The sequence below is a fragment of the Pseudomonas sp. FW305-3-2-15-E-TSA4 genome, assembly GCF_058787295.1.
In genome coordinates, this window is the sequence record NZ_JBYSZP010000010.1 from 166198 (window position 1) to 263993 (window position 97796).

79 protein-coding genes and 1 rRNA gene are annotated in these 97796 nt (G+C 59.8%); 37 read left to right on the top strand and 43 right to left on the bottom strand.

Annotated elements, in window-relative coordinates; translation table 11 throughout:
- Positions 1-175: 175 nt before the first annotated feature.
- From pdxR to AC3WMV_RS15820, 4 genes are all read left to right on the top strand, one after another.
- Complete coding sequence (gene pdxR / locus AC3WMV_RS15805) at positions 176-1609, top strand: MocR-like pyridoxine biosynthesis transcription factor PdxR (RefSeq protein ID WP_103369815.1); 1434 nt, start codon at positions 176-178, stop codon at positions 1607-1609.
- 123 nt (positions 1610-1732) lie between these two features.
- Entirely contained in the window at positions 1733-2026 is a 294-nt protein-coding gene (locus AC3WMV_RS15810; protein ID WP_003225668.1) for a putative quinol monooxygenase, read from the top strand.
- 197 nt (positions 2027-2223) lie between these two features.
- On the top strand, positions 2224-2625 hold the full coding sequence (locus tag AC3WMV_RS15815) for a cupin domain-containing protein (protein WP_103369428.1): 402 nt from the start codon (positions 2224-2226) through the stop codon (positions 2623-2625).
- A 241-nt stretch (positions 2626-2866) separates the two neighbouring features.
- A complete protein-coding gene (locus AC3WMV_RS15820; protein ID WP_103369426.1) occupies positions 2867-3580 on the top strand; it encodes an ATPase in 714 nt (237 codons plus the stop codon).
- Positions 3581-3745: 165 nt separating this feature from the next.
- On the opposite strand, the gene AC3WMV_RS15825 is transcribed toward AC3WMV_RS15820, so the two are convergent.
- On the bottom strand, positions 3746-8641 hold the full coding sequence (locus AC3WMV_RS15825; protein WP_103369425.1) for an NAD-glutamate dehydrogenase: 4896 nt from the start codon (positions 8639-8641) through the stop codon (positions 3746-3748).
- 685 nt (positions 8642-9326) lie between these two features.
- On the opposite strand from AC3WMV_RS15825, the gene AC3WMV_RS15830 reads away from it, so the two are divergent.
- The 3 genes from AC3WMV_RS15830 to AC3WMV_RS15840 are packed head-to-tail and all read left to right on the top strand — an operon-like array spanning position 9327 to position 11179.
- Positions 9327-9503 (top strand): hypothetical protein, encoded by a 177-nt coding sequence (locus AC3WMV_RS15830; RefSeq protein WP_158248894.1) that lies wholly within the window; start codon positions 9327-9329, stop codon positions 9501-9503.
- Positions 9504-9511: 8 nt separating this feature from the next.
- The gene (locus AC3WMV_RS15835) at positions 9512-10504 is read left to right on the top strand and encodes a colicin-like pore-forming protein (protein ID WP_103369424.1); all 993 of its coding nucleotides are present in this window, start codon (positions 9512-9514) and stop codon (positions 10502-10504) included.
- Between the two features lie 54 nt (positions 10505-10558).
- Positions 10559-11179 carry a hypothetical protein gene (locus tag AC3WMV_RS15840; protein WP_146038513.1) on the top strand — a complete coding sequence of 207 codons (621 nt, stop codon included), beginning with the start codon at positions 10559-10561 and terminating at the stop codon, positions 11177-11179.
- A gap of 45 nt (positions 11180-11224) precedes the next feature.
- Here the strand turns inward: AC3WMV_RS15840 and AC3WMV_RS15845 are convergent, their stop codons facing one another.
- Positions 11225-12835, bottom strand: coding sequence for a hypothetical protein (locus tag AC3WMV_RS15845; RefSeq protein ID WP_256584968.1), 1611 nt, complete (start codon positions 12833-12835; stop codon positions 11225-11227).
- Positions 12836-12955: 120 nt separating this feature from the next.
- On the opposite strand from AC3WMV_RS15845, the gene AC3WMV_RS15850 reads away from it, so the two are divergent.
- From AC3WMV_RS15850 to AC3WMV_RS15880, 7 genes are all read left to right on the top strand, one after another.
- Positions 12956-13309: a hypothetical protein gene (locus AC3WMV_RS15850; protein WP_011334588.1), complete on the top strand. Its 354-nt coding sequence runs from the start codon at positions 12956-12958 to the stop codon at positions 13307-13309.
- A gap of 395 nt (positions 13310-13704) precedes the next feature.
- Positions 13705-14664: an AAA family ATPase gene (locus AC3WMV_RS15855; protein ID WP_003218556.1), complete on the top strand. Its 960-nt coding sequence runs from the start codon at positions 13705-13707 to the stop codon at positions 14662-14664.
- A gap of 5 nt (positions 14665-14669) precedes the next feature.
- Positions 14670-15614, top strand: a complete 945-nt coding sequence (locus AC3WMV_RS15860) for a DUF58 domain-containing protein (protein ID WP_027613096.1) — start codon at positions 14670-14672, stop codon at positions 15612-15614.
- A complete protein-coding gene (locus tag AC3WMV_RS15865; RefSeq protein WP_103369419.1) occupies positions 15611-16111 on the top strand; it encodes a DUF4381 domain-containing protein in 501 nt (166 codons plus the stop codon). The genes AC3WMV_RS15860 and AC3WMV_RS15865 overlap by 4 nt, the downstream gene beginning before the upstream one ends.
- Positions 16104-17183, top strand: a complete 1080-nt coding sequence (locus AC3WMV_RS15870; RefSeq protein WP_103369416.1) for a vWA domain-containing protein — start codon at positions 16104-16106, stop codon at positions 17181-17183. Before AC3WMV_RS15865 ends, AC3WMV_RS15870 begins: the two co-directional genes overlap by 8 nt.
- Positions 17180-18916, top strand: a complete 1737-nt coding sequence (locus tag AC3WMV_RS15875; RefSeq protein WP_103369415.1) for a tetratricopeptide repeat protein — start codon at positions 17180-17182, stop codon at positions 18914-18916. The genes AC3WMV_RS15870 and AC3WMV_RS15875 overlap by 4 nt, the downstream gene beginning before the upstream one ends.
- On the top strand, positions 18913-20550 hold the full coding sequence (locus AC3WMV_RS15880; protein ID WP_103369413.1) for a BatD family protein: 1638 nt from the start codon (positions 18913-18915) through the stop codon (positions 20548-20550). Before AC3WMV_RS15875 ends, AC3WMV_RS15880 begins: the two co-directional genes overlap by 4 nt.
- Before the next feature lie 52 nt (positions 20551-20602).
- Here the strand turns inward: AC3WMV_RS15880 and AC3WMV_RS15885 are convergent, their stop codons facing one another.
- The 5 genes from AC3WMV_RS15885 to AC3WMV_RS15905 all read right to left on the bottom strand — a co-directional run bounded on the left by AC3WMV_RS15885 (position 20603) and on the right by AC3WMV_RS15905 (position 23058).
- A complete protein-coding gene (locus AC3WMV_RS15885; RefSeq protein WP_103369412.1) occupies positions 20603-21025 on the bottom strand; it encodes a hypothetical protein in 423 nt (140 codons plus the stop codon).
- A gap of 191 nt (positions 21026-21216) precedes the next feature.
- The gene (locus AC3WMV_RS15890; RefSeq protein WP_256584964.1) at positions 21217-21747 is read right to left on the bottom strand and encodes a hypothetical protein; all 531 of its coding nucleotides are present in this window, start codon (positions 21745-21747) and stop codon (positions 21217-21219) included.
- Positions 21748-21823: 76 nt separating this feature from the next.
- On the bottom strand, positions 21824-22216 hold the full coding sequence (locus tag AC3WMV_RS15895) for a contact-dependent growth inhibition system immunity protein (RefSeq protein ID WP_103369409.1): 393 nt from the start codon (positions 22214-22216) through the stop codon (positions 21824-21826).
- A 71-nt stretch (positions 22217-22287) separates the two neighbouring features.
- Entirely contained in the window at positions 22288-22590 is a 303-nt protein-coding gene (locus tag AC3WMV_RS15900; RefSeq protein WP_103369407.1) for a hypothetical protein, read from the bottom strand.
- Between the two features lie 210 nt (positions 22591-22800).
- On the bottom strand, positions 22801-23058 hold the full coding sequence (locus AC3WMV_RS15905; RefSeq protein ID WP_492561395.1) for a DUF8617 domain-containing protein: 258 nt from the start codon (positions 23056-23058) through the stop codon (positions 22801-22803).
- Positions 23059-23348: 290 nt separating this feature from the next.
- On the opposite strand from AC3WMV_RS15905, the gene AC3WMV_RS15910 reads away from it, so the two are divergent.
- Genes AC3WMV_RS15910 through AC3WMV_RS15920 form a run of 3 tightly spaced genes read left to right on the top strand, consistent with a single transcriptional unit; the run spans position 23349 to position 28812 of the window.
- Positions 23349-24593 carry an exonuclease SbcCD subunit D C-terminal domain-containing protein gene (locus AC3WMV_RS15910; protein WP_103369405.1) on the top strand — a complete coding sequence of 415 codons (1245 nt, stop codon included), beginning with the start codon at positions 23349-23351 and terminating at the stop codon, positions 24591-24593.
- Positions 24590-28231 (top strand): AAA family ATPase, encoded by a 3642-nt coding sequence (locus tag AC3WMV_RS15915; protein ID WP_103369403.1) that lies wholly within the window; start codon positions 24590-24592, stop codon positions 28229-28231. Before AC3WMV_RS15910 ends, AC3WMV_RS15915 begins: the two co-directional genes overlap by 4 nt.
- Positions 28228-28812, top strand: coding sequence for a glutathione S-transferase (locus tag AC3WMV_RS15920; RefSeq protein ID WP_103369402.1), 585 nt, complete (start codon positions 28228-28230; stop codon positions 28810-28812). Before AC3WMV_RS15915 ends, AC3WMV_RS15920 begins: the two co-directional genes overlap by 4 nt.
- Before the next feature lie 171 nt (positions 28813-28983).
- On the opposite strand, the gene AC3WMV_RS15925 is transcribed toward AC3WMV_RS15920, so the two are convergent.
- The 8 genes from AC3WMV_RS15925 to AC3WMV_RS15960 form a co-directional block, all read right to left on the bottom strand.
- Positions 28984-29241: a hypothetical protein gene (locus tag AC3WMV_RS15925; RefSeq protein ID WP_047598405.1), complete on the bottom strand. Its 258-nt coding sequence runs from the start codon at positions 29239-29241 to the stop codon at positions 28984-28986.
- Positions 29238-29447: a hypothetical protein gene (locus AC3WMV_RS15930; protein WP_027613086.1), complete on the bottom strand. Its 210-nt coding sequence runs from the start codon at positions 29445-29447 to the stop codon at positions 29238-29240. Before AC3WMV_RS15930 ends, AC3WMV_RS15925 begins: the two co-directional genes overlap by 4 nt.
- A 269-nt stretch (positions 29448-29716) precedes the next feature.
- The gene (locus AC3WMV_RS15935; protein ID WP_097087152.1) at positions 29717-29896 is read right to left on the bottom strand and encodes a hypothetical protein; all 180 of its coding nucleotides are present in this window, start codon (positions 29894-29896) and stop codon (positions 29717-29719) included.
- A gap of 157 nt (positions 29897-30053) precedes the next feature.
- Complete coding sequence (locus tag AC3WMV_RS15940; RefSeq protein WP_103369400.1) at positions 30054-31229, bottom strand: lactonase family protein; 1176 nt, start codon at positions 31227-31229, stop codon at positions 30054-30056.
- Complete coding sequence (locus AC3WMV_RS15945; protein WP_103369399.1) at positions 31226-31528, bottom strand: DUF5629 family protein; 303 nt, start codon at positions 31526-31528, stop codon at positions 31226-31228. Before AC3WMV_RS15945 ends, AC3WMV_RS15940 begins: the two co-directional genes overlap by 4 nt.
- A gap of 169 nt (positions 31529-31697) precedes the next feature.
- Positions 31698-33278, bottom strand: coding sequence for an aldehyde dehydrogenase (NADP(+)) (locus AC3WMV_RS15950; RefSeq protein ID WP_103369397.1), 1581 nt, complete (start codon positions 33276-33278; stop codon positions 31698-31700).
- Between the two features lie 9 nt (positions 33279-33287).
- On the bottom strand, positions 33288-34280 hold the full coding sequence (gene araD1 / locus AC3WMV_RS15955; protein WP_103369395.1) for an AraD1 family protein: 993 nt from the start codon (positions 34278-34280) through the stop codon (positions 33288-33290).
- Positions 34281-34438: 158 nt separating this feature from the next.
- Entirely contained in the window at positions 34439-35761 is a 1323-nt protein-coding gene (locus tag AC3WMV_RS15960; protein WP_103369394.1) for an MFS transporter, read from the bottom strand.
- A 194-nt stretch (positions 35762-35955) separates the two neighbouring features.
- On the opposite strand from AC3WMV_RS15960, the gene AC3WMV_RS15965 reads away from it, so the two are divergent.
- Both AC3WMV_RS15965 and AC3WMV_RS15970 read left to right on the top strand, forming a co-directional pair.
- Positions 35956-37692 (top strand): IlvD/Edd family dehydratase, encoded by a 1737-nt coding sequence (locus AC3WMV_RS15965; protein WP_103369392.1) that lies wholly within the window; start codon positions 35956-35958, stop codon positions 37690-37692.
- 186 nt (positions 37693-37878) lie between these two features.
- The gene (locus tag AC3WMV_RS15970) at positions 37879-38598 is read left to right on the top strand and encodes a FadR/GntR family transcriptional regulator (protein WP_027613080.1); all 720 of its coding nucleotides are present in this window, start codon (positions 37879-37881) and stop codon (positions 38596-38598) included.
- Between the two features lie 181 nt (positions 38599-38779).
- On the opposite strand, the gene AC3WMV_RS15975 is transcribed toward AC3WMV_RS15970, so the two are convergent.
- The 5 genes from AC3WMV_RS15975 to AC3WMV_RS15995 all read right to left on the bottom strand — a co-directional run bounded on the left by AC3WMV_RS15975 (position 38780) and on the right by AC3WMV_RS15995 (position 45708).
- On the bottom strand, positions 38780-41164 hold the full coding sequence (locus AC3WMV_RS15975) for an efflux RND transporter permease subunit (RefSeq protein WP_103369119.1): 2385 nt from the start codon (positions 41162-41164) through the stop codon (positions 38780-38782).
- On the bottom strand, positions 41161-42204 hold the full coding sequence (locus AC3WMV_RS15980) for a WD40/YVTN/BNR-like repeat-containing protein (RefSeq protein ID WP_103369118.1): 1044 nt from the start codon (positions 42202-42204) through the stop codon (positions 41161-41163). Before AC3WMV_RS15980 ends, AC3WMV_RS15975 begins: the two co-directional genes overlap by 4 nt.
- A 254-nt stretch (positions 42205-42458) precedes the next feature.
- On the bottom strand, positions 42459-43703 hold the full coding sequence (locus AC3WMV_RS15985; RefSeq protein WP_041068958.1) for a lipoprotein-releasing ABC transporter permease subunit: 1245 nt from the start codon (positions 43701-43703) through the stop codon (positions 42459-42461).
- Between the two features lie 63 nt (positions 43704-43766).
- Entirely contained in the window at positions 43767-44450 is a 684-nt protein-coding gene (gene lolD / locus AC3WMV_RS15990; protein ID WP_177325613.1) for a lipoprotein-releasing ABC transporter ATP-binding protein LolD, read from the bottom strand.
- A 7-nt stretch (positions 44451-44457) separates the two neighbouring features.
- Entirely contained in the window at positions 44458-45708 is a 1251-nt protein-coding gene (locus tag AC3WMV_RS15995) for a lipoprotein-releasing ABC transporter permease subunit (RefSeq protein ID WP_007968198.1), read from the bottom strand.
- A 94-nt stretch (positions 45709-45802) separates the two neighbouring features.
- On the opposite strand from AC3WMV_RS15995, the gene AC3WMV_RS16000 reads away from it, so the two are divergent.
- Positions 45803-46384, top strand: coding sequence for a PilZ domain-containing protein (locus AC3WMV_RS16000; RefSeq protein ID WP_039772787.1), 582 nt, complete (start codon positions 45803-45805; stop codon positions 46382-46384).
- Between the two features lie 14 nt (positions 46385-46398).
- Entirely contained in the window at positions 46399-47121 is a 723-nt protein-coding gene (locus AC3WMV_RS16005) for a glycerophosphodiester phosphodiesterase (protein WP_003226579.1), read from the top strand.
- Between the two features lie 42 nt (positions 47122-47163).
- On the opposite strand, the gene sthA is transcribed toward AC3WMV_RS16005, so the two are convergent.
- Entirely contained in the window at positions 47164-48558 is a 1395-nt protein-coding gene (sthA, locus tag AC3WMV_RS16010; protein ID WP_003226580.1) for a Si-specific NAD(P)(+) transhydrogenase, read from the bottom strand.
- Positions 48559-48755: 197 nt separating this feature from the next.
- The gene (locus tag AC3WMV_RS16015) at positions 48756-49805 is read right to left on the bottom strand and encodes an FAD:protein FMN transferase (protein ID WP_178085266.1); all 1050 of its coding nucleotides are present in this window, start codon (positions 49803-49805) and stop codon (positions 48756-48758) included.
- A gap of 72 nt (positions 49806-49877) precedes the next feature.
- Here AC3WMV_RS16015 and AC3WMV_RS16020 point away from each other — a divergent pair, with 72 nt between their 5' ends.
- On the top strand, positions 49878-51179 hold the full coding sequence (locus AC3WMV_RS16020; RefSeq protein WP_096797170.1) for an MFS transporter: 1302 nt from the start codon (positions 49878-49880) through the stop codon (positions 51177-51179).
- Between the two features lie 181 nt (positions 51180-51360).
- Here the strand turns inward: AC3WMV_RS16020 and AC3WMV_RS16025 are convergent, their stop codons facing one another.
- Positions 51361-52824: a glyceraldehyde-3-phosphate dehydrogenase gene (locus tag AC3WMV_RS16025; protein ID WP_003226583.1), complete on the bottom strand. Its 1464-nt coding sequence runs from the start codon at positions 52822-52824 to the stop codon at positions 51361-51363.
- A 354-nt stretch (positions 52825-53178) separates the two neighbouring features.
- Between AC3WMV_RS16025 and mfd the strand changes: the two genes are divergently transcribed.
- From mfd to AC3WMV_RS16040, 3 genes are read left to right on the top strand one after another with little or no spacing between them, the layout of a single operon-like run.
- Positions 53179-56628: a transcription-repair coupling factor gene (gene mfd / locus AC3WMV_RS16030; RefSeq protein WP_097088558.1), complete on the top strand. Its 3450-nt coding sequence runs from the start codon at positions 53179-53181 to the stop codon at positions 56626-56628.
- A gap of 10 nt (positions 56629-56638) precedes the next feature.
- Positions 56639-57205 carry a CsiV family protein gene (locus tag AC3WMV_RS16035; protein ID WP_027611454.1) on the top strand — a complete coding sequence of 189 codons (567 nt, stop codon included), beginning with the start codon at positions 56639-56641 and terminating at the stop codon, positions 57203-57205.
- 11 nt (positions 57206-57216) lie between these two features.
- The gene (locus AC3WMV_RS16040) at positions 57217-59907 is read left to right on the top strand and encodes a DEAD/DEAH box helicase (protein WP_103369117.1); all 2691 of its coding nucleotides are present in this window, start codon (positions 57217-57219) and stop codon (positions 59905-59907) included.
- A 125-nt stretch (positions 59908-60032) separates the two neighbouring features.
- Here AC3WMV_RS16040 and AC3WMV_RS16045 read toward each other — a convergent pair whose 3' ends face one another.
- From AC3WMV_RS16045 to AC3WMV_RS16060, 4 genes are all read right to left on the bottom strand, one after another.
- A complete protein-coding gene (locus tag AC3WMV_RS16045; protein ID WP_103369116.1) occupies positions 60033-63326 on the bottom strand; it encodes a DEAD/DEAH box helicase in 3294 nt (1097 codons plus the stop codon).
- Positions 63327-63335: 9 nt separating this feature from the next.
- Positions 63336-64073, bottom strand: a complete 738-nt coding sequence (locus AC3WMV_RS16050; RefSeq protein ID WP_103369115.1) for an S-methyl-5'-thioinosine phosphorylase — start codon at positions 64071-64073, stop codon at positions 63336-63338.
- Positions 64074-64084: 11 nt separating this feature from the next.
- Entirely contained in the window at positions 64085-65095 is a 1011-nt protein-coding gene (nagZ, locus tag AC3WMV_RS16055; protein WP_041068989.1) for a beta-N-acetylhexosaminidase, read from the bottom strand.
- A 158-nt stretch (positions 65096-65253) separates the two neighbouring features.
- The gene (locus AC3WMV_RS16060) at positions 65254-65961 is read right to left on the bottom strand and encodes a TetR/AcrR family transcriptional regulator (protein ID WP_007961819.1); all 708 of its coding nucleotides are present in this window, start codon (positions 65959-65961) and stop codon (positions 65254-65256) included.
- 229 nt (positions 65962-66190) lie between these two features.
- On the opposite strand from AC3WMV_RS16060, the gene lexA reads away from it, so the two are divergent.
- Positions 66191-66799 (top strand): transcriptional repressor LexA, encoded by a 609-nt coding sequence (gene lexA / locus AC3WMV_RS16065; protein ID WP_003226590.1) that lies wholly within the window; start codon positions 66191-66193, stop codon positions 66797-66799.
- A 10-nt stretch (positions 66800-66809) separates the two neighbouring features.
- Positions 66810-67283, top strand: coding sequence for an SOS-induced cell division inhibitor SulA (gene sulA, locus AC3WMV_RS16070; protein WP_097088550.1), 474 nt, complete (start codon positions 66810-66812; stop codon positions 67281-67283).
- A 94-nt stretch (positions 67284-67377) separates the two neighbouring features.
- Here sulA and AC3WMV_RS16075 read toward each other — a convergent pair whose 3' ends face one another.
- From AC3WMV_RS16075 to AC3WMV_RS16105, 7 genes are all read right to left on the bottom strand, one after another.
- Positions 67378-67611, bottom strand: a complete 234-nt coding sequence (locus AC3WMV_RS16075) for a hypothetical protein (protein WP_003226592.1) — start codon at positions 67609-67611, stop codon at positions 67378-67380.
- A 106-nt stretch (positions 67612-67717) separates the two neighbouring features.
- Positions 67718-68242: a DUF6586 family protein gene (locus AC3WMV_RS16080; protein ID WP_097088548.1), complete on the bottom strand. Its 525-nt coding sequence runs from the start codon at positions 68240-68242 to the stop codon at positions 67718-67720.
- Between the two features lie 144 nt (positions 68243-68386).
- Entirely contained in the window at positions 68387-71017 is a 2631-nt protein-coding gene (gene topA, locus AC3WMV_RS16085; RefSeq protein WP_095140031.1) for a type I DNA topoisomerase, read from the bottom strand.
- A gap of 114 nt (positions 71018-71131) precedes the next feature.
- Positions 71132-71368: a DUF1653 domain-containing protein gene (locus tag AC3WMV_RS16090; RefSeq protein WP_027611446.1), complete on the bottom strand. Its 237-nt coding sequence runs from the start codon at positions 71366-71368 to the stop codon at positions 71132-71134.
- Positions 71369-71467: 99 nt separating this feature from the next.
- A complete protein-coding gene (gene fadA, locus AC3WMV_RS16095; RefSeq protein ID WP_047600135.1) occupies positions 71468-72643 on the bottom strand; it encodes an acetyl-CoA C-acyltransferase FadA in 1176 nt (391 codons plus the stop codon).
- 29 nt (positions 72644-72672) lie between these two features.
- Positions 72673-74820 carry a fatty acid oxidation complex subunit alpha FadB gene (fadB, locus tag AC3WMV_RS16100; protein ID WP_103369114.1) on the bottom strand — a complete coding sequence of 716 codons (2148 nt, stop codon included), beginning with the start codon at positions 74818-74820 and terminating at the stop codon, positions 72673-72675.
- Between the two features lie 527 nt (positions 74821-75347).
- A complete protein-coding gene (locus AC3WMV_RS16105) occupies positions 75348-75785 on the bottom strand; it encodes a hypothetical protein (protein WP_103369113.1) in 438 nt (145 codons plus the stop codon).
- 103 nt (positions 75786-75888) lie between these two features.
- On the opposite strand from AC3WMV_RS16105, the gene AC3WMV_RS16110 reads away from it, so the two are divergent.
- Entirely contained in the window at positions 75889-76326 is a 438-nt protein-coding gene (locus AC3WMV_RS16110) for a universal stress protein (protein ID WP_098964814.1), read from the top strand.
- 181 nt (positions 76327-76507) lie between these two features.
- Here the strand turns inward: AC3WMV_RS16110 and AC3WMV_RS16115 are convergent, their stop codons facing one another.
- Positions 76508-78430 (bottom strand): ATP-binding cassette domain-containing protein, encoded by a 1923-nt coding sequence (locus AC3WMV_RS16115; RefSeq protein WP_027611442.1) that lies wholly within the window; start codon positions 78428-78430, stop codon positions 76508-76510.
- A 214-nt stretch (positions 78431-78644) separates the two neighbouring features.
- Between AC3WMV_RS16115 and AC3WMV_RS16120 the strand changes: the two genes are divergently transcribed.
- The gene (locus AC3WMV_RS16120) at positions 78645-80573 is read left to right on the top strand and encodes a transglycosylase SLT domain-containing protein (protein ID WP_103369112.1); all 1929 of its coding nucleotides are present in this window, start codon (positions 78645-78647) and stop codon (positions 80571-80573) included.
- 84 nt (positions 80574-80657) lie between these two features.
- Here the strand turns inward: AC3WMV_RS16120 and AC3WMV_RS16125 are convergent, their stop codons facing one another.
- The gene (locus AC3WMV_RS16125) at positions 80658-82436 is read right to left on the bottom strand and encodes an ABC transporter transmembrane domain-containing protein (protein ID WP_103369111.1); all 1779 of its coding nucleotides are present in this window, start codon (positions 82434-82436) and stop codon (positions 80658-80660) included.
- Positions 82437-82692: 256 nt separating this feature from the next.
- Here AC3WMV_RS16125 and AC3WMV_RS16130 point away from each other — a divergent pair, with 256 nt between their 5' ends.
- Positions 82693-82872: a PA1571 family protein gene (locus AC3WMV_RS16130; RefSeq protein ID WP_027611439.1), complete on the top strand. Its 180-nt coding sequence runs from the start codon at positions 82693-82695 to the stop codon at positions 82870-82872.
- A gap of 183 nt (positions 82873-83055) precedes the next feature.
- Here the strand turns inward: AC3WMV_RS16130 and pdxB are convergent, their stop codons facing one another.
- Positions 83056-84198: a 4-phosphoerythronate dehydrogenase PdxB gene (gene pdxB, locus AC3WMV_RS16135; RefSeq protein WP_103369110.1), complete on the bottom strand. Its 1143-nt coding sequence runs from the start codon at positions 84196-84198 to the stop codon at positions 83056-83058.
- A 171-nt stretch (positions 84199-84369) separates the two neighbouring features.
- On the opposite strand from pdxB, the gene AC3WMV_RS16140 reads away from it, so the two are divergent.
- Entirely contained in the window at positions 84370-85779 is a 1410-nt protein-coding gene (locus tag AC3WMV_RS16140; protein ID WP_103369120.1) for an MATE family efflux transporter, read from the top strand.
- A gap of 137 nt (positions 85780-85916) precedes the next feature.
- On the opposite strand, the gene tusA is transcribed toward AC3WMV_RS16140, so the two are convergent.
- Complete coding sequence (gene tusA / locus AC3WMV_RS16145) at positions 85917-86168, bottom strand: sulfurtransferase TusA (RefSeq protein ID WP_003226616.1); 252 nt, start codon at positions 86166-86168, stop codon at positions 85917-85919.
- Positions 86169-86283: 115 nt separating this feature from the next.
- Positions 86284-87357, bottom strand: a complete 1074-nt coding sequence (gene rlmM, locus AC3WMV_RS16150) for a 23S rRNA (cytidine(2498)-2'-O)-methyltransferase RlmM (RefSeq protein WP_103369109.1) — start codon at positions 87355-87357, stop codon at positions 86284-86286.
- A 222-nt stretch (positions 87358-87579) separates the two neighbouring features.
- Here rlmM and acnA point away from each other — a divergent pair, with 222 nt between their 5' ends.
- Complete coding sequence (acnA, locus tag AC3WMV_RS16155) at positions 87580-90321, top strand: aconitate hydratase AcnA (RefSeq protein ID WP_097088535.1); 2742 nt, start codon at positions 87580-87582, stop codon at positions 90319-90321.
- 353 nt (positions 90322-90674) lie between these two features.
- Here the strand turns inward: acnA and AC3WMV_RS16160 are convergent, their stop codons facing one another.
- Both AC3WMV_RS16160 and AC3WMV_RS16165 read right to left on the bottom strand, forming a co-directional pair.
- Complete coding sequence (locus AC3WMV_RS16160; protein ID WP_103369108.1) at positions 90675-91496, bottom strand: aminoglycoside phosphotransferase family protein; 822 nt, start codon at positions 91494-91496, stop codon at positions 90675-90677.
- Positions 91483-91971, bottom strand: a complete 489-nt coding sequence (locus tag AC3WMV_RS16165) for an SRPBCC family protein (RefSeq protein ID WP_095140019.1) — start codon at positions 91969-91971, stop codon at positions 91483-91485. The genes AC3WMV_RS16160 and AC3WMV_RS16165 overlap by 14 nt, the downstream gene beginning before the upstream one ends.
- Before the next feature lie 197 nt (positions 91972-92168).
- On the opposite strand from AC3WMV_RS16165, the gene AC3WMV_RS16170 reads away from it, so the two are divergent.
- The 5 genes from AC3WMV_RS16170 (at position 92169) to AC3WMV_RS16190 (ending at position 95341) form a co-directional block, all read left to right on the top strand.
- Positions 92169-93089: an ADP-ribosylglycohydrolase family protein gene (locus AC3WMV_RS16170; RefSeq protein WP_103369107.1), complete on the top strand. Its 921-nt coding sequence runs from the start codon at positions 92169-92171 to the stop codon at positions 93087-93089.
- A gap of 56 nt (positions 93090-93145) precedes the next feature.
- Entirely contained in the window at positions 93146-93550 is a 405-nt protein-coding gene (locus tag AC3WMV_RS16175; RefSeq protein ID WP_096797188.1) for a lysozyme inhibitor LprI family protein, read from the top strand.
- A gap of 219 nt (positions 93551-93769) precedes the next feature.
- Positions 93770-94375: a DUF2975 domain-containing protein gene (locus AC3WMV_RS16180; protein WP_095140016.1), complete on the top strand. Its 606-nt coding sequence runs from the start codon at positions 93770-93772 to the stop codon at positions 94373-94375.
- Between the two features lie 9 nt (positions 94376-94384).
- Positions 94385-94591, top strand: a complete 207-nt coding sequence (locus tag AC3WMV_RS16185; RefSeq protein ID WP_003226632.1) for a helix-turn-helix domain-containing protein — start codon at positions 94385-94387, stop codon at positions 94589-94591.
- Positions 94592-94669: 78 nt separating this feature from the next.
- On the top strand, positions 94670-95341 hold the full coding sequence (locus AC3WMV_RS16190; protein WP_103369106.1) for a hypothetical protein: 672 nt from the start codon (positions 94670-94672) through the stop codon (positions 95339-95341).
- Positions 95342-95409: 68 nt separating this feature from the next.
- Here AC3WMV_RS16190 and mrdA read toward each other — a convergent pair whose 3' ends face one another.
- Positions 95410-97302 carry a penicillin-binding protein 2 gene (gene mrdA / locus AC3WMV_RS16195; protein WP_103369105.1) on the bottom strand — a complete coding sequence of 631 codons (1893 nt, stop codon included), beginning with the start codon at positions 97300-97302 and terminating at the stop codon, positions 95410-95412.
- Positions 97303-97538: 236 nt separating this feature from the next.
- Positions 97539-97654: ribosomal RNA gene (gene rrf, locus AC3WMV_RS16200) — 5S ribosomal RNA — on the bottom strand.
- Positions 97655-97796 lie beyond the last annotated feature (142 nt).

The window sequence follows — 97796 nt, forward strand, 5'->3', positions numbered from 1 at the left end:
ATGACGTCGGCACATCCAACATGGCGGTGACTGAATGACCGCTATCGCGAGCAGGCTCACTCCTACAAGGGGGACGGTGACCAATTTCGGGTTTTTGTGCTGCGCAACTACTGCCAATCACCCAACAGCGTTAATCTGGCCGACACTTCAATCGCCCCCCCGGAGCCGCGTCGGTATGGAACTTCACGTCGTGATCAATGGCCGCAAGGACCTGGCCGGCCAGTTGTACAACCAACTGCGCGGCGCCATCGAGTCCGGGCGTCTGGCGGCGGGTACGCAGTTGCCGCCCAGCCGTCTGCTGGCCGAGCAACTGGGGATCTCGCGCAAGACCATTTCCGACACCTATGCGCAGCTGACTTACGAAAATTTCCTCACCGGGGTGATCGGCAAAGGCACTTACGTCAACGCCCGCCCGGCGCAGATCCAGCGCAAGCAAAGCCACACCGAACTGGCCAGCGCCGAGGTGATCGAGCGCTGGCGCAATCTGCCGGTGTTCTTGCGCCACCCGTCGCTGGAAGGCTCGCTGCGCTACGACTTCATCGGCGGCGCCACCAGCAAGGGCCAGTTCCCGCATGACGACTGGCGCCGCTGCGTGTCGCACGCGATGCGCCAGATGGCCGGCTCCAAAGGTTTCTACAGCGTGCCTGAAGGCCTGCCGGCGCTGCGCAATGCGATTGCCCGGCACATCGCGTTTTCGCGCGGGATCAACTGTCAGGACGAGGACATCGTGGTGTGCAACGGCGCGCAACAGGCGCTGGACCTGATCACCCGCGTGCTGATCAGCCCCGGCAGCCGGGTGGCGATGGAAGATCCGGGGTATCCGCCCGCGCGGTTGCTGTTCGGCACCCACGGTGCCGAGGTGGTTGGAATCCCGGTGGATGCCGAGGGGATTGTGGTCGAGCAGATTCCCGAGGGCACGCGGATGATTTATGTCACGCCGTCGCACCAGTTCCCGCTGGGCATGCCGATGAGCCAGGCGCGCCGCGAAGCCTTGCTCGCCCGCGCTTATGAGCTGGGCGCGATCATCATCGAGGACGACTATGACAGCGAATTCCGCTACGAAGGGCGGCCTACGGACTCTCTGTTCAGCCTCGATCAGCGCGGCATCGTGGCCTACGTCGGCACCTTCTCCAAGACCCTGCTGCCGGAGCTGCGCCTGGGTTACGCGATCCTGCCGCCGGCGATTCTCGAAGCGGTGATCCGCGCCAAACAACTCACCGACCTGCACGCCTCGACCCTGCCGCAATGGGCGCTGGCCAAGTTCATTGCCGAAGGCTGCCTGCTCAAGCACATCCGCCGTTGCCACGGGATTTACGCCCAGCGCCGCGAGCGAATTCTGGCGCGTATGGCCACGGATCTGGCGCCGTGGCTGGAGGCGATACCGCCCAGTGCCGGGTTCCACATGGCGGTGCTGTGCAAGGTGCCGATCGACCTGCCGCTGGTGATCGAACTGGCGAAAAAAGTCGAGGTCGGGCTGTATTCCATCGACGGATTCCATTACCGGCAACCGGTGAAGAGCGGTCTGTACTTCGGCTTCGGCGCCATTGAAACCCTCGACATCGACACCGCTCTGGATCGCCTGCGCGACATTCTGCAACAAGTGGCGTGAATGATTGGTCTGGGCGATTAACCGCCGATTGGTTATTGGTGATCAGCAGGTGCAGGCCTATTCTGCACAAGCGTTATCCCTCAATGAGCAGGATTCGTCCGGCCTGATTCAGGAGTGTGAGCAATGTCCAACGAAGTGATCAACACCGTCCAGGTGCGCGCCGCCGCCGGCCGTTCGGAAGAGCTCGGTCGGCAGTTGCAGAAGATCGTAGACACCTTGCGTCAGACACCGGGCTGCGACGCCTATATGGTCGACCGCTGCCCCGAGGACAGCCAGCGCTGGACGGTAAGCGCACGCTGGCAGTCGGAAGCGGCGATGCAGGCGCATTTCAACCGGCCCGAGGCGCAGGGGTTTATCGACCTGATTGATAGCCGTCTGGCCAATAGTGTGGATTTCAACAGCTTCCCCATCGTCTGACCGGACGCCTTCGCGAGCAAGCCCGCTCCCACATTTGGAATGCGATCAACTGTGGGAGCGGGCTTGCTCGCGAAGACGTATTCAGCTGCACCGCCGAACGACTGATTGGTCACCCGATCTTCCCGAATATTGGCCGTTTGAATACCCCACCCCGCAGACTACTGTGGTCACCACCCCTCCCCAACTGGTGATCGAACATGAAAGCCCTGCACCTCTTCACCGCCGTTCTCGCCCTGTCCATGTCTGCCGCCGCCCTGGCTCACAACCCATCCGAGAAAGTCACCGTCCTGCAAGATCAGATGCTGAAGAACGCCCCCGGCAAGAAAGCCATGATGATCGAAGTCGACTACAAACCCGGCCAATCCTCGATCGCCCACAAACACGACGGCACCGCCATGGCCTACGTGCTCGAAGGCGAAGTGATTTCCCAGGTCAAGGGCGAACAGCCGATCACCTACAAGAAAGGCCAGTTCTGGTACGAACCGGCCGGCTCCGAACATCTGGTGTCGAAAAATGCCAGCAACAGCAAACCGGCGAAGTTGCTGGTGTTCATGGTGTTGGCCCCGGACGAGCAAGTATTGATCCCCTTGAAAAACTGATGGTTGTTGGCACAGCCATAAATAAAAAGGCGCAAAACACTGTTTTGCGCCTTTTTATTTCCCGAGGCAATTAACCGATTCGCCTTAAAGCCAATAAAACTAATGCATCGCCACAACTCGAAAAATTGTCAGCTTATTTACAGGTTGGCGGGTTTAGTCTGAATCAACTGTCGTGCGCCCGTCACCCACAGCCGCGACAACGCTGACTTTCCGACTGAAGTTGCTTCACGGGAGACTCATCATGAAACTTGCTTTTGCCAGTACCTTGGCGATATCGGTTTTAGCCTTGTCCGCCTGTTCAGTACCCACCGCGCCGAAAGCGGTGTCGTCCCTCGATACCCTGTTCACCCAACCGGTCGGCCGCAGCAGCGCCGCCCAGGTGCAAAGCGGTCCCGGCGTGTCACTGGGCGTGGTCTACAGCCCCAGCACCCTGACCAACCGCGAATACCTGCGTGACTATCAGGCCAACGCCGGCACCGGTTTCGGCCAGAGCCTGCTGGTGCAGCCGATCCACGACGCCTACGTCAACACCTCGAAACCGGACATGGCGGTGGATTGGGTCAAGGCCTCGCTGCAACGGCAGTTCGGTTCGGTCACGGTGTATCCGGACATGCAGAGCCTGCGCGCGGCGCACCCCGATGTGGTGGCGATCGTCGACACCCACAGCCAGTTGATTACCTCGCGCAGCTCCGACATTAAGGCCGATGTCAGTGCGGATTTTTATGATGCGAAGTTGAATTACATCGGTACGGCGAAAGGTTCGGAGGCCAAAGAACTGACACCGGTTTGGGCGGACTTCAAACGTTCGGAAGAGATCGTCGCCGATATTAATCAACAGCAGGAGGTGCAAGTTCGGGCGTTGCAGAAGTTTGATCAGTCGCTGAGTAATTTATTGACCAGACCGACAGATAAAGTGTCGATGCTTGATAGTAAACAAGCACATAAGTTGTATTGATATAAAGGGCGCCATCGCGAGCAGGCTCACTCCTACAGTTGGAATGCGTTTCCCTTGTAGGAGTGAGCCTGCTCGCGAAGGGGCCAGACCAGGCAAAACAAAACCCACAGACACAAAAAAGCCCCGGCATCTCACGACACCGGGGCTTCTTCATTCAACCACTACTCAGGCCAGTTCAAGCTCGGCATTCGCAGCAGCCGCAGGCACCACCGCCTGCCCGCTCAACGCGAGGTCAAGCAGTTCACGGTTGGCTACTGCATACATGGCGTAGTCAGTGCCGCTCGCAGCACGGATTTCCACCAGCATGGCGCGCCAGCGCTCGATCATGCTTTCGTGCTGTGCCATCCACAGCGCCAGGCGTGCTTCCACGTCCTGAGTGCCGTCGCCCTGTTGCAGGACAGAGATGGTGATCGCACGTTGCTGCCAGTCCACATCGTCACGGAACGCTTCACGGGCCAGGGCCTGCCAGTTGTTTTCAACCGGCAGCGCGCTGATCTGTTGCAGGTACCAGGTGATGTCCAGCGCACTGCCCACGGCGAAGTAGGCCTTGGCCACTTCAGCCGGATCCTGGCCAGTGACGTCGGACGCTTCGATGATCGGCAGCAGGGTGTACAGGTGCGAGGTACCCGCCACCATACGCGCCAGCAACTCCGGTACACCGGCCGCGACGTAAGCCTGATAACGCGCCTGCCAGTTTTCACGGATTTCGCCGCTCAGCAGTTCGTCGAGCTTCAGCCCCAGCTCCTTGAGGTGCGGACCGAAGTGCGCGACGTCACGGGCAGCGTTCTGCTCGTTGCGACGGGCACGCAGGAACCAGCGCGTAGCGCGACGGCCCAGACGCATCAGCTCGTCCATCAGCTCCAGTTGCACGTCAGCGGAGACCTGATAGTCCAGCGCTTCGATCTGACGGAACCAGTGCGGGAGGTGGAAGATGTCACGCACGATCACGTAGGCGCCGGCCACGTTCGCCGGGCTCATGCCGGTCGACTCTTTGAGTCGCTGAACGAAGGTGATGCCCATGTGGTTGACCAGATCGTTGGCGATCTGGGTGCTGACGATCTCGCGCTTCAGACGGTGACGACGCATGGCTTCGGAGAACTTGCTGACCAGGGTCGGCGGGAACGCCGTTTCCATGTCGCGGGTCAGGTAGTCATCGTCCGGCACCAGCGAGTTCAGCAGCTGTTCCTTGAGGTCGATCTTGCTGTACGAGATCAGCACCGACAGCTCGGGACGGGTCAGGCCATGGCCTGCCGCAACGCGCTCGTTGATCTGCTCTTCGGTCGGCAGGAACTCGATGGCACGGTCCAGCTTGCCACGGCCTTCCAGATCGCTCATCAGACGCTTGTACTCGGCAATGCGCTCGTAGGCACGACGCGCCGCCAGGGACAGAGCCTGAGTCTGCTTGTAGTTGTTGCCCAGCACCAGACCACCGACTTCGTCGGTCATGCTCGCCAGCAACTGGTTGCGTTGCTTGTCGGTCATGTCGCCGGCCTGAACCACTTCGTTCAGCAGGATCTTGATGTTCACTTCGTGGTCGGAGCAGTCCACGCCACCGGCGTTGTCGATGAAGTCGGTGTTGGAGCCGCCGCCATTGAGGCCGAATTCCACACGACCCAGTTGGGTCATGCCGAGGTTACCGCCCTCGCCCACGACTTTGCAGCGCAGCTCGTTGCCGTTCACGCGCAGTGCGTCGTTGGCCTTGTCGCCCACGTCGGCATGGCTTTCGGTGCTGGCCTTTACGTAAGTACCGATACCGCCGTTCCACAGCAGATCCACCGGCGCCTTGAGCAAGGCGTTCAGCAGTTCGGTCGGGGTCAGCTTGTCGGCCTTGATGTCGAAGCGTTCTTTCATCTGCGGCGAGATGGCGATGCTCTTCGCGCTGCGCGAGAAGATGCCGCCGCCTTCGGACATAATGCTGGTGTCGTAGTCGGTCCAGGCCGAACGCGGCAGGTCGAACATGCGCTGACGCTCGACGAAGCTGGTCGCCGGGTTCGGGTTCGGATCGATGAAGATGTGCATGTGGTTGAACGCGGCAACCAGTTGCAGCTTGTCGGACATCAACAGGCCGTTACCGAATACGTCACCGGCCATGTCACCCACGCCGACCACTGTGATGCTGTCTTCCTGAACATTGATGCCGCGCTCGCGGAAGTGGCGCTGTACGCCGACCCACGCGCCCTTGGCGGTAATGCCCATTTTCTTGTGGTCGTAACCGGCGGAACCACCGGAGGCGAACGCGTCACCCAGCCAGAAGCCGTAGTCGATGGCGATGCCGTTGGCGATGTCGGAGAAGGTCGCAGTGCCCTTGTCCGCGGCCACCACCAGGTACGGGTCATCGTCGTCATGACGCACGACGTTGGCCGGCGGCACCAGCGCGCCGTCTTTCAGGTTGTCGGTGATGTCCAGCAGACCGGAAATGAAGATGCGGTAGCAGGCGATGCCTTCGGCCGCGATCTCGTCACGGCTGCCGCCCAGTGGCAGGCGACGCGGCAGGAAGCCGCCCTTCGCACCCACTGGCACGATGACCGAGTTCTTCACTTGCTGGGCTTTTACCAGGCCGAGGACTTCGGTACGGAAGTCTTCTTCACGGTCGGACCAGCGCAGACCACCGCGCGCCACGTTACCGAAGCGCAGGTGCACGCCTTCGACGCGTGGTGAGTAAACGAAGATTTCGAACTTCGGTACCGGCTTCGGCAGCTCAGGGATCGCGTGCGGGTTGAACTTGAAGCTGAAGTACGACTTGTTCTGGCCGTTGGCATCAGTCTGATAGAAGTTGGTGCGCAGGGTGGCTTTGATCAGGTCCAGGTAACGACGCAGGATGCGGTCTTCGTTGAGCACCTGAACGTCGTCCAGTGCGGTCAGAATCGCTTGTTCCAGACGCTGTTGCTTGTCTTCCAGATCATCGCTGCCCAGCTTGCGCGCCAGGTAGAAACGGGTCTTGAACAACCGGGTCAGCTCGCGAGCGATGTCGGTGTGGTTGTTCAGGGTGCTGGCGATGTAACCCAGGTCGAAGCCCAGACGGATCTGCTTCAGGTAACGCGCGTAGGCACGCAGCAGCGCCACATCGCGCCATGGCAGACCGGCGGTCAGCACCAGACGGTTGAACGCATCGTTCTCGGCGTCGCCACGGACGATGTGGACGAACGCATCCTGCAGGGTGTCGTTGAGCTGCTGGATGTCGAGGTCCAGACCTTCGGCGGCAGTGAACGCGAAGTCGTGGATCCAGAACTCGCGGCCATTGGTGTGACGCAAACGGTACGGGAACTCACCCAGCACGCGCAGGCCGAGGTTTTCCAGAATCGGCAAGACGTCGGACAGCGCCAGCGGGGTGTCGGCGTGGTACAGCTTGCAATGCAGCTCACGTTGGCCGGAAACCTGGCCCAGCGGCTGATAGAAGCTCATCACCAGCGGATTTTTTTCGTTCAGGCTCAGCAGGTGCTGCATGTCGACCACGGCCGAATGCGCCGCGAAACGCTCGCGGTAGCCGGCCGGGAAGCCTTTCGGGAAGTCCGCCAGCACGTTGGTGCCGTGGGCTTCGCCGAAGCTTTCGACGGTCAGTGCGGCGTAGTCGTCCTGCCAGCTGCGGCAGGCCTGCACGACTTCTTTTTCCAGCAGCAGCGGGTCGATGTCGATGCGGTTCTTCGGATCGACACGCAGGATCAACTGCACGCGAGCCAGCACGGACTCGGAGAAGAAGGTCCAGAACTCGCAGTCGGTGGCCTTCAGGCGCTCCATCAGGACTTGCTGGATCTTCTGGCGCACTTCGGTGGAATAGATGTCGCGCGGCACGTAGGCCAGGCAGTAGCAGAAGCGACCGTACGGGTCTTTGCGCAGGAACACGCGGATCTTGTTGCGTTCCTGGATCTGCACGATCGACATCACGGTGCTGAACAGTTCGTCGACCGGGGTCTGGAACAGGTCGTCACGCGGCAGCACTTCGAGTACCTGCGCCAGTTCCTTGCCCAGGTGAGCCTTGGACTGGAAGCCGGAACGGCGTTCGATTTCTTCGACCTTGCGACGGATGAACGGGATGACCCGAACGCTCTCGCCATACACCGAGGAGGTGTACAGGCCCATGAAGCGGTGTTCCTTGATGACGTTGCCGTCAGCGTCGATTTCACGGATCGACACGTAGTCCGGGTAGGCCGGACGGTGTACGCGGCTCGGGTGCGCAGCCTTGGCGAACGACAGCAGGGTCGGTTCGCGCAGGTAGTTCACCGCGTAGTCTTCGATGTGCCGGTCTTCGTTGGTCAGACCGGTGCGCAGCAGTTTGGTCAGACCGAGGAAGGAATTCTGGTCGTATTCGATATGGCCGCCATCGGCCTGATCGACAACGGTGAACTCTTCGTAGCCGAGGAAGGTGAAGTGGTTGCCCACCAGCCATTCCAGGAAGCTCTTGATTTCGGTCTTTTCGTCGGCATCGACGGCGAATGCGCTGTTATCGAGCTTGGTGAGGATCTCCTGCACCTTGGCCTTCATCGGCTCGAAATCAGCGACCGCGACGCGCACTTCACCGAGCACTTGCTCCAGTTCTTTGCTCAGCACATTCAGTTCGGCCGCGTTGGCGCAGCGGTCGATTTCCAGGTACATCAGCGACTCGTGCAGCACGCCTTCGCCGGTGCTGCCCTTGGGCAGGATTTCCAGCAGCTCGCCCTTGCTGCCACGGCGTACGCTGAGCACGGTGGTCTGCAGGGTGTGGATGCTGTAGCCGCGGCGGTTCAGCTCGGTGCGGACCGAGTCGACCAGAAACGGCAGGTCGTGGTGCAGGACTTCGACCGCGGTGTGGGTCGACTGCCAGCCGTGGCGTTCGTAATCAGGGTTGTAGACGCGCACTTGCGGTTGCGCGTGATCGAAGCGCTCAAGCAGGCGCCACGCGGAAAGAGTACAGCCAGCGAGGTCGGAGAGGCGACGTTGAGTCAGCTCGTCCAGGGAAATGATGCCGAAGAATTGTTCAGCGAACAGCGCCACTTGTGGCAGTGCCTGTTCACTGATGTGCTGCGCCAGTGCCGCTTGCAGTTGGTGCTGGAAGTCGGCTTTGCTGGCTGCGGTGAAGAACGCCATCTGTGGTACTCCGCTTAAGCTTGTTATTGATGGAAAGCGTCGCGTGCAACACCCCTTTCGGGGCTTGTGTCGCCCTGTTCCTGATTCTCGGGCAGAGGAAACAGGGGGACAGGTGGGTGAAGCTGGACGAGACACTCAGGTCACATTCACCTTCCATTGAATGGGCATCTGCAAAAACGACTGTCGAGGCCGCCGACAATGTCTTTACGGGTGCTCATCCGTTGCGCAGCTTAATGGGTGCGACAATGTGTCTGCTTGCGGTGCTGCGACATATTCGGTCATTGGCACGTAAACGCGGCCCCGCGCACCGGTAAACATTAGCAGCCCAAGAGAATTCTCGCGCTTCAGGTGGCCGTTCAACAGGCAAGCGCACCTGAAATGACCGATTACCTGAAATTCGTTCCTGCCACACCTTTCCTCCTTGGAAAATCACCCAGCCAAAGCTTACACAGCCTTCGATTGTTCGCACCAAAAAACCAATAAAAACAACAAGTAGAAACACACTAAAGAATCCTTACAAACTGACAAGAAATGTCTCACATAATTTGAAGACCGAATTCCTACAGCACGATTTGAACGCAAAAATCGGCAGTGCTATCTATATAAGCGCACCTCATAAAAAACAAGACATCAGTTATCAAACCGACCCACGGAACGGGTCTCTATCAAAGAAAGGAATCAACACATGCGACAACTTGAACTTCCGACAACAATAATCTACGGCGATGGCTCCTGGGAAATCATCAATTTGAACCCTGGCACCATTCGCGGAGATATTCTCAAGAATTATCCGCTGGGCAACCCGATGCATGGGCTCACACTGGCGATAGAAAGTGACTATCTGGAAAAAAGCGCAATTTAGAGCAAGGCTTGCAAACAGAGCTGAACATTATAGACAGCAGACACCCACCGCTGACCCACCCCACTCCCGATACATGGCTAAACAAAGCCACCAACATTGTCAATGAATTGCTTTTTCAAAAAAACACCGAACTGCAGCAAAAATTAAGGGATATTAAAACGTCGCAACAATATGCGAAGTTACAAGCCACTTACGACGCCATGCTTCTGAACGAACAAATCGCAAATCTTCAAGACCGCCAGACCAGACTGTATGCCGAAATAGCTCGGCGACAGGCCCAGGCCCTCGCCCAACAGCAGGCCGCCGAAGCGGCGCGACAAGCTGAAGAGGCGCAAAGACAAGAGCAGGCGCGTCAGGCTGCTCTGCGACTGGAGGAAGAAAAACAACGGATCGCTGCTGAAGCGGAGGCCAAACGTATTGATGACTACAAACGCGCGGTGGCTTACGTCGCCGACGCGAACAAATTCATCCTCGAGAAATACGGCGCCAACCTGCATCAAGTGGTGATGGATCTTCAAAAGGATGTATCAGGGAAAAAGATCAGGAGCTACAACGAAGCGCTGCGAACGTTCGAGCAGGTGCGAACCAACCCGAATGCAAAGCTCAGCCCGCAGGATACCCGTGCGGTTGTCGACGCACTGAACGCACTGGACAAGGCGTCCTACATGGACAGTGTCAATCGGCTCGCCAAAGGATTTGGCGTAACCGGAAAAATCGTGCAGGCGCATTCTGTTGTGGAAAAGGCAATCATCGGTTTTCAGGATGGAAACTGGAAACCCCTGTTACTCGAATTCGAAAGCATTGCCGCAGGAGCCGGAGCAGGGATGCTGGTCGCTCTCATAGCACCACCAGTGCTAGCTGCTTTTTCGTTTCCACCCGTAATTGCTGTAGTCGCTACCGGTCTCCTCGTGGCTGGCGTTGCCGCTTTACTCGATGCCAAAACCGTAGAAAAGATAAATGACACAGTATTCACGCTAGTTGAAACGACGCCAGCGCATTAATACTCTGCCTGCCGGTTCAATTAATTGAGCCGGCCACCAAACAAGGATTACACGGTGCAAAACACTCCTGAGCCATCCATATCAACCGCATGTTTTATATCCATGCTGGCGCCGATCCTCCTCATCAACCTGATAGTTCCAATCATTAACGAGCACCATCCTATGCTGCTCGATTCTGCTCTACAAAACTATCTGATCGAAAACATCGGCTTCTGGTCATCCAAACTCCCTCTAAGCTCCAGGATAACCACGAATTACATTGCGGTATTTGCGCCAATATTCAGCTTAATATTCCTGTACCGATGCTTAAAAATATCCGACCAGATATTTGAAAGAGCAAACAAACTTTCACTCATAAAATATTCCTTATCGCTCATTGCCCTGCTTTTATTTTGCTCTATCTTCACCTATGAAGCTTATTTAAACTCCACCGACCTCATGAGCCGCGACTCAAAACTGAGGATCATGGGTCAGAATTTTCTATTCTATTCAACGTACTCTTCAGGAGTTTTTCTTTTCGTATTCTTACTCCCCCCGATTCTCTTTCAGCTCCTGTTTTACGTTCCTTACCGCACAATCATGCACTTTAGAAAACAGCCCTCAGAACTCAAAAAAGATTCAAGGCAACATCCTCAGGAACCACCTCGAAGAAAAAAAGGAAAGCAGCCACATTGAGCTTATGCCTTCCCTTTTTCCTGGGCCGCTTAGCCCCCATCAACATCAGTCAGGCAGCTCCTCGAAAGCCCTGAATTTACTCACGGTGGCACAGTCGTAACACATGGTTTTCAGAATCAATTTATCCATGCTGGCGTCGATATTGCTGGAGTCACACTCTCGGCAAAACAGCCTCAAATGACCGAGCAGATCGCTGTCAAAAGCTGCACGGGAGAAGAACTGCGGCACCAGTTCATCGCGCCAATACATTCCCGGCGACTTGGAAAACCCGGCACCGCTGTCCTTGAGCACTACGTCATACAACAACCGATGTAACGCCGATTGCGGTACCCGCGAATCACGGTGTGCGTTTTTGCGCCAGTTCCGAGTCAGGGCATCCTGAGCGGTCCCGAGCATGTTGCGCGGGATGGTGTTGGACGCGTGATTGCGACCTTTGGAGTTGCCGGTGGCGTAGAAGTGCGCAGCGTTTTTTACTGCCAGGCGGGCGAAGTAGTAGAGCTGGCTTACGGAAAAATCCTGCAGGAGTTGCCCCACAACCGTTTCGGCACGCGCCTCGGCCGTGAACGAAAAACTGACTTCGTTGGCCAGCACACGGATGTATTGAAGCGATTCTTCTCGGGCCAGATCGAAAATCAGCCCGTAGAGTTCGCTCTTCCAGGCGACCTGAATCTCGCCGGATAACTCCTGATATAGCGTCAGGTACAGGCTTTCCCGATTACAGCGCGCAACTCCGCCGAGTGCCACATTAGGCTGCCAGCGCACTGCGCAATAGTCACTGATACTGCAACCCTCAGTGCGATCGAAGGCCCTGATATCAGAGCTCGTCGCGACCGTTAACACGCCCGCCTCGTGCAGACTCTTCAATCTTTCCTCGCTGGCCTCGACGCTCGGTGCCAGATGTTCGCTTCGGGATGTCGCGCTCAACGGCGCGATCCATTCGGGATGACTGCCATTGCCATCGTCAAGCAAGGCCAGCAACGTCAGCTTCTGCACAAACCCAAGGGCTGAATACGGTACCGCAGGACTCGGTATACCGAAGCGCGATTCAAGTTCGCGGCGATCACGCTCGGCCTGCGCCGCCAATTGTTGCTGATGAACCTGGCAACATGCCGGGCAAGTACACGCCATGCGTCGGCCATGGCGGGCGGATGCAGAGTATCGGTGCTCGCACCGTATGCACTTGTAAGGATGACGCTGCGAGATCGGAGTGCCCCGGGCGTGCCGACGTACCCACATCGGCACATCGCAATAAGGGCACTTCAGATCCTGACTGACAATCGGCGGCAAAACCTTGAGCAAGCTGCGGACAGTTGCAGGGATCTGATACTCGACCAGAAGCGCAGCGCTTTTTTCTCCGTCCAGATATCGCTGATAAATCTGCTCAATCTGATCGTCCGACAGGTGTGCAACTTCCTCAGCGCGCTCGAAATACGGATGCATTGAAAGAGCTCCTTTTTTCAGTTTGTGTTGACGCACTCCTTTGCGTTCGAACCGCAAAATAATGACAATCGCGGCGATAAAACAAGCGAAAAAGCAGAAAATGGCTGCCAAGTTCAAACAAGTAATTTTTCCTGCGGCATCCTCGGAAATTTCAACCCTCAACCCAGAATTCATCTGTCGGAATTTTCCTTTTTCATTGATTCCGCCAGGTTTCACGCACCCTCTTGTTGCAGGCATCAATAAAGCAACCCACGCAAGAGAGCAGCGCAAATGCGCCAAGGCTGGCAAAATCGCGCTTTCGATTGCACTTAGCGCCCGTCGGCCAGGAATTCCCCCATGCAAATGACCACCGCCCTACTGATCGTCAACCCGTGCGACGACGAAGAAGACAACATGGCCATGCTCTGCTGCCATAGCGACAAGGGCGACATGTTTCTGATGAGCCGCTACCCGGACGAGGACGAGCTGGAGATCACCCTGGATGGCGAGCCTTCGACGCTCGACGGCGTGAAAGTCACCCTGAGCAAGACCCTGCTGAAGATCGAGATCGCAGCGGCGGATGCCGATGCGTTGAATGGCGATGATGTGCTGGAAATTACCTTCAATCCGGACATGGTTGATCTGGCTGAAGTTGAAGAAACCCTGAAGAACATCCTGGATGGCACCGGGACCTATATCAGCCAGATTTGATGCTGGCTGGACTGGCCTCATCGCTGGCAAGCCAGCTCCCACAGTGGCCAATGTGTTGCACAAGTCGCATTCGCACCTCTAATACCTGTGGGAGCTGGCTTGCCAGCGATGAGGCGAAATTTGACGTTGTCTGGACTGCCCCTTTCGCGAGCAGGCTCGCTCCCACATTGACGGGTGTACGCCGTTCAAATGTGGGAGCGAGCCTGCTCGCGAAGAGGCCCGAAAGAACACTGCACCTTTCTCCGGCTACAAAATCCCAACAAATCCCCCAGTCATTTCCCGCACTTTGCGCAAAATGCCGTTAGTCGCCACCCCCCTCGATGGATTAAAGTAACGCCCCCAGCCCCGGCGTTATCCGAACGCCTGTGGCCACCCCTTTCCAGGAACAGTCACCGATGGAACATCGTGAAGCGCTGCTGGCGCTGCGAACCTTTCTTTCAACGCAGATTCTCGGCCAGGAAAAACTCATCGAGCGTTTGCTCATCGCCCTGCTCGCCGACGGCCACATGCTGGTCGAGGGCGCTCCGGGTCTGGCCAAGACCAAAGCGATCAAAGAACTCGCCGAGGGCATCGAAGCCCAGTTCCATCGCATTCAGTTCACCCCGGACCTGCTGCCGGCCGACATCACCGGCACCGAGATCTATCGCCCGGAAACCGGCAGTTTTGTGTTCCAGCAAGGGCCGATCTTCCACAACCTGGTGCTGGCGGACGAAATCAACCGGGCCCCGGCCAAGGTGCAATCGGCGCTGCTCGAAGCCATGGCCGAACGTCAGGTCAGTGTCGGGCGCAGCACGTACGAACTGTCGCCGCTGTTTCTGGTGATGGCCACGCAGAACCCGATCGAGCAGGAAGGCACCTACCCGTTGCCCGAAGCGCAGCTCGACCGCTTCCTGATGCACGTAAAGATCGGCTTCCCGGATGCCGCCGTCGAACGCCGGATCCTGCAGCAGGCCCGTGGCGAAGCGCTGAATGGCGAAACCAAGCCTGAACGCCGGGTCAGCCAGCAGGCGATCTTCGCTGCGCGCAAGGAAATCCTCGGTCTGTACATGGCCGACGCCGTGGAGGAATACCTGGTGCAACTGGTCATGGCCACGCGCACCCCGGCCAAGTTCGACCCGGAAATGGCCGAGTGGATCGCCTATGGCGCCAGTCCACGTGGCTCGATCGCCCTCGACCGTTGCGCCCGGGCCCACGCCTGGCTAGCCGGTCGCGACTTCGTCAGCCCCGAAGACATTCAGGCGGTGCTGTTCGACGTGTTGCGTCACCGCATCATTCTGTCGTTTGAAGCCGAAGCCGCCGGCATCGATCAGGATCGGGTGGTGCAGCGGATTCTCGACGTCGTAGCCGTCGCTTGACCCCCATGAACGCCCCCCTGCCGTCCGAACCGGGCATCCGCATCAGCCTCACCGATCTGATCGAGATGCGCCACCGTGTGCGCGAAGTGCAGCTGTTTTCCACACCCAGTCAGCGCAGTCCGCTGATCGGCCTGCATCACTCGAAATTCCGTGGTCGCGGGGTCGACTTCGATCAGGTGCGGGTCTATCAGGCCGGCGACGACGTGCGCACCATCGACTGGCGCGTGACCGCGCGCACGCAGGAGCCGCACACCAAGCTGTTCCATGAAGAACGCGAGCGACCGATTTTTATCATGGTCGAGCAAAGCACGCGGCTGTTTTTCGGCTCCGGGCTGATGTTCAAGTCAGTGCTCGCAGCGCAAGCGGCGGCGTTGATCGGCTGGGCCGCGCTGGGGCACAACGACCGGGTCGGCGGGCTGGTGTTCGGCGACAACGAGCATTACGAAATCAAACCGCGCCGCAGCAAGCAGAGCCTGCTGCAATTGCTCAACCGCCTGGTGAAGGTCAATCAGTCGCTGCACAGCGAACGCGAACCGGACCGCGATGCCCTCGGCGTGGCGCTGCGCCGGGCGCGTGAGGTGTTGCGCCCGGGCAGTCTGGTGATCGTGATCTGCGACGAGCGCGCGCTGTCCGACAGCGCCGAGCAGCAACTGAGCCTGCTGTCGCGGCACTGCGATCTGTTGCTGTTGCCCCTATCCGATCCACTGGATCACGCCCTGCCCGCCGCCGGGCTGCTGAGATTCGCGGAAAGAGGCGCACAACTGGAACTCGACACCCTCAACTTCGAGCTGCGCCAGACCTATCGCGCTCAGGCCGAAGCACGCATCGCCCGCTGGGAATTGCTCGCGCAAAAACTGCGGGTGTTGTTGATGCCGTTGAGCACGCAAAGCGAAATGGTCGAGCAGATGCGCGAGTTCCTCAATCCGCAGCGCCCGGGGAGCAGTCGATGAACGGCCTCGAACAACTGCAACCGCTGATTTCGCCGCCGCCGATCGACTTCTGGCCGCCAGCGCCGGGCTGGTGGCTGCTGCTGCTGTTATTACTTCCGCTGCTGGGCTTCGCCGTGTGGCGTTTGCGCCGGTTCATTCCGATCAAGAAACGCCCGATCGTGCGCGCCGAACAACCGCTCGACCCCTTGCGCATCGCCGCGCTGGCCGAACTGGCACAGATGCCCAAACCCTACGACGGCGCGCCGGCCGGGGCCTGGCTGCAGCAGCTCAACGGCCTGCTCAAACGCCTGTGCCGCAACCACTACCCCTACAGCCAGAGCCACACGCTCAATGGCCGCAAATGGCTGGCGTTTCTCGACAACCGCTGCCCGGCCGCCGGCCTGACGCGCTGGATGGTGCTGGTCGAAGGTGCTTACAAACCCGAATGCAAGCTTGACGACAAAGCCATCGCCGGCCTGACCCAAGCCGTCGACACCTGGATTCGCAAGCATGTTTGAGTTCGCCTGGCCGTGGATCTTCGTGCTGCTGCCGCTGCCGTGGCTGATGCGTCTGGTGCTGCCGGTGGCCGACAGCGGCGAGCCGGCGCTGCGCGTGAGTTTCCTCTCCGACCTCGAAGGTCTGGCACGGCGCCGGGCCCGCGCCAACCTGCCGGCGTGGCGCCAGCAAGCACCGTTCCTGCTGCTGTGGCTGTTGCTACTGAGCGCCGCCGCCCGCCCGCAATGGCTCGGCGAACCGTTGCCGATTGCCGCCAGCGGCCGCGATCTGCTGGTGGCGGTGGACGTGTCCGGCTCGATGGACTTTCCCGACATGCAGTGGCAGGACGAAGACGTCAGTCGCTTGTCGCTGGTTCAGCATCTGCTCGGCGATTTCCTTGAAAGCCGTGATGGCGACCGCGTTGGTCTGATCCTGTTCGGCAGTCAGGCCTATCTGCAGGCACCGCTGACGTTTGACCGCCATACCGTGCGCGTCTGGCTCGATGAAGCGCGCATCGGCATTGCCGGCAAGAACACCGCCATCGGCGATGCGATCGGTCTGGCGCTGAAGCGCTTGCGCATGCGTCCGGCGCAAAGCCGGGTATTGATTCTGGTCACCGACGGCGCCAACAACGGCGGCGAAATCGATCCGCTGACCGCAGCGAAACTGGCCGCCAGCGAAGGGGTGAGAATCTACCCGATCGGCATCGGCGCCGACCCCGAAGACAGTGGCAGCACCGGCCTGCTCGGGGTCAATCCGAGCCTGGACCTCGACGAGCCGGCCCTCAAAGCGATCGCCAACGCCACCGGCGGCCAATACTTCCGCGCCCGCGACGGCAAAGAGCTGCAAGCGATCCGCGACACCCTCGATCAACTCGAACCGGTGACCCAGCAACCAACCCAGGCACGCCCGGCGCAAGCCTTGTATCAGTGGCCACTGGCATTGGCCCTGCTGCTTAGCCTGTTGCTGGTCGCCCGCGAATTGTGGCCGGACAACCCGCTGCAACGCCTGTTTACCAAGGAGCTGTATCTGCAAAGTCCGCTGCCTGACTGGCGCGAGCGTCTGAAGCGCCTGCGTCCGCGGAGGCGCCGATGATCGCGCTCTGGCCGCACTGGTTCCGCCCTTGGTGGCTGCTGCTCCTGCCGCTGCTGGGCTGGCTGATCTGGCAACTCTGGCACCGGCAGAAACGCGCCGGACGCTGGCAAATGATTCTGCCGCCGGCGTTCCACGCGACGCTGCTCAGCGGTGGCAATGGCCGCGCCAGCAAGCTGCCGTGGGTCGCCCTTGGCGTGGCGTGGCTGCTGACCATCGTCGCCCTGCTCGGGCCGAGCTGGGAACGCGTCGAACAGACCAGCCAGAAACCTGCCGACCCGCTGGTCGTCGTTCTGGAGCTGACCCCGGAAATGCTCGCCACTGACTCGCCGCCAACGCGACTGGAACAGGCCCGGCGCAAGCTGTTCGACCTGTTGCAGGTACGCAGCGATGCGCAGACCGCGATCGTCGTCTACGCCGGCAGCGCGCACACGCTGGTGCCGCTGTCGGATGACCTGGCGACCAGCCACAATCTGCTCGACGCCCTCAAGCCCTCGTTGATGCCGGAAAGCGGCCATCGCGCTGATCTCGGCGTGAGCAAAGCATTGGCCTTGCTCAAGCAAGGCGCCCTCGGTCAGGGACGGATTCTGCTGATCGGCTCCTCGCTGACCGAAGAAGAACGCCAAGGCATCCGCCGCGCCCTCGGCCAGCAATCGGCGCAACTGCTGATGCTCGGTATCGGCACCGCTGAAGGCGCGCCGATCGCTCAGGAGGACGGCAGTTTCCTCAAGGACGAACAGGGCGCGATTCGCGTGCCGCAACTCGACAGCCCGGGCCTTGGCGCATTCCTCGCCAGCGTCGGCGGCGAGTACCACAGCGCGCGACTGGACGAGTCCGATTTGCGCGCCCTCGGCCTGCTCGATGGCCCGCGCAGCCTGCGCGACGATGGCCAGACCGTGCGCCTCGACACTTGGGCCGATCAGGGTTACTGGCTGTTGTTGCCGCTATTGCTGCTCGCCGCCTGCGCCGGACGGCGTGGCTGGTTGTTCTGCCTGCCCTTGCTGCTGTGCCTGCCGCAGCCGAGCTACGCTTTTGACTTCGAGGACCTGTGGCTGCGCCCCGATCAACAGGGCCTGCACTTGCTCAAGCAGAAACGCCCGGCCGAGGCTGCCGAACACTTCGAAGATCATCAGTGGCAAGGGGTAGCGTTGTACGAGGCCGGCGATTACAGTGGCGCCGCTCAGCGTTTCGCCGAAGGCAGCGATGCCCGCGCCCACTACAATCGCGGTAATGCGCTGGCGAAAAGTGGTGAGCTGGAAGCCGCCATCGATGCCTATGAGCAAGCACTGGAACTGCAACCGGACTTGCGTCCGGCGCTGACCAACAAGGCATTGGTGGAGAATCTGCTCAAGCAGAAGAACACGCCGCCACCGGCCGAACCACAGCCACAACCGGCGCAGCCGAATGTGCCCGGCGATGAACCACCGCCAGCAACCACGCCGCCACCTGCGGTGAAAAGTGACACCCCGAGCGAGGCGCAGCCCGGCGAGTCGGCCAGCGAACCGCCACCGACCACCCCGCCGCAACCGGGCCCCAACGAAGTGCCGGGCAGCGATGAAGCGGAAGAAACCGACACCGTGCCAACGCTGCGCCCGAGCGAGGACAACCTCGAAGGCGAGCAACGTCAGGCACTGGAACAATGGCTGGGCAAGATCCCCGACGACCCGGGCGAACTGCTGCGACGCAAATTCTGGTACGAACAGCAACAACATCAGGATCAGGAAAAAACTCGATGACCCGTTTCACCGCTCTCTTGCTGCCCCTGCTGCTCTGCACGGCCACCGCCCAGGCGGCCGAGCTGACGGCCAGCGTGGATCGCAGTCGCCTGAACTCCGGCGAGACGGTCGAGCTCACCCTCGAAACGGATGATGTCACGCAGTTCGGCAAACCCGACCTGGCGCCGCTGGAACCGCTGTTCGAGGTGCGCGGCACGCGTCAGGTCAACCAGTTGAATACCCTCAATGGCGACAACCGCGCCACCACGCGCTGGATCATTACCCTGCTGCCGAAAGAGAACGGCAGCGTGGTCATTCCGCCGCTGCAACTGGGTGAGGTGCAGAGCCAGCCGATCACCGTGCAAGTGGTCGAAAGCGACATCCGCGAAGAGAAAAACAACCTGGACCCGGTGTTCATCGAGGCCAGTCTCGACCAGTCCAGCGTTTACGTGCAGGCCCAGGCGATCCTGACCCTGCGCATCTACCATTCGGTGTCGCTGTACGACGACAGCAGCCTGACCCCGCTGCAGATCGCCGACGCGCGTATCGAGCAACTGGGCGACACCCGCACCTACGAGAAAGACATCAACGGCGTGCGCCATGGCGTGATCGAGATGCGCTATGCGATCTACCCGCAGCACAGCGGTTTGCTGACCATCGCCCCGCAGACCTTCAGCGCCACACTGGTCGATACCCAACCCGCTCAGGACGCGACCGCGCAGGGCCCGAAACCGGGCAAGCTGCTGCACGTCAGCTCCTCGGAGATTCCGCTGACGGTCAAACCGAAACCGCTGACCTACCCGGCCGATGCGCCGTGGTTGCCCGCACGCAGCCTGAGCCTGAGCGAAAGCTGGAACCCGGAGCCGGATCACCTTCAGGTCGGCGATTCCCTGACCCGCAGCCTGACTTTAAAAGCCGAAGGCCTGGCCAGTTCGCAGTTGCCGGCCCTGCCCGGTACCGAAGCCAATGGCCTGCGCCGCTACCCGGATCAACCGGTGCTGAGCAACCAGAGCGGCGAGCGCGGCCTGATCGGCAGCCGTGAAGAACGCGAAGCGCTGGTGCCCAGCCGCAGCGGCGCGATCGAGTTGCCGACCGTCGACGTGATCTGGTGGAACACCTTCGAAGATCATCTTGAACACACCAGCCTGCCGGCGCGCACCCTGCAAGTAGCGAACAACCCGAGCCTGCAGGTCGACACCCCGGCCGGCACACTACAAGTGAACGCCGCCGATAATGATGTGTTGTGGTGGTGGAAACTCAGCACGCTGATCCTCGCCTGCACCACCCTGCTCGGCTTCGGCCTGTGGTGGCGTGCGCGCTGGCAACCGGCGGTGCATCGCGCCGCCCAAACCGGGCCGAGCCCGCGCACTTTGCTGGACGACATCAAACGGGCGTGCCAGGCGAATGATCCGCAAGCGACGCGCCAGGCGCTGGATGCATGGGCGCGGCAGCAGCCGGAAACGCTAGCAGATATGGCGGCGCGGTTTGTGCCGTTGTCGGATGCGCTGGATGGGCTGAATGGTGCGCTGTACAGCGAGACGGGGCAGCATTGGCAAGGCGAAGATCTGTGGCGGGCAATCCGCACCATTCCGGCGGCGGAGCGGGTGCAGGATCCGGTGGGTGACAGTGGGTTGCCGCCGCTCTACCCGAAGTAGGATCGCGGTAAATATCGCTTCGGGACTGCATTTGAAAAGTCCCTTGCAAGGGCTATGCAGTTTTTCCTGACTCTTTTAAGAGCCCACCTTTATTATTTTGTTGCTGGAATTTTGCACGAAGGTAAACCCTATAGTTTGAAGGTGCTGCCTCGATGAGCGCTGCAACATTGTCTCCTCGGGCTGAAGAACAGTCGACTACGGACTCTACAAAGTAGTAACGCTGCTCCACCCCTGCACCCAGGCAGAGTTGAAAATCCTTAAAGAAAATCAAAACACTTTGGAATGAATTGGCAGACACCAATGCACTACCTAAAAGCTCATACGCTGAAATATAGTATGCGTTTCCCACAACGCTCTGCGTGCCGCCCAGATCAGACAATGCCATCTCCAAGGATTCGGCCGAGAGCAGACCCGAAGAGTTCAATAACAGCAAAAACTCTTCAAAAAGTTTATCAGCCAATCGTGCAGCCAACATCCTCTCCTCATTGCTTATCTAGAAGCTCATAAGTTCTACGCTCAAATGCTGGCAGATCGCGCCCATTGAGAGACCGAATGAACTGCTTAAAATGGTAGAGTACAAAACTCCAATATTCATCTGAATTTCATCTCACAAAAAAGGGGGCAGCTTTATCGAATAAAATAAACCTGCCCCCCTTTTCAGTAGCTTTATCTCGGAATAATTACAGGAATAATCATCGGTGTGGGCGGTGCAGGTGGATTGATCATTCCCTTGCTTTCCACCACGAGAACACCCTTTTTCTTGATCGTATCGAACAACCGTTCAGTAGCTTTGGCATCAACGTAGCCACCCTCGTCAATCGATACATTCAGCGCCAGTTGTCGCCGTTCCTCCGTTAACTGAAGCTGCTTGGTACGGAAGAATGTATGAAGCGACATTTCTTTGATGTTCGACAAATCGACGTGCACGACCTCAACATACTTCAACGCTTTCGCATCCCACCCCTGGACATAAAGCCCCTTGGCAGTCAGGGCAAAAGTACAAAATTGGTAGGTGCCCGTATTTGACCCCGGCGTGGAGATAATCAATGAGCAGCGACCGTGCTGGAGAATCGGATCGCTCATAGAAGGATCGTCTTTTACGATCTGCGAAGAAAATTGCGCACGGTCATAATAAACCGTTGCTTTGTCTACTGGCGTGGTGTTGCAGCCTGATACCAGCAGAGTGACGCCCAGCAACAACGAGATCCCGAAACAGCGCATAGTCAACCCCCTTTTAAACAAGAAAAAACCCAACAACTATCCAACAGAAAACTCACTCAACCCTGTCAAGCGTCTTCATCAGACTAGAAGCATCCTTTAACAACTCGGAATCGTTACAAAAGCCCTTTAATTCAGCCAAAGCAGCGTTTACCTGAATAGCTGCACCTGTGCTCTCTCGCCAATGGACTTCGTTCAGACCTGCAAGTGCAACAACCAACTCGCCGTCATATCTGTCACCAGCGAGAACATCATCACTCAATAAAGCCACCGCAACGGGAAGCACATATCGAGTAAACAACTCTTGTCTCAACGCGCGACAAATATCACCTACAGCCAATTCATTTATAGGGACATCACGTACCGAAACATACCATTCATCCAACGAACAACCGTCCTGCGCAGCAATGTCTAAAAAAGGCAATTCCTCCAAATCACGAAACTTCATATTCCATCCCCCTGTAATGCTGACTCAACTCGACAGCAATAAAACCCGGACAGATCACGTTTATTATCAAATCAATGGTTGAATTTCGTTATCACTTGTTCGCCTTTGCGATAGGACAGGACAAATGACTTCCATGGTTCACCGCGGCTGGCGGCGGCTGCCTGTAACTGGTCCACCAGACGAAGAATTTTCGCGCCGTTTATGTCGGTTTCGGCATTCCAGTCCTCAACTCCATCTTTTTCGACGGCCAATTCCGTTTCTATGTAGCCCTCTCCCAGTTCAACACCGTATCGGAAAGCGTCATAGCCATAGACGATACCAACTTCGACTTCCTGGAAAATTTCCTCGACGATCTTTATATCTTCAGTGATCACTTTTTACCCCCCTGGACTGGGCAAAAGGCGGAGTTTCCTCGGCGCCATCCACATCCCTCTCAAAACAAATTAGCCACATTGCGCTCATCTCAACATTCCCTGTTCCGCGCCCCCCGCCTGAAGCCACGCGAATTTGATAGCGAGCTAAAAACAACGTAGCGCCCCTAAAAAAACCACCAATGCTCACTGCGAGCATCCAGACTCAAACGACTAACTTACTTCCTTTATATAGGAAGAAAACTGTCCACCCCCTTGATCCACATGCAGCCGCCCGCACTGCTGGCATCGATAAACCGTCACAGCCCCTTGGTCTATCGTTTCGTAGAACTCGTCTTCAGACAGCCAACGATTTGATAGCGCACAGCCAATTTCATCTATCTTCTGCTCAGCGACTAAAGACAACTCAGCATCGGACGTACCCGAAGACAGGTTAATTACATGACCGCAGACACAAGCAAATTTTGGCATGACTGAAGCGTCCTTTTTCTGTTCAAGCTTTGTCTTATGGCCAATCTAGAAGCACAGCCTCATCGGAAACTGTTGGGTTTTCTAAAACTCGAAAAGCGTACCGCACTCGCCGCAAAATGATATCAATATAATGGCAAAACACCAGATAACCGCTGTCTGGCATCACCGAAATGCCCAGCCTCGACCTACCCAGACGAGCCCTCACTCCCCAATAATCTGTAAACTCCCCCCTCTTTAGCCGCCCATCATTTCCCCCGCGGCCATCACCTAATTCTGTAGCGGAGTCCACCTTGCGTCTGTTCCACACCTCCGACTGGCACCTTGGGCAAAACCTGCACGGCCAGGAGCGCGATTTCGAGCATGCGTGCTTTCTCGAATGGCTGCTGCGCCAACTGCAACTGGCGCAGCCGGATGTGCTGCTGATTGCCGGGGACATCTTTGACACGGTCAATCCGCCGGTCAAAGCCCAGGAACGCCTCTACGACTTCATCGTCAGCGCTCACGAGCAACAGCCGTTGCTGACCATCGTGATGATTGCCGGCAACCACGATTCCGGCTCGCGCATCGAGCTGCCCGCGCCGTTGATGCGCCGCTTGCGCACCCATGCACTGGGGCGGGTGTTGTGGCTGGATGACGGCCAGCTCGACGCCGAACGGCTGCTGCTGCCACTGCCGAATGCCCAAGGCGAAATCGCCGCTTGGTGCCTGGCGCTGCCATTCCTGCGTCCAGCCGAGGTGACCGGTGCGCATCTGGGCGACAACTATCTGCGCGGTATCGGTCAGGTGCATGAATGGCTGATCGAAGCGGCGAATGCCAAGCGCCAGCCGGGTCAGGCGCTGGTCGCCATCAGCCACGCGCACATGGCGGGCGGCTCGGTCTCGGAAGACTCCGAGCGCAGCCTGATCATCGGTAACGCCGAAGCGCTGCCCGCCAGCCTGTTCGGGCCGAGCATCAGTTACGTCGCCCTCGGCCATTTGCACAAGCCGCAGAAGGTCAACGGTGAAGAACGCATTCGCTACAGCGGCTCGCCGATTCCGTTGTCGTTTTCGGAGATCGGTTATCAGCACCAGATTCTCGACGTCACCCTCGATGGCGAAACCCTGGTCAGCGTCGAACCGAAACTGATCCCGCGCTCGGTCAACCTGCAACGCATCGGCCCGGCGCCGCTGGCGGAGATCCTGCTGCAACTGGCCGACCTGCCGAACATTGATCTGCTCGCCGAAACCCAGCGCCAGCCATGGCTGGAAGTGCGGGTGACCCTCGATGAGCCGCAGCCGGATCTGCGCCATCAGGTGGAAAACGCCCTGCAAGGCAAAGCCGTGCGACTGGTACGGATCGCCGCCGAGTACGCCGGCAACCGTGGCGCCGATGGCAGCGACGACGGCAGCGCGCTGGTCGAACTGGATCAACTCACTCCGCAGGAGCTGTTCAGCCGCGCCTGGCTCGACAATTACGGCAACGAGGTCGATGAGCAGACGCTCAAGGACTTCGCCGAACTGCTGCAGGACGTACAGATGGAGGTCGAGCAGCCATGAAGATTCTCGCCATTCGCTTGAAGAACCTCGCCTCGCTGGCCGGGCCGTTCGAAATCGACTTCACCGCCGAACCACTGGCCAGTGCTGGCCTGTTCGCGATCACCGGGCCGACCGGCGCCGGTAAAAGTACCTTGCTCGATGCCCTGTGCCTGGCGCTGTTTGGCGCCGTGCCGCGGCTGAACAACACTGGCCGTGACGCCAAGGTTCCGGATGCGGACGGCGAAATCGCCACCGGCGACCCGCGCACCTTGCTGCGCCGTGGTACCGGTGAAGGTTATGCAGAGGTGGATTTCGTCGGCGTCGATGGTCGCCGTTACCGTGCGCGCTGGGAAGCCAACCGTGCCCGGGAGAAGGCCGGCGGCAAGTTGCAGGCCAGCCGGCAGAGCCTGCGCGACATCGATCAGGATCAACTGCTCGCCAGCCAGAAAGGCGAATACAAAACCCAACTCGAAGCCGCGCTGGGCCTGAACTTCGAACAGTTCACCCGTGCCGTGCTGCTGGCCCAGAGTGAGTTCAGCGCATTTCTCAAGGCCGACGACAACGACCGCAGCGAACTGCTGGAAAAACTCACCGACACCGCGCTCTACACCCGCCTCGGCCGCCGCGCCTTCGACAAGACCAAAGAGGCCCGCGAAGCGCACAAGCTGCTGCAGGATCAGGCCACCGGCGTCACCCCGCTGACGCCAGAAGCGCGGGCCGAGCTGGACGAACGCTTCAACGCTGCCCAGCAGCAATTGAAGTTGCAACAAGCGCAGCTCAAGCAACTGGAACAACAGCACAGCTGGCTCAAGGATTTGCGCCAGTTGCAGGACGCGCAGCAAGCCGCCGCCGAGCAACTGCACAGTGCGCAGCAACAGTGGGAAGGTCTGGCGGGTGAACGCCTGAAACTGACGCGCCTGGAGCAACTCGCGCCGCAACGCCACCAGTTCGCGCGCAAGACTGAACTGGATGCGCAACTGACGCCGCTGGCGGCACAGATTGCCGCGCATACCCAGCAACACGGCGAGCTCAACGAGCGCCAGACGCAACTGGAACAGGCACTGGATGCGGTGAAAATCGCCCTGAGCGAAGCGCAGCAGCGGCACAGCGAAAGTGCCCCGCTGCTGCGTCAGGCCTTCGACGAGCAAAGCTCCCTTGCCCGCCTCGCCAAGGACACCGCACTCAGCGCCGAGGCCCGGCAGTCCGCCGAGCAAGCCTGCACCGAAGGCCAGAGCGCGATTCAGGCCTTGCAAACGAAACAGGCCGAAGTCGCTGAGCGCTTGCAGAAAATCGCCGCCGAGCTGGAACAAAGTGCCGATCTGGCACCGCTCAGCGATGCGTGGAATGCCTATCGCGATCGCCTGCAACAGCTGATGCTGATCGGCAATCGCCTGAACAAGGGCCAGGCCGAACTGGCGACCCTCGAACAGAACGCCGCGCACAGCGCCGACGCGTTGGCCACGCAGAAACAGCAACTGGAAGTGCTGTTCAAAGAGGCCGGCGCCGAGCCGGATGCCGTCGCCGAGCAGATCGGTATCCTCGGCAATCTGTTGCAGGACAACCGTAAACAACTGCGCGCCATCGAAGATCTGACGCGGCTCTGGGCCAGTCAGCAGGAACTGGAAAAACGCGGTGCCGAGCTGCAGCAGCGCTTGCTCGATGCGCAACAGGAACGTGAACGTCTGACCCAGGACGGGGTGAAAACCAAGGCCGAGCTGACCGTCGCCGAACAAACCCTCAACGTCACCCGTGAACTGCTCGAGCGCCAGCGTCTGGCCCGCAGCGCCAGTGTCGAAGAGTTGCGCGCGCAGTTGCAGGACGACCAGCCCTGCCCGGTCTGCGGCAGCAACGAGCATCCGTATCATCAGCCGGAAGCGCTGCTGCAAAGCCTCGGCCGTCATGATGAAAGCGAACAGGCCAACGCCCAGCAAGTGGTCGATCAGCTCAAGGAAAAGCTCATCGAACTGCGCGCCGAAGTCGGTGGCGTGATCGCTCAACAAAAGGAGCTGCTGCAACAACAGGAACAACTGGTCGCGCAGCAACAGGCACTAGCGCCGAGCCTCGACGCCCATCCGCTGTCCGCTCAGTTACTGAACCAGGACGCCGACAAACGCGACGCCTGGCTGACCCGGCAGAACGATCAGTTGAACCAGAGCATCGCTCAGGACGAACAACGCCAGAGCGCCCTGCTCACCCTGCAACAGGACGCGGCGCGTCTGACCCAGCAACTGCGCAATGCCGAAACCGCGCATCAGCAAGCGGCGCAGCACCTGAGCAACCAACAACGCGAACTGAGCAGCGACCGTCAGCGTCTCGACGAGGAACTGACCGCGTTCGCCAGTTTGCTGCCGGCCGATACGCTTGAAGCCTTGCGCGTTGAACCGGCGGCGACCTTCATGCAACTGGATCGGCAGATTGCCGAGCGTCTGGCGCAGGTCGAGCAGCAAAAGGAAGAATTGGCCGAACAGCAGCAACGCCAGCAGACGCTGGAGAAAGAACAGGATCGCCAGCTCAGCCGCGTACAGCAGTTGCAAAGCGCCGAGCAGCAATTCAGCGCACTGGCCGAGCAGCAACAGGCCTGCCAGGCGAAACTCGCGCAACTGCTGGGCGAACACAGCAGCGCCGAACACTGGCAGCAGCAACTGGAACAGGCTGTGGAGCAGGCGCGCAACGCCGAAACCGGCACGGCTGCGGAACTGCAGAACGTGCGCACGCAACGGGTGCAGATTGGCGCCGAACTCAAGGCTCAGCAAGAACGCTTGCAGGCACTGCAAAGCGAAGACGAAGAACTGACGCAGAAGATTGCCGACTGGCGCGCACGCCATCCTGAACTGGATGACGGCGGCCTCGAAGACCTGTTGCGCGTCGATGACACGCAGCTCAGTGAACTGCGCCAGCGATTGCTGCACAACGAAAAAGCCATCGAACAGGCCAAGGTGCTGCTGCAGGAACGTGATCAGCGTCTGGCCGATCATCAGGCGCAGCACAACGGCAATGTCGATGCCGAACAACTCGCCAGCGCCCTCGCCGATCTGCAAAACCAGTTCAACCTCAGCGAGCAACAGTGCGCCGAACTGCGCGCCGAACAGGCCGAAGATCAGCGCCGGCAAAACGCCAATCAGGCACTCGCGCAGCAGATCGCCGACGCCTATGCCGAGTACCAGCGCTGGGCGCGTCTGAATGCGTTGATCGGCTCGGCCACCGGCGACACCTTCCGCAAGATCGCCCAGGCCTACAACCTCGACCTGCTGGTACATCACGCCAACGTGCAGCTGCGCCAACTGGTCAAGCGCTATCGCTTGAAACGCGGTGGCAGCATGCTCGGCCTGCTGGTGATGGATACCGAGATGGGCGACGAATTGCGCTCGGTGCATTCGCTTTCCGGCGGCGAAACCTTCCTGGTGTCGCTGGCCCTTGCATTGGGGCTGGCATCGATGGCCTCGAGCACGCTGAAAATCGAATCGCTGTTCATCGACGAAGGCTTCGGCAGCCTCGATCCGGAATCGCTGCAACTGGCGATGGACGCCCTCGACGGTTTGCAGGCGCAGGGACGCAAGGTCGCAGTGATTTCCCACGTGCAGGAAATGCACGAACGGATTCCGGTGCAGATTCAGGTGCAACGCCAGGGCAACGGCTTGAGTACGCTGGAGGTGAAATGAACACGCTGTATTCGTTCCGCCGCTGCCCGTATGCGATGCGGGCGCGGATGGCCCTGCGCTATTCGGGGGTGCCGGTGGAGATTGTCGAAGTCAGCCTCAAGGCCAAACCGGCCGCGATGCTGGCGATCTCGCCCAAAGGCACGGTGCCGGTGCTGGATGCCGATGGGCAGGTGATTGATGAAAGTCTGGAGATCATGCGCTGGGCGTTGGCGCAGCATGATCCGGACGATTGGCTGCTCGGTGGTGATTCACGGATTGCCGGGGTGATCGAGGCTAACGATCAGGGGTTCAAGGTGCATTTGAACCGCTACAAGTACGCCGAACGCTATCCGGAGCAACCGATGGAAGTTTATCGGGCTGAGGGGGCGTTGTTTTTGCAGCGGCTGGATGGGTTGCTTGAAGGTCGGGATTATTTGCTGAGTGATCATCCGTGTCTCGCGGATATCGCGTTGCTGCCGTTCGTTCGGCAATTTGCGCATGTTGATCGCGAGTGGTTTGCGCAGACGCCTTATGTGCGGTTGCAGGCGTGGTTGCAAGGTTTTCTTGAGTCCGAGCTGTTCACGGCGATCATGAAGAAGTAACCCGAACTCCTGGTACCGAACTCCTCGTGGCGAGGGGATTCATCCCCGATGGGCGGCGAAGCTGCCCTGAAATCAGACACCTCGGTGTATCAGAATAATCCGGTTCGCCGGGTCTGGGGCCGCTTCGCGGCCCATCGGGGATGAATCCCCTCACCACAATGATCGGGTTGTCTAAGCCAAGGCGTTGCACATGCCCAGTGCCATGCAATCCACTTCAAACGGCCCAAGAAAATCGACCTCAGCCTTGATTGGCGGATTGCCGGCCAGCAACCCCTGCGAGTTGGCCCGTTCGATGTTGTGCGCGATGCTGTGATTGGCCTCTATGGCCCGCGCCAGCGCGCCGACCGAGCCTTGGCCGAAGCCAAGTAACGCGGCGCCATTGGTCATCAGTGCCAGCCCGGCGATGACCCAGAGTCTGTAGCCTTTCATGCGCCGCCCACTCCTGCGAGTTCAGCGCGATCAACCAGCACGTCTGCGCGGTGTTCGAACTGGATGCCGGGGTGTGCGACCTGGATCGGTGCGTCGAAGCTGTGTTGGGTTTGCGCGGCGATGCTGACAAACAGCACCAGGGCCAGGTAAAGACCGATGGCCAGGTAGGCGCCGCGCTTGGCTGAGGTGATGATTGAACTGGCCATGATGTGCTCCGTGGGCATGTTTCAGTGCCGTCAGGATCGATCAAAAAAGCCGCGGTAACCACTCAGGGTTTGCCATAGTAAACATCAGCTTGGTTGATTATTTAGCCGGTCTATTTGCGCGGTTCAAGAAACCTATCAGGCTGCGAAAACACACGCACACGTGTAGGAGCTGCCGAAGGCTGCGATCTGTTGATTTTGCTTTTTAAAAACAAGATCAAAAGATCGCAGCCTTCGGCAGCTCTTACAGGGAGTTGTTCGAAGCGGGCATTTCAGTGTTGGGCTTTGTGATCCAGTGCGGCGTAGAAGTTGGCGCTCTGTTGCAGATATTTCTGGGTGTAGCTCTGGGTGTGGGATTTTTTGCTGCTGATTTCAGCGTTGGCACTGGCTGGCAATGCAACGGTGGCGGAGATGGCGGAAGCGGCGATGATCGAGAAGAGATTGAAGTTCATGGCGGTAACCCTCGTGTTCGGTTGGCTTGCTTTGCCCGGTTGGGCCGTGAAGCAAACTTAACGCTCGAGGGTTGATCGCTTGAAATGCTTTGTAGCATTACCGGATATCAGCGCGATTAATACAACGAGACAGGCCCCGCAAACCGGGGCCTGTGGCTTATTGTCGCACTAGAAACTTGAGGTCGCTGGGGGCGTCCATCGGCAGTTTTTGCACGGTTTTGCCGAGCAGACCGGTCTTGGCATCGCGCTCGACGACGACAATTTCGTTGCTCTTCTGGTTGGCGATCAGCAGAAACTTGCCACTCGGATCAAGGCTGAACTCACGCGGGTGATCGCCTTCTACCGAACGCTTTTGCAGCTCTTTGAGCTGACCGGTCACCGGATCGATGCTGAACACCAGCAGTTGATTGGCGGTGCCACGGTTGCTGACGTAGAGGAACTTGCCATCGGCCGACGCATGCAGAGCGGCGGCGGCTTTGTCCGAGGTCGGCTGACCGGCGGCCAGATCGACCAGTTGCGTCTGGGTCAGCACGCCGTCGTGGTAGTCGAACACCGCGACCTGCGCGCTCATTTCCATGGTCAGCCAGGCATGCTTGCCGTCGGCACTGAACAGCAGATGACGCGGGCCACTGCCGGCAGGCAGGCTCACCGAAGCGGTTTTCGCCGGGGTCAGTGGCAGGTCCGGGTTGGCCTTCGGGTCGAACTGGTAGATGAAAACCTTGTCCGCCCCGAGGTCGTTGGAGAACACATAGCGACCATCCGGCGAGGACACGGTCGAGTGCACGTGGTTGGATGCCTGACGCTCCGGATTGACCCGGCTCGCCGGGTGCGCGCTCATCTGCACCACGGGTTTGAGTTTGCCATCGGCGCCGACCGGCAACACCGCGAGGGTGCCGCCCGGATCTTCGACCACCGAATAGTTGCTGACGAACAGATGGCTGGCATCGCCGCTGAGGCTCGAATGGGTCGGCTCGTTGCCCAGGCTCTGCACTTGATTGATCAAGGTCAGGGCGTGGGTCTTGGAATCGATCGAATAGCTGCTGACGCGGCCGACCGGATCTTTCTGGCCGGGGCCGTTTTCGTTGACCACGAACAGATGCTTCTGGTCCTTGGAAAAGGTCAGCCACGACGGGTTTTCGCTCTTCACCACTTGCAGCGGCTTGGCGTCGATCTGCCCGGTGGCGCTATCGAAATTCATTCGATAGATGCCCTGGCTGGTGCCGGCGGTGTAGGAGCCAACCAGCAATTGATAGTTCTCGGCGCTGGCACTGGACAGGCCCATCGCACCGACGCTGCCGGCCATCAGCAGTGGCCAGAATTTACGCATGTTCATTGATCATCTTCCTCGTCGTCGCTGCTGCTGACTACATCACCGAGGCAAACCAGACGGTGCTCGCCGGTGGTCTTGGTGTCGCTGGCATAGCCAATGATCAGCCAGCTCTGCAGATCTTCGTCAAACGTCGCCGCCGTAACCTGCGCCGGGGTGAACTCCCAATGCTTGGCCGTGCGGCCATCGATACATTCGATGTGCAGGTTGTCGTCTTCGTCGAGGGCGAATTCGAAGGCGTGCAAGCCATCGATTTCGACCATGCCGCAGTGTTCGAGGGCGTTGAGAAGGGTTGGGGCAGTCATGGCAAACAGTCTTTCTTAGGGGGGAAAGGGCCAATGATAGCTCATTGTCGTGCCCGGCCCTTGTAGGAGTGAGCCTGCTCGCGATGGCGGTGTGTCATCCAACCAAGATGTCGAATGTGAAACCGCTATCGCGAGCAGGCTCACTCCTACAGGGGATTTGCGGTGTGGGTTAGAAGGCGTCGCGCGAGGGCTTGCCGTCTACCAGCCGCTGAATGCGCAACGGATTGCCATTCTTCAGCGGTTCCGGCAGCAAGCTGTCGGGGTAGTTCTGGAAACACACCGGACGCAGGAAGCGATCGATCGCCAGCGTCCCCACCGAGGTGCCGCGCACATCCGACGTCGCCGGATACGGCCCGCCATGCACCATCGAATCACACACTTCCACACCCGTTGGATAACCATTGAGCAGGATCCGTCCGACTTTCTGTTCGAGCAGCGGTGTCAGCTCCGGAAAGCGCTCGAAGTCGGCTTGTTCGCCGATCATCGTCGCGGTCAGTTGGCCGTGGAGGCCCTGCAACGCCGCGCTCAACTCGGCCTTGTCCGCTACTTCGACGATCACCGTAGTCGGGCCGAACACTTCTTCCTGCAGCACTTCATCGCCGTTGATCAACAGGCTGACATCGGCCTTGAACAATTGCGGCTGCGCCTGATTTCCCTGCTGCGGCTGGCCCGCCAAGTGCTCGATGCCGGAATGCGCCAGCAACTTTTGCAGACCTTTGCCATAGCTGCCGAGGGTGCCGGCGTTGAGCATGGTCTGCGCCGGTTGGTCGCCAATCAGTCCGGCGACTTGCTGGACGAAGGCGCTGAACTGCGGCGAGCGGATACCGATGACCAATCCCGGATTGGTGCAAAACTGGCCGCAGCCCTGCACCACCGAAGCGGTCAGGGCGCGGGCAATGGTTTCCGAGCGCTCAGCCAAGGCTTGGGGCAGAACAATCACCGGGTTGATGCTCGACATCTCGGCGAACACCGGGATCGGTTGCGGCCGCGCCGCTGCCATGTCGCACAGTGCCCGACCGCCCTTCAGCGAACCGGTGAAACCGACCGCCTGAATCGCCGGATGCTTGACCAGCCACTCGCCGACGCCACCGCCATAGATCATGTTGAACACACCGGCCGGCATCGCGGTTTTTTCGGCGGCGCGAATCAGTGCATCGGCGACAAGTTCAGCGGTAGCCATATGACCCGAGTGTGCCTTGAACACCACCGGGCAACCGGCGGCCAGCGCCGCAGCGGTATCGCCACCGGCCGTAGAAAACGCCAGCGGAAAGTTGCTCGCACCGAACACTGCCACCGGGCCGAGGCCGATGCGGTACTGGCGCAGATCAGGGCGTGGCAACGGCTGGCGATCCGGCAACGGCAGGTCGATCCGCGCGCCATAGAAATCACCGCGCCGCAGGACTTTGGCGAACAGGCGCATCTGCCCGCTGGTGCGCCCGCGCTCGCCCTGAATCCGCCCCGCAGGCAGCGCGGTTTCGCGGCAGACCAACGCGACGAAATCATCACCCAACGCATCCAGCTCATCGGCAATCGCGTCGAGAAACTGTGCGCGGCGCTCGGCGCTGAGGCTGCGATAGGCCGGGTACGCTGCTGCGGCGGCTTTGGCGGCGGCATCGACTTCGGCTTCAGTCGCTTGAATGAAATCGTACGGCAGCTGTTCGCCGGTGGTCGCGTCGACGCTTTGCAGTTTCACATTGCCTGCTGCGCTACGCTGTCCGCCGATGTAGTTGTGGCCGAGAATCTGAGTCATGGGAGCTCCTTAAAGGGTACCGATGCTGTCCGGTTGAAAAGCCGCTGCTGCCGTGGCGATACCGTTGACCAGCGGGGCGCCGAATTCGGCCTGGCTGATTTCAAACTGGTCGCCCGGTTGGGTGCGAATGCCATCGGCGAACGACAGGGTCGCGGTGCCGAAGAAGTGAATGTGCACGTCGCCCGGACGCAGGAACTGGCGATATTTGAAGTGGTGGTATTCAAGGTTGGCGAGGCTGTGGCACATGTTGGCCTCGCCGCTGAGGAATTCGTTTTGCCACAGCACTTCGCCGTCACGCAGGATGCGACTGCTGCCGGCCAGATGTTGAGGCAATTCACCGGTGCGAAGTTCCGGGCCGTAACTGCAACTGCGCAGTTTCGAGTGGGCGAGGTACAGGTAGTTCTTGCGCTCCATGACGTGGTCGGAGAACTCGTTGCCCACCGCGAAACCGAGGCGATACGGTTTGCCGTCATGGCCGATGACGTAGAGCCCGGCCATCTCCGGTTCCTCGCCGGCATCCTCGGCAAACGGTGGCAACGGGAAGGCTTCGCCCGGACGCACGACGATGCTGCCGTCGCCCTTGTAAAACCATTCCGGCTGCACGCCCGCGTGCCCCGCCGCTGGTTTACCGCCCTCCACGCCCCATTTGAAGATGCGCATGGTGTCGGTCATTTGCGCTTCGTCGCCGGCCTGCTGGTGCATCTTGTCCCGCGCCGAGGCGCTGCCCAGATGCGTGAGGCCGGTGCCGCTGACCAGCAAGTGCGCAGGATCGGGATGGTCCAGCGGCGGCAGGATGCGCCGGTCTTTGAGCAACTGCGCATAGTCATGACTGATGCCCAGGCCGTGGGTTTGTACTCGCTGCTCCAGGGTGCCGCCGGCCTCAATCGCGGCCAACGCGAGATCGCGTACGCTGCGGGCGTCCTGCACTTCGCGGATCAGCCCGTTGTCGACCACGCCGACGCGGCGCTCGCCGTTAATCAATTCGAATTGAACCAGATGCATATGTCCTCTCCTGTAAACCAGTCTTGAATTCGGCGCCGATCCATTGTGGGAGCGGGCTTGCTCGCGAAAGCGGTGTGTCATTCAACGATGATGGTGGCTGACCCACCGCATTCGCGAGCAAGCCCGCTCCCACATGGGTTCCATGTTGTTCTGCAGATTCAGGTTCGGGTGGCACCGCGTGCGCTGGCGGCGAACTGCTCGACCGGCAGCACATGCTTGCGCTCAAGCACCCGGTAAACGATTGCAGTAAGAATCAAACCAAACACCATCACCCCACTGAGGAAATACAGCCCCGAAGCCAGGTTCCCGGTGTATTCCTTCAGCGCGCCGATCACGAACGGGCCGATGTAGCCACCGAGGTTGCCCACCGAGTTGATCAGCGCGATCCCCGCCGCCGCACTCGCACCGGCAAAGAACCGCCCGGGCAAGGTCCAGAACACCGCGGTGCAGGAAAACAGCGCGAACGCCACCAGGCACAGCGCCGCCAGTTGCGCCACCGGCAGGGTCAGCCACGCGCTGAAGAACAGGCCCAGCGCGCCCAGTACATAGAGCACCGCCAGATGGCCGTAGCGATCATTCATGCGGTCGGAGCTGCGCGGCACGATCAGCAGACCGACGATGCCAAAGATGTACGGCACCGCCGAGACAAAACCGGTCACCAGATCGCTGCCACCGAACTGTTTGATCAGCGTCGGTAGCCACAGGCCGAGGCCATAAATACTCAGGGTCACCGGCAGGTAGAACAGCGCCAGCAGCAATACGCGTTTGTCCTTGAGTGCATGCAGCGGGTTGCCGTGACGGGTCTGGCCGTATTCCTGCAAATCCTTTTTCAGTTCGCCGGTCAGCCAGTCTTTCTCGGCCTGATCCATCCACTTCACGTTTTGCGGGCCATCGGGCAGCCAGCGCAATACTGGCCAGGTCAACAGAATTGCCGGGGTGCCGATGACGATGAACAGCCACTGCCAGCCGTGCAGGCCGAGGATGCCGTCCATGCCCAACAAGCCGCCGGACACCGGGCCGGTGATCATCATCGCGATCGGTTGAGAGAGGATGAACAGGCCAAGGATCTTGCCGCGATGGCGCACCGGGAACCATTGGGTGATGTAGTAGAGAACGCCGGGGAAGAACCCCGCCTCCGCCGCGCCGAGCAGAAAGCGCATGACGTAGAAACTGTGCGGGCCCTGGACGAACGCCATGCCGATGGTGATCGCGCCCCAGGTGATCATGATCCGCGCGAACCAGCGCCGCGCACCGAAGCGCTCGAGCATCAGGTTGCTGGGAATTTCGAGAAGAAAGTAGCCGATGAAAAACAGCCCGGCACCGAGACCGTAGGCCGCATCACCGATGCCGATGTCGGCGCCCATGTGCAGCTTGGCGAAGCCGACGGCGGAGCGATCCACATAGGCAATCAGGTACAGCAGGATCAGGAAGGGAATCAGTTTCAGCGTGATGCGGCGGATCAGCCGCAGTTCCTGGCTCATGGGATCGGTCTCCGATTGTTGTTTTTATAGAACCTCGGGGGACGCCTCTCGTGGAAAACCGCCAGGGCCGATCCCTCCGTCGAAAACGACTATATAGTAATACTAATTACCCAACAACACTTCCAAAGCGGCGATTTTACGCTTATGTTTAGCCGTGACTCGCAAACAATAGTCTTACAATAAGAGAATCGATCATGTCTGAGAAGAAACCCACCCTGCGCTCGGCCCAATGGTTTGGCACTGCCGACAAGAACGGTTTCATGTACCGCAGCTGGATGAAGAATCAGGGCATCGCCGACCACCAGTTTCATGGCAAGCCGATCATCGGCATCTGCAACACCTGGTCGGAACTGACCCCGTGCAACGCGCATTTCCGCCAGATTGCGGAGCACGTCAAACGCGGGGTGATCGAGGCCGGTGGCTTTCCGGTGGAATTCCCGGTGTTCTCCAATGGCGAGTCAAACCTGCGCCCGACCGCCATGCTCACCCGCAACCTGGCGAGCATGGACGTCGAAGAAGCGATTCGCGGCAACCCGATTGACGGCGTGGTGCTGTTGACCGGCTGCGACAAAACCACCCCGGCGCTGCTGATGGGCGCGGCCAGTTGCGATGTGCCGGCGATCGTCGTCACCGGCGGGCCGATGCTCAACGGCAAGCACAAGGGCAAGGACATCGGCTCCGGCACGGTGGTCTGGCAGCTCAGCGAGCAGGTCAAGGCCGGCACCATCACCATCGACGATTTCCTCGCGGCCGAGGGCGGCATGTCACGCTCAGCGGGCACCTGCAACACCATGGGCACCGCGTCGACCATGGCCTGCATGGCCGAAGCACTGGGCACGTCCCTGCCGCACAACGCGGCGATTCCGGCGGTGGATGCGCGACGTTACGTGTTGGCGCACATGTCCGGCATGCGCGCGGTGGAGATGGTGCGCGAAGACTTGCGCCTGTCGAAAATCCTGACCAAGGAAGCCTTTGAAAACGCCATTCGGGTCAACGCGGCTATTGGCGGTTCGACCAACGCAGTGATTCACCTGAAAGCCATCGCCGGGCGTATCGGCGTCGAGCTGGATCTGGACGACTGGACCCGCATCGGGCGCGGCATGCCGACCATCGTCGATCTGCAACCGTCCGGGCGTTTCCTGATGGAAGAGTTTTATTACGCCGGAGGCTTGCCGGCGGTGCTGCGGCGTCTCGGCGAGGCCAATCTGATCCCCAATCCCGATGCGCTGACCGTCAACGGTAAATCGCTGGGCGAGAACACCAAGGATGCGCCGATCTACGGCGAGGACGAAGTGATCCGCACCCTCGACAATCCGATCCGCGCTGACGGCGGTATCTGCGTGCTGCGCGGCAACCTGGCGCCGCTCGGTGCGGTGCTCAAGCCGTCCGCCGCCACGCCTGAGCTGATGCAGCATCGCGGTCGCGCGGTAGTGTTCGAGAACTTCGACATGTACAAGGCGCGAATCAATGATCCGGAACTGGATGTCGATAAAGATTCGATTCTGGTGATGAAAAACTGCGGGCCGAAGGGTTATCCGGGCATGGCCGAGGTCGGCAACATGGGCTTGCCGGCCAAGCTGCTGGCTCAGGGCGTGACCGATATGGTGCGCATTTCTGATGCGCGAATGAGCGGCACCGCGTATGGCACGGTGGTGTTGCATGTCGCCCCGGAAGCGGCGGCCGGCGGGCCGTTGGCGGTGGTGCAGGAAGGCGACTGGATCGAGCTGGATTGCGCCAGCGGGCGGTTGCATCTGGATATTCCGGATGCCGAACTGGCGGCGCGCATGGCGGATCTGCAGCCACCGCAGCAGTTGTTGGCGGGTGGCTATCGTCAGCTGTACATCGATCATGTGCTGCAGGCGGATCAGGGCTGTGACTTCGACTTCCTGGTGGGTTGCCGAGGGGCGGAAGTCCCGCGCCATTCTCACTAACCCCGCAGATCTACTGTAGGAGTGAGCCTGCTCGCGATAAAGGTCCGCCAGTTGTTACACATGCTGACTGACACACCGCCATCGCGAGCAGGCTCACTCCTACATTTGCTATGCATCGGCCTCAAGATCGCCGCACGCCTGCTATGATGCGCGGCATCTCCATCGCTCAGGATCGCGCCGTTCCCCATGGATTACCGCAAACCTTCCGACCGTAAAAGCATGCACTCGCGCATTGTCCAGGAACTGGGCATGCAGATCGTCTCCGGACGTTTTTTGCCCGACGACAAACTGCCCGCCGAAGCGCTGTTGTGCGAGGAATACGCGGTGAGCCGGCCGGTGTTGCGCGAAGCCACGCGGGTGCTGGTGGCCAAGGGGCTGGTGTATTCAAAACCGCGCGTCGGCACGGTGGTCAAGGCCCGTCGCGAATGGCACATGCTCGACCCGGACGTGCTGCACTGGCTGATGCAAAGCAGTCCGCAGAATGAATTCTTCAATGTGCTGACCAGTGTGCGCAGCATCATCGAACCGGCCGCCGCCGCCCTCGCCGCCCAGCATGCGACCGAGGCCGACATCGCCGCCATCGGCGAGGCCTATCAACGCATGGAATCAGCGCCGACGCCGGAAGCCTTGCTGCAACCGGACCTGGACTTCCACAGCCGCATCGCTGACGCGACCCACAACGATCTGCTGGCGAACCTTTGCAACATGCTTTCGGTGGCGATTGCCGAGGCGTTGAAGCATTCGAATCAACGGCCGAATCTGCATGAACTGGCGTTGCCTCGGCACAAGGCGATTCTTACCGCGATCGAGAACCGTGATGCCCTTGGCGCCCGCCACGCGACGCTGGTTCAACTGGATGATGCGCGCAGTGCGCTTAGCGTCGTGCTAGGCACCGAGCTCTCCTGACACACCACAAATCCCCTGTGGGAGCGGGCTTGCTCGCGAATGCGGTGTGTCAGTCGGCACAAACTTATCTGACACACCGCATTCGCGAGCAAGCCCGCTCCCACAGGGGTTCAGCGTGAAGTTCAAGGCATGAAAAAGCCGCAACCCCAAGGTTGCGGCTTTGTCGTTTCAGGTATCCGGATCAGTGGGCGAACAGCGAGTTGCCCTTCTGCCCCGCCAGCTTCTCCGGTTTGATCAGGAACTTCGCCAGCGCCGGCAGCAGCCACAGCGCACCGAACATGTTCCACAGCAACATGAAGGTCAGCATCAGGCCCATGTCGGCCTGGAACTTGATCGCCGAGAAGATCCAGGTGCACACGCCAATCGCCAGGCACAGACCGGTGAACAGCACCGCTTTACCGGTGGATTTCAGGGTCTGGTAATAGGCTTCCTGCAACGGCAGACCCGCGCGCAGGAAACTTTCCAGACGGCTGTAGATGTAGATGCCGTAGTCCACGCCGATCCCCACGCCCAGCGCCACCACCGGCAGGGTCGCGACTTTGACGCCGATGCCCATGAACGCCATCAGCGCGTTGCCCAGCACCGAGGTCAATACCAGCGGCAGGACGATGCACAGGGTCGCCGCCCACGAGCGGAAGGTGATCATGCACATCACCGCCACGCAGATGTACACCAGGATCAGAATGGTCAGCTCGGCCTGTTTGATCACTTCATTGGTGGCCGCTTCGATCCCGGCGTTACCGGCGGCGAGGATGAATTCAAGACCGTCTTTGTTGTTGGCCTTGGCGAATTCCTGCACCGCGTGTACCGCACGGTCGAGGGTTTCGGCCTTGTGGTCGTTGAGGAAGATCAACACCGGCGCCAGCGAACAGCTGTTGTTGTACAGGCCGTCGGCGCGGGCGATCGAGTTGTTCAGCACGTCCGGATTGCGCGACAGGGTTTCCCATTTCAGGTTGCCCTCGTTCATGCCCTTGATCATCTGCTTGGACACGGTCACCAGCGAGATTGCCGACTGCACGCCCTCGGTGTTCTGCATCTTCCACATCAGTTCGTCGATCGGCGCCATGGCTTCGTAGCGCGAGCAGCCTTCGGTGGCGGTCTTGACCATCACCACCAGCACGTCGGAACTGGTGGAGTAGTTGTTGATGATGAAGTTGTTGTCCTTGTTGTAGCGCGAGTCCGGACGCAGCTCCGGTGCACCCTGGTCGAGGTCGCCGATTTTCAGGTTCTGGCTGTACCAGAGGCCGCCGCCGAAAGCGATCAGCGCCAAAGCGATGGAGATCGGTGCGACTTTCGGGCTGGCGAAGTTCGACAGGAAGCGCCAGAACGGATGTTCGCGATTCGCGTCCTTCTTGCTCTTGGCGATGGCGCGCTTGCTGATGCCGACATAGGAAATCGCTACCGGCAGCAGGATCAGGTTGGTGAACACGATCACCGCCACACCGATGGAGGCGCCAATTGCGAGTTCGCGGATCACGCCGATGTCGATGATCAGCAGAGTGATGAAGCCGACGGCGTCGGCGAGAATCGCGATCATCCCCGGCAGGAACAGTTGCCGGAAGGTGCGCCGCGCCGCAGTCAGGGCGTTGTCCGCCTCACTCGATTGCAGGGCGATACCGTTGATCTTCTGCACGCCGTGGGAAATGCCGATGGCGAAGATCAGGAACGGCACCAGCATCGAGTACGGATCCAGCCCGAAACCGAAGAAGTGCATCAGCCCGAGCTGCCAGACCACCGCCACCAGCGTGGTGCTCAACACCGCGACGGTACTGCGCAGGCAGTTGGTGAACCACAGCAGCAGGATCAAGGTGATGACGAAAGCGATGCCGAAGAACATCACCACCATCACCAGCCCGTCGATCAGGTCACCGACCTTCTTGGCGAAACCGACGATGTGGATCTTGACGTTGGGGTTCTGCGCTTCGAACTTGTTGCGGATCTTGTCTTCCAGTTCATGGGAGAACTGGCGGTAGTCCAGCGCGAGCAGCTTGCCCTGATCCTGCGGGTCCGGGTAGGACTCCAGCAGCGGGATGTCGACGATGCTCGACTTGAAGTCGTTGGACACCAGCCGCCCGACCTGGCCCGACTTGAGCACGTTGTTGCGCAGCATGTCGAGGCTGTCCGGCGAGCCGTCGTAGCTCTGCGGAATCACTTCACCGCCGGCAAAGCCCTCTTCGGTCACTTCGGTCCAGCGTACGCTCGGGCTCCACAGCGACTTGAGGCCGGAGCGGTCGACGCCGGAGATGTAGAACACCTCGTCGTTGATCTGCCGCAGCGTCTCCATGTACTCCTTGGAGAAGATGTCGCCGTCCTTGGCTTCCACCGAAATACGCACGGTGTTGCCCAGGTTCGCCAGATCGTTGCGATGCTCCATCATCTTCTCGATGAACGGATGCTTGAGCGGGATCATTTTTTCGAAACTGGTGGACGGCCGGATCAGCGTGGCCTGCCAGAACAGGAAGATGCTGACCACCAGGCAGATCAGGATCACGGCCGGGCGGTTGTTGAAAATCAGACGTTCGAGGAGCGTCGCTTTGTCCTGCTGAGGAGTGATCAAGGAAGTCATAGCCCCGCCTTCTTATTATTGATTTCGGCGCCGTTGGGCTGCGTGGTGTGCACGCCGCCCTGCCCGGTCAGAATCAGATTGCCGTCGCCGGCCGCAGTGACCGAGGACAGCGAGATGCGGTCCGGGCGGTTGAACACGCTGAAGGTTTCGCCGTTGTCGCTGCTGCTGATCACCGAGCCGCCGTTGCCGACGATCACAATCGAGCCGTCGGCGAGCAGCGTGGCGCCGGACAGACCGAACTCCAGCGCACCGCGCGCGGCCTTGAGTTCGACCTGCTGCCAGGTGCTGCCGAAATCGCTGGAGCGGTAGAGGTTGCCGCGCAGGCCGTAGGCCAACAGAGTCTGCGCCTGCGCGGTGCCGATCACGCCGAACAGCGAGCCTTGATACGGGCCCTGGATTTTCTCCCAGGTCTGGCCCCAGTCCGGGGAGCGGAACATGCTGCCCTGCTCGCCGACGATGAACAGCCCGGCGTCCTTGACGGCGGCGATGGCGTTGAGGTGGAACTGATCCTGGTTGTCGAGACGGTCGCTGACGTCTTGCCAGTTCTTGCCGCCGTCGGTGGTTTCCAGCAATGCACCGTAAGCACCGACCGCAACACCGTGATTAACGTCCTGGAACCAGACGTCGAGCAGCGGTGCTTCGCGCTTGAGGTCTTCGAACTGTTTGCTCCAGGTCAGGCCGCCGTCTTCGCTGGCGAGAATCTGCGCGTCGTGACCGACCGCCCAGCCGTGCTTGTCGTCGACGAAATACACCGCCGTCAGCAGTTGCCGGGTCGGCACCTTGGCCTGGGTCCAGGTCTTGCCCTGGTCATCGGAATAGAGAATGTGCCCGCGATCACCCACCGCCACCAACCGGGTGCCGGCGTGGACAACATCGAGTATCAGGCTTTTGGCGGCTTTGGCCGATTCGGTGGAATACACCCCGTCGGCGGGCGCTTCGGCGGCCAGCACGGGTGCCGACAAGACAGCACAGCCCAGCAGTGTGAGGGCTGTGGCCAGCAACGCGGTGTTGCGAAACGCCGGCGGGCGGCAACGACTCATAGACCTTCCCCTATTTATTATTGTTAGGCCATTGGGCCTTAGGGCGCCGCAAGGGTGCTCGTGGTGACTGACAGGTCACAAGCATAGCCGTGAAACCCGCAGTCCAGAGCGCCTTGGGAAGCTGGCTCATCCTATCGGGCTTTGGAAACGTCTGACAATCGGCGCCACGTTATCTTTTGTTAACCGAAAGCGGCCCCTGTAACGAATGAATTTCCCTGTGGGAGCGAGCCTGCTCGCGAAGACGGTATTGGCGCTTACGAATATCTCAGCGCGTGAGCAGGCTCAATCTTCGCCGCCCGCAACGCCGGGTACACCGTCGCCAGGAAGCTCAGAATAAAGCCCGCCGAGCAGATCAACAGCACATCCCCGCCCTGCAATTCCGAAGGCAGGTTGCTGACGAAGTACACGTCGGAACTGAAGATGTGCTGCCCGGTAACGCGCTCGACCCAGCCGACCATCTCGCTGACATTCAGTGCCGCGATCACGCCGAGCACGCCGCCAATCAGTGTGCCGACAATCCCGATCACCGTGCCCTGCACCATGAAGATCGCCATGATCTGCCGTGGCGTGGCGCCGATGGTGCGCAGGATCGCGATGTCCGCGCCCTTGTCGTTAACCACCATGATCAGCGTGGCGATGATGTTGAACGCCGCCACCGCAACGATCATCAGCAACAGCAGGCCAATCATGGTTTTTTCCATTTTCATCGCGCTGAACAGGCTGCCCTGGGTGTGAGTCCAGTCGTCAGCCTTGAACTCGGCACCGAGGCCTGCGGCGATGTCCGAGGAGACTTTCGGCGCGGCGTACAGATCCTTCACCGCAAGGCGCACACTCTGCACCTGATTCGGCTGCCAGTGCTGCATGGTCGCGGCATCGGCCACGTGGATCAGCCCCATCGAGCCGTCCAGTTCAGCGCCGACCTTGAACACACCGACCACGTTCAGGCGCTGCATGCGCGGGGTAATGCCACCCGGTGCGGTGCTGACTTCCGGCACGATCAGAGTGATCTTGTCGCCGACGTTGAGGCGGAAGCGGCGCGCGGTGATTTCACCGATCACTACACCGAACTCGCCCGGTTTCAGGTCATCGAGACGCCCCTGCACAATGTGCTGGGCCACGATCGACACCTTACCTTCCTGGGCCGGGTCGACGCCGCTGATCTGGATCGGCTGCATCAAACCCTTGTAGGACAGCATGCCTTCCATCTCGGTGAACGGCACGGCGGCGGTCACTTCCGGATTTTTCAGCGCGGCGGCGGCGACCGGCTGCCAGTCATCGATCGGCTTGACGCCAACGATGGTCGCGTGCGGCACCATGCCGAGGATGCGCGAGCTCATTTCACGCTGGAAGCCGTTCATCACCGACAGCACCACGATCATCGCCAGCACGCCGAGGGCGAGCCCGATCATCGAAGTCATCGAGATGAACGAAACAAAGCGATTGCGGCGCTTGGCGCGGGTATAGCGCGTGCCGATAAAGATCGATAACGGTCTGAACATTCGCTGGGGCACCGTATAAAAATAAAAGACCCGATGCCTTTACAGGCACCGGGTTTCGGTCGGTCAAATGGCGGTCAGGCAACCTTCTTGCAACTGCAGGACGCGGTCCATCTGGCGGGCCAGGTTCATGTCGTGAGTCACCACCAGGAACGCCGTGCGCATTGAAGTGCTGAGTTCCAGCATCAAGTCCTGGATGCCTTCGGCGGTGTGCGAATCAAGGTTGCCGGTTGGCTCGTCGAGCATCACCAGGCCTGGATTGTTCACCAGCGCACGGGCGATGGCCACACGCTGGCGCTCGCCACCGGACAGCTCGGCCGGTTTGTGCTCCAGACGATGGCCCAGCCCCACCCGCTCCAGCAACGCGGTAGCGCGCTGACGTGCTTGCGGGATCGCGGTCTTGCCGATCAGCAGCGGCATGCAGACGTTTTCCAGCGCGGTGAATTCCGGCAGCAAGTGGTGGAACTGGTACACGAACCCCAAGGCACGGTTACGCAGCAGACCACGCTTCTTCTCGCTCAGCGCCGACAGTTCTTCGCCGTCGAGCCAGACGCTGCCTTCAGTCGGCGTGTCGAGACCGCCGAGCAGGTTGAGCAAGGTACTTTTGCCGGAACCAGACTTGCCGACGATAGCCACACGCTCGCCCGGGTGCAACTCCAGTTGCAGACCGGCCAACACTTGCACCGACTCCGGGCCTTCCTCGTAGGATTTGCCCAGGTTGCGGCAGCTCAAGATTGCTTTATCACTCATGCCCGACTCACTCATAACGTAGCGCCTCCGCCGGCTGGGTGCGCGCAGCACGCCAGGCGGGATACAGGGTGGCGAGGAAACTCAGGACCAACGCAGCAGCGCAGACCATGACCACGTCCTGGCTCTGCACCTGCGACGGCAGATAATCAATGAAATACACATCGGCGTTGAGGAACTTGTGGCCGATCAGCCCTTCGAGGGCGGAAATCGCCGCACTGACGTTGAGCGCAGCGAGAATACCGAGCACCGCACCAATCGCCGTACCGACCACGCCGATCACGGTGCCCTGCACCATGAACGTGCGCATGATCGTTCCCGGCGTAGCGCCGAGGGTGCGCAGAATGGCGATGTCGCTCTTCTTGTCATTTACCACCATCACCAGCGTGGAAATGATGTTGAACGCAGCCACCGCGACGATCAGCAGCAACAGCAGGCCGATCATGGCTTTTTCCATGCGGATCGCCTGATACAGATTGCCGTGCGTGCGGGTCCAGTCGCGGGCGTAGTAATGGTCTTCGCCCAACTGCTGGGCGATGGTCCAGGCCACGCGCGGCGCCTGGAACAGATCATCGAACTTCAACCGGATGCCCTGCACCTGATCAGGCTTCCAGCGGTGCATTTTCGCCAGATCCTGCAGGTTGGTGACGCCCAGATAGCCGTCCAGCTCACCGGCGCCGACATGGAAAATGCCGACCACGGTGAAACGCTTCATGCGCGGGAACATCCCGGCCGGGGTCACGCTGACCTCCGGCGCGACGAAGGTGACCTTGTCACCCAGGCCCACGCCGAGCTTGGTCGCGGCCTTGTCGCCGATGACGATGCCGAAGCTGCCCGGCGTCAAATCGTCGAGTTTGCCCTGCTTCATGAAGTTGTCGATGATCGACACATTGCGCTCGAGCGCGGGGTCGATGGCGTTGAGCAACACCTTGGACACCTGGCCGTTGTTGGTCAGCAAACCCTGCATCTGGGTGAACGGCGCAACCGCCGTCACCTCAGGGTTGCGTTTGACCTTGGCGGCCAGGCTCTGCCAATCGTTGATCGGCTCGCCGGTTTCAAGAGTCGCGTGGGGCACCATGCCCAACACGCGGGTGCGCATCTCATGATCGAAGCCGTTCATCACCGATAGCACCACGATCATCACGACCACGCCAAGGGCGAGCCCGATCATCGAAGTCAGGGAAATGAATGACACAAAATGATTGCGACGCTTTGCACGGGTATAACGCGTGCCGATAAATACGAAGAGAGGTCTGAACATGTCGGGGCTTGTTCGGAGGGAAAAGGAACGTCCTTGTGGCGGGGGTCGATAACCAGCTTTACACTCAGACCACCGCCGCTACCATGGGTTCGCCATGTCGACATTAGATGAAGAAGATCGCCGCGAATACTACCGTATCGAGGACACGATCGCACTGGAAATTCGGCCCCTGTCCGCTCCCGAAGCCGCAGGCCAGGAAGTGTTGCAGGATGCTTCCCCGCTGTTCAACCTGCTCAGCGAACTGCACCTGAGCGAATTCGAGTCGCAGCACCTGTTACGCCAGATCAGCGAGCGCGACCGGGCGATCGCCGCGTTTCTCAAATCCCAGAACAAACGCATCGACCTGCTCAGCCAGGTGGTCGCCCTGACCGTGCTCGGCCATATCGGCGAGCCGCAACCGGTGATCATCTCCGAAGGCGGGATCGACTTTCAGCACCCGACCCCAATCGCCACCGGCGCGCACCTGTCGGTGAAACTGGTGCTGATGCCGCAGGCACTGGGCCTGCTGCTGCGCGCCCGCGTCACTCATTGCGACCGCAAGGGCGACGGCTACGACGTCGGCACCGAGTTCGAACACTTGACCGACGCCCAGCGCCAGTTGCTCGCCCGCTATATCTTGCAGAAACAGGCCCAGGAACGACGCCTGGCCCGTGAACAGAACGAATCAGGCATTTAAATTAAGGAAGCACCGTGACCCTCATCTACGGCCACCGCGGCGCCAAGGGCGAAGCACCGGAAAATACCCTGACCAGTTTTCAGGAATGTCTCAAGCACGGCGTGCGCCGTTGCGAACTGGATCTGCACCTGTCCAAGGACGGCGAGCTGATGGTGATCCACGACCCGACCCTCAAGCGCACCACCGACCGGCGCGGCAAGGTGGTCGAGCACACCGCCGCCGAACTGGTGACCTACGACGCGCGCAAGGGCGGCCCGGGCTGGATCAAGCCGTGCCCGATTCCGACACTGGAAGAGCTGTTCGAAAAATGTGATTTCGAGCACTGGCAACTGGAAGTCAAAAGCGCTTCACGCACCCGCGCCGCGACTACCGTACTGGCGATTCGCGAAATGGCCCAGCGTCATGGCCTGCTGGACAAGGTCACCATCACTTCGAGCTCGCGGGAAGTGCTGAAAGCGGCGCTGGACCTGGTACCGGACGTGTCGCGTGGACTGGTGGCCGAATACGCCTGGCTCGACCCGCTAAAGGTCGCCGCCAGCTATGGCTGTGAGATTCTGGCTCTGAACTGGACGCTGTGTACGCCGGAACGCCTGCAGAAGGCGCAGCGTCAGGGGCTGCATGTCTCGGTGTGGACCGTCAACGAGCCTGCGCTGATGCGCAGACTCGCCGACTTCGGCGTTGACAGCCTGATTACAGACTTTCCCGGTTTGGCCACTGCCACCCTTGAGAATTGCTGAAATCGGTCTCCCCGGCCGGCTCAGGCCACCGGCCGGAGCCCGTCAAAAAAGCCGGTTGAGGCCGTCGTACGCCGCTACCCGATAGGCTTCGGCCATGGTCGGGTAGTTGAACGTGGTGTTGACGAAGTACTTCAGCGTATTCAACTCGCCCGGCTGGCTCATGATCGCCTGACCGATGTGCACGATCTCCGACGCCTGATAACCGAAGCAGTGGACGCCCAGCACTTCCAGGGTTTCACGGTGGAACAGGATCTTCAGCATGCCTTGCGGCTCGCCGGCGATCTGCGCACGCGCCATGCTCTTGAAGAACGCCTTGCCGACTTCGTACGGCACCTTGGCCTGGGTCAGCTCCTGCTCGTTCTTGCCGATCGAACTGATCTCCGGAATGGTGTAGATACCGGTCGGCACGTCATTCACAAAGCGCCAGCTGCCGTTATCGACGATGCTGCCGGCAGCCGAACGACCCTGGTCGTGGGCGGCACTGGCCAGACTCGGCCAGCCGATCACGTCGCCAGCGCCATAGATGTTCGGCACGCAGGTGCGGTAAGCCTCGTCGACTTCGATCTGGCCACGGCTGTTGACCTTGACCCCGATGTTTTCCAGACCGAGCTGGTCGGTGTTACCGGTACGGCCGTTGCACCAGAGCAAGGCGTCGGCCTTGATCTTCTTGCCGGACTTGAGGTGCAGGATAACCCCGTTATCGACGCCTTCAACACGATCGTAATCTTCGTTGTGGCGCACGGTGATGTTGTTGTTGCTGAAGTGATAGCTCAACGCCTGGGAAATTTCCGAGTCGAGGAAGCTCAGCAACTGACCACGGTTGTCCACAAGTTCAACCAATACACCCAGACCGCTGAAGATCGAAGCGTATTCACAGCCGATCACGCCGGCGCCGTAAACGATCAGTTTGCGCGGGGTGTGGCCGAGGCTGAGGATGGTATCGCTATCGTAGATACGCGGGTGATTGAAATCGATGTCCGCCGGACGATACGGGCGCGAACCGGTGGCGATGATGATGTGCTTGGCCACCAGCTTCTCGACAACACCGTTGGCGCAGACCACTTCGATGGTTTGCTCGTCGGCGAAGCTGCCGGTGCCGAAGAACACGTCGACGCGGTTACGGGCGTAGTAGCCAGTGCGCGAAGCGACTTGTTTGGAGATAACCTTTTCAGCGCTTTTCAACACGTCCGGGAAGGAGAACCAGCGCGGCTCGCCGATCGCCCGGAACATCGGGTTGGTGTTGAACTGCATGATCTGCCGCACCGAGTGACGCAGGGCCTTGGACGGGATGGTACCGAGGTGGGTGCAGTTACCGCCGACCTGGCGACGGCTGTCGACCATCGCCACCTTGCGCCCTGCTTTGGCGGCGTTCATTGCCGCGCCTTCTCCCGCCGGGCCGGAACCCAACACCACCACGTCGTAGTTGTAGACAGCCATGCGTACTCCTCAGAACAGGCCGCGGTGCCAGCAGCACCTGCGGCTAAATCACGCCGAATCGTGGCGCGAAGGAACAATTGGGGGTCAGTAAAGAACCCGGACACAGTCTATAGAAGCGTCAACGCCGCGCACATTAACCCTTGGTCGCGTCGTAGGCTACTTTTGCCTGCACTACAACGCCAGCTTTCGTACTGTTTTCAGTCAACTTTTGCGCCACTGAGGCGTTCGAAAGCTGCACTGGTGCGGATAACAAAACCTGTATCGGCACGAATCACGAAGAATGCACCAATGTCGTGTTTTTCGGCATAGTCCCAAGCCCTTTCAGGCCCGAGAATCAGCAACAGCGTCGATAGTCCATCGGCCATCAACGCTGAAGGATGAATTACCGTGACTGACGCCAGGCTGTGTAGGACCGGCGCCCCGCTCCGCGCATCGAAGGTGTGGGAATAACGCCGGCCACCTTGCAGGAAATAGTTACGGTAATCACCGGAGGTGGAAACCCCGTAGCCGTCGACCTGAATGATCCGTTCGGCCACCTGTTGATCGTCTCGCGGCTCTTCCAGCGCAATACGCCAGGATGAGCCATCAAGCTTCTTGCCCTTGGCCTTTAGCTCACCGGTGGCTTCGGCGAGATAGTCATGGATGCCCATCGACTCGAGCCTGGCGGCGATGGTGTCGACCGCGTAACCGGCGGCGATGCTGTTGAAGTCGACTTCGACAGCGGCGTCCTTGCACAAGCGGTCGCCGTCGATATGCAAATGGCGGTAGCCGACTCGCTGCAGGGTTTCGGCCAGCGCGGCGGAGTCGGGGACTGTCTCTTCACGCCCTTGCGGGCCGAACCCCCACAGGTTCATCAGCGGTTCGACAGTCAGGTCGTAGGAACCTTCGCTTTGCTCCGACAGCTGCTCGCCGACACGGACCAATTCGAGCACGGCAGCCGGCATGGTCTGACAGCTGTTCGCTGGCAAGGCATTGAAACGTTCGATGTCGGAGTCATTGCGATAGGTCGACATCTGCCGATCTACTTTCGCGAGGATAGCCTCCACTTCCCGGCGAACTTGCGCCGGTTCGGCAACACCCGAGTGCCGCACGTACTTGATCGAATACGTGCTGCCCATGGTCGGCCCCCCAAAGCTTTCCATGGACTCACCGTTGCCACAGGCAGCGAGGACAACCGCCACACTCACAAGCCAAACCCACCGTCCAGTGAACAATTCTTCATCTCCCCATAAAAGCGCGCCGGCCATTATGGATCAAAGGCCCGCACGCTCCCCAACGGATGCAACGCGTCATAAGAAACCAATAATGAGTAACTGAAAATGTCCTCGACCACGGGCAAAGGCAAGGCGATTTTTCGCGTTGTCAGCGGCAATTTTCTCGAGATGTTCGACTTTATGGTCTATGGCTTCTACGCCACGGCCATCGCCAAAACCTTCTTCCCGGCCGACAGCGCCTTCGCTTCCCTGATGCTGTCCCTGGCCACCTTCGGTGCCGGTTTCCTGATGCGTCCACTGGGCGCGATCTTCCTTGGTGCCTACATTGACCGTCACGGTCGTCGCCAGGGCCTGATCATTACCCTTGCGTTGATGGCCGCCGGTACGATCCTGATCGCCTGCGTGCCGGGCTATGCCACTCTGGGTGTCGCAGCGCCGTTGATCGTGCTGTTCGGTCGCTTGCTGCAAGGCTTCTCGGCCGGCGTCGAGCTGGGCGGTGTTTCGGTGTATCTGGCGGAAATCGCCACGCCGGGCCGCAAAGGCTTTTTCGTCAGTTGGCAGTCCGCCAGCCAGCAGGCGGCGGTGGTGTTTGCCGGCCTGCTCGGGGTGGGCCTCAATCACTGGCTAAGCCCGGAACAGATGGGTGACTGGGGCTGGCGTGTGCCGTTCCTGATCGGCTGCATGATCGTTCCGGTGATCTTCGTCATTCGTCGTTCGCTGGAGGAAACTCCGGAATTCCAGGCGCGCAAACATCGCCCTACCCTGCGGGAAATCGTCCGCTCGATCGGTCAGAACTTTGGCATCGTCATCGCCGGCATGGCGCTGGTGGTGATGACCACGGTTTCGTTCTACCTGATCACCGCCTACACCCCGACCTTCGGCAAGGCTGAACTGCATCTGTCGGATTTCGACGCGCTGCTGGTGACCGTGTGCATCGGTCTGTCGAACTTCTTCTGGCTGCCGGTGATGGGCGCGGTGTCCGACAAGATCGGGCGCAAACCCCTACTGCTGGCGGCGACCATTCTGGCGATCCTCACCGCTTACCCGGCGCTGTCGTGGCTGGTGGCGAACCCGAGTTTCAGTCATCTGCTGATCGTCGAACTGTGGCTGTCGTTCCTGTACGGTTCGTACAACGGCGCGATGGTGGTGGCGCTGACCGAAATCATGCCGGTGGAAGTGCGCACCACCGGATTCTCGCTGGCCTATAGCCTGGCGACGGCGACCTTTGGTGGCTTCACGCCGGCAGCCTGTACTTACCTGATCCACGTGCTGGACAACAAGGCTGCGCCGGGGATCTGGCTCAGCGGTGCGGCGGTACTGGGGTTGATTGCGACGCTGGTGCTGTTCCGTGGCAATAAGCATGAGCTGCGGACTGCGCAAGCGGCTGTGGCAGGTGGCGCCCGATAAAACGCCTTCGGGAGCAAGCCCCCTCCCACAAGGTCCGGTGGTGCCAACATGATTGTGTGAAAACCGCCAAACCTGTGGGAGGGGGCTTGCTCCCGAAGAGGCCGGTACAGGCAATAAAGATTCAGCAGGCATAAAAAAACGCCCCGACCTAAGTCGGGGCGTTTTCATTTGCAGCGAAGGCTTAGCGCGGGAACGCTGGCGGGTTTACACCGGCCATGTCTTCCATCACGCGAACCACCTGGCAGCTGTAGCCGAACTCGTTGTCGTACCAGACGTACAGCACAACGCGGTTGTCCTGAACGATGGTTGCTTCAGCATCGACCACACCGGCGTGACGCGAACCCACGAAGTCAGTGGACACCACTTCCTGCGAGTTGACGAAGTCGATTTGCTTGTGCAGATCGGAGTGCAGCGCCATGTAGCGCAGGTACTCGTTCATCTCTTCACGGCTGGCGGCTTTCTCAAGGTTCAGGTTGAGAATGGCCATCGACACGTTTGGCGTCGGAACGCGGATCGCGTTACCGGTCAGCTTGCCGGCCAGCTCAGGCAGAGCCTTGGCAGCAGCGGTGGCAGCACCGGTTTCGGTGATGACCATGTTCAGCGCGGCGGAACGGCCACGGCGATCGCCCTTGTGGAAGTTGTCGATCAGGTTCTGGTCGTTGGTGTACGAGTGAACGGTTTCGACGTGACCGTTGATGATGCCGAACTTGTCATTCACAGCCTTCAGCACCGGCACGATGGCGTTGGTGGTGCAGGAAGCGGCGGACACGATCTTGTCGTCAGCGGTGATTTCGTTGTGGTTGATACCGTGAACGATGTTCTTCAGCTTGCCTTTGCCAGGCGCGGTCAGAACAACGCGAGCAACACCCGGGCATTGCAGGTGCTGACCCAGGCCATCGGCGTCACGCCATACACCGGTGTTGTCCACCAGCAGCGCGTCTTTGATGCCGTACTGGGTGTAATCCACCTCGGTCGGGTTCTTCGCGTAGATCACCTGGATCAGGTTACCGTTGGCGGTGATGGTGTTGTTTTCTTCGTCGATGACGATGGTGCCGTTGAACGGACCGTGTACCGAATCGCGACGCAGCAGGCTGGCGCGTTTGGTCAGGTCGTTTTCGGCGCCTTTGCGCACGACGATGGCACGCAGACGCAGACCGTCGCCACCACCGGTTTTCTCGATCAGGATGCGCGCCAGCAGACGGCCGATACGACCGAAGCCGTACAGCACAACGTCAGTGCCTTTGCGGGCCGAAGCGTTTTGCTGACCAACCACGTCAGCCAGTTCTTCACGCACGAACTGCTCGGCACTGCGGCCGTTGCCTTCGCTGCGGAATTTGAACGCCAACTTGCCCAGGTCTACCGAAGCCGCGCCGAGCTTGAGCTCGCTCATGGCTTTCAGCAGAGGGAATGTTTCGTGGACGGAGAGTTCGCTATCGTCGGAGGAACGGTGGCGAGCAAAGCGGTGAGCTTTGAGAATCGCGATGACAGACTGGTTGATCAGGCTGCGGCCATAGATCGAGCTCACCACGTTGTTATTGCGGTAGAGCTGACCGATAAGCGGAATCATCGCTTCTGCGAGTGCTTCACGGTCGATCCATTCACCAAGACACTGGTCGGGCTTCTGAGTCACGGGAACCTTCCACATGTAGGGGCAGAAAAAAGGGGCTACATTATGCCGCCGAGAACCTCTTGTAGCAATGCGCGCTTGTCGCGCAATCGGTAACAAAATTCCGTTCAAAAAAATTACGCCCCGCGCCAGCCCAGTAAAACCGGGGCTTCCAGCGCAGTCAATTTTTCGACGACTGTTAGACGATGTCTGTAACCCTCCGTAACACCAGTCGATTTCGGCACTACATAACCACTAAAAAAGTGCTCGTTTTTATGGTTACCACTACATTTTGCGCAAAGCGCGAAGATAGACGCAGTCTGCAACTGACAGCCGGCACCTGACGCCGCTACAATTACCGACTTTGTCGCAAAGCCTGGAGCTCAACCTTCCGTGCCCGTTCTGCGTCTACCGCTTCTCCCTGCCGCGGCAGGTAAACAGCATTGGGGCAACCTGCCCGGTGCTGCCCTCAGCCTCGCGATTGCCGAGGCTGCCAGCGCTGCCAAGCGCTTCACCCTGCTACTGACCGCCGACAGCCAGAGTGCCGAACGGCTGGAACAGGAGCTGAGTTTCTTCGCCCCGGATTTGCCCGTGCTGCATTTCCCCGACTGGGAAACCCTGCCGTACGATCTGTTCTCGCCGCACCAGGACATCATCTCCCAGCGTATCGCCAGCCTTTATAGACTGCCGGAGCTGGCGCACGGCGTGCTGGTGGTGCCGATCACCACCGCCCTGCACCGCCTGGCGCCGACCAAGTTCCTGCTCGGCAGCAGTCTGGTGCTGGATGTCGGGCAGAAGCTCGATGTCGAACAGATGCGCTCGCGCCTTGAGGCCAGCGGCTATCGCTACGTCGATACGGTCTACGAGCACGGCGAGTTCACCGTACGCGGCGCGCTGATCGACCTGTTCCCGATGGGCAGCAAACTGCCCTATCGCATCGACCTGTTCGACGACGAAATCGAAACCCTGCGCACCTTCGATCCGGAAAACCAGCGCTCCATCGACAAGGTCGATTCGGTCAAGCTGCTGCCGGCCCGAGAGTTCCCGCTGCAGAAAGATGCGGTCACCCGCTTCAAGGCGCGCTTTCGCGAGCGTTTCGACGTCGACTTCCGGCGCTGCCCGATCTTCCAGGACTTGAGCAGCGGCATCACCCCGGCCGGTATCGAGTACTACCTGCCGCTGTTCTTCGACGAAACCTCGACACTGTTCGATTACCTGCCGCAGGACACTCAAGTGTTCTCGCTGCCGGGTATCGAACAAGCGGCAGAAAACTTCTGGAACGACGTGCGCAATCGCTACGAAGAGCGCCGTGTCGATCCATCGCGCCCTCTATTGCCGCCTGCGGAATTGTTCCTGCCGGTGGAAGACTGCTTCGCCCGCCTCAAGAGCTGGCCACGGGTCGTCGCCAGTCAGCAGGACGTCGAATCCGGTGCCGGTCGCGAGCGCTTCCCGGCGCAGGCACTGCCAAACCTGGCGATCGAAGCCAAGGCCACACAACCACTGGCGGCGCTCTCGACATTCCTCGACGAATTCCCCGGACGCGTGCTGTTCACCGCCGAATCCGCGGGCCGGCGTGAAGTCCTGTTGGAGCTGCTGGAACGCCTGAAGCTGCGGCCGAAAACCGTCGACAGCTGGCCGGACTTCGTTTCGAGCAAGGATCGCCTGGCGATCACCATCGCGCCGCTCGACGAGGGCTTGATGCTCGATGAGCCGGCGCTGGCGCTGGTGGCGGAGAGCCCGTTGTTCGGTCAGCGCGTCATGCAGCGTCGTCGCCGGGAAAAACGCGCCGACGCCAACAACGATGCAGTGATCAAAAACCTTACCGAACTGCGCGAAGGCGCGCCGGTGGTGCACATCGATCACGGTGTCGGGCGTTATCTGGGCCTGACGATTCTGGAAATCGACAACCAGGCTGCAGAATTCCTCACTCTGGAATATGCGGAGAACGCCAAGCTCTACGTGCCAGTGGCCAACCTGCACCTGATCGCGCGTTACACCGGCAGCGATGACTCACTGGCGCCGCTGCACCGCCTCGGCTCCGAGACCTGGCAGAAAGCCAAGCGCAAGGCCGCCGAACAGGTGCGCGATGTCGCTGCTGAATTGCTCGACATCTATGCCCGTCGTGCCGCCCGCGAAGGCTACGCGTTTGCCGACCCGAAAGCCGATTACGCGACCTTCAGCGCCGGTTTCCCGTTCGAAGAAACCCCGGACCAGCAAGCGACCATCGAAGCGGTGCGCGAAGACATGCTCGCGCCAAAGCCGATGGATCGTCTGGTCTGCGGCGACGTCGGTTTCGGCAAGACCGAAGTGGCGATGCGCGCCGCGTTCATCGCCGTGCACGGCGGGCGTCAGGTGGCGATTCTGGTGCCGACCACCCTGCTCGCCCAGCAACATTACAACAGCTTCCGCGACCGCTTCGCCGACTGGCCGGTGACCGTGGAAGTGATGAGCCGCTTCAAATCGGCCAAGGAAGTCAACGCGGCGATCGCCGACCTGGCGGAAGGCAAGATCGATATCGTCATCGGCACGCACAAGCTGCTGTCCGACGATGTGAAGATCAAAAACCTGGGTCTGGTGATCATCGATGAAGAGCACCGCTTCGGTGTGCGGCAGAAAGAACAGCTCAAGGCCCTGCGCAGCGAAGTCGACATTCTCACGCTGACCGCCACGCCGATTCCGCGCACGCTGAACATGGCGGTGTCGGGCATGCGTGATCTGTCGATCATCGCCACCCCGCCGGCGCGCCGCCTGTCGGTACGCACCTTCGTCATGGAGCAGAACAAGAGCACGGTCAAAGAGGCTCTGCTGCGTGAACTGCTGCGCGGTGGGCAGGTTTACTACCTGCACAACGACGTCAAAACAATCGAGAAGTGCGCGGCGGATCTCGCCGAACTGGTGCCGGAAGCACGGATCGGCATCGGTCACGGACAGATGCGCGAACGCGAACTCGAACAGGTGATGAGCGACTTCTATCACAAGCGCTTCAACGTGCTGATTGCCTCGACCATCATCGAGACCGGCATCGACGTGCCGAGCGCCAACACCATCATCATCGAGCGCGCCGACAAGTTCGGCCTGGCGCAATTGCACCAGTTGCGCGGACGTGTCGGTCGCAGCCACCACCAGGCTTACGCCTACCTGCTGACCCCGCCACGCCAACAAATCACGTCCGATGCGGAAAAGCGTCTGGAAGCGATTGCCAACACTCAGGATCTGGGCGCCGGTTTCGTGCTGGCGACCAACGACCTGGAAATCCGTGGCGCCGGCGAACTGCTGGGCGATGGCCAGAGCGGGCAAATTCAGGCCGTGGGTTTTACGTTGTACATGGAGATGCTCGAGCGCGCGGTGAAGTCGATCCGCAAGGGCGAGCAACCGAATCTCGATCAACCGCTCGGCGGTGGCCCAGAGGTCAACCTGCGCGTGCCTGCGCTGATTCCGGAAGACTATCTGCCGGACGTTCACGCCCGCCTGATTCTGTACAAGCGCATCGCTTCGGCCACCGACGAGGAAGGCCTGAAGGATCTGCAAGTGGAGATGATCGATCGTTTCGGCCTGCTGCCGGAACCGACCAAGAATCTGGTGCGCATCACTGCGCTGAAGTTGCAGGCCGAACAGCTGGGCATCAAGAAAGTCGACGGTGGCCCGCAGGGTGGACGCATCGAGTTCGCCGCGCAGACGCCGGTCGACCCGATGACCTTGATCAAACTGATCCAGACTCAGCCAAAACGCTACAAATTCGAAGGCGCCACGATGTTCAAGTTCCAGGTGCCGATGGAACGCCCGGAAGAGCGCTTTAATACTGTAGAGGCGCTGTTCGAGCGCCTCCTCCCGAAAACTGTTTGAAGGACGCCGCATGCGCCTGTTTCGCTCACTGACTTTGCTACTTGCCTTGGTAGCCCCTTCGGTTTTCGCCGATGACCTGTATCAGGTCGAAATGATTCTGGTGCGCCAGAACGCCGTGCCGGCTATCGTCAGCCGCGCCGCCCCGGAAGACTGGGCCGCCGGCGCTCAACGCCTGGGTGATGACAGCCTGCGCACACCTGCGCTCGGCGACGTTGCCAGCAAACTCAGCGCCAGCGGTGATTACAGTGTGCTGATGCACAAGGCCTGGCAGCAGACCCTCGGCGAAGCGCCGACCAAGGTGGCCGTCAGCGACGGCAAGGAACAGTTCGGCCAGTTCCCGATCGAGGGCACGCTGGAAATGAAACTCGGACGCTTCACCGACGTGAACGCCGACTTCTGGGTCAACCAGATCGACGCCAACGGCATGGTCACTGCCAGCGAACACCTGAAACAGGACAGCCACACCAAAAACGGCCAGCTCAACTATCTCGACAACGGCCACCTGGCGCTGCTGATCAAGATCACCTCCCTGACGGCGCCCGCCCCTCGGCAAGCCCCTGAAGCGATTCCGGACTGATCGAAGTCCTTATGTCCCCGCCCCTGAGTAAACCGTTGGCACCCTCCTGGGTCAGCCGATTCAAGGAACAGAGCCTGGAGCGTGGACGCCGCTACGCCCTGGAAAACCGGGTACGCATCGCGCAGGTTGGCGATGCGACCATTACCGCCAGTTGCGAAGGCTCTGGCGGTAACGTCTACCGTCAGACCATTCACTTGCGCGAGTCAGCCAAAGGCACCCTGCTGCTGGTTGACGCCAGCTGTACCTGCCCGGTGCGCAACAACTGCAAACACTGCGCCGCAGTACTCCTGCAAGTGCAGGAAACCCTCGAATACCCTGCCGCCGCCAAAGACGCCGAACTGCTGGAAAAACTCCAGGCTGTTCTGGAAAACCGCAGCCCCAAGGCGCCACCGCAAGTGCTGGTGGACAACGTGCAACCGCTGCCGCGCCTGTGGCTGGCCAGCGTCGAGTTCAGCGCGTTCGAGCCGCGCAACGGCAAGATGCAGCGCTATATTCAGCATCGGGCGGCGCTGTCGTTCAGCTATCTGGATGAGTACGTCAGCGGGCAGAAAAACAGCGACATTCTGATTCGCCAGGAAACCCAGACCCTGCGGATAAAACGCCATCCGGAAGTGGAACAGTCCTACCGCGAACAGTTAAGAATCCTCGGCTTCCGTATCGCCACGCGCCAGAGCAAAGCGCTGCCGGAAAGCGCCGGCGAGCTGTACGAGATGGTCAACGACAGCGCCTGGCTGACGTTTACCCTCAACGAACTGCCGAAGCTGCGCACCCAAGGTTGGGAATTGCAGATCGACGAGGAATTCGGTTTCGACCTGACCGCCGTCGACGACTGGTACGCCACCGTCGAACAGGCGCCGGAGCGCGACTGGTTCGATCTGGAACTGGGGATCATCGTCAATGGTGAACGCCTGAGCCTGCTGCCGATCCTGCTCAACCTGATGCGCTCGCACACGGAAATCCTCAACCCGGAACGCCTGGCGCGGCGCCGCGATGACGAGCTGATTCTGGTCAATATTCCGCAACGCAACAGTGAGCACGGGCCATTGCAAGTGGCGCTGCCCCTTGGCCGACTGAAACCGGTATTGGCGACGCTGGGCGAGTTCTACTTGCAGGAGCCGGGCGAAACCACCCTGCGCCTGAGCAAGGCCGACGCCACACGGCTCAACTCGCTGGAAGGCATTCCCCTGCTGTGGGAGGGTGGCGAACAGATTCGAAGTTTCGCCCAACGCCTGCGCGACATCCGCGACTACAGTGCACAAGCGCCGAAGGGCTTGAACGCGACGCTGCGTCCCTATCAACTCGAAGGCTTGAGCTGGATGCAGTCCCTGCGTCAGCTTGAGGTCGGCGGGATTCTGGCGGACGACATGGGTCTGGGTAAAACCTTACAGACCCTGGCGCATATTCTCAGTGAGAAAAACGCCGGGCGTCTGGATCGACCGTGCATGGTGGTGATGCCCACCAGCCTGATCCCGAACTGGCTCGACGAAGCCGCGCACTTCACGCCGCAACTGAAAGTGGTCGCGCTGTACGGTGCCGGCCGCAAAAAGCATTTCGAGCATCTGGCCGACTTCGACCTGATCCTGACCACCTATGCACTGCTGCCCAAGGACGTCGAACGGCTGGCACAACAGCCGCTGCACGTTCTGGTGCTCGACGAAGCGCAGTACATCAAGAACCCTAACAGCAAGGCCGCGCAGGCCGCTCGCGAACTCAACGCGCGCCAGCGCCTGTGCCTGAGTGGCACACCGCTGGAAAACCACCTCGGCGAGTTGTGGTCGTTGTTCCACTTTTTGCTGCCGGGCTGGTTGGGCGATGTCAAAAGCTTCAATGCCGACTACCGCGTGCCGATCGAAAAGCGCGCCAGCGAAGTCAGGCTGCAGCACCTCAATGGGCGGATAAAACCGTTTCTGCTGCGCCGCACCAAGGAACAGGTGGCCACCGAACTGCCGCCCAAAACCGAGATCATCCACTGGGTCGATCTCAATGAGGCGCAGCGCGACGTGTACGAAACCATGCGCCTGGCGATGGACAAGAAAGTCCGCGACGAGATCACTCGCAAAGGCGTGGCGCGTAGCCAGATCATCATTCTTGAAGCCCTGCTCAAGCTGCGTCAGGTCTGCTGCGATCTGCGTCTGGTCAACGACGCCACCCTGCCCGCCCGAGGCAGCAGCTCGGGCAAGCTCGACAGCCTGATGGAAATGCTCGAAGAGTTGTTCGAAGAAGGTCGGCGGATTCTATTGTTCTCGCAGTTCACCTCGATGCTGTCACTGATCGAGGACGAACTGAAGAAACGCAACGTGGCCTACGCCTTGCTGACCGGCCAGACCCGCGATCGGCGCACGCCGGTGAAGGAATTCCAGAGCGGCAAGCGTCAGATTTTTCTGATCAGCCTGAAGGCCGGCGGCGTCGGCCTGAACCTGACCGAAGCGGACACGGTGATCCATTACGATCCGTGGTGGAACCCGGCGACCGAGAACCAGGCAACCGACCGCGCCTATCGAATCGGCCAGGAGAAGCCGGTGTTCGTCTACAAGATGATTGCCCGCGGCACGGTGGAAGAGAAGATTCAGCACCTGCAGAAGGAAAAATCCGACCTGGCGGCAGGCGTACTGGATGGGCGCAAGGCCGGGGACTGGAAACTGCAGAGCGATGATATTGAAGCGCTGTTTGCGCCGTTGCCGGATAAGCTCGACAAGCGTTGAGATGTGCAGTGTTTGCTAGATAGCTTTCGCGAGCAAGCCCGCTCCCACAGTTGGATCGCATTTCCCCTTGTGGGAGCGAGCCTGCTCGCGAACGGATCACCTCAGTTGAAGGTTCAAACTGAAGCTTACTGCCTGGAAGCGGGCAACGGCGCAAACAGCGCTTCGATATCACTCTGTTCCAGTTTGAATCCACCCGTCGTACCACCTTCAAGCACCGCCCCGGCCAGCGCTGCTTTCTCCTGCTGCAACGCTTGTATCTTTTCCTCTACCGTGCCGCGAGCGATCAGCTTGTAAACAAACACCGGATTGTTCTGCCCGATACGATAAGCGCGATCGGTTGCCTGATTCTCCACTGCCGGATTCCACCAAGGGTCGAAGTGGATCACCGTGTCCGCAGCCGTCAGGTTCAGACCGGTACCGCCAGCCTTGAGGCTGATGAGGAACAACGGCACCTTGCCGCCCTGGAAATTCTTGACTGGCGTGCGCCGGTCGGTGGTGTCGCCAGTCAGCAACGAATAACCGATAGCGCGCTGCTGCAACTCCTGCTCGATCAGCGCCAGCATCGAGGTGAACTGGGAGAACAGCAGGATGCGCCGACCTTCGCCGAGCAACTCTTCGAGCATCTCCATCAGGCTGATCAGCTTGCCGCTGCCCGAGCGCAATGCCTTCGCCGTGAGCGGCATGTTGATCAAGCGCAGATCGCAGCAGACCTGACGCAGCTTGAGCAAGGCATCAAGAATGATGATCTGACTGCGCGCCACACCACTGCGGGCAATTTCGTCGCGCACTTTTTTGTCCATCGCCACGCGCACCGTTTCATAGACGTCGCGCTGGCCGTCGCTGAGTTCAACCCAATGGATGATTTCGGTTTTCGGCGGCAGCTCAGTGGCGACCTGATCTTTCTTGCGACGCAGCAAAAACGGCTTGATGCGCGCCGTCAGGTGCTGCATGCGCTGGACATTGCCATGTTTCTCGATCGGTGTGCGGTAATCGCGGTTGAAGGATTTGCTGTCGCCCAGCCAGCCAGGCATGAGGAAATGAAACTGCGACCACAGCTCGCCGAGATGGTTTTCCAGCGGCGTGCCGCTCAGACACAAGCGCTGACGGGCCTGCAAGTCACGTGCGGCCTGCGCCGCTTTGCTCAGCGGGTTCTTGATGTTCTGCGCTTCGTCGAGAATCAGCACGCTCCACGACTGCGGCCGCAACGTTTCAAGATCCCTGGGCAGCAAGGCGTAAGTGGTCAGCACCAAGTCGTATTCGGCGAGATTGGCGAAGTCTTTTTGCCGCCCGGCCCCATGCAGCGCCAGGACCTTCAACTGAGGCGTGAAGCGCTGGGCCTCGTCGAGCCAGTTGGGAATCAGGCTGGTCGGCATCACCGCCAGTGCCGGGCAATCGAGGCGACCGGCGTGCTTTTCCGTGAGCAGATGCGCCAGGGTCTGCAGGGTTTTGCCCAAGCCCATGTCATCGCCAAGAATGCCGCCGACCTCCAGCTCCCGCAGAGTCTGCATCCAGCCAAGGCCTTCGAGCTGATATGGGCGCAGTTGCGCATTAAGGCCGGCCGGCGCAGCAATATGGGTGTGACTGGAATTGTGCAGCCGCTTGGCAAAAGTGCGCAGGCGTTCGCCGCCCTGCCATTCCAGTGGCACGCCATCGAGCATACTCAGGCGCGCGGCGTCTGGAGCAGTCAAGCGCAGCGCATCGCCCTGATGTCCGCCCAGGTACAGCTCGCCCAGCGTCGCCATCAGCGGTTTGACCCGACTCAGCGGCAACGCCACCTTGGCGCCTGCCGGGTCGCCAAAACCGCTGGGCTTGAGTTCGATCAGGAGTTTTTCGTCGTCGCTGCGTTGCGCCAGATTCACCGGGTCGAGCAAACGTGGCTGGGTGCGCAACAGATGCAGAAGGATCGGCAACAAGCTGTAGCGCTCGCCATTGACGACGATGCCCAGTTGCAGATCAAACCATTGATGCCCGGCCTCTTCTTCGACCTCCGCGTACCAGTGTTCGACCGGCTGCACATCGAAATGGAAGCCGGGACTGATTTCGATTTCCCAGTCCGCGGCGCGCAGTGTGGCAAGCCCTTCATGCATGAATCCGAGCCAGGCGGAATCATCCGGCAAGGTGAACATCTCGCCGAGACGATCCATAGCGCTCTTGCGCGTGGCTTTTTTGAAGCCGTGCTTTTGCAGGCTCTGGCGCAGCTTCTTTTCCATCGCAGGCTGGCGTCGAATGCGCTGGGTTTCAGTGCCATTGAGGATCATCACTTCCGGATTACGATCCACCGCCGAATGACCGTTGTAGGTAAACACCAGAGCGGCGCGGTGCTCCAGAACGTATTCCCAGCGCGAACGCTCCCGGCCGCTGACCAAGGTCAGTTGCGGCTGCGGAAGCACGTCATCGATGATTCGTTCGGTGAGCTTGTGCGGCGGCGGGATATTGGTCATCGCGCTCATGCGATGGCTGAACTGCATCGCCTGACGCGCCGGGATGACTGGGGCGAGGGTCAAATGGCAGGCCAGTTTTTCTTCCAACTCACTGAACAGAGGGCCAACCTGTCGCTGCTCACGATCGATGTAATAAAGCGGCTCCAGCGCCAGCACGGTTTCCTGCGCAGCCTCGGCACTGCTCCACTGGGCGCGGAACCCACCGTCGGCCTGCTCGGCCCAAGAGAACAGACCCATGCGTTTCGCGCCCGGCGTCAGTGGCTGCAAGTTTTCGAAGTCGAGGAACAGGCGCGAGGTGCGCAGGAGCATTTCCAGCAGTTCCGCGCCACTGCTGCCTTCCAGCGGATAGCCGCTGTAGTAGGCGTGATGGGAATGCATGGCGACCAACAGCCTGGCGACGCGCAGATCCAGTTCGGACAGATAACCGGGCTGACGCATGAGCATGTCCGACAGCGAATACAGCGGTTTTACTTCGCGTAACTCGCCGCTCTTGAGCTGATAGACCTTGAAAATATCAAGCAACCACTTGCCGTTCGCAGACGTGGGTTTGAGTTTGTAAAACAGGCGCGTGCCCGCGGTTTGCGCCCCTTCGTCGACGGGCCTGGCCGGGACGGGGACTGTCGAAAGCCAATGCTCCAGCGCCCGACCCAAGGGGATCTGGGCGTCACTTTCGGACGTATCGTCGTCAATGCCCTGCAGGAGATAGAGCACCGCCGCGCAGTGCTTGCAATCAATCGCGACGGGGCAGGTGCATAAGCAACGCAAATTAACCGATCCCAGGCGATCATCGGACAGGTAGATGCTTTGTTCATACGCCTGAGTTTCCGAACCGACGCAGAACGCCTCGATTTTCCTGTCATCGATCTCGATGATCTCTACCCGATCATCGGCAGCATAAGCGCGGGCCTTGGCCAACGCCTTGCTACTGAATGCGTGAGTCCATGCCAGCCCTTTAAGCCGCTCGATGAAAGTGCTCATGGACAGTCCTTAGCTGGCCAACACCCGCGCGAGCGTCGATTTCACCTTGCCCATGCCGTCATGCAGCGCCTGCTCGATCTCGGCCATGGTGATCACCGCCGTGGTCTTGCCCGCCGCCGGGTTCACCACCAGCGACAGGCAGGCGTAATCCAGATCCAGCTCACGGGCCAATGCCGCTTCCGGCATGCCGGTCATGCCGACGATGTCGCAACCGTCACGCTCCAGACGCACGATCTCGGCCACGGTTTCCAGACGCGGGCCCTGGGTGCAGGCATACACGCCCCGATCGCTGTATTCGCAACCTTCGGCAGCCAGCGCGGCGATCAGTTGCTGACGCAGCGACTCGCTGTAAGGGAAGCTGAAATCGATGTGGGTGACGTGCTCCAGATCATCGGCGAAAAACGTGTGTTCGCGACCGCTGGTGTAATCGACGATCTGGTGTGGCACGCAGAAATGCCCGGTACCCATGGCCGGATGGATCCCGCCCACCGCGTTGACCGCGATGATCGCCTCGGCGCCGGCCTGCTTCAGCGCCCACAGGTTGGCGCGGTAGTTGACCTTGTGCGGCGGGAAACGATGGGGATGGCCGTGACGGGCGAGGAACAGCACTTCCTTGCCGGCATATTCCCCGATCTGCACTTCAGCCGACGGCGAACCGTAAGGCGTATCCACCGCCAACGACTGACGAATGCTCAGGCCTTCGAGCTGGGTCAGGCCGGTGCCACCGATGATTGCGTAAACCGTCATAGCAAAAATCCTTAATCGATCAGTTGAGCGTCTTTGAGCGCGCCGATGGCGGTGAGCCAGCGCGGATCCTGGCGGTAATCGGTACTGGCGAACGCCTGCCCGCGCATCCGCGCAATGCGTGCGGACGGTTTGACCTTCATCCGTTGCGCAGCACTCAGGGCCAGTTCGGCCGCAGCGCGGTCATTGCACACCAGGCCCATGTCGCAACCGGCAGTCAACGCGGCTTCGATCCGGCTGGCAGCGTCGCCGACCACGTGGGCGCCGGCCATCGAAAGGTCGTCGCTGAAGATCACGCCGTCAAACTGCAACTCGCCGCGCAGGATGTCCTGCAACCAGCGACGGGAGAACCCGGCCGGCTGCGAATCAACTTGCGGATAGATGACGTGCGCCGGCATGACCGCAGCGAGTTGCTTGCTGAGTCTGGCGAACGGTACGAGGTCGTTGGCGCGGATCTCGTCGAGACTGCGCTCGTCATTCGGGATCGCGACGTGGGAGTCGGCTTCGGCCCAACCGTGACCGGGGAAATGCTTGCCGGTAGCGGCCATGCCCGCGCTGTTCATGCCGCGGATGAAGGCGCCGGCGAGCAACGCTGCGCGCTCGGGATCCCCTTCGAACGAACGAGTGCCGACCACGGCGCTGCGCTGGTAATCCAGATCCAGCACCGGGGCGAAACTCAGGTCGAGGCCGACCGCCAACACTTCGGTGGCCATGACCCAGCCGCATTGTTCGGCGAGGTATTCGGCGTTCGGGTTGTCGGCGATGGCACGCATCGCGGGCAGGCGCACGAAGCCCTGACGCAGACGCTGCACCCGGCCGCCCTCCTGGTCGACCGCCAGCAGCAGATCCGGGCGAATGGCGCGGATCGCAGCACTCAGCTCGCGCACTTGGCGCGGGTGCTCGATGTTGCGCGCGAAAATGATCAGGCCGCCCACTTCGGGCTGGCGCAACAATTGGCGATCTTCGGCCGTCAGCCAAGTACCGGCGACGTCCACCATCAACGAGCCTTGCAGGCCAGCAGTCATAGAGATTCCTTGAAAACGAAAAACCCGATCCGCCAGAAATCGCTACCGTGAGCAGGGCTCGGCAGGCCAATAATTTCTATGGAGATCGGGTTCAGAACGAAAGTCGGCATGGGCGGCTAGCTTAGCGGATACAAGCAGCCGCGCCCACCCGTGTGCGGTTAAACCTTGGCGGCCACCGGAGTCGATTTGCTGCGCGGGCGAAGCTGCGCAGTCGCCATCGCGGGGTCGGTGACACCGGTTTCGGCACGCATGCCGGCGGCAAGGAACGGCACCATCAGACGCATCACTTGTTCGATCGAGGTGTTGACGCCGAAGTCGGTCTCGGCAATCGCGCGCAAGGCCTTGATCCCGGACATGCTGAACGCCGCAGCGCCGAGCATGAAGTGCACGCGCCAGAACAGCTCGATTGGCGGGATGCGCGGAGCCGCTTCGTTGACCAACAGCATGTAGCGGCGGAACACCTTACCGTACATGTCTTCCAGATAACGACGCAGGTGACCCTGGCTCTGGCTGAACGCCAAACCGAGCAAACGCATGAAGATCGACAGGTCGTTACCGCTGCGTGGCTGCACCACGAGCGCTTGCTCGACGAGGATTTCCAGCAACTCTTCAAGGGTCGGCTTGTTTTCAGGCTTGGCCTGGCGACGCTCCAGCTCTTTATCGAGGCTGATGCAGAACGGCCCGAGGAAGCGCGAGAAAACCGCCTGGATCAGCGCTTTCTTGGAGCCGAAATGATAATTCACCGCCGCCAGGTTTACCCCGGCCTTGCTGGTGATCAAACGCAATGAGGTTTCAGCGAAACCTTTCTCCGCGAACAACTGCTCGGCAGCATCAAGAATGCGTTCAACGGTTTCCGACTGGGCCATGGCTACTCCGCCTGACAAACACTTGTTTGAAACATACGTTTCAGCCTGTGCCTTGTCAAGCCTGCCAGTTCGTTTTGGGAATGGTCGGTCAGCTATTTAACCACACTCGACCGGCGCATTAATAAGCACGGGAACCGACCGTCCGGCGGGCTGCAAAAAAACGGGCATTGCCAAGACCGCTTCACTGTATATAATCCCAGTCACTGTATAAAAAGACAGAGCGATCAATATGCTAAAGCTGACGCCACGCCAAGCCGAGATTCTGGCCTTTATCAAACGCTGCCTCGAAGACAACGGCTACCCGCCAACCCGCGCGGAAATCGCTCAGGAACTGGGTTTCAAGTCGCCCAATGCGGCGGAAGAACACCTCAAGGCCCTGGCCCGCAAAGGCGCTATCGAGATGACCCCGGGCGCCTCCCGCGGCATTCGCATCCCCGGTTTCGAAGCCAAGGCTGACGACTCTACCCTGCCGATCATTGGCCGGGTCGCTGCCGGCGCACCGATCCTCGCCCAGCAGCACATCGAAGAGTCCTGCAACATCAATCCTGCGTTCTTTCACCCACGGGCCGATTACCTGTTGCGCGTACACGGCATGAGCATGAAGGACATCGGCATTTTCGACGGTGACCTGCTGGCGGTTCACACCACCCGCGAAGCACGCAATGGCCAGGTGGTGGTTGCACGGATCGGCGATGAAGTGACGGTCAAGCGCTTCAAGCGCGAAGGCAGCAAAGTCTGGTTGATTGCCGAAAACCCTGAGTTCGCCCCTATCGAAGTCGACCTGAAAGATCAGGAACTGGTGATCGAAGGCTTGAGTGTCGGCGTAATCCGCCGCTAAAGGAGGCTTTATGCAGTTCCCACACACACCCCAGCAAACACAACTGCCTCTATTCGAAGCGTTTCTGGCACAACCGATGGCACCGATCCTGAAAGATGTGGTCGAGCGCCCATGGATTGCCGAACCGGAAGTATTCAGTGAGCTGTCACTGCGCGGTGCGACCGGGAACTGCCTGAACCTGCTGGCCCCGATCCTTCGCGAACTGAGCGAGGATCAGGATGCACGCTGGCTGACGCTGATCGCCCCTCCAGCCAGCCTGACCCAGATCTGGCTGCGAGAGGCCGGCCTGAACCGTGAACGCATTCTGCTACTGCAACCTCGTGGTGCGCAAAGCGCTCAGCAACTGGCCTGCGAAGCACTGCGCCTGGGTCGTAGCCATACGGTGGTAACCTGGCTCAATCCGCTGAACACAAGTTCACGGCAACAACTGATCAGCGCAGCCCGCACGGGCGACGCTCAGAGCCTGAACATTCGATTGGGTTGATTCACTTGTAACGCGCGCTGTGTGAAGCGCAGGGCTTCTCCAGGGACAGAGAAGCCGATCTGATGTTGCAGCGGCAAGCGCCGACAGGCGGATCTCAGTGAAGAACCCGCGGCCCTTCTTCCTTATCAAATTCGCCTTCGACCATACGGCCGGCCATCTGTACGCCGACGCTCAACATCGCTTTCGCGATTTCAACATGCTGGCCTTGCAGGAATGCTTTGGCATCCTCGGAGAAATCCAGCGTCACCAGAGACCCCTCGTCCTCAGCCCTGCGCAGCTCGATTCGGCCATCTGGTAACTCGACAATTTCTAGAAAGGACGTTGGCATATAGGTCTGTTCTCCACGAAAGGCAGGGATTATATAGACATCATTCGGGCTTCGCTCGGGATCTTGACCAGCAGCATGTTTCAGATTGCCACCGTGTCAATTGTCCTCAGCATTCGTTCAAGCCTTCGCGAAAGCGGATTGCCAAGCCCTTGAGATTCTGCCGCCAGCTCTCCAGCTCTTCCCGACTCAACTCCTGCGGCGCCTCTTCTTCATCGAGATTAATGGCCTGAATCAATGGCTGTGTCACATCGCCCTTGGGCTTGTGTGGCACCCGTGGCGGCTGGAACAACGCTGAGTGCGCCGCCAGCAATTTCGCCAGCCAGGTTTCAGGGTTACCAGCCAGCTCAACCATCTCGGCCAGTTCCGGGATCGCAATCGATTCCAGGACTTCGCGAGTCAGCAACGCTTCTGCTCGCGATGCATTGGCCTGAGGCAGACGATAAAAACCGGCGATCTCGTGACACAGTCCCAGAAGCGCGCCATAGAGGTGAAACAATGCTGATTCGCGGCCAGCCTGAATCAGCGCCAACGAATTCATCGCCCGCCCCTCTTCGGCGCGAGCCAGAGCCTCCAGCGACAGGCCGGCGAAATAGATCTTCTGATTGGTGCGGGTATAGAGTTCGTGCGCCATGCCGGCAGTCTCCACAGCGAAATAATTGCGTCACACAGACCCGACAGTGTCGTGGATCAGCGGATCCGACCGCAAGCACAAAACAAAAAGGCCGCATGAAAACCCGAGAGTCATCATGCGGCCTTTTGTGGATCAGGCTAACGCTTACTCAGCCTTGGCTTTCGTACGCTTGTCTTCAACAGTCCACTTGCCACCGTCGTAGAACGCTTTCCAGCCGGTAGGCTTGCCGTCGACCTCGGTCTGCACGTATTGCTCCTTGGTCTTGCGGCTGTAGCGGATGACCGCTGGCAGACCATCAGGATCCTTCTGCGGTGCTTCGCAGAGGAAGTGGTACTTCGGATCGATCTCATCTTTGTGCGGCAGAATCTCGATCACCAGCGGAGCACGGGTCTCGCGGTTTTTCGGGAACTGGCTAGCCGCCAGGAACAGACCGGAAGCACCGTCGCGCAGAATGTAGGTGTCGTTGACCTTCTCGCATTTCAGCTCAGGCATCTTCACCGGATCCATCTTCGGCGGCGCCGCGTCACCACTCTTCAGCAGTTTGCGGGTGTTCTTGCAGGTCGGGTTGGTGCAACCGAAGAACTTGCCGAAACGGCCGGTCTTGAGCTGCATCTCGCTGCCGCACTTGTCGCATTCCAGGCTCGGACCTTCATAGCCCTTGATGCGATAGTTGCCTTCCTCGATTTCGTAACCGGCGCAATCCGGGTTGTTACCGCAGATGTGCAGTTTGCGCTTCTCGTCGAGCAGGTAGGCGTCCATCGCGGTGCTGCAGATCGGGCAGCGATGCTTGCCGCGCAGCACCAGCGACTCCGACTCGCCCTCGTCGTCCGCAGCGATCTCGTCGCCCGGCACCAGGTTGACGGTGGCCTTGCAGCGCTCTTTTGGCGGCAGGCTGTAGCCCGAGCAACCGAGGAACACGCCGGTCGATGCCGTACGGATCTGCATCGGACGACCGCACGTGGTGCACGGAATATCAGTCATGACCGGCTGGTTGGCACGCATGCCGCTTTCCGGGTTCTCGGCCACTTCGAGCTTCTTCTTGAAGTCGCCGTAGAACTCGTCCAGCACGTTTTTCCAGTCGCGCTCGCCCTGAGCCACATCATCGAGGTTCTCTTCCATGCCGGCGGTGAAGCCGTAGTCCATGAGGTTCGAGAAGCTCTCCGACAGACGCTCGGTGACGATATCGCCCATCTTTTCCGAGTAGAAACGACGGTTGTGCAGGGTCACGTAGCCGCGATCCTGAATGGTCGAAATGATCGCTGCGTAAGTCGAAGGACGACCGATGCCGCGTTTTTCCATTTCCTTGACCAGGCTGGCTTCCGAGTAACGGGCCGGCGGCTTGGTGAAATGCTGCGACGGATCGAGCTTGATCAGCTTCATCGCATCGCCCTGCGCCATGTCCGGCAGAACATCGTCATCGCCAGGCTTGGTGATTTGCGGCAGAACGCGGGTGTAACCGTCGAACTTGAGGATGCGGCCTTTGGCACGCAGCTCGAAGTCGCCAGCGGCAACGCTGACGGTGGTCGACAGATATTGCGCCGGCAGCATCTGGCAAGCGAGGAACTGGCGCCAGATCAACTCGTAGAGGCGCTCAGCATCACGCTCCATGCCTGCAAGCTTGCTTGGCGTGGTGTTGGCATCGGAAGGACGAATCGCTTCGTGAGCCTCTTGTGCGCCTTCCTTGCTGCTGTAGACGTTCGGCGTTTCCGGCAGGTACTTCTTGCCGAACTCGTCCTCGATATAGGTACGCGCCATCGCCACGGCATCGGCCGAGAGGTTGGTCGAGTCGGTACGCATATAAGTGATGTAGCCGGCTTCGTACAGACGCTGGGCCATCATCATGGTTTTCTTCACGCCGAAGCCCAGGCGGTTGCTCGCGGCCTGCTGCAGGGTGGACGTGATGAACGGCGCCGACGGCTTGCTGCTGGTCGGTTTGTCTTCGCGCTTGACGATGCTGTAGCTGGAGGACTTGAGCTTCTCCAGCGCGGCTGTGGCCTGAGCTTCGTTCAGCGGTTTGAAGGCTTCACCCTTCTCGCGCGCCACTTCGAAACGTACGGTCGAACCCTTGGCGGTGCCGAGGTCGGCGTGCACTTCCCAGTACTCTTCCGGGTTGAACGCACGAATCTCGCGCTCACGCTCCACCACCAGCTTCACGGCAACCGATTGCACGCGACCGGCCGACAGGCCACGGGCGATCTTGGCCCACAGCAGCGGCGAGACCATGTAACCCACAACGCGGTCGAGGAAACGACGCGCCTGCTGGGCATTTACACGATCAATGTCCAGCTCGCCCGGCTCGGAGAAGGCTTCCTGAATCGCCTTCTTGGTGATTTCGTTGAACACCACGCGCTTGTAGCGGCTGTCGTCACCACCGATGGCTTCGCGCAGGTGCCAGGCAATGGCTTCCCCCTCGCGATCCAAGTCGGTTGCGAGATAGATGGTGTCAGCATCCTTGGCGAGCCGGCGCAGCTCTTCGATGACCTTTTCTTTGCCCGGGAGGATCTCGTACTGGGCTTTCCAGCCATGCTCCGGATCGACACCCATGCGCGAGACCAGTTGCTTGCGCGCTTTCTCTTTCGGCGTGAGCACCGGCCCCTCGCCCGCGGCAGCCTTGCCGCGCTTGGCGGCTGGCTCTTTGCTGGCGCTAGCCGAACCGCTGGTGGGCAGGTCTCGGATATGGCCGATACTCGACTTCACCACGTATTGGTTGCCCAGATACTTGTTGATGGTCTTGGCCTTAGCCGGGGATTCCACAATGACCAGCGATTTGCCCATGGATCAGAAAATTCCTGAATTCTAGAAGTGAAAGGCGGTTGGCGCCTGACGCGGCACCGCTATATATAGTGGCTACAAGGTGAGGTCAAGCACAGGGTTCTGTGCGCACTCGCCTTATGCCTTGGAAAAAAGGCTCGGTTCGGCGTGCACCAAAGCAAAGCGTGGCACCTGCTCGCCGTCAACCTCGACCGACTCGACGAACATGCTCAAAGGGCGCACCCAAAAGCCGTAATCGCCATACAGGGCTTGGTAAAACACCACTTCCTCTTCGGTCTCGGAGTGCCGCGCAACACTGAATACGCGGTACTGCGGACCTTTGTAATGTTGGTAGAGCCCAGGTTGTATCGGCATGCTTCGGCCCTCACTCAAATTTTTTCAAAATAAATACAAAAATAAATCCGCAAAAACAAAAACCGGGGCACTGGGCCCCGGCTTCCATCGACGAGACGCTTAAACGCGTTCGAAGACGGTGGAGATGCCTTGGCCGAGACCAATGCACATGGTGGCCACCCCGAAGGTGCCGCCATTCTGCTTCATCACGTTCAGCAAGGTGCCGGAAATACGGGCACCGGAGCAACCGAACGGGTGACCCAGGGCGATCGCGCCGCCGTGCAGGTTAACCTTCTCGTTCATCTTGTCGAGCACTTTCAGATCTTTCAGCACTGGCAGGGCCTGTGCAGCGAAAGCTTCGTTGAGCTCGAAGAAGTCGATATCGTTGATGCCAAGGCCCGCACGCTTCAGGGCTTTTTGTGTAGCCGGCACTGGACCATAGCCCATGATTGCCGGGTCCACACCCGCCACTGCCATCGAACGGATCACGGCCATCGGCTGGATCCCCAGATCCTGCGCACGCTGCGCCGACATCACGATCATGCACGAAGCACCATCGGTGATCTGCGACGAAGTACCGGCAGTCACGGTGCCGCCCTTTGGATTGAAGGCAGGCTTGAGAGCCGCCAGGCTTTCCAGAGTGGTTTCCGGACGAATGGTTTCGTCGTAGTCGAACAGCTTCAGGAAGCCGTTTTCGTCGTAGCCCTGCATCGGGATGATTTCGTCTTTGAACTTGCCTTCCACCGTCGCTTTATGGGCGAGCTGGTGGGAGCGCACGCCAAAGGCATCCTGCTGCTCACGAGTGATGCCGTGCATCTTGCCGAGCATTTCAGCGGTCAGACCCATCATGCCCGAGGCTTTCGCCGCGTACAGCGACATGTGCGGGTTCGGATCGACACCGTGCATCATGCTCACGTGGCCCATATGCTCGACGCCGCCAACCACGAATACGTCACCGTTGCCGGTCATGATCGCTTGCGCTGCAGTATGCAGGGCGCTCATCGACGAGCCGCACAGACGGCTGACAGTCTGGCCGGCCGAGGTGTGCGGAATCTGGGTCATCAGCGACGCCATGCGCGCGATGTTCCAGCCCTGCTCCAGGGTCTGGTTCACACAGCCCCAAATCACGTCCTCGACTTCAGCAGGATCGACCTTGGCGTTGCGTTCCAGCAGTTTGCTGATCAGGTGCGCCGACATGTCTTCGGCGCGGGTGTTGCGGTGCATGCCGCCCTTGGAGCGGCCCATCGGAGTACGACCGAAGTCGACAATCACGACGTCTCTAGGATTCAAGCTCATAAGTTCACTCTCACTCTAGTTGGGGGCGCTTAACCGAAGAAGCTCTGGCCGTTTTTGGCCATTTCGCGCAGCTTCGCGGTCGGGTGGTACAGCGCGCCCAAATCAGCGTACTGGTCAGCCAGGGCAACGAACTCGGCCACACCGATCGAATCGATGTAGCGCAGCGCACCGCCACGGAATGGAGGGAAACCGATACCGTAGACCAGACCCATGTCGGCTTCGGCGGCGGTTTCAACGATGCCGTCTTCCAGGCAGCGCACGGTTTCCAGGCACAGCGGGATCATCATCCAGTTGATGATGTCTTCGTCAGTGACTTCGCGCTGCTCGTAAACGATCGGCTTGAGCACTTCCAGCACCGACGGATCGGCAACCTTCTTCTGCTTGCCTTTCTTGTCGGCTTCGTAGGCGTAGAAGCCCTTGCCGTTCTTCTGGCCCAGACGCTTGGCTTCGTAAAGCACGTCGATGGCCGAACGACGGTCATCCTTCATGCGATCCGGGAAACCTTCAGCCATCACGTCACGACCGTGGTGACCGGTGTCGATGCCGACCACGTCCATCAGGTACGCCGGGCCCATCGGCCAGCCGAATTTTTCCATGACCTTGTCGATGCGGACGAAGTCCACACCAGCGCACACCAGCTTGGCGAAACCGCCGAAATACGGGAACAGAACGCGGTTGACCAGGAAGCCCGGGCAGTCGTTGACGACGATCGGGTTCTTGCCCATTTTCTTGGCGTAGGCAACGGTTGTGGCAATCGCCAGCTCGCTGGACTTCTCGCCACGGATCACTTCCACCAGCGGCATCATGTGCACCGGGTTGAAGAAGTGCATGCCGACGAAGTTTTCCGGACGCTTGAGGGCCTTGGCCAGCAGGCTGATGGAAATCGTCGAGGTGTTGGACGCGAGGATGGTGTCCTCTTTGACCTTGTCTTCGACTTCAGCCAGCACCGCTTGCTTGACCTTCGGGTTCTCCACCACGGCTTCAACAACCAGATCGACGTGACCGAAGTCGCCGTAGGACAGGGTCGGACGAATGCCGTTGAGCACTTCAGCCATTTTCGCGGCGGTCATGCGACCTTTGTCAACGCGGCCAACCAGCAGTTTGGCGGCTTCGGCCAGACCCTGCTCGATACCGTGTTCGTTGATGTCCTTCATCAGGATCGGCGTGCCTTTGGAGGCCGACTGATAGGCGATACCGCCACCCATGATGCCGGCGCCGAGTACGGCAGCCTGCTTCACGTCCTTGGCGATTTCGTCGTAGGCCTTGGCCTTTTTCTTCAGTTCCTGATCGTTCAGGAACAGACCGATCAAGCTCTGCGCGGCAGAGGTCTTGGCCAGTTTGACGAAACCGGTGGCTTCGACTTCCAGCGCCTTGTCACGACCGAAGTTCGCGGCTTTCTGGATGGTCTTGATCGCTTCGACCGGCGCCGGGTAATTCGGGCCAGCCTGCCCTGCCACAAAACCTTTGGCGGTTTCGAAAGCCATCATCTGCTCAATGGCGTTCAACTTGAGTTTTTCAAGTTTTGGCTGACGCTTGGCCTTGTAATCAAACTCGCCGGAGATGGCGCGCTTGATCAGTTCAAGGGCAGCTTCCTGCAGCTTCTCCGGCGCAACCACGGCGTCGACGGCGCTGACTTTCAGCGCGTCTTCAGGACGGTTTTCCTTACCAGCGGCAATCCACTCGATGGCGTTATCGACGCCGATCAGACGTGGCAGACGCACGGTGCCGCCGAAGCCTGGGTAGATGCCCAGTTTGACTTCCGGCAGACCGATCTTAGCTTTGGTCGACATGACGCGGTAATCCGCTGCCAGGCACATTTCCAGACCGCCACCCAGGGCGATGCCGTTGATCGCGGCCACGGTCGGAACGTTGAGGTCTTCGAAATCGCTGAAGATCTTGTTGGCTTCGAGATTGCCAGCAACCAGCTCGGCATCCGGCAGCTTGAAGTTGTCGACAAATTCGGTGATGTCGGCGCCGACGATGAACACGTCCTTGCCACTGCTGACGATCACGCCCTTGATCGAAGCATCTGCCTTGATGGTGTCCACGGCCTGACGCAGTTCGTTCAGGGTAAGACGGTTGAACTTGTTGACGGACTCACCCTTGAGGTCGAATTTCAATTCGACGATGCCACTTTCAAGAGCTTTAACCGTGATGGCTTTACCTTCGTAAATCATCAACTGATCTCCACGATATGGAAGCTGAACAGTACACGTCGGACGCAGGTAAATGGCTCGGCAGGACGCTTTTTCGTCGATGCTGACGCCAATCCACCCGGCACACCCGCCAACGCGATAGTCGGGATTCTGTAGGAGCAGTCTGTAAGACAAACGCTCAATTCATACGCCCGTTTGATTTGGGTACGTCACCTTCACGGAATTTCCAACAATTGTCAATCGCCCAAAATACGGGTTGAAATGCGACTTTGTGGTCATTTCCGTTGCACACAGATCCGCAACACGCAGCTGCATACAAAGCCATTCATAGAATCAATAGTTAGAAAAGTCGCCCTAATTCCCTGCGAGCCTTGTTTAACAGGCTACGCTGGCTGGACTACAGGGAGAATCGCTGACCGCGAAAAGCCAAATCAGCGATAAAAACAGTTACCGGCCTGCCTGGCCACACCGCCCGATGAATCATGTCGGGCTTTTTATTGCTCGTCTGCCGGACGCTCCCCACCCTTGCAGTGGGAAAAGTCCGCGAGTCAGGCCAGCGCTTTCAGAGTCGCGTCGATATCCTGCAAAACCGTGGCTTCGCCCTTCTCGCCCCAGTACAGCGCGATCATCTGCTTGTCGGCCTCGACCTTGAACACGTTGCCCGGCAACTTTTCAAAATGATCGAGCAGCAAGCGGTCCTCGCAGACTTCCTGCCACTGATTGACCCATACCCCCGGCGATTTCTGCCAGTAGGTCCAGCACGCCGGCCGGGTGCCACGCCGTGGCCGATGATATTGCGCGCACGGGCTGGGCGGCTCCTGAGACAGCCAGTGCGGCCACTCCTGAGGCGCCAGCTGCATGGCCAGCCCGATGCGTCGCGCCTCCATGCGCAGGGCCATCCGGCCGCTCTGCACGCGCGACGGGCGCAACCACGCCAGTGGACTCAAAACCACCAGCAGGATTGACACCACCAACCAGACCGTCATATCTCTACTCCCGACTTAAGGTGAGCGCATTGTGTCACTTTGGAACCAATGCGCTTGAAACCAGCCATACTTAACAATATTGAACCGTCACGAGGAGCACCTCATGCCCTACAACCATATCCTGGTCGCCGTAGACCTGACCGAAGAGTGCGACCCTGTGATTCACCGCGCCCGAGAGCTGTCGGCGAGCAATGGCGCCAAGCTGTCGCTGGTGCATATCGTCGAACCGATGGCGATGGCGTTTGGCGGCGACGTGCCGATGGATCTGTCACAACTGCAACAGCAGCAGTTCGATCAGGCCAAGGAGCGACTTGAACGCCTGAAAGCCAAATACGCCGAACTTGAGGGCGCTAATTGCCACCTGACCTATGGCCAGCCACGCCAGGAAATCCATCATTTCGCCAAGGAAAACCATTGCGACCTGATCGTGGTCGGCAGCCATGGTCGTCATGGTCTGGCGCTATTGCTGGGCTCCACAGCCAACGACGTGCTGCACGGCGCACCTTGCGATGTGCTGGCGGTGCACCTGATCAAACGCTGAAACACAAAAACCTGTGGGAGCGGGCTTGCTCGCGAAGGCGTCGGCACATTCAACATTGATGCTACCTGACATACCGCTTTCGCGAGCAAGCTCGCTCCCACATTGGAATCTTCACCTATATCCGTATATGAAAAGCCCGGCGCTCATCACTGAACGCCGGGCTTTTTCATGGCCGGATCAATCAGGCATCCAGCTCGGCCCAACGCTCCACCAGTGCATCCAGCTCAGCCTGCAACTGCTCCAGCGAAGCAATCACCTTGGCCGTTTCTGCCGGCGGACGCTGATAGAAACCGGCCTCGGCCATCTCAGCCTCGACGGCCGCGATCTGCTGCTCCTTGGCATCGATATCACCCGGCAACGCTTCCAGCTCACGCTGCAGCTTGTAGCTCAGCTTCTTCTTGGCTGCCGGTGCGGCAGCGGCAGGTGCGGCAACCACGGCTGGCTCAGCGGTGACCACCGCCGAATTCAGGTCAGCCTTGCCCGACTTGCTCTCGGTCACGCCCAGCAGGCGTGGCGAGCCGCCCTGACGAATCCAGTCCTGATAGCCACCGACGTATTCCCGCACCTTGCCTTCACCTTCGAAGACCAGGGTGCTGGTGACCACGTTGTCGAGGAACGCCCGGTCGTGACTGACCATCAGCACAGTGCCGTTAAAGGTCAGCAGCACTTCTTCGAGCAGCTCGAGGGTTTCCACGTCGAGGTCGTTGGTCGGTTCGTCGAGAACAAGCAGGTTCGCCGGTTTGCTGAACAGCTTGGCCAGCAGCAAACGCGCACGCTCGCCACCGGACAGCGCCTTGACCGGCGTGCGCGCACGCTGCGGGCTGAACAGGAAGTCACCGAGGTAGCTGAGGACGTGGCGGCTCTGGCCGTCGATATCGATGAAATCGCGACCTTCGGCGACGTTGTCGATCACGGTCTTTTCCAGATCCAGCTGATGGCGCAACTGGTCGAAGTAGGCCACATCGATGCGCGTGCCCTCTTCCACTTTGCCGCTGGTCGGTTGCAGACCATTGAGCATCAGCTTCAGCAGGGTGGTCTTGCCGGTACCGTTGGCACCGAGCAGGCCGATACGGTCGCCGCGCTGCAGGACCATCGAGAAGTCCTTGATCAGGTACGGGCCATCCGGGTGATGGAAGCTGACATTCTCCAACACCATCACTTGCTTGCCGGACTTGTCGGCGGTTTCCAGCTGGATGTTCGCCTTGCCGGTACGCTCGCGACGCTCGCTGCGCTCGACACGCAGGGCTTTCAGGGCGCGAACGCGACCTTCGTTACGGGTCCGACGAGCTTTGATGCCCTGACGGATCCACACTTCTTCCTGAGCCAGACGCTTGTCGAACAGCGCGTTGGCGGTTTCTTCAGCGGCCAGTGCGGCTTCTTTGTGCACGAGGAAGCTGGCGTAATCGCCGTTCCAGTCGATCAGGCCACCGCGATCCAGTTCGAGGATGCGCGTGGCGAGGTTCTGCAGGAAGGAACGGTCGTGCGTGATGAACAGCACGGCGCCCTGGAAATCCTTCAGGGCTTCTTCGAGCCAGGCAATCGCACCGATGTCCAGGTGGTTGGTCGGCTCGTCGAGCAGCAACAGATCCGGTTCGGACACCAATGCCTGCGCCAGCAGCACGCGACGACGCCAGCCGCCGGACAACTCGGCGAGGGTTTTGTCGGCCGGCAGTTGCAGGCGGCTCAGAGTGCTGTCGACCAGGGTCTGCAAGCGCCAGCCGTCACGGGCTTCGAGGTCGTGCTGGACGTGCATCAGCTTGTCCAGATCGGCGTCGGTGACGATGTTCTGGCTCAGGTGATGGTATTCGGCGAGCAAGGCGCCAACGCCGTCGAGGCCTTCGGCAACCACGTCGAATACGGTCCGCCCGTCGGCCACTGGCAACTCTTGCGGCAATTCGCCGATTTTCAGACCGGGGGCACGCCACACCGAGCCGTCATCGGGCTTCTGGTCGCCCTTGACCAGTTTCATCATGCTGGATTTGCCAGTGCCGTTGCGGCCGATGATGCACACCCGCTCACCACGGGCGATCTGCCAGGACACCTTGTCCAACAACGGCATCGCGCCGAATGCAAGGGACACATCGCTGAATTTGAGCAGGGTCATGAGCTTCTCCAAAAACCGGGCGCGCATTCTACCTGATTCAGGCTCTCAGCAGGCCGGCAATTTGTCTGCCGAAGCACTCTGCACAACATTTGTTGCGAACTTGTGCTGCGGGACCGGCAAAGCTTTCGCCCGTTGCTGGCAAAAGGCTAAGCTACAGACAATTCAGTACTGGCCGCGGCCGGTGCTTGTCATGATTTCTCTGCCCGGATGTCTCATGCGCAGTCGCCTTTTCAGTGTCTTGTCCTGTTTGCTACTTACCGCCGCTGCCGCTCAATCCGCCCAGGCGGTGGACCTGTCCACCCAACGCCAGTATTACGATGAAGCCAAACGCGCCCTGGCCAAGGGCGATACCGGCCCGTACTTCCGTTACAGCCAGGCCCTCGCCGATTACCCGCTGGAACCGTATCTGGCCTACGACGAACTGACCGCGCGCCTGAAAACCGCGAGCAACGCCGAAATCGAGAAGTTCCTCGCCGAGCACGGCGACCTGCCCCAGGCCAACTGGATGAAGCTGCGCTGGTTGCGCTGGCTCGCCGACCGTGGCGATTGGGCCACTTTCACCAAGTATTACGATCCGAAACTCAACTTCACCGAACTGGACTGCCTCAATGCGCAGTTCCAGATCAGCAGCGGCCACAAGGCCGAGGGCTATGCCAACGCCGACAAACTGTGGCTGACCGGTAAATCGCAACCGGCTGCCTGTGACGGGCTGTTCGGCATCTGGGCCGCCGACGGCCAGTTGACCGAACAGAAACGCTGGGAACGCACCAAACTCGCCGCCCAGGCGCGCAACTATCCATTGGCCAACAGTCTGGTCAACGGCCTGACCACCCTCGCCCCGCGCGGTCGGCTGCTGGTAGATGTGGCGCAGAAACCCGAGCTGCTCAATCAGCCGTCGCGCTTCACCCCGGCCGACGAGCCGATGTCCGACGTGGTCAGCCTCGGCCTGCGCCGCCTCGCCCGTCAGGATCCGGACAAGGCCATGGCTCTGCTCGACGGATACGCCAGCAGCATGCATTTCTCCCGTGACGAGAAAGTCGCGATTGCCCGGGAAATCGGCCTGACCCTGGCCCGGCGTTTCGACAGTCGTGCGCTGGACGTGATGACCAAATACGATCCGGAACTGCGTGACAACACCGTGTCCGAATGGCGCCTGCGTTTGCTGCTGCGACTGGCACGCTGGGACGATGCGTATCAGTTGACTCGTCGTCTGCCACAGGATCTGGCGACCACCAACCGCTGGCGTTACTGGCAGGCCCGCAGCCTGGAACTGGCGCAACCGCAGAACCCGGAAGCGCAGACCCTGTACAAGAATCTGGCGAAGGAACGCGACTTCTACGGTTTCCTCGCTGCCGACCGCTCGCAATCGCCGTACTCGCTGAACAACAAGCCGCTGGTACTCAGTCAGGCCACCATCAACAAGGTGCGCAACACTCCCGGCGTGCGGCGCGCGCTGGAATTCCATGCGCGTGGGCAGATCGTTGACGGGCGCCGCGAGTGGTATCACGTCAGTCGCCATTTCAATCGTGACGAAATGGTCGCTCAGGCCAAACTGGCCTACGACCTGAAATGGTACTTCCCGGCCATCCGCACCATCAGTCAGGCGCAATACTGGGACGACCTGGATATCCGCTTCCCGATGGCCCACCGCGACACCCTCGTGCGTGAAGCCAAGACGCGAGGCCTGCATTCGAGCTGGGTGTTTGCCATCACCCGTCAGGAAAGTGCTTTCATGGACGACGCCCGCTCCGGCGTCGGTGCCAGCGGTCTGATGCAGTTGATGCCCGGCACTGCCAAGGAAACCGCGCGCAAGTTCAGCATCCCGCTGGCCTCGCCGCAGCAAGTGCTCGATCCGGACAAGAACATCCAGCTCGGCGCCGCTTACCTGAGCCAGGTGCACAGCCAGTTCAACGGCAACCGCGTGCTCGCCTCCGCCGCCTACAACGCCGGCCCCGGCCGTGTGCGCCAGTGGCTGCGCGGGGCCGATCACCTGAGCTTCGATGTGTGGGTGGAAAGCATCCCGTTCGACGAAACCCGCCAGTACGTGCAGAACGTGCTGTCGTACTCGGTGATCTACGGGCAGAAGCTCAATTCGCCGCAACCGCTGGTGGATTGGCATGAACGGTATTTCGACGATCAATGACAGGTGCTGAATACCTGAAATGAAAAATGCCCGCATCAATCGATGCGGGCATTTTTTTGTCTTCAGCAAACGCCTGGGGCAGTACTACACCGCCACCGCATGCCCATCATTGAACTGCAGCGACGCCAGCCGCGCATACAACGGATTGCTCACGATCAGCTCCTGATGGGTACCGATCGCTACCAACTGGCCCTGATCCATCACCGCGATCCGGTCGGCGTTTTTCACTGTGGCCAGGCGATGCGCGATTACCAATGTGGTGCGATTTTGCATCAGGCTTGGCAACGCTTCCTGAATCAAGTGCTCGCTCTGCGCATCGAGGGCGCTGGTGGCTTCGTCCAGCAGCAGAATCGGCGCATCCACCAGCAACGCGCGGGCAATCGCCAGGCGTTGACGCTGGCCGCCGGAAAGTCCGAGGCCGGCGTCCCCCAAGTGGGTCTGATAGCCATTGGGCATCTTCTCGATGAAGTCATGGGCGTGGGCAATTCTTGCCGCTTCCTTGACCTGTTCCAGCGTCGCATCTGCATTGCCGTAACGAATATTCTCTTCGACGCTGCCGAAAAACAGCGCAGGCGATTGCGAGACCAGGGCGAAATTGCGCCGCAGATCCAGCGGGTCGAGGCTGGTCAGCGGCACACCATCTATCAGGATCCGGCCTTCAAGCGGGTCGTAGAAGCGCAACAGCAAGTCATACACCGTGGACTTGCCGGCACCGGATGGCCCGACAAGGGCCAGGGTCTCGCCGGCCCTGATGGTCAGGCTCAAGCCGTTGACGGCGTAGCTGTCCGGACGTGACGGGTAGGAGAAACGCACATTCTGCAATTGCAGCTCGCCCTTGATCCGTTCTGGCAATGTCACCAGTCCGATGCTCGGTGGCTGGATGATGTTCTGCGAACTGAGCAGTTCCGCAATGCGCTCAGCGGCACCCGCCGCACGCTGCAACTCGCCGATGACTTCACTCAACGTGCCGATCGCACTGCCGACGATCAGGCTGTAGAAAACGAACGCTGCCAGCTCACCACCGGTAATGCGCCCGGCAATCACGTCCATGCCGCCGACCCACAACATCACCGCTACCGCGCCGAGCACCAGCACGATCACCACGGTGATCATCCACGAGCGCTGAAAGATGCGCTTGCGCGCGGTATCGAACGCGTCCTCGACAGTCGTGGCAAAACGCCGCTCGTCCTGCACCTGATGGTTGTAGGCTTGCACGGTCTTGATCTGGCCCAGGGTTTCGGAGACATAGCTGCCAATGTCGGCCACCCGATCCTGACTCAGCCGCGACAGATTACGCACGCGCCGACCGAAAATCAGAATCGGCGCGACAACGAACGGCAAGGCAATCACCACGATGCTGGTGAGTTTCGCGTTGGTGATAAACAGCAGGACCACCCCGCCGATCACCATCAACAGGTTGCGCAAAAACATCGACAGTGACGAGCCGATCACCGATTGCAGCAACGTGGTGTCGGCAGTCAGCCGGGACTGAATCTCCGAACTGCGGTTGTTTTCGTAAAATCCAGGGTGCAGATAGACCAGATGGTTGAACACCTCGCGCCGGATATCCGCCACACAGCGCTCACCGATCCACGACACCCAGTAAAAACGCGCGAACGTGCCGACTGCCAGGCCCAGCACCATCAGCATGAAGATACCGATGCTCTGGTTCAGTTGGTGCGGCGACTGCGTCATGAAGCCCCGATCGACCAGCAATTTGATCCCCTGCCCCATCGACAAAGTGACGGCCGCGGTGACGATCAACGCCAGCAGCGCAGCGCCGACTTGCCAACGATAAGGCGCCAGAAACCGGCTGGTCAGGCTCAGCGCTCGACGGTGCCGGGAAGAAAGCTTCGAGATCATTCAGGTACACATCCGTGTTGGTGAAAGGGCTAGCCTAAACCTTCTATGGGGCGGAACTCTGTAAATCACAATGAGTCAGGTTAAATATGCCCCCAAAGACTAGGCCATAGTTGCTATTGGTCTAATGTCCCGGTTGAGACGAGCGGTCATTTCTGTTGGACTGGAGGTGCCGCTTTTGACAGACCCAAGGGTGTTGTCACAGCCTGGTCACGTGGCGGTTTTAATCTACGTGCACAACCTGATGAGGAGACAGGCCATGTCCTTGCAACACAGCAGCGATGACAAGATTCAAGTGATCCGCACCAAGCCCGGCCAACCTCTGGGTTGCTCGATTATCGACAAGGATGGGCGTGAAGTACCGATCACTGAAGACATGATCCAGGACGCGTGCCGCGAACTGGAGAAGCGATTGGTCAAGCCTGCCGAACAAAAGTGATATAGCCACCGTCTTCCTGACCCGGCCCCTGTTTGGCCGGGTTTTTTCTGCCCACAAATTGACGATTGTGGTGCAACCATCGCGGGCAAGCCCGCTCTCACAGGTCCAGTGGTCAGTTCAGATCTTGCATAAAACGGGGAACCTGTGGGAGCTGGCTTGCCAGCGATAAAGCCAATTTTATTTCTAGACCGCCACCGCCCCCAGCGCCGCCACAATCTGTTGCAACTGCGGCGAATCACCGTCGATCCGCACCTTCAGCCCCTCGATCTCGCGTCGTACCGGATATTGCTTGCGCAACACATCGAACGCCGCACGCTGCTCGCCGACATTGCCTACAAGACTGCGGCGAAAATCCGCATCATCGCGGCGCGGGTCGTACACCCCGCGGCACAACATCGCCAGCGCCCAGGCCGGATCGCTGTCGGCGTGCAGGGTCACTTCTGACAGCCACGGTGCCGGCAACAGGTCACTGAGCTGGATGCTCGGCAGTTGACCGATAAATGCGCAATAGGCCTGATAAATCTGCGCCGTCCCGCGCTGTTTGCCATCGAGGCTGTAACCGGCAATGTGCGGCGTGGCGAGCACGCAGAGTTCGGCGAGGGCGACATCGACTTCAGGCTCGGCTTCCCAGACGTCGAGCACCGCTTGCAGGTCTTCACGCGCAAGCAGCACTTTGCGCAACGCAGCGTTATCCACCACCGGGCCACGCGCGGCATTGATCAGCCAGGTGCCGGGTTGGAGCTGTTGCAAACGCTGCTCGTCAAACAGATGCCAGGTCGCGCCCTCGCCGGTGCGCGTCAGCGGCGTGTGCAGGCTGATCACGTCGCACTGCTCGATGATCTGCTCGAGGCTGACGTAATCGCCGCCCTCGGCTGCCTGACGCGGCGGATCGCAAACTTTGACATTCCAGCCCAGGCCCTTGAGGACCTTGATCAACCGGCCGCCGACTTCACCGGCACCGATGACGCCGTAAGTACGTTGTGGCAGATCTACGCCTTCAATTTCCGCCAAAGTCATCAGGCTGCCCAGCACGTAATCGACCACGCCCCGCGCATTGCAACCAGGCGCGCTGGACCAGCTGATGCCGGCCTCGTTGAAATAATCGAGATCGAGGTGATCGGTACCAATGGTGCAGGTGCCGACGAAACACACTTTGCTGCCTTCGAGCAACGCGCGGTTGACGTTGGTCACCGAGCGCACCAGCAACACATCGGCCTGCTCGACCGTTGCACGATCGATGGAACGGCCCGGCACCCGGCGGATCTCGCCGAAACCGGCAAAAAAGGCATCGAGCAGCGGAATATTTTCGTCGGCAACAATCAGCATGGCGGGCTCCTTGAGGGGATCGGCAGTTTAGGTGCAGATCCACCGTTGGGCCAGCGCCACAGTGGATGGCATCGATGATTACAAATCCGCAACAGAGGATTTTTCCTGACTGTCACGTCAGCGGCGTAGAATGCGGCGCCTTGAGCATCAACACCTGTGGACGCTTTGCCTGTGAATTCTGTTACTGATCAACCTCTCGCTGCCTCACTCACCCGCCCCGCGCGAATTCGCCTGGAGTTCAGGAACCTGCTCGCCCTGGCCTTGCCGATCATCATCGCGCAACTGGCGACTACCGCGATGGGCTTCGTCGATGCGGTGATGGCCGGCCGCGTCGGGCCGAAAGATCTGGCGGCGGTAGCGCTGGGCAACTCGATCTGGGTCCCGGTGTTTCTGCTGATGACCGGCACCCTGCTGGCCACCACGCCGAAAGTCGCCCAGCGTTTTGGCGCTGGCACCCACAGTGAAATCGGCCCGATCGTGCGTCAGGCGCTGTGGCTGGCGCTGGTGGTGGGCCTGATCGCGACAGCGATGCTGGTCGCCGCCGAACCGGTGCTGCACCTGATGAAGGTCGATCCCGAGCTGATCGGCCCGTGCATGCAATACCTGCACGGCATTGCCAGTGGCCTGCCAGCGGTGGCGTTCTATCACGTGTTGCGCTGCACCAGTGACGGCATCGGCCGCACTCGCCCGGCGATGGTGCTGGGGCTGTGCGGTCTGGCGCTGAACATTCCGCTGAACTACATCTTCATCTATGGCCACTTCGGCGTGCCGGCCATGGGCGGCGTGGGTTGCGGCTGGGCCACGGCCATCGTGATGTGGGTCATGGCGCTGGGGCTGGCCGGTTACGAGCGCTGGGCGCCGGCCTATCGTTCGAGCGAGATCTTCAGCCGCTTCGACTGGCCACAATGGGCGGTGATCAAGCGTCTGCTGGCGATCGGTCTGCCGATTGGCATCGCGGTGTTTGCCGAGTCGAGCATCTTTGCGGTGATCGCCCTGCTGATCGGCAGCCTTGGCGCCACCGTGGTGGCCGGGCACCAGATCGCGCTGAACGTCAGCTCGCTGGTGTTCATGATTCCGTATTCGCTGGGCATGGCGGTGACCGTACGCGTCGGCCAGGCACTGGGCCGTGAAGAGCCGCGTGAAGCACGCTTTGCTGCCGGTGTCGGCATGGGGACTGCGTTGGCTTACGCCTGTATTTCGGCGAGCATGATGCTGTTGCTGCGCGAGCCGATTGCGTCGATCTATACGGCTGATCCGACGGTGATCCACATCGCGGCGATGCTGATTGTGTACTCGGCGCTGTTTCAGTTTTCCGATGCGATCCAAGTGACGGCTGCCGGCGCTCTGCGCGGTTATCAGGACACCCGGGTGACGATGATCCTGACCCTGTTCGCCTACTGGGGCATCGGCCTGCCGGTGGGTTACGCCCTCGGCCTGACCGACTGGCTCGGCGAACCGCGTGGCCCGAGCGGCTTGTGGCAGGGTTTGATCGTTGGTTTGAGCTGTGCTGCGTTCATGCTGTCGATCCGCCTGACTCGCAGTGCGCGCAAGCGGATCCGTATGAGTCGCAGCGCCGGCTGAAGCCCTTACGCAGGACAAAAAAATGTGGGAGCGGGCTTGCTCGCGAAAGTGGTGTTTCAGTCGACATTTACAGTGACTGACACACCGCTTTCGCGAGCAAGCCCGCTCCCACATTGGGTTTTGCGTTTGCCTGAGGGTCAGGCTTGTTTCTTGCGGATCCAGTACAGATAAGTACCAGCCTCTTCGTGCTGGCCCACCAGTTCGTGGTCGAGAAACACGCAGAACTTGGGAATGTCGCGACGGGTCGAGGGATCGGTGGCAATCACCTTGAGCAGGCCGCCAGGTACCAGGTCACGGATGTGCTGGTGCAGCATCATCACCGGCTCCGGGCAATTGAGGCCGGTGGCGTCGAGGGTGCCGTCTACCGGGGTATCGATCATTTCACTCATGATTCACTCCTGAAACTGGCCGGCATTGTCGCGCATTGCCGGGGGCTCAGTCATCTGTAGCGAGGGGATTTATCCCCTCACCACAGAGATCATTTCCACAGGGTTTAGTGGTGACTTAGCGGGATTTGGCTTTCTTGATGTCATGCCGACGCAAATGGCAGGTCACTTCCTCGCGGTCGTGATACAGCTGCTTGCAACCAATATCGACCTTGATCCCGCGCGCCTTGAAGCCATCGGCGATGCGTTCGAGCAAGCGCTTCACTTCGACATAACGCTGCTTCATCGGCAGCTTGAGGTTGACCACTGCTTCGCGGCAGTGGCCGTCACCGATCCACTCTTCAAGCATCGCCGCATTACGCGCCGGCTTCTCGACGATGTCGCAGACCATCCAGTCCACCGGTTGCTTGGGCTTGAAGGTGAAACCGTCGGCCATCAAGTGCTGCACCAGCCCGGTGTCCATCAGGCTTTCAGCCATCGGGCCGTTGTCGATGGCAGTCACCAGCATGCCGCGGTTGACCAGTTGCCAGGTCCAGCCACCCGGTGCGGCGCCGAGGTCGACACCGGTCATGTCGCTGTGCAGGCGCTCGTCCCACTGATCACGCGGGATGAAGTGGTGCCAGGCCTCCTCCAGTTTCAACGTCGAACGGCTGGGTGCCTCGCGCGGAAACTTCAGGCGCGGAATGCCCATCGGCCACATCGCCGAGTTGCCGGCATCCGCCATGCCGAGGAACACTTCGCGACCACTTTTGAAGGTCAGCAGCAGGCGCGGTTTGTTCGCGTCGTCCACCAGTTTACCGGCACCGGTCAGCGCCTTGCGCAGCGGGCCTTCGAATTTCTTGCAGAAGTTCGACAGCTCTTTACCGTCGTTGGTGTCGACCACTTCCAGCCACAGGCTGCCGCAGACCGGGAAGTCCGCCATGTGCTCGAGGATCACGCTGATACGGTCGGTTTCCGGCAGATTGATGAAGACGCCGCGCGCCCATTGCCGCGGGAAAATCAGCTCGGCGAAGCGTTGGCCGCGCATCAGGCGCTCGGCACCGTCTGCTTCGGTGCAGACAAACTCGGCGTACGCGGTGGCCGGTTTGGCCTTGGCGTAGCCGGCTACGTTGAGTTTGGCGGCGAGGTCGGAAATCTCCGAACAGACTTCGCCTTCGAAGCCTGGCCGGCAATGCATGAATAGGGTGTTCATTCTTACTCCTGAGCAGAGGGCGGACATTCGGCCCCTGCACGCTGCTCAAGCCTTGCGGTGAAGCAAAGCCTGTCACGAAAACCGGCGCATGATAGCCGATGTCGGAACCTTGGACTTGCCCATAGAGTCCAGTTATTAGCCAGCTACTGAAAACAGGGCTACGTTGATAGCTCTGCCCGTCCCCTCAATCCGTAGCCGTGCGGATTCAAAGGAGTGATCGTAATGCCGTCCCTCGATAGTCTGAAGACCCTTAAAACTCTACAAATCGACGATAAGACCTACCACTATTTCAGCCTGCCCGATGCCGCCAAGAGCCTTGGCAATATCGACCAGCTACCGATGTCGCTGAAAGTCCTGCTGGAAAACCTGCTGCGCTGGGAAGATGAAAAAACTGTCACTGGCGCCGACCTCAAGGCCATCGCTGCCTGGCTCAAGGAGCGTCGCTCCGACCGGGAAATCCAGTACCGCCCCGCCCGGGTATTGATGCAAGATTTTACCGGCGTACCCGCCGTGGTCGACCTCGCCGCAATGCGCGCCGCCATGGCCAAGGCCGGCGGTGATCCGCAGCGGATCAACCCGCTGTCACCAGTGGATCTGGTGATCGACCACTCGGTGATGGTCGACAAATTCGCCACCCCGAGCGCCTTCGAACAGAACGTCGACATCGAGATGCAGCGCAACGGCGAGCGCTACGCGTTCCTGCGCTGGGGCCAGAGCGCCTTCGACAACTTCAGCGTGGTGCCGCCGGGCACCGGGATCTGCCACCAGGTTAACCTCGAATACCTCGGGCGCACGGTGTGGACCAAGGATGAGGACGGCCGCACCTACGCCTTCCCCGACACCCTGGTCGGCACCGACTCCCATACCACCATGATCAATGGCCTCGGCGTACTCGGCTGGGGCGTCGGCGGGATCGAGGCGGAAGCGGCAATGCTCGGCCAACCGGTGTCGATGCTGATTCCGGAAGTGATCGGTTTCAAACTCACCGGCAAACTCAAGGAAGGCATCACCGCCACTGACTTGGTGCTGACCGTCACGCAGATGCTGCGCAAGAAAGGTGTGGTCGGCAAATTCGTCGAATTCTACGGTGACGGTCTCGCCGACCTGCCACTGGCCGACCGCGCAACCATTGCCAACATGGCCCCGGAATACGGCGCGACCTGCGGCTTTTTCCCGGTCGATGACGTAACCCTCGAATACCTGCGCCTGTCCGGTCGCCCGGCTGAAGTGGTGAAACTGGTCGAGGCCTACACCAAGGCCCAGGGCCTGTGGCGCCTGCCCGGTCAGGAACCGGTGTTCACCGACAGCCTGGCGCTGGACATGGGCAGCGTCGAAGCCAGCCTGGCCGGGCCAAAGCGCCCGCAGGATCGGGTTTCGCTGCCGAACGTGGCGCAGGCCTTCAGTGACTTCATGGACCTGCAATTCAAACCCACCAGCAAGGAAGAAGGCCGTCTGGAAAGCGAGGGTGGCGGTGGCGTGGCCGTGGGCAACGCCGATCTGGTCGGCGAAACCGAGTACGAATACGAGGGCCAGACCTATCGCCTGAAAAACGGTGCGGTGGTGATCGCAGCGATTACCTCGTGCACCAACACCTCCAACCCGAGCGTGATGATGGCGGCCGGTCTGCTGGCGAAAAAAGCCGTGGAAAAAGGCCTGACCCGCAAGCCGTGGGTCAAGAGTTCGCTGGCACCCGGTTCGAAAGTGGTCACCGACTACTACAAGGCTGCGGGGCTGACGCAATACCTTGATCAACTCGGGTTCTCGTTGGTCGGTTATGGCTGCACCACCTGTATCGGCAACTCCGGGCCGTTGCCGGAGCCGATCGAAAAAGCCATTCAGAAAGCCGACCTCACCGTGGCGTCGGTGCTCTCCGGCAACCGCAACTTCGAAGGACGGGTGCATCCGCTGGTGAAAACCAACTGGCTGGCCTCGCCACCGCTGGTGGTCGCCTACGCCTTGGCCGGCAGCGTGCGCACCGACATCAGCACTGAACCGCTGGGTAACGACCAGCAAGGCAATCCGGTTTACCTGCGCGACATCTGGCCGAGCAGCAAGGAAATCGCCGAGGCGGTGAATCAGGTGAACACCGCGATGTTCCACAAGGAATACGCCGAAGTGTTTGCCGGCGACGAGCAATGGCAAGCGATCCAGGTGCCGCAGGCCGCCACCTATGTGTGGCAGGACGATTCGACCTACATCCAGCATCCACCGTTCTTCGACGACATTTCCGGACCTTTGCCGGTGATCACCGACGTCAAGGGCGCGCGGGTTCTGGCGCTGTTGGGCGATTCGGTAACCACTGACCACATCTCCCCTGCCGGTAACATCAAAGCTGACAGTCCGGCCGGGCGCTATCTGCGCGAAAAAGGCGTGGAGCCGCGGGACTTCAACTCCTATGGCTCACGGCGTGGCAACCACGAAGTGATGATGCGCGGCACATTCGCCAACATCCGCATTCGTAACGAGATGCTCGGCGGCGAAGAAGGTGGCAACACAATCTACATCCCGAGCGGCGAGAAAATGCCGATTTATGATGCCGCCATGCTGTATCAGGCCTCGGGCACGCCGCTGGTGGTGATCGCCGGTCAGGAATACGGTACCGGCTCCAGCCGTGACTGGGCGGCCAAAGGCACCAACCTGCTGGGCGTCAAAGCGGTGATCGCTGAAAGCTTCGAGCGTATCCACCGTTCCAACCTGGTGGGCATGGGCGTGTTGCCGCTGCAGTTCAAGCTCGATCAGAACCGCAAGAGCCTGAACCTCACCGGCAAGGAAACCCTGGATATTCAGGGCCTGACCGGTGTCGAGCTGACCCCGCGCATGAACCTGACGCTGGTGATCACCCGTGAAGACGGGCGCCAGGAGAAAATCGAGGTGCTGTGCCGCATTGATACATTGAATGAGGTGGAGTACTTCAAGTCGGGCGGGATTCTGCACTACGTGTTGCGGCAGCTGATCGCCTCTTGATTGCTTGATTCCTGTGGTGAGGGGATTTTTCCCCGATGGACTGCGCAGCGGGCCCTTTTTTGGGTCGCTTCGCTACCCATCGGGGATAAATCCCCTCGCTACAGATGCTCGACACAAGCACTTTTCTGCAGGCGAAAAAAAACCCGCCGAAGCGGGTTTTTCCCAAGACCATTATCGACTCCCTGTCGGCAGCGATCCTTGCTATGGTCGATCATCCGTGATCCTGAAACACTCCCTGTGTCTCAGTTGATGGGTGTAGATTACGCGGTGGATCCAATCGGCAATAGTCGCAAAAGCTACCACCGCGTGTAAGACATTCGCTATACCAGCCCTTCCGAAAACCCTTAGCCCTCTCAGTCATCCAGCAGGCAAGCGGCGATTTGCGCGATCTGCAGCTGTTGGGCAGCCTGTTGCTGCACATCGTCCTCCAGGAACCAGGCGGCCGACAATCCGGCAAACGCCAGCACCCATTGCAGCAAGCGTCGGCGATCAAGCCCGGACGCCTCGACGATCACCTCGACCTGCCGGCGCAATCGCTGTGAATCGCCAGCCGTCGGCAAGTCCGGGTTGCAGATCAGGTTGGCGTAGTCATAACCGCGCTCGCCGCGTACTCGTTTGGGATCAATAGCGAGCCAGCCGTGTGCAGCGAAATCGAGAACATTGTCGTGGTGCATGTCACCGTGCAGCACCACCACGTCCTGCGGATCTGCGAGCAAAGCTTCAGCCGCTTGCAGGCTCAGGGCATAGGTCCCGCCATGTTCGGCCGCGGCCACGCGCAGCGAGGCGAACCACGGTGCCAGCTCCACCAGCGGCGGTGGCGGCGTCGGGCGCGGCGCATGCAAGCGCGATAGTGTCGTGCACATGATCTGCGTGGCTTCGTCGTCTTCACCATTGAGCGCCATGTGCATCAACGAACGCCGGCCCATAGCCCTTTCCAGTAACAAACCTTCCTCGTGATGGGCCAGCACCCGCGCTGCGCCCTCACCGTCCCACCAAGTCATCAGTCGATTGCCGAATTGCTCGTCGGTATCCAGCGCAACCTTGAGCATGGCCGGCGTGTCGCCAAAACGCACCGGCAACAGACGGCTGCCGGGGGTGATGACCGGCTCACCGTCCGGCACCAGCGCCCAGCGTTGCAACCAGGGTTCGAAGATTGCGCAGTCAGTCACCGTCACGCTCGCGCGCCTTCGCGCTTTCGGCGAGAAACTGTTCAAGTCGACTCAGCTGTTCCTCCCAGCCACGGCTGTCCATGTAATACGCCTCCTTCTGTCGTACATCGGGAATGTGCGCGAAGCCGGACTCGGACACTTTGAGCAAAGTGCCGCCCTCGTAATCCTGCAGCTCGAACTTGACCAGCGTCGTCGGCTCCTGTGAATAGTCGATCTTTGGATTGACTGCGTAGGGGTGCCAGCGAAACGAAAACAACTGCTGTGGCTCGACCCGCTCGACGAGCACGTTCCACAACACATGCTCATAACCTGGATAGGTGACCTGCCCTTGCGTCCATTCCCCGGCAATGAACCGCCTGCCCTCCAGCGCTACACCAAACCACTGGCCAAACGCCTCGGCATCAACCAATGCGCGCCAGACATAAGAACGCGATGCCTTGAGCATGATTTTGCGTTCGAAACTATTGGGTACCGGTTTCATAAGTCACCTCCTGTTTTGAACAGTAGGCTTGTATGACCACATGTCCAACCTGAAGTTGTATCAAAGAGCTGCACCTGTTCAGTCCAAAGGAAACATTCGGCGGCATTTCCGATCGTTGAATAAGTGAATGACTGACGCAACCCTCCCGCTGAACCTGTTACCTTTTCCAGCGAAATGGATACAAACAAGGACGAAGCATGCAGCCATCTCTATCCGAACGTTATCGCGGCGCTCTGCTCGGTCTCGCTTGCGGCGACGCCGTCGGCACCACGGTGGAGTTCAAGCCACGAGGCTCATTCCAGCCGCTGACGGACATGGTCGGCGGTGGCCCCTTTCACTTGAAGCCCGGACAATGGACGGATGACACCTCGATGGCGCTGTGCCTGGCGGAGAGTCTTCTGAGCAAAAACACATTCGATGCGGCGGACCAGATGGGACGCTATCTGAACTGGTGGCGGTGGGGATATCTCAGCTCGACGGGGGATTGTTTCGATATTGGAATGACCGTCAGTCAGGCACTGTCGCAGTATCAGCAAACCGGTCAGCCCTTTGCCGGGTCAACCGACCCGTTTACCGCCGGCAACGGCTCGCTCATGCGTTTGGCGCCGGTGGTGCTGTTTTTCTTCCCTGACGTCCAGCAGATCCGCAACTTCGCCAGCGACAGTTCGCGGACAACCCACGCGGCCCCTGAAGCCATCGAATGCTGTCAATTGTTTGCCGAACTGATCGCCAACGCGCTGTTCGGTACCTGCAAAAACGAACTGTGCAGGCTGCCGCGCTCAGCTTTCACTGAGCCTAAAGTTGCCGCAATTGCTCGGGGAGATTATCTGGCCAAATCAGTCAATGATATCCGTGGCAGCGGCTACAGCGTTGAGTCGTTGGAAGCCGCGCTGTGGTGTTTTCATCACACCGACAGTTTTACAGCGGCGATTCTGCAAGCCGCCAACCTCGGCGATGATGCTGACACCACTGCCGCGATCGTCGGTCAATTGGCCGGGGCCTATTATGGCGTTCGGGCGATTCCTGCTCACTGGCTGGAAATACTTCATGACGGCGAGGAGATTGCAGCCACAGCGGATCGCCTGCTCGAAGCCTCCCGACTGCGCGTTCCTGAATAGAAGCACCACAGCCGCTAAACTGCTCTGCACTTTCATCCGACACAGTGAGATTAACCATGCTCCCACGCCTGCTCCTGGCCCTGACACCCGTCCTGTTCACGCCTCTCGCCCACGCCGCCGTCGACTGCGCCAACGCCAGCGATCAGGCCACCATGAACCAGTGCGCCGGGCAGGAATTCAAGGCAGCGGACAAGCAGCTGAACGCGGTGTATCAGCAGATCACCGGTCGTTTGAAGGACAACGCCGACGCCAAAAAGCTGCTGGTGAGCGCGCAGCGGGCGTGGATCGGCTTTCGTGATGCCGAATGCAAGTTTTCCGCGTCCGGTGTGGACGGCGGGAGTGTTTATCCATTGATTTACAGCAATTGCCTGACCGAAGTGACCAAGGTGCGGGTCGAGGCGCTGAAGCAGTATTTGAAGTGTCAGGAAGGTGACATGAGTTGCCCGGTGCCGGGGGCCTGATGTTGCAGGGGTTTCAGTTTTGCCAACAGGTTTGTTGATCCCACACTTGAAACACCTGTCGCGCGCTGGCCAGCCTACCGACTCCCCGCACCATGCGAGCGACCATGCGGCGCCGGATTAGAAGAGGATGCTCAAGCATCAAAATCATAAATTAATTATTGTAATTAGATAATTTATCATCGAGAATTCGCTACCAAATTGTAGCAACCAGGAATTTTCATGAGTACTCACATCAACGGATTGGCGCTGCAGCGCATGCATTGGATCGGGCTGCTGGCAGCAATTCTCGTCTGGGTTCTGGGGGTAACGGAGGTCGGCGGCAACGCAACGATCTGGTTCTTCAAAAAGGATGAAATGCTGGCGGGCCTGCTCTATGCCTTTGCTGAGGGCTCGCCGCAATTGCTTGACCCGTTTGTCGAAGGCGCACTGCTTGATCCCGACACCTGGCTGTCATCAACGGTCACGGCGCTGATCGTCTTTCTGGATTTCCTGCCCGTGGTCCTGTCGGCTTACGCGTTATGGCTGACCGGTTTGTTCTTTTTGCGCTTGTCGCGCGGCGAAACCTGGACCGACCGCAACATCAGGGTTCTCTGGCGAGTAGGCGTGCTCTGCATCGTTTCTCCGGCAACCTACCCGCTAATAGAGACCTTGCAAGGTCTGGCGTTGTCGATAGATCTGCCGCCGGGGGATCGGATTTTCCAGTTCTCGATCGGCATGTCTTCCGCTTCTGCCTACGAAATAATCAAAGGCGTATTACTCTGTATTTTTTCAATTATCATGCGTGACGCAAAAGTACTCAGCGATGAGCAAAGCCAATACATATAGAACAATATAATGACCATTATTGTCCGCCTTGACGTAGTCATGGCCACGCAAAAAATTCGTTCAAAAGAGTTAGCCGCCCTGCTCGGGATCACCGAGGCGAATCTGTCATTGCTCAAAAACGGCAAAGTCAAAGGCGTGAAGATGGCAACTCTGGACAAGCTCTGCGCTGCGCTCGATTGCCAGCCGGGCGATCTGCTGGAATACCAGAAAGACTAGCCCGCTGGCGGCGGTTTATTTATCGCCCCCTCATCCGTTTAACTTTTATTCAATCCTTAGTTGCAAGGCGTCTTTGTCATGTCCCGTTATTTGTTCTGCGTCCTATTAATGCTGACCGCGTTGCTTGGCGGCTGCGCCACGCAAATAGACGTAGCACTCAACGCAATACCTGATCCGGACTATCCGTTCGATCGAAAGGTAACCGTGCTGGTGACCTCGGCCAACGGCGCCGATGAGAACGCACTGAATGCCCGCTACTATCTTCGCGACATGGTCAACGCACTGAAAGACAGAGGCTTTCAGGAGGTTTATACCGACGCCAGCCTGCCCAGGAATCACGCGCCGATCAAAATGACCGTCACTCTCGATATCGGCAGCCGGCAAGTGTCTTATCGCTATACCGCCACCGACTATGGGCAAGTTCCAACCAGCACTACGACCGTGTGCAAGAACGCCAAGAAGAAAGATGACCGACTGACCTGTACCAGTAAGCCCAATACGACCTATGGCCCGGTGGGAACGTCAGAGCGTATCGGCTACACCACCCTCAGTACCTTCACTGTCACCGCCCGGGATGAGGCGAGTAAGCGCACGGTGTATCTGCTGCGGGCGTCGTCTTATAACGAGGACTGTCAGGCCGCCAAGGTCGAAGCGTTTCTGGTCGAGCAAGGCCTGCAGAATTTGAACTTCCAGGATCGCATGCAACGCAACTACAGCGTCACGATGCCCAAGGGTTACAGCTGCAAGTAGTCAGTTGCCCAAACGTGAGAGCTTCACAGCTCAGCCGGCGTGAGGCGGTGCTGTGAAGCTGACTCGGGTTAGACGTGGGGATCACCCGGCGGCTTGGCCGGCGCCGCGTATTGCGGCTTGAGGTGGCCGTCCTGGTCCAGTAACCAGGCGTCCATGATCTGTCGCACCACAGGGCCGGCCACTCGACCACCGGCCTCACCGTTTTCGATCATCACCGAGATGGCGATCTTCGGGTGCTCTGCCGGAGCGAAACCAACAAACAAGGCGTTGTCGCGATGGCGCTCAAGAGTTTTCTCCCGGTTGTAGCGCTCGCCTTGCTTGATCGCTACCACTTGCGCGGTACCACTCTTACCGGCAATGCGATACTGCGCTCCTGCCGCTGCGGCGCGCGCGATACCCCGGGCATCGTGCATCACCATCTGCATGCCGTGGTTGACCTGATCCCAGTCACGCGGGTTTTTCAGCAGGATATTCGGCATCGGATGCTCGTCGACCGGTGCCACGCCATCGACCGTTTTCGCCAGGTGCGGACGATTCCATACGCCCTTGTTGGCAATCAGTGCGGTGGCCTGAGCCAGTTGTAGCGGCGTGACCTGCATGTAACCCTGCCCAATCCCGAGGATCACCGTTTCCCCCGGGAACCAGGCCTGACGGCGCGTGGCACGCTTCCAGGCCTGAGACGGCATCAAACCGGGCGACTCTTCGAACATGTCCAGCGAGACCTTTTCGCCAAGGCCGAACATCGCCATGTAGTCGTGCAGGCGATCGATGCCGAGCTTGTGTGCCAGGTCGTAGAAGTAGGTGTCGTTGGAGCGCATGATTGCCGCGTCCATGTCCACCCAGCCATCGCCACTGTGGTTCCAGTTGCGGTACTTGTGATCGAAATCCGGGAGTTGGTAGTAGCCTGGGTCAAAGACCCGGGTCTGCGGCGTCACGACACCGGCATCGAGGCCGGCGATTGCCACTTCCGGCTTGATGGTCGAGCCCGGCGCATAGAGGCCGCGCAACACACGGTTGAACAGCGGGCGGTCGATGGAATCGCGTAGCGCCGAGTATTCCTTGGAGCTGATGCCAGTGACGAACAGGTTCGGGTCGAAACTCGGATTGCTGACCATGGCCAGCACTTCACCGGTGGACGGGTCGAGAGCCACCACCGAGCCACGACGGTCGCCCAGCGCGGCTTCGGCAGCCTCCTGCAGTTTGACATCGAGACTCAGAACAATGTTTTTGCCAGGCACTGGATCGGTGTGCTTGAGCACTCGCAGCACGCGGCCTTGGGCGTTGGTTTCTACCTCTTCATAACCGACGTGGCCGTGCAGCTGCGCTTCGTAGAAGCGTTCAATGCCGGTTTTACCGATGGATTGTGTGCCACGATATTCAACCGAATCGAGGGTCTTGGATTCTTTTTCGTTGATCCGGCCAACGTAGCCGATCGAATGCGCGAAGTGCGCCCCCAACGGGTAATGCCGAACGAACTGCGGCTCGACATCAAGGCCCGGCAGACGGAACTCGTTAACCGCCAACACGGCGATTTGTTCCTCCGTCAGCTCGTAGAACAGTGTCACCGGGGTGAATGGGTGACGGGACTGCTTCAGGGCCTTATCGAAAATCGTACGATCTTCGGCGGGTAAATGTAGCAGATTGATTACCTCATCCAGCTCCTGATTAACATCAGTGGCGCGTTCGCGGGTAATGATCAGGTTGTAACTGGGACGGTTATCAGCGAGCAGCACACCATTGCGATCGTAGATCAGGCCTCTTGTCGGCGGAATCGGCAAGACGTGCACGCGGTTGTTTTCAGAGATGGTCGAGTGGTAGTCGTATTCAACCACTTGCAGGATGTACAGGCGTACCACCAGAGCGCAACTGATGGCAAAGACGAACAGAGCGCAGGCGATCAACCGCTTGTTGACCAGACGCGTCTCTTTTTCGTGATCCTTGATCGGGATGGGTTCAGGCATTTCTACAGCAACTCTTTGACATAAATTGAGTGCCGATCCGTGGGCATGACATCAGTCCGTTAAAAAACGAGCTGCACCATACCAAAAACCGAGTGGTCACTTCAGAAGGATTTTCCCCAATGGCAGTCCCGGCGACGGTTGGAACTCTCGTGCCGTCTGACTCTGGCGAGAGAAGCACTTTCCTGCGGGCAAAACAAAACCCCAACTGCTTTCGCAATTGGGGTTTCGGAATTTAATCTTGACGATGACCTACTCTCACATGGGGAAACCCCACACTACCATCGGCGATGCATCGTTTCACTTCTGAGTTCGGGATGGGATCAGGTGGTTCCAACGCTCTATGGTCGTCAAGAAATTCGGGTACTGACTCGTGACCGGTTGGCCTCGCTTCAGCAAATCGGGTATGTGATACAGGTGTTTGTGAGCATCGCGAACTTTCGGTTCATTGCGTCTTCACACACCGCAATCTGGTCTCTTTCGAGCATTCAGATTGC

Excerpts from the sequence above, each read along its gene's own strand:
- pdxR (WP_103369815.1), top strand. The coding sequence starts at position 176 with ATGGAACTTCACGTCGTGATCAATGGCCGCAAGGACCTGGCCGGCCAG.
- AC3WMV_RS15810 (WP_003225668.1), top strand. The coding sequence starts at position 1,733 with ATGTCCAACGAAGTGATCAACACCGTCCAGGTGCGCGCCGCCGCCGGC.
- AC3WMV_RS15815 (WP_103369428.1), top strand. The coding sequence starts at position 2,224 with ATGAAAGCCCTGCACCTCTTCACCGCCGTTCTCGCCCTGTCCATGTCT.
- AC3WMV_RS15820 (WP_103369426.1), top strand. The coding sequence starts at position 2,867 with ATGAAACTTGCTTTTGCCAGTACCTTGGCGATATCGGTTTTAGCCTTG.
- AC3WMV_RS15825 (WP_103369425.1), bottom strand. The coding sequence starts at position 8,641 with ATGGCGTTCTTCACCGCAGCCAGCAAAGCCGACTTCCAGCACCAACTG.
- AC3WMV_RS15830 (WP_158248894.1), top strand. The coding sequence starts at position 9,327 with ATGCGACAACTTGAACTTCCGACAACAATAATCTACGGCGATGGCTCC.
- AC3WMV_RS15850 (WP_011334588.1), top strand. The coding sequence starts at position 12,956 with ATGCAAATGACCACCGCCCTACTGATCGTCAACCCGTGCGACGACGAA.
- AC3WMV_RS15855 (WP_003218556.1), top strand. The coding sequence starts at position 13,705 with ATGGAACATCGTGAAGCGCTGCTGGCGCTGCGAACCTTTCTTTCAACG.
- AC3WMV_RS15860 (WP_027613096.1), top strand. The coding sequence starts at position 14,670 with ATGAACGCCCCCCTGCCGTCCGAACCGGGCATCCGCATCAGCCTCACC.
- AC3WMV_RS15865 (WP_103369419.1), top strand. The coding sequence starts at position 15,611 with ATGAACGGCCTCGAACAACTGCAACCGCTGATTTCGCCGCCGCCGATC.
- AC3WMV_RS15870 (WP_103369416.1), top strand. The coding sequence starts at position 16,104 with ATGTTTGAGTTCGCCTGGCCGTGGATCTTCGTGCTGCTGCCGCTGCCG.
- AC3WMV_RS15875 (WP_103369415.1), top strand. The coding sequence starts at position 17,180 with ATGATCGCGCTCTGGCCGCACTGGTTCCGCCCTTGGTGGCTGCTGCTC.
- AC3WMV_RS15880 (WP_103369413.1), top strand. The coding sequence starts at position 18,913 with ATGACCCGTTTCACCGCTCTCTTGCTGCCCCTGCTGCTCTGCACGGCC.
- AC3WMV_RS15885 (WP_103369412.1), bottom strand. The coding sequence starts at position 21,025 with ATGTTGGCTGCACGATTGGCTGATAAACTTTTTGAAGAGTTTTTGCTG.
- AC3WMV_RS15895 (WP_103369409.1), bottom strand. The coding sequence starts at position 22,216 with ATGAAGTTTCGTGATTTGGAGGAATTGCCTTTTTTAGACATTGCTGCG.
- AC3WMV_RS15905 (WP_492561395.1), bottom strand. The coding sequence starts at position 23,058 with ATGCCAAAATTTGCTTGTGTCTGCGGTCATGTAATTAACCTGTCTTCG.
- AC3WMV_RS15915 (WP_103369403.1), top strand. The coding sequence starts at position 24,590 with ATGAAGATTCTCGCCATTCGCTTGAAGAACCTCGCCTCGCTGGCCGGG.
- AC3WMV_RS15920 (WP_103369402.1), top strand. The coding sequence starts at position 28,228 with ATGAACACGCTGTATTCGTTCCGCCGCTGCCCGTATGCGATGCGGGCG.
- AC3WMV_RS15925 (WP_047598405.1), bottom strand. The coding sequence starts at position 29,241 with ATGAAAGGCTACAGACTCTGGGTCATCGCCGGGCTGGCACTGATGACC.
- AC3WMV_RS15930 (WP_027613086.1), bottom strand. The coding sequence starts at position 29,447 with ATGGCCAGTTCAATCATCACCTCAGCCAAGCGCGGCGCCTACCTGGCC.
- AC3WMV_RS15935 (WP_097087152.1), bottom strand. The coding sequence starts at position 29,896 with ATGAACTTCAATCTCTTCTCGATCATCGCCGCTTCCGCCATCTCCGCC.
- AC3WMV_RS15940 (WP_103369400.1), bottom strand. The coding sequence starts at position 31,229 with ATGAACATGCGTAAATTCTGGCCACTGCTGATGGCCGGCAGCGTCGGT.
- AC3WMV_RS15945 (WP_103369399.1), bottom strand. The coding sequence starts at position 31,528 with ATGACTGCCCCAACCCTTCTCAACGCCCTCGAACACTGCGGCATGGTC.
- AC3WMV_RS15950 (WP_103369397.1), bottom strand. The coding sequence starts at position 33,278 with ATGACTCAGATTCTCGGCCACAACTACATCGGCGGACAGCGTAGCGCA.
- araD1 (WP_103369395.1), bottom strand. The coding sequence starts at position 34,280 with ATGCATCTGGTTCAATTCGAATTGATTAACGGCGAGCGCCGCGTCGGC.
- AC3WMV_RS15960 (WP_103369394.1), bottom strand. The coding sequence starts at position 35,761 with ATGAGCCAGGAACTGCGGCTGATCCGCCGCATCACGCTGAAACTGATT.
- AC3WMV_RS15965 (WP_103369392.1), top strand. The coding sequence starts at position 35,956 with ATGTCTGAGAAGAAACCCACCCTGCGCTCGGCCCAATGGTTTGGCACT.
- AC3WMV_RS15970 (WP_027613080.1), top strand. The coding sequence starts at position 37,879 with ATGGATTACCGCAAACCTTCCGACCGTAAAAGCATGCACTCGCGCATT.
- AC3WMV_RS15975 (WP_103369119.1), bottom strand. The coding sequence starts at position 41,164 with ATGACTTCCTTGATCACTCCTCAGCAGGACAAAGCGACGCTCCTCGAA.
- AC3WMV_RS15980 (WP_103369118.1), bottom strand. The coding sequence starts at position 42,204 with ATGAGTCGTTGCCGCCCGCCGGCGTTTCGCAACACCGCGTTGCTGGCC.
- AC3WMV_RS15985 (WP_041068958.1), bottom strand. The coding sequence starts at position 43,703 with ATGTTCAGACCGTTATCGATCTTTATCGGCACGCGCTATACCCGCGCC.
- lolD (WP_177325613.1), bottom strand. The coding sequence starts at position 44,450 with ATGAGTGATAAAGCAATCTTGAGCTGCCGCAACCTGGGCAAATCCTAC.
- AC3WMV_RS15995 (WP_007968198.1), bottom strand. The coding sequence starts at position 45,708 with ATGTTCAGACCTCTCTTCGTATTTATCGGCACGCGTTATACCCGTGCA.
- AC3WMV_RS16000 (WP_039772787.1), top strand. The coding sequence starts at position 45,803 with ATGTCGACATTAGATGAAGAAGATCGCCGCGAATACTACCGTATCGAG.
- sthA (WP_003226580.1), bottom strand. The coding sequence starts at position 48,558 with ATGGCTGTCTACAACTACGACGTGGTGGTGTTGGGTTCCGGCCCGGCG.
- AC3WMV_RS16015 (WP_178085266.1), bottom strand. The coding sequence starts at position 49,805 with ATGGCCGGCGCGCTTTTATGGGGAGATGAAGAATTGTTCACTGGACGG.
- AC3WMV_RS16020 (WP_096797170.1), top strand. The coding sequence starts at position 49,878 with ATGTCCTCGACCACGGGCAAAGGCAAGGCGATTTTTCGCGTTGTCAGC.
- AC3WMV_RS16025 (WP_003226583.1), bottom strand. The coding sequence starts at position 52,824 with ATGTGGAAGGTTCCCGTGACTCAGAAGCCCGACCAGTGTCTTGGTGAA.
- AC3WMV_RS16035 (WP_027611454.1), top strand. The coding sequence starts at position 56,639 with ATGCGCCTGTTTCGCTCACTGACTTTGCTACTTGCCTTGGTAGCCCCT.
- AC3WMV_RS16040 (WP_103369117.1), top strand. The coding sequence starts at position 57,217 with ATGTCCCCGCCCCTGAGTAAACCGTTGGCACCCTCCTGGGTCAGCCGA.
- AC3WMV_RS16045 (WP_103369116.1), bottom strand. The coding sequence starts at position 63,326 with ATGAGCACTTTCATCGAGCGGCTTAAAGGGCTGGCATGGACTCACGCA.
- AC3WMV_RS16050 (WP_103369115.1), bottom strand. The coding sequence starts at position 64,073 with ATGACGGTTTACGCAATCATCGGTGGCACCGGCCTGACCCAGCTCGAA.
- nagZ (WP_041068989.1), bottom strand. The coding sequence starts at position 65,095 with ATGACTGCTGGCCTGCAAGGCTCGTTGATGGTGGACGTCGCCGGTACT.
- AC3WMV_RS16060 (WP_007961819.1), bottom strand. The coding sequence starts at position 65,961 with ATGGCCCAGTCGGAAACCGTTGAACGCATTCTTGATGCTGCCGAGCAG.
- lexA (WP_003226590.1), top strand. The coding sequence starts at position 66,191 with ATGCTAAAGCTGACGCCACGCCAAGCCGAGATTCTGGCCTTTATCAAA.
- sulA (WP_097088550.1), top strand. The coding sequence starts at position 66,810 with ATGCAGTTCCCACACACACCCCAGCAAACACAACTGCCTCTATTCGAA.
- AC3WMV_RS16075 (WP_003226592.1), bottom strand. The coding sequence starts at position 67,611 with ATGCCAACGTCCTTTCTAGAAATTGTCGAGTTACCAGATGGCCGAATC.
- AC3WMV_RS16080 (WP_097088548.1), bottom strand. The coding sequence starts at position 68,242 with ATGGCGCACGAACTCTATACCCGCACCAATCAGAAGATCTATTTCGCC.
- topA (WP_095140031.1), bottom strand. The coding sequence starts at position 71,017 with ATGGGCAAATCGCTGGTCATTGTGGAATCCCCGGCTAAGGCCAAGACC.
- AC3WMV_RS16090 (WP_027611446.1), bottom strand. The coding sequence starts at position 71,368 with ATGCCGATACAACCTGGGCTCTACCAACATTACAAAGGTCCGCAGTAC.
- fadA (WP_047600135.1), bottom strand. The coding sequence starts at position 72,643 with ATGAGCTTGAATCCTAGAGACGTCGTGATTGTCGACTTCGGTCGTACT.
- fadB (WP_103369114.1), bottom strand. The coding sequence starts at position 74,820 with ATGATTTACGAAGGTAAAGCCATCACGGTTAAAGCTCTTGAAAGTGGC.
- AC3WMV_RS16105 (WP_103369113.1), bottom strand. The coding sequence starts at position 75,785 with ATGACGGTCTGGTTGGTGGTGTCAATCCTGCTGGTGGTTTTGAGTCCA.
- AC3WMV_RS16110 (WP_098964814.1), top strand. The coding sequence starts at position 75,889 with ATGCCCTACAACCATATCCTGGTCGCCGTAGACCTGACCGAAGAGTGC.
- AC3WMV_RS16115 (WP_027611442.1), bottom strand. The coding sequence starts at position 78,430 with ATGACCCTGCTCAAATTCAGCGATGTGTCCCTTGCATTCGGCGCGATG.
- AC3WMV_RS16120 (WP_103369112.1), top strand. The coding sequence starts at position 78,645 with ATGCGCAGTCGCCTTTTCAGTGTCTTGTCCTGTTTGCTACTTACCGCC.
- AC3WMV_RS16125 (WP_103369111.1), bottom strand. The coding sequence starts at position 82,436 with ATGATCTCGAAGCTTTCTTCCCGGCACCGTCGAGCGCTGAGCCTGACC.
- AC3WMV_RS16130 (WP_027611439.1), top strand. The coding sequence starts at position 82,693 with ATGTCCTTGCAACACAGCAGCGATGACAAGATTCAAGTGATCCGCACC.
- pdxB (WP_103369110.1), bottom strand. The coding sequence starts at position 84,198 with ATGCTGATTGTTGCCGACGAAAATATTCCGCTGCTCGATGCCTTTTTT.
- tusA (WP_003226616.1), bottom strand. The coding sequence starts at position 86,168 with ATGAGTGAAATGATCGATACCCCGGTAGACGGCACCCTCGACGCCACC.
- rlmM (WP_103369109.1), bottom strand. The coding sequence starts at position 87,357 with ATGAACACCCTATTCATGCATTGCCGGCCAGGCTTCGAAGGCGAAGTC.
- acnA (WP_097088535.1), top strand. The coding sequence starts at position 87,580 with ATGCCGTCCCTCGATAGTCTGAAGACCCTTAAAACTCTACAAATCGAC.
- AC3WMV_RS16165 (WP_095140019.1), bottom strand. The coding sequence starts at position 91,971 with ATGAAACCGGTACCCAATAGTTTCGAACGCAAAATCATGCTCAAGGCA.
- AC3WMV_RS16170 (WP_103369107.1), top strand. The coding sequence starts at position 92,169 with ATGCAGCCATCTCTATCCGAACGTTATCGCGGCGCTCTGCTCGGTCTC.
- AC3WMV_RS16175 (WP_096797188.1), top strand. The coding sequence starts at position 93,146 with ATGCTCCCACGCCTGCTCCTGGCCCTGACACCCGTCCTGTTCACGCCT.
- AC3WMV_RS16180 (WP_095140016.1), top strand. The coding sequence starts at position 93,770 with ATGAGTACTCACATCAACGGATTGGCGCTGCAGCGCATGCATTGGATC.
- AC3WMV_RS16185 (WP_003226632.1), top strand. The coding sequence starts at position 94,385 with ATGACCATTATTGTCCGCCTTGACGTAGTCATGGCCACGCAAAAAATT.
- AC3WMV_RS16190 (WP_103369106.1), top strand. The coding sequence starts at position 94,670 with ATGTCCCGTTATTTGTTCTGCGTCCTATTAATGCTGACCGCGTTGCTT.
- mrdA (WP_103369105.1), bottom strand. The coding sequence starts at position 97,302 with ATGCCTGAACCCATCCCGATCAAGGATCACGAAAAAGAGACGCGTCTG.